112 protein-coding genes (1 of these 112 running past the window's edge) are annotated in these 115,343 nt (G+C 40.9%); 65 read left to right on the top strand and 47 right to left on the bottom strand.

Annotated elements, in window-relative coordinates; all coding sequences use genetic code 11:
- Nucleotides 1-829, bottom strand: partial view of a DGQHR domain-containing protein gene (locus tag RMX98_RS14295; RefSeq protein WP_322680432.1) — the 5' portion only. Its footprint begins 770 nt before the window's first position; only the first 829 of its 1,599 coding nucleotides appear in the window; its start codon is at nt 827-829; the stop codon falls past the left edge of the window.
- Between the two features lie 171 nt (nt 830-1,000).
- Here RMX98_RS14295 and dndC point away from each other — a divergent pair, with 171 nt between their 5' ends.
- The 3 genes from dndC to dndD all read left to right on the top strand — a co-directional run bounded on the left by dndC (nt 1,001) and on the right by dndD (nt 5,557).
- The gene (gene dndC, locus RMX98_RS14290) at nt 1,001-2,617 is read left to right on the top strand and encodes a DNA phosphorothioation system sulfurtransferase DndC (RefSeq protein ID WP_322680431.1); all 1,617 of its coding nucleotides are present in this window, start codon (nt 1,001-1,003) and stop codon (nt 2,615-2,617) included.
- A gap of 89 nt (nt 2,618-2,706) precedes the next feature.
- Nucleotides 2,707-3,327 carry a Uma2 family endonuclease gene (locus tag RMX98_RS14285; RefSeq protein WP_322680430.1) on the top strand — a complete coding sequence of 207 codons (621 nt, stop codon included), beginning with the start codon at nt 2,707-2,709 and terminating at the stop codon, nt 3,325-3,327.
- Between the two features lie 193 nt (nt 3,328-3,520).
- Entirely contained in the window at nt 3,521-5,557 is a 2,037-nt protein-coding gene (dndD, locus tag RMX98_RS14280; RefSeq protein WP_322680429.1) for a DNA sulfur modification protein DndD, read from the top strand.
- A gap of 13 nt (nt 5,558-5,570) precedes the next feature.
- Here dndD and brxL read toward each other — a convergent pair whose 3' ends face one another.
- Genes brxL through RMX98_RS14255 form a run of 5 tightly spaced genes read right to left on the bottom strand, consistent with a single transcriptional unit; the run spans nt 5,571 to nt 15,113 of the window.
- A complete protein-coding gene (brxL, locus tag RMX98_RS14275; protein ID WP_322680428.1) occupies nt 5,571-7,019 on the bottom strand; it encodes a BREX system Lon protease-like protein BrxL in 1,449 nt (482 codons plus the stop codon).
- Nucleotides 7,006-9,219, bottom strand: a complete 2,214-nt coding sequence (locus RMX98_RS14270) for a hypothetical protein (RefSeq protein ID WP_322680427.1) — start codon at nt 9,217-9,219, stop codon at nt 7,006-7,008. Before RMX98_RS14270 ends, brxL begins: the two co-directional genes overlap by 14 nt.
- Nucleotides 9,212-13,825, bottom strand: coding sequence for a hypothetical protein (locus tag RMX98_RS14265; RefSeq protein WP_322680426.1), 4,614 nt, complete (start codon nt 13,823-13,825; stop codon nt 9,212-9,214). The genes RMX98_RS14270 and RMX98_RS14265 overlap by 8 nt, the downstream gene beginning before the upstream one ends.
- Before the next feature lie 33 nt (nt 13,826-13,858).
- Nucleotides 13,859-14,299, bottom strand: a complete 441-nt coding sequence (locus RMX98_RS14260; RefSeq protein WP_322680425.1) for a hypothetical protein — start codon at nt 14,297-14,299, stop codon at nt 13,859-13,861.
- Complete coding sequence (locus tag RMX98_RS14255; RefSeq protein WP_322680424.1) at nt 14,289-15,113, bottom strand: DUF4007 family protein; 825 nt, start codon at nt 15,111-15,113, stop codon at nt 14,289-14,291. Before RMX98_RS14255 ends, RMX98_RS14260 begins: the two co-directional genes overlap by 11 nt.
- Nucleotides 15,114-15,316: 203 nt before the next feature.
- Here RMX98_RS14255 and dndE point away from each other — a divergent pair, with 203 nt between their 5' ends.
- From dndE to RMX98_RS14220, 7 genes are all read left to right on the top strand, one after another.
- Nucleotides 15,317-15,703 carry a DNA sulfur modification protein DndE gene (dndE, locus tag RMX98_RS14250; RefSeq protein WP_322680423.1) on the top strand — a complete coding sequence of 129 codons (387 nt, stop codon included), beginning with the start codon at nt 15,317-15,319 and terminating at the stop codon, nt 15,701-15,703.
- Between the two features lie 51 nt (nt 15,704-15,754).
- Nucleotides 15,755-17,212, top strand: coding sequence for a DNA phosphorothioation-associated putative methyltransferase (locus tag RMX98_RS14245; protein WP_322680422.1), 1,458 nt, complete (start codon nt 15,755-15,757; stop codon nt 17,210-17,212).
- Nucleotides 17,213-17,355: 143 nt separating this feature from the next.
- Nucleotides 17,356-18,657 carry an AmpG family muropeptide MFS transporter gene (locus RMX98_RS14240; RefSeq protein ID WP_322680421.1) on the top strand — a complete coding sequence of 434 codons (1,302 nt, stop codon included), beginning with the start codon at nt 17,356-17,358 and terminating at the stop codon, nt 18,655-18,657.
- The gene (locus RMX98_RS14235) at nt 18,642-19,064 is read left to right on the top strand and encodes an ABC transporter permease (RefSeq protein ID WP_322680420.1); all 423 of its coding nucleotides are present in this window, start codon (nt 18,642-18,644) and stop codon (nt 19,062-19,064) included. The genes RMX98_RS14240 and RMX98_RS14235 overlap by 16 nt, the downstream gene beginning before the upstream one ends.
- 240 nt (nt 19,065-19,304) lie before the next feature.
- The gene (locus RMX98_RS14230; protein WP_322680419.1) at nt 19,305-19,487 is read left to right on the top strand and encodes a hypothetical protein; all 183 of its coding nucleotides are present in this window, start codon (nt 19,305-19,307) and stop codon (nt 19,485-19,487) included.
- Nucleotides 19,488-19,508: 21 nt separating this feature from the next.
- Nucleotides 19,509-20,066, top strand: a complete 558-nt coding sequence (locus RMX98_RS14225; protein ID WP_322680418.1) for a GNAT family N-acetyltransferase — start codon at nt 19,509-19,511, stop codon at nt 20,064-20,066.
- Between the two features lie 186 nt (nt 20,067-20,252).
- Complete coding sequence (locus tag RMX98_RS14220; protein WP_322680417.1) at nt 20,253-21,011, top strand: HEAT repeat domain-containing protein; 759 nt, start codon at nt 20,253-20,255, stop codon at nt 21,009-21,011.
- Between the two features lie 159 nt (nt 21,012-21,170).
- On the opposite strand, the gene RMX98_RS14215 is transcribed toward RMX98_RS14220, so the two are convergent.
- From RMX98_RS14215 to RMX98_RS14185, 7 genes are all read right to left on the bottom strand, one after another.
- Nucleotides 21,171-21,578, bottom strand: coding sequence for a phosphomannose isomerase type II C-terminal cupin domain (locus RMX98_RS14215; protein ID WP_069068995.1), 408 nt, complete (start codon nt 21,576-21,578; stop codon nt 21,171-21,173).
- Between the two features lie 301 nt (nt 21,579-21,879).
- Entirely contained in the window at nt 21,880-23,223 is a 1,344-nt protein-coding gene (locus RMX98_RS14210) for a sorbosone dehydrogenase family protein (RefSeq protein ID WP_322680447.1), read from the bottom strand.
- A gap of 265 nt (nt 23,224-23,488) precedes the next feature.
- Entirely contained in the window at nt 23,489-24,685 is a 1,197-nt protein-coding gene (locus RMX98_RS14205; RefSeq protein WP_322680416.1) for an EAL domain-containing response regulator, read from the bottom strand.
- 25 nt (nt 24,686-24,710) lie between these two features.
- Nucleotides 24,711-25,652, bottom strand: coding sequence for a hypothetical protein (locus RMX98_RS14200; RefSeq protein ID WP_322680415.1), 942 nt, complete (start codon nt 25,650-25,652; stop codon nt 24,711-24,713).
- A 223-nt stretch (nt 25,653-25,875) separates the two neighbouring features.
- A complete protein-coding gene (locus RMX98_RS14195; RefSeq protein ID WP_322680414.1) occupies nt 25,876-28,680 on the bottom strand; it encodes a glycoside hydrolase family 10 protein in 2,805 nt (934 codons plus the stop codon).
- Nucleotides 28,681-28,778: 98 nt separating this feature from the next.
- A complete protein-coding gene (locus RMX98_RS14190) occupies nt 28,779-30,119 on the bottom strand; it encodes a TIGR03279 family radical SAM protein (RefSeq protein WP_322680413.1) in 1,341 nt (446 codons plus the stop codon).
- 245 nt (nt 30,120-30,364) lie between these two features.
- The gene (locus RMX98_RS14185; protein ID WP_322680412.1) at nt 30,365-31,189 is read right to left on the bottom strand and encodes an undecaprenyl-diphosphate phosphatase; all 825 of its coding nucleotides are present in this window, start codon (nt 31,187-31,189) and stop codon (nt 30,365-30,367) included.
- 595 nt (nt 31,190-31,784) lie between these two features.
- On the opposite strand from RMX98_RS14185, the gene RMX98_RS14180 reads away from it, so the two are divergent.
- The 3 genes from RMX98_RS14180 (at nt 31,785) to nadB (ending at nt 35,396) form a co-directional block, all read left to right on the top strand.
- Nucleotides 31,785-32,564, top strand: coding sequence for a DUF3120 domain-containing protein (locus RMX98_RS14180; protein ID WP_322680411.1), 780 nt, complete (start codon nt 31,785-31,787; stop codon nt 32,562-32,564).
- A gap of 533 nt (nt 32,565-33,097) precedes the next feature.
- Complete coding sequence (gene psbU / locus RMX98_RS14175) at nt 33,098-33,526, top strand: photosystem II complex extrinsic protein PsbU (protein ID WP_322680410.1); 429 nt, start codon at nt 33,098-33,100, stop codon at nt 33,524-33,526.
- 193 nt (nt 33,527-33,719) lie between these two features.
- On the top strand, nt 33,720-35,396 hold the full coding sequence (nadB, locus tag RMX98_RS14170; RefSeq protein WP_322680409.1) for an L-aspartate oxidase: 1,677 nt from the start codon (nt 33,720-33,722) through the stop codon (nt 35,394-35,396).
- A 141-nt stretch (nt 35,397-35,537) separates the two neighbouring features.
- Here nadB and RMX98_RS14165 read toward each other — a convergent pair whose 3' ends face one another.
- From RMX98_RS14165 to btpA, 4 genes are all read right to left on the bottom strand, one after another.
- Nucleotides 35,538-35,774: a hypothetical protein gene (locus RMX98_RS14165; RefSeq protein ID WP_322680408.1), complete on the bottom strand. Its 237-nt coding sequence runs from the start codon at nt 35,772-35,774 to the stop codon at nt 35,538-35,540.
- Between the two features lie 751 nt (nt 35,775-36,525).
- Entirely contained in the window at nt 36,526-38,724 is a 2,199-nt protein-coding gene (locus RMX98_RS14160; protein ID WP_322680407.1) for a CHASE2 domain-containing protein, read from the bottom strand.
- A 494-nt stretch (nt 38,725-39,218) separates the two neighbouring features.
- Nucleotides 39,219-40,202 carry a vitamin K epoxide reductase family protein gene (locus RMX98_RS14155; RefSeq protein ID WP_322680406.1) on the bottom strand — a complete coding sequence of 328 codons (984 nt, stop codon included), beginning with the start codon at nt 40,200-40,202 and terminating at the stop codon, nt 39,219-39,221.
- A gap of 106 nt (nt 40,203-40,308) precedes the next feature.
- Nucleotides 40,309-41,157, bottom strand: coding sequence for a photosystem I biogenesis protein BtpA (btpA, locus tag RMX98_RS14150; RefSeq protein ID WP_322680446.1), 849 nt, complete (start codon nt 41,155-41,157; stop codon nt 40,309-40,311).
- Nucleotides 41,158-41,912: 755 nt separating this feature from the next.
- Between btpA and rimO the strand changes: the two genes are divergently transcribed.
- Together rimO and RMX98_RS14140 are read left to right on the top strand one after the other, a co-directional pair.
- Nucleotides 41,913-43,232, top strand: a complete 1,320-nt coding sequence (gene rimO, locus RMX98_RS14145; RefSeq protein ID WP_322680405.1) for a 30S ribosomal protein S12 methylthiotransferase RimO — start codon at nt 41,913-41,915, stop codon at nt 43,230-43,232.
- 281 nt (nt 43,233-43,513) lie between these two features.
- Nucleotides 43,514-45,043, top strand: coding sequence for a DEAD/DEAH box helicase (locus tag RMX98_RS14140; RefSeq protein WP_322680445.1), 1,530 nt, complete (start codon nt 43,514-43,516; stop codon nt 45,041-45,043).
- 163 nt (nt 45,044-45,206) lie between these two features.
- Here the strand turns inward: RMX98_RS14140 and RMX98_RS14135 are convergent, their stop codons facing one another.
- Nucleotides 45,207-46,154 (bottom strand): aldo/keto reductase, encoded by a 948-nt coding sequence (locus RMX98_RS14135; RefSeq protein ID WP_322680404.1) that lies wholly within the window; start codon nt 46,152-46,154, stop codon nt 45,207-45,209.
- A gap of 2 nt (nt 46,155-46,156) precedes the next feature.
- Here RMX98_RS14135 and RMX98_RS14130 point away from each other — a divergent pair, with 2 nt between their 5' ends.
- The gene (locus RMX98_RS14130; protein WP_409881046.1) at nt 46,157-46,363 is read left to right on the top strand and encodes a hypothetical protein; all 207 of its coding nucleotides are present in this window, start codon (nt 46,157-46,159) and stop codon (nt 46,361-46,363) included.
- A 99-nt stretch (nt 46,364-46,462) separates the two neighbouring features.
- On the opposite strand, the gene RMX98_RS14125 is transcribed toward RMX98_RS14130, so the two are convergent.
- The gene (locus tag RMX98_RS14125) at nt 46,463-46,687 is read right to left on the bottom strand and encodes a hypothetical protein (protein ID WP_322680402.1); all 225 of its coding nucleotides are present in this window, start codon (nt 46,685-46,687) and stop codon (nt 46,463-46,465) included.
- A gap of 469 nt (nt 46,688-47,156) precedes the next feature.
- On the opposite strand from RMX98_RS14125, the gene RMX98_RS14120 reads away from it, so the two are divergent.
- Nucleotides 47,157-47,843, top strand: coding sequence for a hypothetical protein (locus tag RMX98_RS14120; RefSeq protein ID WP_322680401.1), 687 nt, complete (start codon nt 47,157-47,159; stop codon nt 47,841-47,843).
- 430 nt (nt 47,844-48,273) lie between these two features.
- On the opposite strand, the gene RMX98_RS14115 is transcribed toward RMX98_RS14120, so the two are convergent.
- Nucleotides 48,274-49,107, bottom strand: a complete 834-nt coding sequence (locus tag RMX98_RS14115; RefSeq protein ID WP_322680400.1) for an Rpn family recombination-promoting nuclease/putative transposase — start codon at nt 49,105-49,107, stop codon at nt 48,274-48,276.
- Nucleotides 49,108-49,486: 379 nt separating this feature from the next.
- On the opposite strand from RMX98_RS14115, the gene RMX98_RS14110 reads away from it, so the two are divergent.
- From RMX98_RS14110 to RMX98_RS14095, 4 genes are all read left to right on the top strand, one after another.
- Entirely contained in the window at nt 49,487-50,920 is a 1,434-nt protein-coding gene (locus RMX98_RS14110; RefSeq protein ID WP_322680399.1) for a BCD family MFS transporter, read from the top strand.
- A gap of 76 nt (nt 50,921-50,996) precedes the next feature.
- On the top strand, nt 50,997-51,803 hold the full coding sequence (locus RMX98_RS14105; protein WP_322680398.1) for an inositol monophosphatase family protein: 807 nt from the start codon (nt 50,997-50,999) through the stop codon (nt 51,801-51,803).
- Between the two features lie 239 nt (nt 51,804-52,042).
- Nucleotides 52,043-52,615, top strand: a complete 573-nt coding sequence (locus RMX98_RS14100) for a hypothetical protein (protein WP_322680397.1) — start codon at nt 52,043-52,045, stop codon at nt 52,613-52,615.
- A gap of 95 nt (nt 52,616-52,710) precedes the next feature.
- Nucleotides 52,711-53,664 carry an MDR/zinc-dependent alcohol dehydrogenase-like family protein gene (locus tag RMX98_RS14095; protein WP_322680396.1) on the top strand — a complete coding sequence of 318 codons (954 nt, stop codon included), beginning with the start codon at nt 52,711-52,713 and terminating at the stop codon, nt 53,662-53,664.
- A gap of 308 nt (nt 53,665-53,972) precedes the next feature.
- Here the strand turns inward: RMX98_RS14095 and RMX98_RS14090 are convergent, their stop codons facing one another.
- The 4 genes from RMX98_RS14090 to RMX98_RS14075 all read right to left on the bottom strand — a co-directional run bounded on the left by RMX98_RS14090 (nt 53,973) and on the right by RMX98_RS14075 (nt 57,111).
- Nucleotides 53,973-54,260: a hypothetical protein gene (locus RMX98_RS14090; protein WP_322680395.1), complete on the bottom strand. Its 288-nt coding sequence runs from the start codon at nt 54,258-54,260 to the stop codon at nt 53,973-53,975.
- Nucleotides 54,261-54,342: 82 nt separating this feature from the next.
- Nucleotides 54,343-55,389: a chlorophyll synthase ChlG gene (gene chlG, locus RMX98_RS14085; RefSeq protein WP_322680394.1), complete on the bottom strand. Its 1,047-nt coding sequence runs from the start codon at nt 55,387-55,389 to the stop codon at nt 54,343-54,345.
- A 309-nt stretch (nt 55,390-55,698) separates the two neighbouring features.
- Entirely contained in the window at nt 55,699-56,799 is a 1,101-nt protein-coding gene (locus tag RMX98_RS14080) for an ArsA family ATPase (protein ID WP_322680393.1), read from the bottom strand.
- A gap of 120 nt (nt 56,800-56,919) precedes the next feature.
- A complete protein-coding gene (locus RMX98_RS14075) occupies nt 56,920-57,111 on the bottom strand; it encodes a DUF2862 domain-containing protein (RefSeq protein WP_322680392.1) in 192 nt (63 codons plus the stop codon).
- A gap of 851 nt (nt 57,112-57,962) precedes the next feature.
- Between RMX98_RS14075 and RMX98_RS14070 the strand changes: the two genes are divergently transcribed.
- From RMX98_RS14070 to rfbD, 16 genes are all read left to right on the top strand, one after another.
- Nucleotides 57,963-58,811 carry an ABC transporter permease gene (locus tag RMX98_RS14070; protein WP_322680444.1) on the top strand — a complete coding sequence of 283 codons (849 nt, stop codon included), beginning with the start codon at nt 57,963-57,965 and terminating at the stop codon, nt 58,809-58,811.
- Between the two features lie 168 nt (nt 58,812-58,979).
- Nucleotides 58,980-60,293 (top strand): ABC transporter ATP-binding protein, encoded by a 1,314-nt coding sequence (locus RMX98_RS14065; RefSeq protein WP_322680391.1) that lies wholly within the window; start codon nt 58,980-58,982, stop codon nt 60,291-60,293.
- Nucleotides 60,286-62,118: a class I SAM-dependent methyltransferase gene (locus RMX98_RS14060; protein WP_322680390.1), complete on the top strand. Its 1,833-nt coding sequence runs from the start codon at nt 60,286-60,288 to the stop codon at nt 62,116-62,118. The genes RMX98_RS14065 and RMX98_RS14060 overlap by 8 nt, the downstream gene beginning before the upstream one ends.
- A 71-nt stretch (nt 62,119-62,189) precedes the next feature.
- Nucleotides 62,190-63,821, top strand: coding sequence for a class I SAM-dependent methyltransferase (locus RMX98_RS14055; protein ID WP_322680389.1), 1,632 nt, complete (start codon nt 62,190-62,192; stop codon nt 63,819-63,821).
- 29 nt (nt 63,822-63,850) lie between these two features.
- A complete protein-coding gene (locus RMX98_RS14050; protein ID WP_322680388.1) occupies nt 63,851-65,446 on the top strand; it encodes a glycosyltransferase family 1 protein in 1,596 nt (531 codons plus the stop codon).
- The gene (locus RMX98_RS14045; RefSeq protein WP_322680387.1) at nt 65,424-66,386 is read left to right on the top strand and encodes a glycosyltransferase family 2 protein; all 963 of its coding nucleotides are present in this window, start codon (nt 65,424-65,426) and stop codon (nt 66,384-66,386) included. The genes RMX98_RS14050 and RMX98_RS14045 overlap by 23 nt, the downstream gene beginning before the upstream one ends.
- Nucleotides 66,383-67,564 carry a glycosyltransferase family 1 protein gene (locus tag RMX98_RS14040; protein WP_322680386.1) on the top strand — a complete coding sequence of 394 codons (1,182 nt, stop codon included), beginning with the start codon at nt 66,383-66,385 and terminating at the stop codon, nt 67,562-67,564. The genes RMX98_RS14045 and RMX98_RS14040 overlap by 4 nt, the downstream gene beginning before the upstream one ends.
- Nucleotides 67,565-67,614: 50 nt before the next feature.
- On the top strand, nt 67,615-68,589 hold the full coding sequence (locus RMX98_RS14035) for a glycosyltransferase (protein ID WP_322680385.1): 975 nt from the start codon (nt 67,615-67,617) through the stop codon (nt 68,587-68,589).
- A gap of 102 nt (nt 68,590-68,691) precedes the next feature.
- On the top strand, nt 68,692-70,998 hold the full coding sequence (locus RMX98_RS14030; RefSeq protein WP_322680384.1) for a hypothetical protein: 2,307 nt from the start codon (nt 68,692-68,694) through the stop codon (nt 70,996-70,998).
- Between the two features lie 38 nt (nt 70,999-71,036).
- Complete coding sequence (locus RMX98_RS14025) at nt 71,037-71,405, top strand: EamA family transporter (protein ID WP_322680383.1); 369 nt, start codon at nt 71,037-71,039, stop codon at nt 71,403-71,405.
- Nucleotides 71,406-71,760: 355 nt separating this feature from the next.
- Nucleotides 71,761-72,732, top strand: a complete 972-nt coding sequence (locus RMX98_RS14020) for a GDP-mannose 4,6-dehydratase (protein ID WP_322680382.1) — start codon at nt 71,761-71,763, stop codon at nt 72,730-72,732.
- A gap of 8 nt (nt 72,733-72,740) precedes the next feature.
- Nucleotides 72,741-73,901, top strand: a complete 1,161-nt coding sequence (locus RMX98_RS14015) for a glycosyltransferase family 1 protein (protein WP_322680381.1) — start codon at nt 72,741-72,743, stop codon at nt 73,899-73,901.
- Nucleotides 73,901-74,995, top strand: coding sequence for a glycosyltransferase family 1 protein (locus RMX98_RS14010; protein WP_322680380.1), 1,095 nt, complete (start codon nt 73,901-73,903; stop codon nt 74,993-74,995). Before RMX98_RS14015 ends, RMX98_RS14010 begins: the two co-directional genes overlap by 1 nt.
- Before the next feature lie 228 nt (nt 74,996-75,223).
- Nucleotides 75,224-76,300: a glucose-1-phosphate thymidylyltransferase gene (locus RMX98_RS14005; protein ID WP_322680379.1), complete on the top strand. Its 1,077-nt coding sequence runs from the start codon at nt 75,224-75,226 to the stop codon at nt 76,298-76,300.
- A 118-nt stretch (nt 76,301-76,418) separates the two neighbouring features.
- On the top strand, nt 76,419-76,964 hold the full coding sequence (gene rfbC / locus RMX98_RS14000) for a dTDP-4-dehydrorhamnose 3,5-epimerase (protein ID WP_322680378.1): 546 nt from the start codon (nt 76,419-76,421) through the stop codon (nt 76,962-76,964).
- A gap of 121 nt (nt 76,965-77,085) precedes the next feature.
- Nucleotides 77,086-77,970: a dTDP-4-dehydrorhamnose reductase gene (rfbD, locus tag RMX98_RS13995; protein WP_322680377.1), complete on the top strand. Its 885-nt coding sequence runs from the start codon at nt 77,086-77,088 to the stop codon at nt 77,968-77,970.
- A gap of 54 nt (nt 77,971-78,024) precedes the next feature.
- Here the strand turns inward: rfbD and RMX98_RS13990 are convergent, their stop codons facing one another.
- Entirely contained in the window at nt 78,025-78,756 is a 732-nt protein-coding gene (locus tag RMX98_RS13990; RefSeq protein WP_322680376.1) for a 2-phosphosulfolactate phosphatase family protein, read from the bottom strand.
- A gap of 806 nt (nt 78,757-79,562) precedes the next feature.
- Here RMX98_RS13990 and RMX98_RS13985 point away from each other — a divergent pair.
- The 5 genes from RMX98_RS13985 to RMX98_RS13965 all read left to right on the top strand — a co-directional run bounded on the left by RMX98_RS13985 (nt 79,563) and on the right by RMX98_RS13965 (nt 84,678).
- A complete protein-coding gene (locus tag RMX98_RS13985; RefSeq protein ID WP_322680375.1) occupies nt 79,563-79,982 on the top strand; it encodes a BlaI/MecI/CopY family transcriptional regulator in 420 nt (139 codons plus the stop codon).
- Nucleotides 79,982-80,821 carry a M56 family metallopeptidase gene (locus RMX98_RS13980; RefSeq protein WP_322680443.1) on the top strand — a complete coding sequence of 280 codons (840 nt, stop codon included), beginning with the start codon at nt 79,982-79,984 and terminating at the stop codon, nt 80,819-80,821. The genes RMX98_RS13985 and RMX98_RS13980 overlap by 1 nt, the downstream gene beginning before the upstream one ends.
- 718 nt (nt 80,822-81,539) lie before the next feature.
- Nucleotides 81,540-81,929: a VOC family protein gene (locus RMX98_RS13975; protein WP_322680374.1), complete on the top strand. Its 390-nt coding sequence runs from the start codon at nt 81,540-81,542 to the stop codon at nt 81,927-81,929.
- A 264-nt stretch (nt 81,930-82,193) separates the two neighbouring features.
- Entirely contained in the window at nt 82,194-83,438 is a 1,245-nt protein-coding gene (locus RMX98_RS13970; protein WP_322680373.1) for a class I SAM-dependent methyltransferase, read from the top strand.
- A gap of 373 nt (nt 83,439-83,811) precedes the next feature.
- A complete protein-coding gene (locus RMX98_RS13965) occupies nt 83,812-84,678 on the top strand; it encodes an NAD(P)-dependent oxidoreductase (RefSeq protein WP_322680372.1) in 867 nt (288 codons plus the stop codon).
- Between the two features lie 293 nt (nt 84,679-84,971).
- Here RMX98_RS13965 and RMX98_RS13960 read toward each other — a convergent pair whose 3' ends face one another.
- Entirely contained in the window at nt 84,972-85,541 is a 570-nt protein-coding gene (locus RMX98_RS13960) for a hypothetical protein (RefSeq protein WP_322680371.1), read from the bottom strand.
- Between the two features lie 99 nt (nt 85,542-85,640).
- Complete coding sequence (locus tag RMX98_RS13955) at nt 85,641-86,204, bottom strand: DUF6658 family protein (protein ID WP_322680370.1); 564 nt, start codon at nt 86,202-86,204, stop codon at nt 85,641-85,643.
- A 338-nt stretch (nt 86,205-86,542) separates the two neighbouring features.
- Here RMX98_RS13955 and RMX98_RS13950 point away from each other — a divergent pair, with 338 nt between their 5' ends.
- Entirely contained in the window at nt 86,543-87,463 is a 921-nt protein-coding gene (locus RMX98_RS13950; protein ID WP_322680369.1) for a lysylphosphatidylglycerol synthase domain-containing protein, read from the top strand.
- 12 nt (nt 87,464-87,475) lie between these two features.
- Here the strand turns inward: RMX98_RS13950 and RMX98_RS13945 are convergent, their stop codons facing one another.
- A complete protein-coding gene (locus RMX98_RS13945) occupies nt 87,476-88,798 on the bottom strand; it encodes a hypothetical protein (RefSeq protein WP_409881050.1) in 1,323 nt (440 codons plus the stop codon).
- A gap of 697 nt (nt 88,799-89,495) precedes the next feature.
- The gene (locus tag RMX98_RS13940) at nt 89,496-89,636 is read right to left on the bottom strand and encodes a hypothetical protein (protein ID WP_322680367.1); all 141 of its coding nucleotides are present in this window, start codon (nt 89,634-89,636) and stop codon (nt 89,496-89,498) included.
- Between the two features lie 237 nt (nt 89,637-89,873).
- Here RMX98_RS13940 and ndhL point away from each other — a divergent pair, with 237 nt between their 5' ends.
- From ndhL to RMX98_RS13920, 4 genes are all read left to right on the top strand, one after another.
- The gene (gene ndhL / locus RMX98_RS13935; RefSeq protein ID WP_179068468.1) at nt 89,874-90,086 is read left to right on the top strand and encodes an NAD(P)H-quinone oxidoreductase subunit L; all 213 of its coding nucleotides are present in this window, start codon (nt 89,874-89,876) and stop codon (nt 90,084-90,086) included.
- 24 nt (nt 90,087-90,110) lie between these two features.
- A complete protein-coding gene (locus RMX98_RS13930) occupies nt 90,111-90,422 on the top strand; it encodes a DUF3007 family protein (protein ID WP_322680366.1) in 312 nt (103 codons plus the stop codon).
- A 109-nt stretch (nt 90,423-90,531) separates the two neighbouring features.
- The gene (gene trpA / locus RMX98_RS13925; RefSeq protein WP_322680365.1) at nt 90,532-91,359 is read left to right on the top strand and encodes a tryptophan synthase subunit alpha; all 828 of its coding nucleotides are present in this window, start codon (nt 90,532-90,534) and stop codon (nt 91,357-91,359) included.
- 236 nt (nt 91,360-91,595) lie between these two features.
- The gene (locus RMX98_RS13920; RefSeq protein ID WP_322680364.1) at nt 91,596-92,261 is read left to right on the top strand and encodes a heterocyst differentiation related protein; all 666 of its coding nucleotides are present in this window, start codon (nt 91,596-91,598) and stop codon (nt 92,259-92,261) included.
- A 159-nt stretch (nt 92,262-92,420) separates the two neighbouring features.
- Here RMX98_RS13920 and RMX98_RS13915 read toward each other — a convergent pair whose 3' ends face one another.
- Nucleotides 92,421-94,349 carry a serine/threonine protein kinase gene (locus RMX98_RS13915; RefSeq protein ID WP_322680363.1) on the bottom strand — a complete coding sequence of 643 codons (1,929 nt, stop codon included), beginning with the start codon at nt 94,347-94,349 and terminating at the stop codon, nt 92,421-92,423.
- 164 nt (nt 94,350-94,513) lie between these two features.
- Here RMX98_RS13915 and RMX98_RS13910 point away from each other — a divergent pair, with 164 nt between their 5' ends.
- The 3 genes from RMX98_RS13910 (at nt 94,514) to RMX98_RS13900 (ending at nt 95,603) form a co-directional block, all read left to right on the top strand.
- Entirely contained in the window at nt 94,514-95,002 is a 489-nt protein-coding gene (locus RMX98_RS13910) for a hypothetical protein (protein WP_322680362.1), read from the top strand.
- A 154-nt stretch (nt 95,003-95,156) separates the two neighbouring features.
- Complete coding sequence (locus RMX98_RS13905; protein WP_322680361.1) at nt 95,157-95,396, top strand: type II toxin-antitoxin system Phd/YefM family antitoxin; 240 nt, start codon at nt 95,157-95,159, stop codon at nt 95,394-95,396.
- A 57-nt stretch (nt 95,397-95,453) separates the two neighbouring features.
- A complete protein-coding gene (locus tag RMX98_RS13900; protein ID WP_322680360.1) occupies nt 95,454-95,603 on the top strand; it encodes a hypothetical protein in 150 nt (49 codons plus the stop codon).
- 156 nt (nt 95,604-95,759) lie between these two features.
- Here the strand turns inward: RMX98_RS13900 and RMX98_RS13895 are convergent, their stop codons facing one another.
- On the bottom strand, nt 95,760-95,981 hold the full coding sequence (locus RMX98_RS13895) for a type II toxin-antitoxin system HicA family toxin (protein WP_322680359.1): 222 nt from the start codon (nt 95,979-95,981) through the stop codon (nt 95,760-95,762).
- Nucleotides 95,971-96,177: a type II toxin-antitoxin system HicB family antitoxin gene (locus tag RMX98_RS13890; RefSeq protein ID WP_194041677.1), complete on the bottom strand. Its 207-nt coding sequence runs from the start codon at nt 96,175-96,177 to the stop codon at nt 95,971-95,973. The genes RMX98_RS13895 and RMX98_RS13890 overlap by 11 nt, the downstream gene beginning before the upstream one ends.
- A 136-nt stretch (nt 96,178-96,313) precedes the next feature.
- Between RMX98_RS13890 and RMX98_RS13885 the strand changes: the two genes are divergently transcribed.
- Nucleotides 96,314-97,309, top strand: a complete 996-nt coding sequence (locus tag RMX98_RS13885) for a folate-binding protein (protein WP_322680358.1) — start codon at nt 96,314-96,316, stop codon at nt 97,307-97,309.
- Nucleotides 97,310-97,314: 5 nt separating this feature from the next.
- Here the strand turns inward: RMX98_RS13885 and RMX98_RS13880 are convergent, their stop codons facing one another.
- The 11 genes from RMX98_RS13880 to RMX98_RS13830 form a co-directional block, all read right to left on the bottom strand.
- Entirely contained in the window at nt 97,315-98,295 is a 981-nt protein-coding gene (locus tag RMX98_RS13880) for a DUF5331 domain-containing protein (RefSeq protein WP_322680357.1), read from the bottom strand.
- A 48-nt stretch (nt 98,296-98,343) separates the two neighbouring features.
- Complete coding sequence (locus RMX98_RS13875) at nt 98,344-98,682, bottom strand: (2Fe-2S) ferredoxin domain-containing protein (protein WP_322680356.1); 339 nt, start codon at nt 98,680-98,682, stop codon at nt 98,344-98,346.
- A 131-nt stretch (nt 98,683-98,813) separates the two neighbouring features.
- A complete protein-coding gene (locus tag RMX98_RS13870; RefSeq protein ID WP_322680355.1) occupies nt 98,814-99,788 on the bottom strand; it encodes a cysteine synthase A in 975 nt (324 codons plus the stop codon).
- A gap of 343 nt (nt 99,789-100,131) precedes the next feature.
- The gene (locus RMX98_RS13865) at nt 100,132-101,331 is read right to left on the bottom strand and encodes a transposase (protein WP_322680354.1); all 1,200 of its coding nucleotides are present in this window, start codon (nt 101,329-101,331) and stop codon (nt 100,132-100,134) included.
- A gap of 335 nt (nt 101,332-101,666) precedes the next feature.
- Nucleotides 101,667-101,906, bottom strand: a complete 240-nt coding sequence (locus tag RMX98_RS13860; protein WP_322680353.1) for a hypothetical protein — start codon at nt 101,904-101,906, stop codon at nt 101,667-101,669.
- Nucleotides 101,899-102,555: a hypothetical protein gene (locus tag RMX98_RS13855; protein ID WP_322680352.1), complete on the bottom strand. Its 657-nt coding sequence runs from the start codon at nt 102,553-102,555 to the stop codon at nt 101,899-101,901. The genes RMX98_RS13860 and RMX98_RS13855 overlap by 8 nt, the downstream gene beginning before the upstream one ends.
- 2 nt (nt 102,556-102,557) lie before the next feature.
- Nucleotides 102,558-102,911, bottom strand: a complete 354-nt coding sequence (locus RMX98_RS13850; RefSeq protein ID WP_322680351.1) for a hypothetical protein — start codon at nt 102,909-102,911, stop codon at nt 102,558-102,560.
- Nucleotides 102,912-103,002: 91 nt separating this feature from the next.
- The gene (locus RMX98_RS13845) at nt 103,003-103,257 is read right to left on the bottom strand and encodes a hypothetical protein (protein WP_322680350.1); all 255 of its coding nucleotides are present in this window, start codon (nt 103,255-103,257) and stop codon (nt 103,003-103,005) included.
- A 10-nt stretch (nt 103,258-103,267) separates the two neighbouring features.
- Entirely contained in the window at nt 103,268-103,456 is a 189-nt protein-coding gene (locus RMX98_RS13840) for a hypothetical protein (RefSeq protein WP_322680349.1), read from the bottom strand.
- 103 nt (nt 103,457-103,559) lie between these two features.
- Nucleotides 103,560-103,949, bottom strand: coding sequence for a hypothetical protein (locus tag RMX98_RS13835; RefSeq protein ID WP_322680348.1), 390 nt, complete (start codon nt 103,947-103,949; stop codon nt 103,560-103,562).
- Between the two features lie 4 nt (nt 103,950-103,953).
- Nucleotides 103,954-104,133 carry a hypothetical protein gene (locus tag RMX98_RS13830; protein WP_322680347.1) on the bottom strand — a complete coding sequence of 60 codons (180 nt, stop codon included), beginning with the start codon at nt 104,131-104,133 and terminating at the stop codon, nt 103,954-103,956.
- Between the two features lie 276 nt (nt 104,134-104,409).
- On the opposite strand from RMX98_RS13830, the gene RMX98_RS13825 reads away from it, so the two are divergent.
- The 4 genes from RMX98_RS13825 (at nt 104,410) to RMX98_RS13810 (ending at nt 106,500) form a co-directional block, all read left to right on the top strand.
- Entirely contained in the window at nt 104,410-104,817 is a 408-nt protein-coding gene (locus RMX98_RS13825) for a hypothetical protein (protein ID WP_322680346.1), read from the top strand.
- Nucleotides 104,818-104,920: 103 nt separating this feature from the next.
- Nucleotides 104,921-105,166, top strand: coding sequence for a hypothetical protein (locus RMX98_RS13820; RefSeq protein ID WP_322680345.1), 246 nt, complete (start codon nt 104,921-104,923; stop codon nt 105,164-105,166).
- Between the two features lie 66 nt (nt 105,167-105,232).
- Entirely contained in the window at nt 105,233-105,973 is a 741-nt protein-coding gene (locus tag RMX98_RS13815) for a hypothetical protein (RefSeq protein WP_322680344.1), read from the top strand.
- Nucleotides 105,974-106,035: 62 nt separating this feature from the next.
- Entirely contained in the window at nt 106,036-106,500 is a 465-nt protein-coding gene (locus RMX98_RS13810; protein WP_322680343.1) for a DUF4102 domain-containing protein, read from the top strand.
- On the opposite strand, the gene RMX98_RS13805 is transcribed toward RMX98_RS13810, so the two are convergent.
- From RMX98_RS13805 to RMX98_RS13795, 3 genes are all read right to left on the bottom strand, one after another.
- A complete protein-coding gene (locus tag RMX98_RS13805; RefSeq protein WP_322680342.1) occupies nt 106,394-106,750 on the bottom strand; it encodes a hypothetical protein in 357 nt (118 codons plus the stop codon). The two genes, RMX98_RS13810 and RMX98_RS13805, sit on opposite strands and share 107 nt — an antisense overlap.
- A 299-nt stretch (nt 106,751-107,049) precedes the next feature.
- A complete protein-coding gene (locus RMX98_RS13800) occupies nt 107,050-107,202 on the bottom strand; it encodes a hypothetical protein (RefSeq protein ID WP_322680341.1) in 153 nt (50 codons plus the stop codon).
- On the bottom strand, nt 107,199-107,783 hold the full coding sequence (locus RMX98_RS13795) for a tyrosine-type recombinase/integrase (RefSeq protein WP_322680340.1): 585 nt from the start codon (nt 107,781-107,783) through the stop codon (nt 107,199-107,201). Before RMX98_RS13795 ends, RMX98_RS13800 begins: the two co-directional genes overlap by 4 nt.
- A 223-nt stretch (nt 107,784-108,006) precedes the next feature.
- Between RMX98_RS13795 and RMX98_RS13790 the strand changes: the two genes are divergently transcribed.
- The 10 genes from RMX98_RS13790 to RMX98_RS13745 all read left to right on the top strand — a co-directional run bounded on the left by RMX98_RS13790 (nt 108,007) and on the right by RMX98_RS13745 (nt 114,881).
- Entirely contained in the window at nt 108,007-108,312 is a 306-nt protein-coding gene (locus RMX98_RS13790; protein ID WP_322680339.1) for a glucose-6-phosphate dehydrogenase, read from the top strand.
- Between the two features lies 1 nt (nt 108,313).
- Nucleotides 108,314-109,936 (top strand): sulfite exporter TauE/SafE family protein, encoded by a 1,623-nt coding sequence (locus tag RMX98_RS13785; protein ID WP_322680338.1) that lies wholly within the window; start codon nt 108,314-108,316, stop codon nt 109,934-109,936.
- Nucleotides 109,923-111,110: a hypothetical protein gene (locus RMX98_RS13780; protein WP_322680337.1), complete on the top strand. Its 1,188-nt coding sequence runs from the start codon at nt 109,923-109,925 to the stop codon at nt 111,108-111,110. Before RMX98_RS13785 ends, RMX98_RS13780 begins: the two co-directional genes overlap by 14 nt.
- Before the next feature lie 7 nt (nt 111,111-111,117).
- The gene (locus RMX98_RS13775; protein ID WP_322680336.1) at nt 111,118-111,951 is read left to right on the top strand and encodes a hypothetical protein; all 834 of its coding nucleotides are present in this window, start codon (nt 111,118-111,120) and stop codon (nt 111,949-111,951) included.
- A 102-nt stretch (nt 111,952-112,053) separates the two neighbouring features.
- Nucleotides 112,054-112,650 carry a hypothetical protein gene (locus RMX98_RS13770; RefSeq protein WP_322680335.1) on the top strand — a complete coding sequence of 199 codons (597 nt, stop codon included), beginning with the start codon at nt 112,054-112,056 and terminating at the stop codon, nt 112,648-112,650.
- Nucleotides 112,650-112,901 carry a hypothetical protein gene (locus RMX98_RS13765; RefSeq protein WP_322680334.1) on the top strand — a complete coding sequence of 84 codons (252 nt, stop codon included), beginning with the start codon at nt 112,650-112,652 and terminating at the stop codon, nt 112,899-112,901. Before RMX98_RS13770 ends, RMX98_RS13765 begins: the two co-directional genes overlap by 1 nt.
- Complete coding sequence (locus tag RMX98_RS13760; protein ID WP_322680333.1) at nt 112,901-113,398, top strand: hypothetical protein; 498 nt, start codon at nt 112,901-112,903, stop codon at nt 113,396-113,398. The genes RMX98_RS13765 and RMX98_RS13760 overlap by 1 nt, the downstream gene beginning before the upstream one ends.
- A complete protein-coding gene (locus tag RMX98_RS13755; protein WP_322680332.1) occupies nt 113,399-114,064 on the top strand; it encodes a hypothetical protein in 666 nt (221 codons plus the stop codon). It begins immediately after the preceding gene.
- On the top strand, nt 114,065-114,514 hold the full coding sequence (locus tag RMX98_RS13750) for a hypothetical protein (protein ID WP_322680331.1): 450 nt from the start codon (nt 114,065-114,067) through the stop codon (nt 114,512-114,514).
- Between the two features lie 19 nt (nt 114,515-114,533).
- The gene (locus tag RMX98_RS13745; RefSeq protein WP_322680330.1) at nt 114,534-114,881 is read left to right on the top strand and encodes a hypothetical protein; all 348 of its coding nucleotides are present in this window, start codon (nt 114,534-114,536) and stop codon (nt 114,879-114,881) included.
- Here RMX98_RS13745 and RMX98_RS13740 read toward each other — a convergent pair.
- A complete protein-coding gene (locus RMX98_RS13740) occupies nt 114,841-115,137 on the bottom strand; it encodes a hypothetical protein (RefSeq protein ID WP_322680329.1) in 297 nt (98 codons plus the stop codon). The two genes, RMX98_RS13745 and RMX98_RS13740, sit on opposite strands and share 41 nt — an antisense overlap.
- Nucleotides 115,138-115,343: the final 206 nt, after the last annotated feature.

Below are 115,343 nucleotides of genomic sequence, written 5' to 3'. Positions count from 1 at the left end.
GCCCTTTAGTCAACGGTGCAGCCATCAGGTTGACATGAACAAAAATCGATCTTACCCTCCGCCTCGCTTGAGTGCGAGTTTCCCCAGCCGCTACCGCACAGATAAACTCAATACCAATTTTTTCCTTGGGTAAATTTTGCAAGTAAGCAAGGTCTACTTGGTACTTTTCTATCAAATCATTGACTGTAATAAAACTGTCATCAGCACCTTTATCTTTTTTATATCGCTGGAGTTTACGAGTTTTGATTAACTCCATCAACCCCTGAACCCCCATTAATCTGTGTTGCCCATCTAGTGCATAAATAGTTACATCATCCTCAGAAATATTTAGCAGACCTACCTTACCGTCTTTATCTAAGGGTATAAAATCAGTCGTAGACTTTGTGGCGCGTCCCTCGCTATCCCATTCAGCAGCTTTAGGATTATCCACCCACGGTTGATTTATCACCACCAGCACTGGCGGAAACTTATGATTGTCTCTAGCCGCTAAATACTGAACTAGCGGTGCTTGACGTGACCAATCAAGAGGACGTTGCTGAATTTCATCAATACTATCTGCGTCAATCTCGACATTATCAGTTTCAGGATTGTACTTTTTTTGAAACAGAGGTAAGCCAGAGGCGAAGTGAACCCGGCCTGCGAACCATTCCAGTGTAACAGAGCTAACATAAGCCTCAGTACCACCCATCTCGGTTTTTTGAACGAGAATCTGATCTTTTCTCCCTAAAAACTTCTCTAGGAGTAAAGCTAGTACCTGTTTTTCCTTGTTTTCTCGTTCCAGGTATTCTCTAGCAATGTCAGCAGTTGGGTCAGATGCACTATCTTTCATGTTAAATTTTAAAAACAGAATAGTATTATGTAGTTTAATTATCTAAAAAAGTATATATCAGTACTAAAGTTTTTAAAAACTTTTTTAAACCCACTTTTGTGGGTTTTGTCTGTGTTACTGCAAATTCTATTCGCCCGAATATTAGACCAGTGTTTCCAAAGGTAGGGAGAAATGACTACAGCACAACAACCAGAAAATAAAGGTCAGCAAGCACGTACTGTAGCAGAGTTAGTGGACTATATCCAAGCTCTCACTACCGAAATTCAAGAATTGTATTGTTTAGACCAAGTACCTTGGGTTTTAGGGGTGTCTTGGGGAAAAGATTCGAGTGCAGTATTACAACTTGTTTGGAGTGCGATCGCTGCTCTTCCTCCAGAAAAAAGAACTAAAACAATCCATGTTATTACAACAGATACTCAGGTAGAAAATCCAATTGTTTCTGCTTGGGTTCGCACATCCATGCAGCAGCTGGCATCTGCTGCAAAAGAAAAAGGGATGCCTATTGAAACTCATCTACTTTATCCCGCAGTCAAAGATACCTTTTGGGTAAACTTAATTGGCAAAGGCTATCCTGCGCCGCGTATGCGGTTTCGGTGGTGTACCGAACGGCTGAAAATACAGCCTGCGAATACCTTTATCCGTAATATGGTTCGAGATAATGGTGAAGTAATTCTTGTTTTAGGTATGCGTAAGGCTGAAAGCACCAAACGTGCGACCGTCATGGAAAAGCACGAAAAAGGAAGGGTGCGCGATCGCTTGAGTCCTAGATCGAGTTTAATTAACTCCCTCGTTTATACTCCTATCGAAGATTGGCGCAATGATGAAGTATGGCTTTACTTGATGCAGTGGCAGAATCCTTGGGGAGGAAATAACAAAGACTTATTTACTCTGTATCGAGGTGCAACAGCAGATAATGAGTGTCCTCTAGTTGTTGATACTTCTACTCCTAGTTGTGGTGATTCCCGATTTGGTTGTTGGGTTTGCACATTGGTGAGTCAGGATAAATCGATGGAAGCGATGATCCAAAATGATGAAGACAAAGAATGGATGCAACCTCTATTGGATATTCGCAATGAACTAGACATTAAAGAGGACTGGGACAAGAGAGACTTTAGAAGAATTTGGGGTGAAGTCCAACTTTTTGAGCGTAACAAAGATGGAGAAATATCTGTTGAACCAATACCTGGCCCCTATACTAAATATTGGCGGGAACATTGGCTTAGACGATTATTAGAAGCGCAAACAAAAACCCGTTGTACAGCGCCAGAAAATATGCGTGACATCACTCTAATTACTCTAGAAGAAATGAGCGAAATACGCCGCATTTGGCTAGAAGACAAACACGAATTTGATGATAGCTTACCCCGGATTTATCAAGAAGTGACTGGTGAAGAATTTCAAGACCCCCGTCCTGGTGCAGACTATAGCCTACTAGGTCGTGATGAATGGATAGTATTAGAAGAAATCTGTGAAGGTGACGCGATGCACCTGGAACTCATGGCGAAATTGTTAGACACAGAACGCCAGTATCGCAAAAAGACTCGTCGGGTGGGAATATACGATACTTTAGAAAAATGTTTTAATACGAGTTCCCGTTCTCCAGAAGATGCGATTAAAAATGCTCGTTTGAAACGCGAATTAAGCGAAGCAGTTAGTCAAGGTGACGTTGCAAAAGTCAAGCAGATGACTTTGGGCGATGTTCCAGCAATCAATGAAGTAGATGAAGGTAAAAGTGAAAGTGATGAAGAAGTAACTTGGGCAAGTATGAAATTTAAAAAGGAAAATTGATAAGAATAGAATAATAAAAGACGAGAGTCAAGTAAACTACTTAAAGAACGCTTAACAAAGTTTGCTCATCTTAAAACAAGCGAGGTTCTATGATTCAAGCTATACACAAATTAGTAACTTTTGAAGATTTTGCAGCTTGGCGGTCTGAGGGTGGGAGATACGAATTACATGATGGCGTGATTGTTGAAATGGCTCAACCAGTGGGAGATCATGAGGATGTTGTTGGTTTTTTGGCGCTAAATATATCTATCGAGATTGGGCGACAAAAACTTCCTTACTTTATTCCAAAAACTGTATTAGTCAAGCCATTTGAAAGTGAATCAGCTTATTCACCAGACATCTTAATAATCAATCGACCAAATTTAGTGCATGAGCCTTTATGGAAAAAAGAATCAACTGTATCTCAAGCTACATCTATTCCCTTAGTTATTGAAGTTGTTAGTACTAATTGGCGAGATGATTACTACAAAAAATTAGCTGATTATGAAGCTATAGGTATTTCCGAATATTGGATTATAGATTACGCGGCTTATGGCGCTAGGAAGTTTATTGGCAATCCTAAACTGCCTACTATATCCATTTATGAATTAGTTGATGGTGAGTACCAAGTTACTCAATTTAGAGGCGATACCCATATTGTCTCCCCTACTTTCCCAGAATTGAATTTAACCGCCGAACAGATTTTTCAAGCTGGAGGTGTGCAAATCTAGCCACGCTTACCAACACCAAGATAGATGCGATCGCATTTCTTAACAGTTAGTGATGGTATTATCTATATTTCATAGACAATATTTTTTCTCAATCCGCCAGACAAAATCATCTAATTAATTTTATTTGATTCCTTTGATCAGAAACTTTCTGCTTCTGCGATCGCTGTCGAACTCATGTTAATCTTAAAAACTAATGATATTTCTTGAACTCGTATTACAAAACTTTGGCCCCTATAGTGGAAAACAAGTAATCAACCTTAACCCAAAAATTGATGAGGAAACCTCACACCCAATTATCCTCTTAGGTGGAATGAATGGCGGCGGAAAAACTACCCTTATGGATGCCATTCGTCTCGCCCTTTACGGTCCCCGCGCCCAATGTTCTACCCGTGGTAATTTAAGTTATAGCGATTTTCTAAATCAATGTGTTAACAATAAAGCGGAAAGTGCGGTCTTGGGGTCTCCCCAAGAGGAGCAACTTTCCAAGAGAATAGACCCAGTTGCAGACACCCGGATTGAATTACTTTTTGAACATATTGAAAATGATAAACCAATAAAATACCGTGTTGTCCGTAGTTGGACAAAAAATCCTAAAGACGGTAAAGATACATTAGGCATTTTAGGTGACAGTGATACCTGGCCTGATGCTTTAGTTAATATTTGGGATGAGTATATTGAAAATCTCCTACCATTAGGTATCTCTAATTTATTTCTCTTTGATGGTGAACAAGTTAAAGAACTTGCAGAACAGGAAACACCACCACCAGTTGTAGTAGAGGCAATTCGCGGACTTTTAGGTTTAGAGTTAGCAGATCGTTTAGCAGTTGATTTAGATATCTTGGTTAACCGTAAACTTAAAGAAGTTGGTAATAGTAAAGATTTAGCAAACCTAGAGGAAATTGAAACTAAATTAACCCAACAACAAGAAGATTATCAAACCACAGCAGAGAAATTAGAAACTCTCAAAAATCAGGTAGGTGAGTTAGAACAAAAGCAGCAAGAAGCCTTTGATAAATTTATTTTTGAAGGTGGGAAAATTGCAGCAGAACGCAATCAACTAGAACTACAACAAGATACAAAAACTGCGGAAATTGAACAAGTACGTCAGTCAATGTGTGAATTGGCGGCTGATGTTTTACCTTTGGCATTAATTCCCAATTTGCTTAATCAGGTGCAAGCACAGGGAGAAAAGGAATTTCGCCATCAACAGGTACAAATTTCTAAAGATTTGTTAATTGAACGAGATCGGCGTTTACTCACTTGGCTGAATCAAGTAGAAATTTCTCCAATACAAGTTGAAAAAATTCAATCATTTTTAATTCAAGATGTAGATAGTTTATATGCAAAGACTATCCAGACGGAAGCGCCTTGGTTATTAGCTGATGATGAAAGTTTAAGTCAGCTAGATAATTTCATATATCACTTACAAAATTCTAAACTTTCTGCTAAAGATAAATTAGCTATTCTCAAAAATAAAGAAGAAGAAATTCATACTTTAGAAAGACAAGTGCAAACAGCAGCAGCACCGGAAGATTATACAAAGCTGCGTCAAGCACTTGAAGCGGCACAAAATCAGGTTGTTGAAGCTAAAGCTAATTACGAAACAATCCGCCGTCGTTTAGCTGAATTAGAAACTATTATTGCCAAGTCAAAAAAAGAATTAAGTGATTATACTGTCGAAAATATTAAACATAAAAATAGCGAACATATTATTACTTCAGCAGCAAAAGTTCAAGAAACACTCAAGACTTTTCGGGAAAAATTAACACTGCGAAAACTCAATAAATTAGAGGAGGAAGTGAAAAATTGCTTTCTTTATCTCCTGCATAAATCAGATTTAGTGCATCGCATCACTATTGACACTAAGACTTTTAGCCTTTTGCTTTACGATTTAAATGGTAAACCAGTCCCTAAACATCGCCTCTCTGCTGGCGAAAAACAACTACTTGCGATCGCATTCCTCTGGGGTTTAGCCAAAGTCTCTGGACACCGCCTTCCGGTAGCAATCGATACACCATTAGGTAGACTAGATTCCTCTCACCGCAACAACTTAGTTGAACGTTACTTTCCATCCGCCAGCCACCAAGTAATTTTGCTATCTACGGATACTGAGATTGGTAAGAAAGAAGTGGAAACGCTGCGAGAAAACGAAGCGATCGCGCGTGAATATCTCCTCAAATACGACTCCACCACCCGCCAAACAACCATCCAAGCAGGATATTTTTGGTAGTAGATATTGACTGTTACTTTGCTTCTACATGAATTTCTCTACCAAGCTGCCTGAATTCATCATCCAGATAATATAGTGAATTTCGGATAGCTTGGCGCAGTTTATAAGCAGGTTTTAGACAATCATCCTCGTAGTCCATTAATGTTAATTCTAAATGGGGATAGAGAATTTTCAGAAAACCTGATGCTGATTTTAGGATGGCATTCTGATCGCGAATTGTAACATTTTTTTCAAAGTGAGTATGCTGCTGTACGTAGGACATGAAGCGATTATCTTGGCGTAGAGATAGCAAGGCTTCACCAAAGAAATCCATTTTTAAACCAACTTGAGGAGCTACCATTTCTCTTTGAAACTTGGGAATTTTCCAACCAGGGATAATCCCAGATAATCGGTCTAATAATGCAGTCTCAGCAAAAAACTTTGGTAGGTTAGCCATTAAATTATCTTCATTACGTGGTTGTAATTGCTCATCTAATTCGATATTTGCTAGCATCACTAACCCGCAATCGCTAGAAATATCTGCAAAACCAGAGCGATTATAACGACCGCTAGCAAGATAATTTTTTAGTGGGCCAATGACCTCTTCAGGATTATCGAATGTTAAACTTTGAACTTCATCTAGAACCACAACTTGATGACGACCGAGTAAACCAACTTCTTTAGTTCTACCATTGATAAACAATTGGGCGGGAGTAACCTTACCACCACTAATTAAGCTAACTTTACTGCTGATATTTTCAAAAAAGAAGCTTTTACCAGTGCCTTTAGGAGCTAGTTCAATCACATAATAATTAGGTTCTACTAATGATAGCAACCTAGCCAATATCCATGTTTTTGCTTCCCGGTCATAACTCGGATGCTGGGGGTTAAAACCCATTGAGCAAAATATTAAATCTCGCCATTGTTGTGTATTGAATCTTGCCCGACATTCGGCATAACTTTGCAAGTCAACTTGCGAACATTGAAATGGTTCAAAATCCATCACTTCTACTTTACCATCGGGAAGCATGGCTAAAGTAATTTTTCCCCAAATTCCTTGGCGTAAAAGTATTTTATAGCGTTCTACGATATCAGTAGCAATGCTGCATTCAGTTAAATTCAGAGACGGAATTTGTGCCAATGGTTCAGGAATTGTTTTTCCTCCCTGCTCTAATTTAATGCGTACCTGCATTAGAGCAATGAGTCTTCGTATTTCTCCCTGAGTCAGGTCAAAAATAATTTCGTTACGGTCATCTTTGCGGGGAAATGCTTTTTGAATAAAGTTATTGACTTTTTCTAATTCTGTGGATGTTAATGTTCCCGAACCAGGGACAATTTTATCTAGCAGCCATTCAGCAACAAAACTAGGTAAACCAATTGAACTGAGTCCACTAGATGGCAATCTAGTTTTATTAATACAGAGATTGCCAAAAACCTCACGAACCAAATCGTTATTGTAAGTTATCTCTTCATAAAAACTCATCTATATCAAATCCACTACTGAATATTTGTTTAACGATCATTTTCGATTCAGAAACTAGGGCTGCATTTGCAGTTTCAGCACAGGCAAATCTAAAAGTTAATTCACCAGAGAGGAATAAGTTATTTCCTTGATTTGGTGGCAATTCCTGTACTTCGGGAATTATTATTTTGAATCTACAGCGCTGATTTGGTGGAATTTCCTGTGCTAATGGTTTTCCTTCTTGAAAAGAGGGCAATTCCTGAATATATAGACAAAGATTTGTGAGTGAAACTGAGTTGGGATTATCGATAGTAATTTCCATTTCTCTTGATTGTTTAGGTTTACCTTCACCCAAGCAAAAAACTGATACAGGATGGCGTTGGATAGATTTTCGCAGCACAGATACACCAACTACAACTTCTTCAGGAAATAGCCCTCCGTGAGAACCAATAATTTTTTTATTGCTAGTGTAACTGAAAGAACTTAAGCTAGCGGAGCCTTTGACAATACTAATGTCATGGGGAAGACTGTAGCGATCGCCTTCTAAAACCACAAACCTGCTATCATCAGTCTTACCAATGGCCATCCTTCCCTTGGGTTCCAGTCCTGGAGGGCACTGGGTAATTTTTTCGGAAGTACCCATAATCTGACCGTGGTCGCTGGCAATAATTATTCTCAGTGCTTCTGGATTGGGGTATTGTTGCAAACAATAATCAATCTTTTTGGCAATACCTTGTAGGGTGAGGGGACGGTCAACTTCATAAAAGCTTTGCCAGTCTTTTTGACTGTGATAAAGACTATCGAACTTATCTGTATCCCAGCAATACAACTGATGTGTCTTTTTTCTCAAAGCGCTGTAGAGTTTATCAACTTGTCCATCTGTATAACGTTTGCCTACACCCATTTTTACAAAAGCTTTGCCAGCATCAGCAACCCAAGTAGAATCATTAGGCAAAAGTTGAGCGTATAGACTCCATTTAGCATATTCTGTTTTAGTGGGCAGGATGCTAAAGTAAGGTGCGATGTCTTCGACAACCCCTTCGGGGAACGCAGTTTCTACAGCGAGTTTGTAATCCTTTGTTAGTAAAGATAACAGTTCTAAGTGGTCTAACCATCCCAAACCATCGACCACAACCCAAAACACAGGACTTTCTTGGCAAAGATTTTGCACTTTTGAAGCAACGCTGTAGTTGAGGTACGAATTTTCTACAGAATCTACCTGCATCTGGGGATAGTGCTGGAGTATCCACTCGACAAAGCTATTCGCCAAACTTTCACTAATTTTTGGTACAGCAGCAGATTGCTTGATGACTTCCCAACGACGGAAGGGTAGGTAATCGTTTGTTGCCCAAGCTAAAGCTTCTTGGGGAGTAGCATCTAAAGCCAGAGGTTCGGGTGGAGGTTGGTTAAAGCTTAATTCTTGCTTCTGCTGATAGCTCAGATAGGGGGTAACTTTGGCTTCCCTTGTCCGATTAATCCAGTTAGGTCGATTGCCGAAAACTTTGTAAGCACAATTTGCAATCCGCTCCATACCTACTTGGTTAGTAGGCTTTAGGGAATCCAGAACTTTGCCTTCGGTGCGCGAGATGAGTTGTTCCCAGTAGCGGTCAAACTCTTCGGTGAGGAAGTCGGGAACTGGCAAGGGATACTTGCCGATGTCGTTCAAAACTGGTTCTGTTATGCCTAACCAGCGACGCAAAAGCAATAATTTATCTTCAGTCTGGTAGTAAGTTGCTAACTCATGTTCCTTAAACTGCTGCTGCCAGACTTGCTCTAGAGATTTATAATCTTGTGGTACTAAAATTGCTAACCAAGCAGCGAGATGTGAAATGGAAGGTTCGGCAAACCATATCTGTCCATTACTCTCAGTGATGTTATCTGCCAAAAAGTGGGCAATGGGATTGTCTGGGGGATAAGAATCTAACTTAGTGACTAAAATAAGTACTTGCTCGTCAGTCCAGTCTTTAGATAAAGGAACGGAATCAAATAATTGTGCTAGCTTGTCGCGGGGATGTTGCTTAATTTCGGCAATTTCCTCAGTCTTATTCCACACTCGTAGCCAAGTTTTTGCCCATTCACATAATCGCTCACCTTTTACCCAGCAGGGAGTAGCACTCACACCAAAAAACTGTATCCATTCCACTTCTGTGGTGACAGGGATATAGCCGGAGGGAATATCGTATAGTCCAGTAGGGTCTAGTATGATACGTTTATCATTCATCCCTATTAACCCTCGTGTTTTCTGATAGTATTTGCCCTAAGTCATCGTAGACATTTTGTTGCTGTAAATCAGAAAGTTGCCGGAACAGCACGAAAATTTGATTGACTATATCCTTATCCCGTTTTTCAATGCATTGACGCTCTATATTTTCTAATAACTGAGTTTCTGGAATACTAAGTAAGTTAATATAATTATTTTTTTCAGCTTGAATTTTCTCTAGTAAATTGTTTGCAGCTTTGAGTTTTTCGATATCTGGCAATTGGTTGATTTCGGTACAGCTATTTTCTAAATACTTAAGCCATTGCTGAAGAAATTGTGATTGTTTTAGTTCTATCTCTCTACGGAGTGAGTGGACGCGATCGCTAAATTTTTCTCTCAGTCCTTCAGTCTTATTTTCCCAATCTTCTAGTCTATCTAACTGAGTTTGACAAGTTTCCAAAGTCTCCACTTTTGATGACTCAGCAATTTGTAATAAATCAATTAGTGGTGCTAGTTCTGAGATAATTGCTTCATACTCTGTTTCCATTTCTGAGCGTGAGTAGCAATCCGATTTTTTCAGTAATTCTTTTTGAAATCTTTGTGCATCTTCTACTGTTTTCAAATACTCTAAATTATGGTTATATTCTTTTAACTCAACAGTATATTCTTGGATTTTTTGCCGAAAACTAACTTCTAACTGAGTAATTCTTTCTTGGAAGCGGTCAGCATTGTAGATATTAAACTGACGACTAGCAATTATGCCCAAAACATCGTTACAACTGACAATAGAATTACTTTGTTGATAGCGAATCTCTAGATTTTGTATCTGCTCAAAGTCATTTTTTAAACTCTGGATTTGTGGTTGTATTTCTTGATAGTCTCCATAATCAGCCGAATCTTGAAAGACAACATCCAGTTTGGCATACTCTGTGTTAATAGCGTCCAAATCTGAGAGATTGTTTACCGACTGTAGTCGAGTCCGAAGATTTGCCAAACTGGAATGATAGTCAGTAATTTTATTGTGGATTGACTGGACAATTTCAGCAATTTCCTGCTGAAATTTATAGGGATAGTTAAAGCGAAATTGTAAATTTGCAATTTCTTGCAGTGCTTCTTGAGAAAGATGAATTGTTTGGATTTTAGTTGCATAATTACGAATATTCTGCATGATTTGTATATCTTCAGCTTGTTTTTGTCCTGCTTCTGCCTGCTGCCTGATGTCTGTTAATCTGATTTTGCTGGTACTTAGGGCATTTTGCAAATCCTCAATTAAGTGGCGAGGCAAGTCTGCAATCTGGCTAATCTGGTCAATAATTCCTTGAATTTCTATTTGATAAGCACTACAAGCTTGTTCAGTAGATAGTGACTCAGCACGTTTGTTTTCTGCTGCTACAAGTTGGTCAATTCTCTCACTGACAGTTTGCAATGCTTGGGAGAAGCGATCGCGTTGTTGTTGTGTTGGTAAAATTAAAGTGTTTGGCGATCGCATCAGCAGTTGCGGGTAAAGTGGTAGTAATACTGGCAATTGTGCCTCACGAGGTAAGTTTTCCGCAGTTTCTACTGGTTTGAACCACTTATTAATTTCTGTAACCCCAGCACTAACCTGCTTTTGATTCTTAGTTAATTCTTCTTTTTCTAACCCTTCCGGTTCATTAGACTCTAAAAAAGCAGCAACGGCTTCTAGATACTCCCGTGCCTGGTCATAGTCTATAGGCGATGCCGGAAGAGTCGGCATTTGTGTTTGTTGACGACGAATCAGTTTAGACTTTTGTTTAATAATCCATTCTTCAACAAATGCTGTGGGGTTTTGGAGAATATCGGTATTGCCCCAAGCTTGCAGAGACTTATCTTGTAAAGGAACAATCTCTGCTTTTTTAGTGGTAAGTTTGATGCGTCCTCGTAAAATAACTTCTTTGCGGTGCATTGCCAACCATCCTGCTAGCAACATGGTAAAGTTATACTCGCTATAACCAAAAGGTGGGGCAGAAAGTACTTGCCAAATTTTTTCTAAGTCAACAATCTTTTGTGGCAATCCTTCTAAGTTTGTTATTTCAGAGATTTTATCCCAAGCAGTGCGGATTTTTTCATGAGTTGGTTCTTGAACGATATATTTATCAGATGTTTTCTTAAATAGACCCCATAATTTGACAAAAATCTGGTCAAGAACAGTCCTATAAGACTGGTCTTGAAGTGTTTGTTGACTAATATTATCTTCGATGAAGATTTGTTTTGCAGTCCAGCCGACAATCTTTTTACCTGTCTGATGATCTGAACGCATTTTATCAATTTCATCCACAGGTGGAACGAAGGGATACAAATCTTGTAGCAGTAAACTGATTACTCGTTGTGCTTTGTGTTGTTCAGCAGAGGGAATTTTCTCTATTCCTACACAATGATAAGTACAATTATTTAATAACCTCGTTAACCGCGTGTTTGCCTCTTCTTGCCAACGCTGAAGTTGTTCTTGATAAGCTTTTCTTAACAATCTTTTATCAGCAGCGTCAGTTTCTTCAAGAGCTTTTATCTGTAAAATTATCCGGGCTATATTTCCAGTTTCTTCTGTAGGAATAGCAACGGCTATACGATTTTTAATTGGCGATCTAGATAAATAATTGGCTATAGTATTACGAAATTCTTGCAATTCTTCTTGAGTCTCTGTCAGAACATAAGCTAAAATTCCCTTTTCTTTGGTATCTTTCAGAATCCGATTATTCTCTAGTGCTTTAATGAATTTATCAATACTATATATCTTACGCTCAAATCGCCAGTCTTCAATCACTAACTTATTATCTTTGACAAACTGTACAGCATTGATTGTATTATTAGCTGGATGCTTTTTAAGAATGCTAATTTTATCACAATAAGCAATAACATCATTAATAGATGTTATCTGTAATTTGATTTTCTCCTCAATTTCTTCTTGAATACCTTTAGGGTTAATTCCTTCCCAGAAACGGTAAAGTTTAATTTCTGATCGGTGGTAAATTAAATCTCTTTCCTTTTCTAGTTTATCTAGCGCTACTTGGAGTTTAGATTTAGATAAACCTGTCAAAGCTAGTAAAATTTCTTGATGATCTTCCCGATCAGGCTTGGTAAGTTTTTCTCCACTAGCTTCGTATAAAAATAAAGCTTTGATAGCATTTAATTCATCTGTATCATCAGCACCTAGAACTAAATCTACAGCTTTTTTATATTGAGTATAAACAGGATAGTTAGAAAAGTTCTCTAGAAAGGTATCTACTAAAGCAATGGGATAGATATAATTGGGTTTCCCTGCGTTTTCTACAGGTTGAGTTGCGATAAAATTTTTGACATCGCCTTTTATAAACTGGATGGCAGTCCGGTCTTGGGTAAAATCAAGGTTACACAATAGATATGCCGTCAGAGGATGTAGGGGAAAACAACCCTCAGATAAGTGGGTATAAAACTCTTGAAAAGACCAGCCTTTTTCTCTATAAATTTTAATTCTTCGCTCATAAGCTGTTTCAGCCTCTCTCCTCAGAGTGTTATCCCACTTAGAACGAAATTTGGCAAACATTTCGTTATTTTTTGGCAGCAATAAGTTCTCTATAACTAGTTCTAAGCTAGAAGCGGGGTTGTAGGTAGTACCATCTTTTGGTGCAAGGCGAGTTGCAATCTTTTGGTATTCTGATATTACATTGGCAGAAATCCCAACTCCTTGACCAGGATGAATTTGAGTGAAACTTAACAGAGCGATTTTTCCTTTATAGTTTTCGCAAATGTTAGTAATATTTTGCAGCGCCGTGCCTCCAGCACCAATATCATCTGCTGCCCAAGCTTTCAAATATTGGTTTAGCTCATCAAATAAAATTAAAATCCCTTGAAAGTGGGCATTTTGTCCAGTGCAATAATTTTTTATTAGGTCTTCTAAAATTGCTTGAATATTTACATCAGCAGCAAAATCAGGGGTAAATCCCGTGATTTTAAAGGCAAGCTTTTTAACAGTGGATATAACACCAGAGTTATTTTCTCTGAGTAAGCGGATAAGAGAATTTAAATCACCATCAGGATTACCAATACTTTGTAGATATTTCTCTGCTTTTGCCCTATTTTCTGGATTCAAGCTTTCCAAATAGCGTAGGGGTTCGCTGCATATATGTTGTGCTAAGGAATCTTGAATACCTTCTAGTTCAAGACTTTTGATGAGTTGTTGCAGAAATTGCTTTCTAATATCGCCGCCTGTGTCACCACTCAGACAGATAACTAAATGTTGGTGGCGTTGATTTTGTTTAAATAGCTTTAAGCCTGCAACAACAGCCTGACTTTTCCCAGATGTAGCCTTTTCCACTTGTGATAAAATTCCTTGCACTTCCTGACTGTGGAAGGGTTTTTGAAAAAAGTTGGCTACTGCGATCGCAAAGTGCGACTTTCCCTTACCATATTGTTGAATCATCAAATGGATATTGGGTTGATTCGGACTATGATAACTACGGCGCACTGCATCCAAAATACCAACTGTCGATGACTCTGGTTTTGTTGGGTCGTAGTTAAAGATAAAACTTTCGCATAAAGATAAATTCTTCTCTGGATTATCCATCATGCCAAAGTTTACAGAACTGGCAATACTACCCTTTTCGTTGATTTCAACAAGTTGGTTGAGGAGCATAGTAAATTTAAAATGGCAAATGCAAAAGGATGATTATCCTGAAGGAATACGCTTAATTCGCTCTGGCGACCAATTTTTCGGTGCTAGTTGCTGGGGTAGCAGTATCCATAAAAGTCTTTCTAGCTTGCGTGTTTCTTCCAGTTGTTTCCAGAAAAGGGTAATGCGACTGCCAGATGTGATTTGCAGATAGGTAATCAGACAATCTAACCCTTCGAGTAAAACAATCTGTTTGCTAACCCCAGAACACATTGACTTGATGGCGCTGAGTTCGATATCTAAATTGTGATGAAGAGCAAGAAAACTTTCTCCCGGATGAATCCGTTGTAGCAAATTTTTTCGGTAATTGACCCGATGGGCATTGTTGTAATGAGCAATACGCAGCAGTTCGGTTTCATCAGGTGTGTCCCAAAGTAGCAGATGAATTCGGTCATCAGGTCTGGCATCTCCCAGCAGCAAGTAATTTTTATCTGTCATAGGCTTTCTCTAGCAGTGCCAAGGGTTCATCCCAACGCGGAATCACTTGAAAAGGAGATACTGCCCGTCGCTGTTCAATAATGCCGTAAGCTTCCAGTGCATTTAGCTGTTCTTGTAATGCTTCTGCTTTTACTCCCAGTACGGCAGCAAGTCCCATTTTCTCGTTCAATATCGACTCAGTGAGAACAGAACCTTCACTTTTAAAATTACGTTCCCACAGCCTTGCTAGGAAATATCCCACGAGATAAGAGTTAGGTAAACTGGCATTTCCAGCAACATATTTATCCTTTTCTTGGGTGATAAACTTACAAGATGCTAAAGCTGTGAACTCAGTATATGCCCGCAAGATAAATTTAATTCTGTCAGCAATTACTTTGCTTTCTTCTTCAAAAACTGATGTACTGTGATATAGCAATTCTTCAGTAGTAAATTTACTATAACGAGGTAAAAATGTATATATAAAGTAAGACCATACACCCCAATCAGCAGGATTTTCTGGTGTTGGTTGTAGACCGCGATCGCCAAAACTTAAATAAAAGTGCATTAACCAATCTGTAATATTTGACTCCAAGCTTGGATCTAATCGCAAGATAATTTCCCCTTCTGGACTTGGACGATTATTCTTGATTAATCCTGCACGTACTGCCCAACTTTTTACTCGTCCTACTTTGCCATTACCTAAACTTGTTTTCTCCATCAAGTTGGGTAAACTATCATTTAAACCTTTATCTTGGGCAGCAGCATGAATAATTCTACTTATTTCGTCTTTTTTTAGCGCAAAAGAACCATTAAAATATAATTGTAATTTAGCCATAGTATCCTTTTAAAATAAAAACTCATGAAGAATAACTCAGAACTCAAGAGTCAGAATTCAGGAGAAATTTTGTACATTGAATGATGAATATGGTTGTTGATATTTATTTGGGTAAGGGCACATTATACCAAATTACCAACAAGCTGTTAACTATTATTAATTATGTGAAAGCATAATGTAAATTAGTCCTTTAACCTTTAATCATGGAATCCCCAATCGAAAGAATAAAACTCTCCCAAACAGCCAAAGACCAACTTACCAAACTCAGACGCAGCACCAAAATCGACCAATGGAATATCCTATGCCGTTGGGCGTTTTGTCGTTCCCTCGCAGAAGCAACCGCACCCTCCCCCGTTCCAATTCCCCAAGATAGCAACGTCGAAATGAGTTGGCGCGTCTTTGGCGGCGAAATGTCCGATATACTCCTCCTCGCCCTCAAGCAACGCTGTCACAATGACGGTTATCCCACCGACAAAGAAACCCTTGCTACCCAATTCCGCTTACATTTGCATCGCGGTATTGGTTACTTAGCAGGCGATCCAAATATCAAGAAAATTGAAGATTTAATTGAACTGGCGGTTAAAAATTGAAAGGATATTAGTTAACTGTTAACTCTTCGCTGTTAACTGACAACTAATATTATGCCTGAAACGCTAGAAATTGAGCGTCATAGAGCTGCGATCGCTCGCACTGACATATCTCGCCCCGTGCGATTGGCAATAGAATGGGCAATCCTGAATCCAGACACTACTTTTTTTGACTACGGTTGCGGCTACGGTGGTGATGTTCAGCGAGTAAAAAACTTAGGTTACACCAGCACAGGCTGGGACCCCTACTACTATCCCGATGTCCCACGTATCACCGCCGATGTGGTCAACTTGGGCTATGTCCTCAATGTTATTGAAGACTCAGAGGAACGTCGTCAAAGCTTGATCCAAGCCTGGGAACTCACCGGAAAAGTTTTAATTGTCGCAGCTCAAATCCTGATTAATGCTCCCAGTAAAACCCAACTTGCTTACAATGATGGCATTGTGACGCGCCGCAATACTTTTCAGAAATATTACGAACAACAAGAACTCAAAACTTATATTGATGAAGTCTTAAATGTAGATGCAGTACCGATCGCACTAGGAGTTTACTTTGTTTTTCGAGATGAGGCGGAAAAAGAAAGTTACAAAGCTATCCGCTTCTTTTCTACCACCTATACACCGCGAGTCCGCATCCCCGTTAAGCGGTTTGAAGACTATGAAGAACAGCTGCAACCCTTAATGGCTTTTTTTACCAAGCGCGGTAGACTACCTGTAAAAGGCGAATTGGAAAATGAACAGGAATTACTGAGCGAATTTGGTAACTTCCGCCGTGCATTCGGTGTAGTTTTGCAAGCTACTGATGAGACTGAATGGGATGCGATCGCTTATCGTCGTTCTCTGGATATCCAAGTTTATCTCGCCCTGACTCACTTTGATAAACGTCCCGCATGGCAAAAGCTAGCCCCAGAAATGCGTCACGATATCAAAGCCTTTTTTAGTAGCTACGAGGAAGCGTGCCTTGTAGCCGACCAAAAGCTTTTCAGCTTGGGTAAATCTGGAGTAATTCAAACTGCTTGCGAAAAAAGCAAAATTGGTAAACATACGCGCGGTGCGCTTTACGTCCATGTTTCCGCACTAGCAGCACTTGACCCAGTACTGCGAATTTGTGAAGGTTGCGCTAGCCGCACCATTGGACGTGTAGATGGAGCGACATTAATCAAATATCACACTGATAAGCCGCAAATATCCTATCTGTCTTACCCTGATTTCGACACCGATCCCCATCCAGCATTAAAAGCCAGCATAGGTATTGATTTAAAAACCCTCTTCATAACTCACCGAGACTACGAAACTAGAGCAAATCCGCCGATTTTACACCGAAAGGAAACATTTGTTACTAGCAACTACCCACGCTACGAAGAATTTGCTAAACTCACCCAACAAGAAGAGGAATTAGGATTGCTCAAGGACAAAAGCGACATTGGCACTCGTGAAGGTTGGGAAAAATGCCTTGCTGCCCACAGAGTCGAAATCAGAGGGCATCAGGTTTATTCGATTAAGGAAAATTAAGGAATAATCACAATGTTAGAGCATTGCTGATATGTATCTTAAATAAAGAAAATCTTAGCAGGTTTGTGTGTTTACACGAAATTAGACAGCAGCTATGGCAAGATAACTGCAATTCAATTAAATAAAAAGGAATCTTCAAGATTGTGCAAGTAAATAAATCGCTGCTACGAATTTTTGGCAGCCAGAAGATGGGAGCTTTGTTATTTCTTGGCTTCTCATCAGGGTTGCCGTTATATTTAACCAGTCAGACATTACAAGCCTGGTTGACCAAAGAAGGAATTAGCTTGGCAGCGATCGCCGCTTTTAGTTTAGTAAAGCTGCCCTATTCTTTAAAATTTCTCTGGTCGCCTCTACTAGATAGATTTGTACCGCCTTTTTTGGGGCGACGTAGAGGTTGGCTGGTAATTACACAAGTAGCATTACTGTTAGGTATAGCTGTAATGGCACTACAACACCCATCCCAAGGGCTACAACCTTTAATAATTGCTGCTGTAGCCGTTGCCTTTTTTAGCGCCAGCCAAGACATTTTAGTTGATGCTTACCGCACTGATGTAGTGGAAGTAGAAGAAAGAGGTGCTGGAGCATCTATTTATTTATTGGGTTATCGTATTGCCATTCTAGTAACCGGTTATGTCACCCTATTTTTGGCAGATAGGATGCCTTGGCAAGCTGTTTACTTATTGATGTCGCTGTTGATGCTCGTAGGACTAATAACTTCTATTTTTGCACCAGAACCAGTCCTACGCGATCGCCCACCTCAAACTTTATCCGCCGCCGTCAAATTCCCCTTCATTGAATTTTTCCAGCGTCATGGCTGGCTACAAGCACTTTTAATCCTGGTATTCATTGTGATATATAAGTTGGGAGATTCTTTACTAAAGAATGTATCCACCCCATTTTTGTTAGATAAAGGCTTACATTTCACTCAAACCGACATTGCATTTCCTGGGGCGCTGGGAATTTTCGCTACCATTGTTGGCACCTTGGCAGCAGGAGCAATAATGACCAAAATTGGTGTTAATCGTTCGCTGTGGATATTCGCCATCTTGCAAGCTGTCGGCAACTTAGCTTTCTTTGCGTTAGCAGTAGTAGGTAAAAACTTTTATCTAATGTTAGCTGCCGTTAATATAGAACAATTTTGTGCTGGTCTAGAAACTGCTGCTTTTGTAGCATTTCTAATGAGTCTTTGTAACCAAAGCTTTTCAGCTACACAGTACGCCTTACTTTCGAGTTTGCAGGCTTTTAGTAGAGATATTCTCACGGCTCCAGCAGGTACATGGGCACAAGCCGCCGGCTGGTCTACATTTTTTCTACTGACAGCAATAGCTGCTTTGCCGGGATTATTATTATTGCCATTCTTTGCCCCTTGGAATCCAAAGCCAGTGGTAGTATTATCCAGACCAGGACTTGACGACGAAGAAGAGGATATATGGGGAATCAAGTAGTTATTGCTGTCGGCACATTTATTCTCTTACTGACTGGTTTATTACTTGGCTATGTTCTCTCGCAGTTAGTTCTAGGATTTCTAGCATTTAACCTCCTAACTTTTTTCGGAACACTCAGCCTAATTTTAATTTTTGGTACGCTTTATTACGTTTTGTTTTGGCAATTGCGAAGAGAACAATCCCGATCGTCAACTCCATCAACCATCAATCAAGGGATACCAACCCAGGTAGAGGAGGGTTTATCTGATAGCTATCTCAAAAACAGGCTAATCGCTAAATTATCTGGTGACACTGCCGCAGCCGAACGGTTAATTGAACAGGCAAAGGAAACTTATCCTGGGATGCCGGAGAACTGGTATTGCGAAAGAGTACTCGATGACTTGGAAAGCGATCGCCAGAGGGAGTAGGGGAGTAGGGGAAGCAACAAGAGAGGGGAAAAGGTTAAAGGGTAAAGGGTAAAGGGTAAAGGATGAAGAAATAAACCTTTTCCCCCTTACCCATTCCCCTTTACCCTTCTTACCCATGCCCAATGCCCCACTCCCAATTCCCAATTTCTATGCACAGAAAATTGCTAAAATCAATCAAGAATACTTCACAAATCTTTAGCTAGGTTCTCATAAAAGTTCCTAGCTTCTTACAATTAAAATATGGCTATTTTTCGTCAATACATCGCTCCACTGCTTGTAGTACTGGTATTTGTTTTTGCTCTAGTGGCAGTCAGCGCCCGGATCTTTTTACCGTCCGATATGGCAGCACCCGCACCAATTGAAGAGGTAACTTCTCAACCTACTCCAACTTATTTACCTCCAGCAACACATAACGCGAGCTAGCTAAGTCAATAAATATCAGTAGTGTCTGAGCAACTATTACCTGGATACATTATTCGCCGTGGCTCCCTTTTGGAGCGATCGCTGCTGCTCAAATTCATGCAGCGAACTTACCAGGATCTCTTTCCCAACGAGGATTTTTCCCACTTAGAGCAAACAGTTAAGCAATACTTCTCCAGCGATACGCCCTTGTGGTGGGTAGAAGAGGAGGGGGAGCAGGGGAGCAGCACTTCGGCTACGCTCAGTGACCAAGGAGCAGGGGAGCAGGGGAGCAATAAAAAATCTCTCTCCTCTGCCCCCCATCCACCTATCGCCTGCCTCTGGGTTGGCAATGCCATAGATCAAGTACATGGGAACCGTCATGCTCACATCTTTATTCTTTACGTTGTACCAGAACATCGGCGGCGGGGTATTGGTACAGCCTTGATGCGATATGTGGAAAATTGGGCTATTCAAAGAGGCGATCGCCAGATTGGACTGCAAGTATTTCAATCAAACAAACCTGCATTGAATCTTTATAATCAGTTAGGGTATCAAACCCAATCCCTATGGATGGTAAAATTCCTGAGTGCAGAAAAATAAACTCAAGGATAGCGATAATATACTGTTGCATCTGAGCTATGGAGGTTCTCCTTTGGATAAAACTCAACGATGAATAAAGGAAAATGTATAAGAACCCAACTAATATATATAAATATCAAGATAAAGCTTTAACTTATTAGCGCGGGGGATTATGTGTTAATCCCTTTTCGGGATTGAAATCAAATTATGTATGACGAAGACGATCTAAGCCTACTCGATATTGAGGAGGAGCTAGAAAGCCCCTTAGATAAAATAGAGCCGCTAACTGCCGAATCAGTTGTGGCAAAGCCCGATCCAGAAGTGATGCTAGCCTTGCTGGAAAATCCCCAGCCCCAGCAAAGAATGTTAGCGGCACGCGCTTTTTGTGATATAGAAGATGCGCGTGCTACCCCCCATCTGATTCGCCTATTAACTGATACCTGTCCCTTGGTGCGGGTAAGTGCAGCTTATGGCATCGGACGCAATCCCAGTTTAGAAGCAGTGAGTCCGTTAATTGCTCAACTAAACAGTGATTGGAATGGCTATGTACGTAAAGGTGTAGTTTGGGCTTTAGGAAACTGTCGCGATCGCCGTTCTTTAGCACCTTTAGCAAACGCTCTTAGAACCGACATTTCCGCAGTGCGTTTGTGGGCTGCTAGCGCCTTAGCACAAATGGCAGAAGTCGGTTATGAAGCAGTGATCGGCGCAATACCACCATTAATCGAAGCCTTAGTCCAAGATCCCGTGGCAGCAGTGCGGAGTAACAGTGCTTGGGCAATCGGTCAACTGTGCCGCGAATTACCTTCTAATGTAGTTTATGCCACAGCGATCGATGCCCTAATTCAAGCTTTTGCCGAAGACGAAGATTTGGGAGTCCGAGAAGACGCTAAAGCCTCACTGTTAGGAGTCGGCGATCCCCGTGGCTTACAGTTAATTGAAACCTTGGAACAAGAAGGGTGGTTTTGATTTGGGCATTGGCCAAACAGGGCATTGGGAATGGGGCATTGGGCATTGGGATTGAATCTTCAATTTTGAATTTTGAATTTTGAATTTTGAATTGATTTCTCCCCTGCTCCCCCTGCCTCCCCTGCCCCTCTGCTTCCCCTGCTCCCCTGCCCCCTGCCTTTACTGTCCTTCAGCTACAGGTTTGACCAAATTTAAGTCATAAGGGCGCTCAGTATCATCCTCACCCAAATATTCACCATTTTGAATTTCCAGAATAACTAGCGGAATATGCCCAGGATTATCTACTTTATGTAGTGTTGCTGCGGGGACATAAGTTGATTCGTTTCGATTCAATAATATTTCCGCATCGCCACAAGTCACCTTTGCCACACCGGAAACTACAACCCAATGTTCATTACGGTGATAATGAATTTGTGGTTTAATTCCGTGCCTGGGCTTGATTTCCACACGACTAATTCTATAGGTTTCTCCCTCCTCGATCACCTCTACCTCACCCCAATATCGTGTACCTGAATGTGGAGACAATTCGTTGATATTTGACTGAGTATTATTTTCATTGGGAGTCATAATTAATTTCTCAACCAGATAAGTATTAGTATTTATCAGTAATTTACCGTAAACGGATAAACCTGGGTAGGGAGATGCAGTCACAACGTCTCTATTAGACCTCTTGGCATTTGTGCTTTTTGCAAGAGGGGGAAAAGGGGTTCATGTTAAAGGGGAAGGGGACAATACAGAACCTTTTCCCCTTTCCCCTTACCCTTTTCCCGGCAAATGCCAAGAAGTCTATTGATGACAACTGCTCTAACTTTACTTTAGGCAACAGATTCTATCCGTAAATTTTTAAATGTTTGAAGGTGTGAATTGTTCACTCCCCCGTATACTGAATCCGATAAATCCGATTGTTGGCTTCTTCTGTTAGTAGTAAACTGCCATCTGGCAACACGAGTAAACCTACAGGCCGTCCCCAAGTGCTGGGTACAGAAGGATTTAGCAAAAATCCTGTGAGAAAATCTTCGTAGTAGCCAAGCGATCGCCCTTTAGCATCGAAGGGAACAAATACAATTTTATAACCAGTGCCGCGATCGCGATTCCAAGAACCACGGAAAGCAGCAAAAGCACCGTTCTGATATTTTTTGGGAAACGTTTTCCCATCATAAAACTGCAAACCCAATGCTGCGGAGTGCGCCTGAAACAGTACATCTGGCGTTTGAGTCTGGGCGACTAAATCAGGACGTTTACTTTTGTCACCCGTCTTCTGGCGCGGATCGAGGTTGTTTGGTGTTAGATAAGCATAGGGCCAGCCGTAAAATGCCCCCTGTTTAACGCGTGTCAGATAGTCTGGAACCAAATCATCACCAATTCCATCCCGTTCGTTGACAGTGGTATAAAGTTCCTTAGTTACAGGATGAAAGTCTAAACCAACAGGGTTACGCAAGCCGGAAGCGAAAGTTTGCTGCTGGGAACCATCTAAATTCATCACCTGTATCGAAGCCCGTGGTAGAGGTTCCTCATCGACATTGGTTCCCGATCCAACTGAAATATATAATTTATTGCGATCGGGCGACACAACGACATTGCGCGTCCAATGGTTGTTATAACCTTGAGCGGGCAAATCGGCAATTTTTTCCCCCTTACCTGTAATCTTGTTTTGATCTTTCGTATAGGGAAAACGCACCACAGCATCTGTGTTCCCCAGAAAAAAGGAATTACCTGCAAAAGCCATTCCAAAGGGTCTATTAAGTCCGTTGTCCCGACTAGCAAAGGTTTCTCGAACGTCAGCGACACCATCGCCGTTGCTGTCACGCAATAGACGAATGCGATTTTGCCCGGTTTCAGTTACTAAAACATCACCATTGGGGGTTAAAGCTAGCCAGCGTGGGGCATCTAAACCTTCGGCAAAAACGTTTACTGTGAAGCCTGGTGGTACGCGCAGCACCGGATTTTGGGGAATGGGCACAACCTCAGGCCGCTTCGAGGCGCTTTCGGTTGCGAAGGGTGCTGGTAAATTCTTCAGATTGATTCGGATGGGTGTAGGTGAAAGTGCTTCAGTACGGACAATATTTTTTGGTTGTGTATGATTCTGTGTCAGTTGGGCAGAAGGTACAGATTTTTGAGGTGTGGGATTATCTGAGTTAGCGCGAGTCTGGTTACAGGCTGCTGCCAAAATCATTAAAAAAATTGGCAGCAAAAAACGCGCAGGAACTTTCATGGTTGTAGACACTATACACAATGTTCCTACTGTAGACTTGAGACTTTATAACTGTCGCCAGTCTAAAGTTTGATTTTTCTTACTTAATCAACTTACAAAGTACTGGTATAGGACTCATATTTGATTTCTGAAAAAATTCATTACAACTCAAGGAGCCTTCTTGCCTCTTGCCTCCTACAAAAATAAGTTTAGAAATCAAATCGGATTGCTATAGCTGGGGACTATAATTATACTCCCAATGCCCAATATTTACACATATAAGCATTTATTTGGTTAACAACAAATTTTCAAATTCTGCTGCTGGTAAGGGGCGACTAAATAGAAAGCCTTGCATAGAATCACAGTTGTGTTGGCGCAAAAAAGCCAGTTCTGCTTCCGTCTCTACACCTTCAGCAACTACATCTAGATTAAGATTATGAGCCATTTGAATTAATGCTTTCGTAATGGCTGACTTCTGTGGATCGTTAGCAACATTGTGGATAAAATAACGGTCAATTTTTAATGTATTAATTGGTAAATTTTTCAGATAAATTAAAGAAGAGTAGCCCGTTCCAAAATCATCGATCGCAATTTTTACACCCAAAGATTGCAATTTGGTCATAGTAGCGATCGCACTATTTACATCTTGCATAATCATACTTTCAGTAAGTTCTACTTCTAAATAATGTGGTTCTAAATCATTGACAGTTATAAAATTGACTATTTTATGAATAAAATCTGGTTGATTAAATTCAATTACTGACAGATTCACAGCAATAATCAAGGAACAAATTCCGGCATCGCGCCAGTTTTTAATTTGTTTGCATACACTTTTTAATACCCATTTTCCAATAGGAACAATTAAACCTGTAGACTCTGCTAAAGTAACAAATTCTGTTGGGTAAATCATTCCCAATTCTGGACTTTGCCAGCGTAGTAAACTTTCAGCAGCGACTATCTTACCAGAAGCAATATCGACTATTGGTTGATAATAAATTTCAAATTCTTGAAAATTATGTTGTTTGATAGCTCGGTGTAAGCTAATTTCTAATAACTGTATTTTTGGGGACAAGTTATTAATTACAGTCTGAGGAGATAAATACCTTTTTAAAGTAGCGTGCTTTTCTAACCTGTTGATGATAGCACTTAATAACTCAGCACGAGTAAATGGCTTAGTTATATAGTCATCAGCACCCATATTCATACCTTGACGGAAGTCAGATTTGGCAGATTTGGCAGTTAGAAAAATGAAGGGAATTGTTGCCGTTGATGGATCTTGGCGTAACGCTGTTAGCACGCCATAACCGTCAATTTCTGGCATCATCATATCGCAGAGAATTAAATCGGGAACTTCACAGATAGCCAAATGTACCCCGATTCTGCCATTAGCGGCAGCAATAGTTTCAAAATCTTCAGCTTCTAGCAAATCTAAAATGTTTTCACGGACTGCTTCTTCATCTTCTATTATTAAAATTTTAGGCATAATAATTACCTCAATTTATATTTGATTATTTTAATGGTAAAATGACAGTATATTTTCTCACAAATCCCAGCGTTTTTGTTACAAAAATTTTAAACTCGGAAATATTTACATAATTTTTTATAAAAATTGCTATTTTTAATCCAGTGATTAGTATATTACTGATATTGATAGTGCAAGCAAAAAATTCAAACATACATTTAATCTGTACTTTTGCTCGCAATTGTCGACAGGATTTGACCAAATTGAAGGATGCTGGTCTATACTCTAATTTTGCCGCTTTTGACTTACCGATAATCAACACATCATTCAATATTTCAGTCATGATTATGTGATATATGGGTGTATTCGTCTGCATAACCCTAGCATCACACTTACAGTCGAAGTCCAAATCCTCCTCATAAACTCCAATGAGGTGAGTAGGTTTACTTACCGTCTCTTTACGTACTATAGCGCGTGCTAGTAACCATTTGTACTTGGGTAATTGTCTGTCAATGGGAATGTGATGTTTTACCTCAAAGGAACTAATACTAGCTTTACCTCTAGTTTCAAGGGTAATATTAGCGACAATGCTACTTTGATTATCTACATTTATTAGTAGATCCAATTGTTGCTGATATAACCGTGAAACCACTGTGGCTATCTCAAAAAATTCTGACACGTTTAATGTCATGACCGAAGTATGCATAACTTCAAAAATATTGGCTGTTTTCAAGCTAGTTCTAGAAGCTATAAGCAGTACGATATCATGCTTAGTGAAGTATTCTATTACCCGCGAAAATGAAGAAAACAAGACATTTTGGCTCCGTACTACTATCAGTGTGTAGGCGTAGTCCGCACTTTCACAAAGCTCAGTAACCACTGTAGACATTGCATCTAATAGTGATTTTTTTGGCACAACCATCAGCAGCAAACAGTCAATTGTTGACTCTAAGCTTTGTAGCCCGATAAGCTGAGGTAAGGCTTGCATAGATTTTTACGATAGCTATTATCAAAAAATAGTTATCTAAAGCTGGTTATCTAAGTATTTTCCAATATTTTGACGCTAAACAAGTAGTAATATTTAGGAGATAAACACTATAAAAAGTGTGTTAAGAATTACAAACTAGCTTATATCCAGCTAATTGGAAATTGGGTATGGGAAGAGGTATGCAGGGGAGAAGATCCATCCTGATCCCTGCTCCCCCGCTTAACTAAGGACGCAACTGCGCCCGCCGTTCGCCGTAACGTAATAGCCTTTCTATAGTTACGAGCCGATTTTCCCAAACTTTGACTTGATAGGAATTCGATTTAAGTTCTTGGCTCATCAATACCCGAAATTGAGATTGGAACCGAGTTAGAGAGGCTCTTGCTACTAGCAGCTTACTAGGAGAAGGGGAAGCAGCAAGCTGATTTAAAGCACTACGTAAAACTTCTGCCTGGTTGTTAAAATCTGAAATTGTCTGAGCAGACCTTTGTAATTGGTCATTTTGAAAAACAAATTTCCATTCCCGTTGTAGTGCGGTGTAACGGATGGCAGCAGTTTGAAAAGGTTGGCGGTGAGGAATCGGTTCACTTGTTGGGGATTGAACCTTACCTTGGGTGCTACTAAAGAGTTTTTGGAGATCGTTGTTAAAATTATCTACGGCAAAGAGTGCATAACCACTAACGGGCAAGTCCCTTACCAACTGGAGTTGATCGAATGCCCCGATTGTTGGTAAAGAAAGTAAGCGAATTCCTGGCACTAGCAAGGTAGCTCCCAATTGTTTAGAAGCAATCCAGGGTTGCGCCAGTCGTTGGAAGCGAGAAGTATCCAGAGCATAAGTCATGGGAACAATTAAATCTACATCCCCCCGTCTTGCCCAAGTTTCCCAGTTTTGTTGAATTTTCTGAATTCGCTCTAGTTCCGGCAAAGGAAATACTGCAACCGACAAAATTAAATTCGGTTGCTTTTGTCGCAATTGCTGGGATACTTGAGCGACAAAACTATTAACTTGATCGGTGCGAAATGTCGTCCACTTTTGCCACAATTCTGCTTGGCTAGGGGAAATATTCACTGGATCTACACCAGTAAGTTGCTGAAATTGCGCTCTTGCAGCTTTGCCATAGCCATAAGTTCGACCTGCTGATGGGTCTTGGAAAGGGTAGCGAATGTAGTCTAGCTGTAGACCATCGACGTTATATTTAGTGACAATTTCCTCAAACAGTTTGAGCAAATACTGCCGTACTTCTGGATTGGCTGGGTCGAAGAATGGCTTAGTCTGCCCAACGGGAATCATGTTGCCAAGGTTATCGTAGTTTGCCCAGTCGGGATGAGCCGCCAGTACTGGCCCTGGATAATCAGGATTAAGGTTGAGAATTTCATTATGACGTTGGTTGCCAGCAGCAAAAGTCCAAACCCAAGCGTGTAATTCCATGTCTCGCTCATGGGCTAATTTCACTGCTTCTTCTAGCGGGTTCCACCCACGAATTAATGGGTTTTGCTCTTTTGCGATTTGGCTCGGATAAATTGTGTAGCCAGCGTTAACAGTTTCAAAAAAGACGGTATTTATCCCGGCTTGGGCGAGGCGATCAAAAATCTGTGCCAGTCCCGCCTTGCTACCAGCACGAACAATCGTTCCCCGATCTAACCAAACTGCCCGAATTTCTGGTTGAGCCAGTCTCCGATCAACAGGAAACTGCTGCCACAAAGTCGTTTTAGCAACTAGCCACTGTTGACGAGCCAGAGCGTAGTTTTTTTGAGCAATCAATAAGGGTAAATTTTTGGCAATTACTCTTACCTGTGCCAAAGCTTGGTCTTTACTTATGGCTAGCCCTCCCAAATTAGTTGAAGCCAATTGCGTCGGCTGTTCCTTGATAGATTGGGGGGTGTAATTGCGTAGATGCCTAGAAGACTGCTTTTCTTCAGATGTGACTTCACTAACATTAGCCGCATCAGCTAACACTGCTAAATGAGCGCTTTCCACCCGACCGATCAGATTTTCTAGCTCCTGCTGGAGGGCGATCGCTTTGTTATTGTCAATCGGTTCATTGGAGTTGGGTGCAACATCCAGACGCACCGCTTGTTCTAATTGGTCAATAGCCTCTTGAGAATTTGGAGGTTTGACTACAGGAAGTGGTCTAGATATGGGAGCGGTGGCAGTTTTAGCAGGAGGAGATGAGGGAGAACTACTACTCTGCCCCCCTGCCCCCTGCACCCCTGCCCCTCTGCCTCTTTGCCCACTCGATACAGCCGCCACAGTCGTAGAGCAGTTTTGGGAACCTCCTGCTATTTTTTTCATCCGATTTGATGGCGCTAATGCTGTCAAATAGTGATTGAGAGCAGCTTTTAACCAGGCATTATCTAACTCGGCGGCTGAGGCTGTATTTGTTCCCCAGCGCCAGCCTAAAAAGGTGGAACGCTCAGTTGTCACGACTGCGGCAGGATTATCTTTGGAATTCCAGACAGCAGGAGATTCAGTACCCATATCGTTAGGAATCACAACGCCGCCGCGCACTTTGCCAAAGAGTCCAGTTTGATTTGCAAATTCTGCGATCTTGGTTTTTGCGGGTTGCATCTGTTCTGTATCATTGAGGCTGAATCCCCAATAAGCTCCTAAAAGCGATCGCAATAACTGCCGTACTCCTGGCGATGACAGACTACCTACAGGGCCACTAGCAATCAAACGCCCTCCCTTACTCATCCAGTCTTCTAGAGCGATCGCTTGAGTTGGTGTTAATGTCTCGACGTTTGGCAAAAATAATACGCGGCGATCGCCCCAATCTCCCCCACTCTTGACATCATTTAGGGAAATTACACAATATTTCACTCCTGTTGTCTGTAGGCGATCGCTTATCCCTGCCCATTGATTCGCATTTTCTTGGCTATACACTACGCTCAATACAGGTTCTTCAGTTGCTGCCGTTACTGGCAAAATACTAAAACTATTTAAAATTAAAAAGTTAAAACTTAAAATGAAGAATCCGGTTTTTCTTGTTTGCAAATTTGCCTTTTTATGATACTTTTCCTGATTCTTCACTCCTGACTCCTCAGTGGATTATTTATTAGGCATTACTTCTTATTTATCATCCAGCATAACAATAAATTACCTCCGAAGAACAACGGATCTTTGATAACCTAAACTTGAACGCAATTGGAAATACATGTTTTGATTAAATCTTCAACTCCTGCTACTGGCAAAAGTTTGGTATTTAGTCTACTAGCTAATTCATCAATACTCATGTCATCTAAAAACACTAATTCACCATTTTTTAACATGACATTCGGTAGCAAAATACCATCACCTAAATCTTGATCTTCTAAATTTAAAAGTAAATCATGACCAGTTAATAATCCAGTTACACTGATAGTTTGTCCCCAATAATCACTACATAAAGCACGCATATTGACTTCTAAACCTTCAACACAATTTAAGCGTTCCAAAATTGGTTGAAATGCTTTTTCTACGGCGTTGCCCACTACCCAAGTGAATTTTCTCTGAGGATAAACTTTTGGCGGCAGTAATTCTGCTGCAACGGTGGCAAATTGCTTGATAAATAATTGAATCGAACCAACTCCGTTATCAATTTGGGGATATTCTTCATATTCAGATTCGCTGGGTAATTCCTCACCTGCAATCAAAAACCATTCATCGGCTAACCAAACAACACTAGAACCAAACTTTTGGCGAAATTGCCGCGAGAGTATTTGCACTTGAGAAATCACTTCTTGAGCTTTTTCCCTAGTTACGGGTGTGAGTTCATCTTCTGGAGGTCGAAATCGTGTCAACCCAACTGGCACAACTGCCACTGATGCCACTGTAGGCACTTCACCACTATGAAAGGACGCTAAATCTTTGAGAGTTTGTTCCAGATGTTTGCCATCATTTATACCAGGACAAACAACTACTTGAGCATGAATTTGTAGTCGCCTTTCTTGAAACCACTTGAGTTGTTGCAAGATTTGTCCTGCACGGGGATTTTTTAACAGTCTAATTCTAACGTCCGGCTCTGTAGCATGAACAGAAACATACAACGGAGACAAGCGCATTTGTTCAATGCGCTGCCATTCTCTTTCTGGCAAATTGGTCAGGGTAAGATAAGAACCGTACAAAAAGCTCAGACGGTAATCGTCGTCTTTTAAATACAAGCTGGTACGCTTACCTGGTGGCTGTTGGTCAATAAAGCAAAATGGACACCGATTATTGCACTGAATTAAGCCATCAAATAAGGCAGTTTCAAATTCTAGCCCCAAGTCTTGGTCATAATCTTTTTCGATTTCTAAGCTATGAGTTTTACCAGTAGCATCTAAAACTTCTAGTTCTAGGACTTCATCAGCACACAAAAATTGATAATCAATTAAATCACGGGGACGTGTACCATTAATAGAAACGATCGCATCCCCAGCTTCAAAGCCAATCTCTGCGGCTATTGAGTCTGGAAGAACTTTGGTAATTCGGGCAGGATGAATGGTAGTCATAGGGCATTGGGCATGGGGCACTTGTACTGAGCGTAGTCGTTGGCGCAGCCTCTCGTAGAGAAGTATTGGGCATTATAGCGCTTCTGTATTGAGTCCAATACAGACATAACAAGAATAGCCCCTTCTCTTGTAGAGAATGGGGTAAGTTTCAAAGCCTCTCTCCTAAAAGAAGAGAGGCCAGATTGTATTGCATACAAAGGAGCTATCACTATTGTCATTTGCTTTGGACAAATGACTAATGACTATTATCCTTTCCAACCTGCTGCGATCGCTAGTAAGATCACACTACCGAATGCTAATCTATACCAAACAAAAATTAAAGTGTTTTTGGTTGCTAAGTATTTGATCAAAAATGCAATTGATAGGTAAGAAAAAATAAAGGTTGAAATAATCCCGACAATTAATAGTCCAACAATGTTATCTGGCAACTGGTGGGCTTGAAATAACTTGAAGATTTTCAGACTTTTATAGAGAGTAGCAATGGTTAGAGTTGGAAACCCTAACAAAAATGAGAATTTTGCTGCTGTATCACGTTCTAATCCTAAAAATAAGGCAGTCGTCAAGGTCGAACCAGAACGAGAAACACCCGGAATCAAAGCAAGTGTTTGTCCCAATCCAACTAAAATACCATCCCGAATCTGCAATGAATCGAAACCTCGCTTCCGAGTGCCAATTTTTTCTGCCAAAGCTAGTATCAGTGCCATGATGATTGACATAATGGCAATAATTAATGCACTCTCAGGTAAAATATCTTTCAAAAGAAAGCCAAAAATTAAAGCAGGTAGTGTTCCTACTACAATACCTACAAGAATTTTCCATTCTTCACGCTGCCAATCTTTGTCTTTTAGTGCTTCAATTCCACCTTTGACAATACTATAAATCAGCGACCAAAAATATCCCAGAATTGCTATAACACTGCCAAATTGAATCGCATCAACAAAATCTTTAGAGCCTAGTTCTTTCCAACCAAAGACTTTTGTCACAATTAGAAGATGTGCAGTGCTGCTGATTGGCAAAAACTCTGTAACACCTTGAACAATACCTAAAATAAAAGCTTGAATAAACTCCATATACAATTAATACCTTTTTTCTGTTTTAGAGATCATTATGAACATTGTTTAGCTGATGATGTTGCTTTCTATACTCTCTATTGCACCCAATCTTATAGAAAATCCAATTTTACTAATCAATAACATCATCGAAGACGCTGACTATGGTCTTACACCAACCTCAATAAGTCAACGAAATTTTGCAAGTTCATCAAACTTTAATATTTAGCGGACTGATACCTGTCCACTTTTTAACTGTTAAATCTTCCCTTTGCCTGTGCGTAATACATCTGCTACACATAACTACGCAAGAATCCTGTAAATAGTGCGACTTTAATGGATTAGTCTGGCACAGAATAGACTTCTTGGGGATTAGTCTGGCACAGAATAGACTTCTTGGCATTTGTCGGGAAAAGGTTCTGTATTGTCCCCTTCCCCTTTAACATGAACCCCTTTTCCCCCTCTTGCAAAAAGCACAAATGCCAAGAGGTCTAATATTTTCTTGAGTTTGCGCTGGCGAACCTGGAAATTTCAGTATAATTGCAATGCCCCAGGGGGGGATTTTAAAATGTGATATCTTAAATAAGATAAAGTTTAGTAACAAATCTTAAAAACTTTGATTAATAATACACTGTCTTCCTACAGCGCTTCTACCTCTTCTATTGATACCGAGTTGGATTTAGCTGATACTGGACACAAGGGTATCAGGCAATTGGAATCTACACTCTCCCTTTCTCCCTCTTTGCCCTTATCTATTTCTGCCCAACAAACTTGGTTAGTGTTTGCGGCAGCAGTGTTTTTGGTATCAGTACCAGTATTTATAGAAGCGCCAATAGTGCGATCGCTACCAAGTCTGAGTTTAGGGCTAACAGCATTTTGGGTGTGGCTCAGTTTTACCTTAATGTCACGTCCTGCAACTTATGTCTGGGGGGATTTACTCTTAGGGTTTAGCTGGAGTTGGTTAGCAGGAGCGATTTATTGGGGCTGGTTACGTTGGGAACCTGTATGGCATCTGCCGGTGGAGTGTATAGGTTTACCGTTTGCTTGCTGGTGTCTGGCAAAGAATTGGGGCAAGGTGGGTAACTGGTTTTATTTAGGTTCCTTACTCGGTACAGTTTTAACAGATGTATATTTTTATATAGTAGATTTGATGCCCTATTGGCGGCAAATCATGAGAGTAGATGCAGATTTAGTACCACAAATTTTACAAAATGCCCTCATACAAGTACAAGCACCTTGGGGACAAACTTGGGCGATAATTCTCGCCGTAGTATTATTAACAGTCGGGATTTTACCTTTAGGTCGAAAGCAGAGACACTGGTATGCCTTTGGTGGAGCGGTTTTAAGCACAATTTTGGTAGACAGCCTATTTTTGTTAGCGGCGATCGCAGCATGAAGAAGGTAGGCAGTTGCCATCAGCGTGTAGGCTTCTGTGAGCGAAACTTTTCCTAGCCAATCTCCGACACATCTAAAATCATGCTGTAGATGATTAATTAGTTAAGAAATATTACATAACAATCCATCAGCATCAAATCTTTTTTAGTAAGGTTTTCGGTATTAGATATCTCACTAGTTAGCGTCTGGTTTGGAGGTAGAATTAGCCACCCGGAAAAGGTTTCGTCTAGCTGGGAATGCTGCCAGAATCGTGGATGTAAGGGTATTGCAGCTATGCAGGCACTCTTGGCAGAATGAAAATTTTTGGCAAAAGTACATTCAAACCCAGTAAGGGTAAATATTGTGGATATTAATACGCTGTATATTAGTTTCTGATGACTGCTGTGTGTTGATTAAAGTATCAGCTTTTGTCCTTTGTTGTTTGTCCTTTGTCCTTGGCGCTCTCACGGATGACTAATGACTAGTGACTAATGACTAATGACTGCTGTTACCTTTAAACTTTTATTTCTGTTTGATGGAAAGAGGTAGAAAATCGTGAAAGGATTGGCGCGTTTATTAACAGTGTTTAGTTTGTTACTTGGTTGCTGGGGATGGTTGGGAACAACTCAGATAGCCCAAGCTGCTAGTTTCAACAGTTTTGCTTTTGTGCAAACCCCGGTTCTGGCAATTGAGCGGCAGAATCGGGCAGACGCTAAACTAAGAACGGAATTTGGTAAAAAAATTGATTTGAATAATACCAACGTCCGGGCTTTTCAACAGTTTCCAGGGCTTTATCCCACCCTGGCTAAGAAAATCATTACAAATGCTCCCTACAAAAACGTAGAGGATGTATTGGATCTTCCAGGATTGAGCGATCGCCAAAAACAAACCCTGCAAGCCAACCTCGATAAATTCACCGTGACAGAATTAGAGCCTGCCTTCAACGAGGGAGACGATCGCTTTAACAACGGCATCTACAGATAACTGCACATGCAGTTAATGTAGCCAATAGCAGCCCACTTCTGATTCTAAGGAGTGGGAGTATTCTATTAGAGATAAAGGGGGACTAGGAGGATCGGGGAGACAAAGCGGACAAGGCGGACAAGGCGAGGAGAACAAAGTAAAATTTTTTCCTTGTCTCCCCTGCCCCCTGTCCCCTGCCCCCCTCCCCATTACCTTGTCTAAGATAGATATTCCTAGCCAATTTGATGTCTTAGTAGTCGGCGCTGGTGCTGCTGGACTATACACAGCACTATGTCTACCAGAGTCCTTGAAAGTCGGCTTAATTACCAAAGAAACCGTTGCTTTGTCCGCCAGTGATTGGGCACAAGGTGGCATTGCCGCAGCCGTAGACCCAGAAGATTCTCCCAGGCTACACATTGAAGATACGATCCAGGCAGGTGCGGGTTTATGCGATCGCACTGCTGTGGAATTTCTCGCCCAACATGCCCCTAACTGCATTCAATCCCTAGTTAACTTGGGGGTAGCTTTTGACCGTCATGGTCAAGCCCTAGCTTTAACTTTAGAAGCCGCCCATTCTCGCCGCCGTGTTCTCCACGCTGCGGATACCACAGGAAGGGAAGTTACCACCACCCTCACCGCCCAAGTATTACGTCGCCAGAATATTCAAGTCATTCAGCAAGCTTTGGCTTTGAGTTTGTGGATTGAACCCGAAACTGGTTGCTGTCAGGGAATTAGCCTGTTTTATCAAGGAAAAATCACCTGGTTAAGAGCTGGTGCTGTGGTATTGGCAACCGGCGGCGGCGGTCAGGTATTTGCCCAAACCACCAATCCAGGTGTGAGTACAGGTGATGGAGTAGCGATCGCAGCTCGTGCTGGGGCTATTCTCTGCGATTTAGAATTTGTCCAATTTCACCCCACTGCCCTCACTAAACCTGGTGCTGATCGCTTCTTAATCAGCGAAGCTGTACGCGGCGAGGGGGCACACCTCATCGATAATGAAGGGCGACGTTTTGCTTTTGACTACCACCCTGCCGGTGAACTCGCACCAAGAGATGTGGTCAGTAGAGCTATTTTCAGCCATTTACAACGTACCGCCCTTGATTTGGCTACTGCTCATGTGTGGTTGGATATGCGCCCCATTCCCGCCGACAAGATTCGTCACCGCTTTCCCAACATCATCAAAGTTTGTCAGCATTGGGGTGTTGATGTCTTCCACGAACCAATTCCTGTAGCGCCAGCCGCCCATTACTGGATGGGTGGTATTGTTGCGGATCTGATGAATCGCACAAATATTCCCGGTTTGTACGCTGTGGGTGAAACTGCTAGTACTGGGGTGCATGGGGCAAATCGTCTTGCCAGTAATTCCCTGCTGGAATGTATTGTGTTTGGGGCCCAAATGGCTAATATTGAGTTAGAAAATATTGGGCTGCCGTCAGAAATACCAGTGCTACCATTACGGAAATTTAGCCCTGATGCTAGTGAGTGGGACACCCAGCAAGCACAGCTAGAAGTACTTAGAGAGAAGTTACCACGTCTAGTGTGGGAAAATGCTGGTATTTGTCGTGAACAATCAGGGTTAGAAAATGCGATCGCTACTGTTGAGTCTTGGCAGCAAGATTTCGCTACCTTGCCTTTAAGTCAATTCTTGCTTGCTTTACGTCCAGCAGAACCAGCTAGTTTTGACTTACCAGATGTTGAACGGCAACTAGGACTTTGGGCAGAAACCCGGAATTTATTAGATGTAGCTTATTTAATTCTCAAAAGTGCTGCTTTTAGAACCGAAAGCCGAGGCGGACACTACCGTTTAGATTATCCTCAACCAGACCCAAATTGGCAAGTCCACACACTTGTACAAACGCATCATTGGTGGAAATCTCCACTATTGTCATAAAACTGCTCTAAAGAGCCTGACGGTTTTCAGCAACCCTAAATATAACATTCTGCAATGAGCCGCCAAGTAAAGCATCTAGTGTCCAAGACAGTAGGTGTCTTATCGTGTTGCTTTACCACAATCTAAAATCCAAAATTGCTATCAGCGAGTACCGCTACCATTATGGCTGTCAGGGCCACCATAATTTGGTGGAATATATACGTCTTTTAAGTTTTCAGAATTGATTTTGCGGGCGATTAAGGTATCACCGCTAGTAGCGGTATAAGCATTAGCACTTGCAGTATTGAATACACCTGTGCAGGCGGCAACCTTTGGTAACAGTATGTAAACAGCTATACAGAAAATTATCAAATTTGTGATTCGGGAGTTAGTTTTCATCTATTTCAGTAAATTTACTCATTTTTCATTTCAAAACTAATTTTTGTTTACTGCGTATATATACTGGCTTTTTGAAGAAAATTTAATCAAGTTAAATTATTATTGCTGGTAGTGTACAAGTTAATTGTGATATTTCATTGAAGATTAACCTTAATTTGCTGCCATTAAATAGTATTTATACTTAATTATTAGTCTTGGATTAGCCATTTTTACATCAGTCTAAAGTTAGATTTGTTGATGAAGCACTGTAAGCATTTTGCCTAATTCATCCTTTATTAATAATATCTTAATGTTTTTAAGTATAAACACTATGTTTCCCAAATGAAGAGTTCCGAAAAACATTAAATAATACTTATTCAACTGTATAGTTAATATTTCAGGAAAAGTAAACTTTTGTAAACATAAAACAATATATGTAGCATTATATCAGGATTTGAAAAACTATGGAACAAAGAGATATAGTTATAAACCGTCATAGTACAGGTATATTTTTTGCAGTATAAATATTTGCAAGAAAAATTTTTTTAATTTATTCTGATGATAAATTCCTTTCTTGGATAAGTTCTTAACGTTTCTTCTTCAGAATAAAAAGCCTTGCTAGGTCTACATCTTGGCGAAAAAGATACCTCTTAGGATATAGCCAAGCTTTTTCAAAACAGTGCCTTGGAGGTATCTCCAAGGCACATTCCTAATTTGAAGGTAAAAATATTAACTAAAGTGAAAAAAATCTGGAGGCTTGATTCTTGACTAATTAAGCGAACTCGTAGCGATTTTTACCCAGACGCTTGGCACGGTACATTGCTGCATCTGCTTGTTTCATCAAAGTTTCACTGTCTTGACTGTTGTATGGGTAGACACTAATGCCAATACTGGCAGAGATTCGGATTGCATAGCCGTCCAAAACAATTGGCTTGCTAATACTACTTAAAATTTTTTCGGCGACTTTAGCAGCTATTTGGACATTAGGAATTGCCCGTAAAATTATAGTAAATTCATCGCCACCTAAACGAGAAACTGTATCACTAGCCCGTAAACAGTTGCTGAGTCTTCCAGCGATAGTCATTAGCAAGCGATCGCCTGTCTCATGTCCCAAAGTATCATTGACTTGTTTAAAACCATCTAGATCAATAAACAGCAGTCCCAGCAACAAGTTATTGTGTTGCGCCCAATGTAAGGACTCGTGAAGTTGTTCAGCAAAAAATTTGCGATTGGATAAACCCGTCAGGGGATCGTGATACGCTAGATAACGTAAGTGGTCTTCTTTGAGCTTTAATTCATTGTTAGAGCGGAATAGTTCAGCAGCAGTCCGCTTAAGCCGTTCTTCCATCAACTTGCGCTGAGTAATATCCCGGATAACCCCAACTAAAAAGAAATTGCCAGCTGAGTCTTTATGGAGCGATCGCTTAGTGGCAATTTGATAAGTCTGCCCATCGGCATTTGTAAATTCTTCTTCATGTTCTTGGGGTTGCTGAGTCAGAAAAACAAGATCATCCTGTTGGCGAAACACATCAGCTTCATGTTTCGGGAAAAAGTCATAGTCTGACTTTTCAAGTAACAACTGATTCGGATAACCAATAAATCGACAATACGCCTCATTTAAAACAATCCACTGGTGTTGTTCATTTTTTACAAAAATTGGATCGGGAATCGTGTTGATCACGTGATGCAAAAATTCCTTGGAACGTTTCCACTCTCCCTGAATATGAGCAATATGACTGATCATCCAAATAGCTGAACTGCCAAAGCTAAACAGTGAGGGAATAAGCGGTATCCACCAACCGTACAAGAAACTAAGGTATGTACTCACGGTCAATACAAAACAACAAACTAGGATAATAAGCAGGCTCCTAGTTGCATGTTGTATCCGCCATGTCGTCACACCTCCCAGATAAGACCAGATAAAAATCCATAAGTATTCCACCAAGTCAGGCCAGACTTTGAGTAATGGCCGGCCATCAACAGCAGCAGAGATTAACTCACTGATAAAATAAGCTTGCAGTTGAATACCAGGTACAGGCTTTGCCGTACCCATTAGACTACTGGAGTAGGGAATGAATACAAAATCCTGGAGACTGGGTGCGGTGGAACCTATCAGTATAATCCGATCTTTGATTAAGTTTTCTTTGACTTTACCAGCCAGCACATCTCTCATTGATACCTGGCGAAAACTACAAAATTCTCCAGATGAACTTTGACATTTGGGTTTGGGAAAATTAGCTAAAATTTGGTAGCCTCTAGCATCCGCCCCCACATAAGCACCATCATTAGCCTCAAAACGAGTAAATACTGTCTTACCCAATTGCAAATATTCAGGGTTGCTTTTTGCTTTGCTAGGGGTAATCCCCTTTGGCTTTAAATACAATAAAGCCAACTTCAGGGCAAAACTTTCGTGTACTTGATTTTTAACGTGCCAATATAACAAACTGCGACGCACTTTACCATCAAGATCGTACAGCACGTTGTTAAAGCCCACTTGATCCTGATTCAGTCCCACTGGAGGCAAAACACTAAAGTTTTTGTCATTTGCTAATAGTTCAATACCAATTAAGTTGGGTATAGACCGATAAGCATTACGCAGTTCTTGATTACCAGGTTCTACTGGCAAATTTCTGTAGATATCTAAGCCAATAGCACGGGGTTTGTGGACATTTAATTTTTGCAACAACAGGGCAATTTTCGCATCTGGAATCGGCCACGAACGTATTTCGTTTAAATAGGCCTCATCAATCACTACAATCGTAATACGATTTTCTGGCGGTTCATTTGGACGTAAGCGAAAGAATTGATCCAAAGCTGCCAACTCCAAAGATTGCAATAATCCGATGGAGTGCAAAAGCAGGACGCAGACTGCAACGCTGCCAGCAGTAATCAATTCTCTGTGTCCTCGACTAAGCGATTGTTTCAGTCCAAAGATGAACTTTACAAAACGCTTGCCTAGCTGCTGATTCATTCCCATTACCTGGTGAAATATTCTCTATTTCCTATAGCCATTAACTATCGGACTAACATAGCTTAAGCTAGAGCTAAATAGAGTTTCTCAGAGTTTTTTCAACTCAGCAATTATTCAAAACATCGTCGTCTTTGTGATGTATTAGCATATATTGAAGCAACTTCCAACAGAAACACCTTTGGGTTTGGCGCTGAGATGATTACCTCCGAAGGTGGCTCCCAAATTCTCGAAAATAAATTAAATCATACATTAAGTTAAAGTAAATATACTTAATTGATTTCCTTTAACCTAATATATTTGCAGATGAAAGCCGCAGGAAAATTGCTAATAGGGTATTGGATAACACCAATTATCGATTACTAAAAATAAAAAGCCAACTGGAAACAAATTTTTCTGTATTTATCCAGTTGACTATGGTGTGTGAACTACTCCGTAACCGTAGGCTGGTGTAGACTTTCCAATTGGGAAGCGCAGCTGAGGCTTCTTCAAGGCAATTACTTGAAATACTTGAAGTTACGAGGCCCTGTGTAACCAGAAACTTTCGCTAGTTCCTCCAAGTTTTGGACTCCGCTATAGCTTTTGCCACTGATAATCCAGGTGGGGAAGCCTTCAATTTTTGCGGCTTTACATACTTCTGGTTGAGCTTTGAGTCCATCGGGAGCGCACTCTACCTTAATATCATTATTGATTATTTCTTCGGCCTGTTTACCAAAAAGCAGCTTTTGTTCATGACAGTGAGGACACCAGTAAGCAGTGTATTCCTTCGCGCCTACCTTCGCCAGATGGCGTGCTAAGGCTATTTCTGCTTCACCAGAAGTAGTGGTAACTTCCCAACCGAACGCTGGGCTTGGATTTTCCTTGGGAGTAAAGGTAATTTTTGTCGGTTGTCCAGGAGTTGCAGGTGTAACATCTGATTGATTCACGCCAGCATAAACGCCTAAAGTACCAATCAGTGTTACCATCCCGACAATCAAGGCAGTAAACAAGATTTGTCCAATATCCTCCCAAGTCCGACCGATAATCGTTAGTATCAAAAGACTCACAGAGAACAAAGCTGAACCGATACAGTAAGGACAAATAGCTTTGATTTGAGATGTCAGCACATACATTAAGTAGCCGCTAAAGACAGACATAGCGATCGCACCTACCAGCAGCAGCCACCACGTCCAATTTTCCAATTGTTTGCGGTTATTGTTTTCCCCTGACTTTAATCCCAAAGGGGCTAAAGCCAATATCACCATACTGGTGTATGCCAAAAACCCAAACAAAGCTAATGGCTGACCAAAAACCGTTGCCCAAGGACTGGAAAGTACATCATTACAGCCCTTAGCACCAGCCTGTGCCACACAAGCGGCACTGCCTCCGGTTAACTTTTCTATGGTGAGATAACCTGTGATCAGAGCCCCACATCCAGCGATCGCGGCAATCAATGGACGTGACCATTTATGAATCCAAGGAGTAGAACGACGGCGAATCATAAATTGTTATTAGTTATTGGTTATTGGTTATTGGTTAATGGGCATTGGGCATTATAATTATTTCTTCCCATGCCCTATTCCCCATGCCCCATGCCCCATGCCCCAATTAAGAATGTAACTTTACTTGTTCAGCTGATTTACTTTCACCTTTAGAGTTCCAATTGCGACGGGCAGCTTCTACGAATTGGCTGACGCGAATTGGGTCAATTGGTTGCTCAATGCGTCCATGACGTTTCAGGGAACTGGAAACTATTACACCATCTGCTGCTTGCATCAATGTATCAATATTTTCCCAATTAGCTCCACTGCCGATGAACACTGGCGTGCCATTTGCTGCACCACAAGCTAGTTCCAAATCTTCTAAGTTAGGAGGACTACCAGTAGCCCAACCCGATAAAATCACTCCGTCTGCTAAACCCCTTTCAATGGTGTCTTTCACGGCGACGGTGAGATTTGGAGAACTCAAAGGACGGGCGTGTTTCACCAGCACATCGGCCAGGATTTTAACATCACAACTTAACTCACGTCGATAGCGGAGTAGTTGATGGGCTTCTCCCTCAATTAATCCTTGATCGGTTGCCATCACGCCTGTGAGGACGTTGACGCGGATAAATTGCGCTTGTACACAGCTAGCGATCGCTATTGCACTTTTGGCATCGTTTCGCAAAACATTTAAGCCTATGGGCAAAGTCACCAAATTCTGTATTCGCTGCACCACAATGGTCATGGCACTTACAACCACTGGATCGACTTGATTTTTGGTAAACGGCGCGTCGAAAAAATTCTCGACAATCAGACCGTCAACCCCTCCACTTGCTAAGGCTGCGGCTTCTTGTTCAGCACGGTCAATTACCGCTTTGAGGCTACCCCCCCAACGGGGTGAGGTAGGCAGTGGTAGCAGGTGAACCACGCCAATAATTGGTGAGCGAGTTTTAAATATCTGATATAAATCCACGTCTTTAATCCGCCTCGCACAGTCTAGAGTCCAGAATTTTTTGACTATTGAACGCCAGTTCAACACCACTCCCCTGAAGGTTGGGAACCTCTATATAAGGGTGGCTCTTCAACGGGGAAAACCCCGCACGTGACTGGCCCCTCTTGACCCTTGACTCTTGACTTTTCATTAACTAGTCAAATGTGTTTTATGATAGTCGGTTTATTGCCTCTTTCCTCAGATGGAAATTGGCGTGTAACCTCCCATAAGATATGTTAAGATAAAACCTGGCTACAAGAGGAGTTTGCCACTCACTAGACGCAAGGCAGCTTTCCGTGGTTTAGGCGTCTTGTCCGCGCATTGTCGTAGGACTTGCCAATCGCCAGGGTAGCATTACTGCTTTATAGGCGTAGTCGCTTTCGTCGATTTCCCTGAGGGTAGCGACTTCTCACAACAAGCCCTTTGGGCGGCTTCCCGATGGGTAGGTTAACAAGGCACACGCTGTGGTAATGTAAAATACCAATAGGCGAATTGTTAAAAAAGATTACAAGTGTCAAATGTACCCAAAGACACTTCAATTTACCCTGGGGAACAGATTGATAAAAATATCATAACATGACCTCTATTTTTATTATTAATAGGGTCATAAGTCCACGGACAATTGCTGACAGTGGAAATCTGCCACTGTATTGTTATTAGAAGGATAGCGATCAGAAAAAAGCGAAATTAGCGCCAGAATGTTGATTACAAGAAAAAAATGAAGATATTTTCAAAATATGGGTGACAAGCCAACGATTGCCATTTCTCACCTGGGCTGCGAGAAAAATCGAATTGATACAGAACACATGCTGGGAATGCTCACAGAAGCAGGCTACGGTGTAGATACAAATGAAGAGTTAGCAGATTACGTTATTGTTAATACTTGTAGTTTTATTGAAGCGGCCCGGCAAGAATCTGTCAGAACTTTAGTAGAACTGGCAGAGGCAAATAAAAAGATCGTAATCACTGGCTGTATGGCGCAACACTTCCAAGAACAACTTTTGGAGGAGTTGCCTGAAGCAGTAGCCGTTGTGGGTACAGGCGATTATCACAAAATTGTAAATGTAATTGAGCGTGTTGAACTTGGCGAGCGGGTCAAACAGGTTAGTATAGAGCCAACCTACATTGCCGACGAAACGACACCGCGCTATCGCACTACAACGGAAGGCGTTGCTTACCTCCGGGTTGCGGAAGGATGTGATTATCGTTGTGCATTTTGTATAATTCCTCATCTTCGAGGAAATCAGCGATCGCGTACTATTGAATCTATCGTCGCCGAAGCGGAGCAATTAGTTAGTCAAGGGGTAAAGGAAATTATTCTAATTTCCCAAATCACTACTAATTACGGTCTAGATATTTACGGCCAGCCAAAATTAGCCGAATTACTTCGCGCTTTGGGGAAAGTAGATATACCGTGGATCAGAATGCACTATGCTTATCCCACGGGACTGACCCCAGATGTGATAGCGGCGATTCAAGAAACACCCAACGTCCTGCCTTATCTAGATTTGCCCTTGCAGCATTCTCATCCAGAGATTCTCCGCGCTATGAACCGTCCTTGGCAAGGACGCGTAAATGATGGGATTATAGATCGCATCAAAACGGCACTACCAACAGCCGTACTGCGGACTACATTTATTGTTGGTTTCCCAGGAGAAACACAAGAGCATTTTGAGCATCTACTAGAGTTTGTTCAACGGCATGAATTTGACCATGTTGGTGTCTTTACCTTTTCCTCTGAGGAAGGAACTCCAGCTTATAAGTTGCCAAATCAGTTGCCACAGTTGGTGATGGACGAGCGCCGATACCAACTGATGGAACTCCAGCAACCGATTTCTCAAAAGAAAAATCAACAGGAAGTAGGCAAAATCGTCGATGTCCTGATTGAGCAAGAAAATCCTGAAAGTGGTGAATTAATCGGTCGTTCAGGTAGATTTTCCCCAGAGGTTGATGGTCTGGTGTATGTCAAAGGCCAGGCAAAATTAGGAACCATTGTGCCAATAGCGATTCACCACGCTGATACATACGACCTCTATGGTCAAGTAGTCAATAACTAAATTGTCCTTTGTCTTTTGTCCTTTGTCTTTTGTTAAATGACCCTTACAGATTCACCCTTATCTCAATATCAACGCTGCATTAATGGCAGTTTTCATGAGGGTTTACCTGAAGTTCGGGGACTCACTCGTGGGCATAGCTTCTCTAAGAGTTGAGGCTTTGCTATCGCCCAAGGCTTACTAACTAGCCAATAACTTAATGACTAATGACTAATGACTAATGACTAATAACTAATGACTAAATGACTAATCCAAAAATCCTTACAAAAAATTTAGGAGAATTAATGACTCTTTCATTCCAAGAATTAGGCATTTCCCAAGAACGTGTCGAACAACTAGAAAAAATCGGTTTTACCGAACCAACTAACATTCAAGTGCAAGCAATTCCCCAATTGCTAGCCGGTCGTGATGTGGTAGGTCAATCTCAAACTGGAACAGGCAAAACGGCAGCATTTTCACTACCAATTTTAGAGCGGCTGGATGTTAATCAAAAAGCCGTGCAAGCCATAGTTTTAACACCAACTCGTGAATTAGCGATGCAAGTTCACGATGCGATCACGCAATTCATCGGTAATGAAGGATTGCGGGTGTTAGCAATCTATGGTGGTCAATCAATTGACCGTCAAATGCTGCAACTCAAACGTGGCGTTCACATGGTCGTGGGTACTCCCGGACGGGTGATCGATTTGCTCGATCGCGGCTGTCTAAAGCTCGATCAAGTGAAGTGGTTTGTGTTGGATGAAGCTGATGAAATGTTGAGCATGGGCTTTATCGACGATGTGATCAAAATCCTCTCGCAAGCGCCCGTAGAGCGGCAAACAGCTTTATTCTCGGCAACAATGCCACCATCGATTCGGATGTTGGTGAACAAATTCTTGCGATCGCCGGCAACTGTCACCGTTGAACAGCCAAAAGCCGCTCCCAACAAAATCAATCAAGTAGCTTACTTGATCCCCCGCCACTGGACAAAAGCCAAAGCTTTACAGCCAATTCTGGAAATGGAAGATCCAGAAACAGCTTTAATCTTTGTCCGCACCAGACGCACCGCCGCAGAACTTACCAGTCAGTTGCAATCTGCTGGTCACAGTGTTGATGAATACCACGGCGACTTGTCCCAACAAGCACGGGAAAGGTTATTAGTTAGATTCCGTAACCGTCAAGTTCGCTGGGTGGTAGCAACTGATATTGCAGCACGCGGGTTAGATGTCGATCAACTCTCCCACGTAATCAACTATGACTTACCCGATAGCGTAGAAACCTACGTCCATCGCATTGGCCGTACTGGTCGTGCAGGTAAAGAAGGAACAGCAATTTCCTTGGTGCAGCCATTTGAGCGGCGCAAGCAGCAAACATTTGAACGTCATAACCGCCAAAGTTGGCAATTGCTGTCAATTCCTACACGCGCCCAGATTGAAGCAAGACACATTCTGAAATTGCAAGAACAGGTGCGAGAAGCTTTGACAGGTGAACGTTTGGCTTCATTCTTGCCGATTGTCAGCGAACTGATTGAAGAATACGATGCTCAGGCGATCGCCGCCGCTGCATTGCAAATCGCTTACGATCAAACTCGTCCCGCTTGGTTGAGTTCAGACGTGGAAATTCCCCAAGAGGAAAGTTCCGCTCCCAAACCAAGACTCGGCAAACGTCGTGAATCTTCTAGCGATCGCCCCCGTGCTGCCTGGAAATCAGATAGCAGCAATGGTGAAGAAAGACATTCTTCTCCCAAGCCCAAACTGCGGACAAGTGGACAGGATTCTTCTGCATCTCCTAGTAAAAAGATAGGTTCACCTACAGCTAGGGAATCAGCTTCTTAGTCAAGAGTTAGAAGTTAATCAATTTTGGATTTTAGACTTTTCCTTTAATCCAAAATCAAAATCTAAAATTCGGCAAAGTTGAGAGTTGAGAGTTAAGAGTCAAGAGTTAAGATTTTGACTTTATACTCTTGACTTTTTGGCTTTTTTAGGAAAATCAAAAATACTATAGCCAAGGACGACTAACTTGTTCTAACTCTCTAATTTCATCATCGTTCAATCTCCAGCCCAAAGCACCAGCATTCTGCCGTACCTGTTCGGCTGTCTTCACCCCAGCAATGGGAATAACATTCCCCTGAGCAATTAACCAGTTGAGAGCAACTTGGGCAGGGGTGCGATTGTATTTTTCTCCGAAATTGCGTAGCAAAGATATGACTGGGGCAATTTTTTGCAAACCTTCTTTTTTGAACCGTGGGTCTATTTTCCTCGCACCAGTGGGTGTTTCAGCATTATCAATACTGTACTTGCCTGTAAGTAATCCCTGAGCTAAAGGACTATAAGCCAAAATAGTTACACCCAACTCACGCGCAGTTGCGATAATACCTTTGCTTTCAACTTGGCGACTGAGTAAAGAATAGCGTACTTGGTTCACAGCCAAAGGCACTCCACGAGCTGCCAATATTTGATGCGCGTCTCGCATTTGCTCTGCTGAGTAATTACTCACACCGACTGCGGCAATCCTGCCCCGCTTCACTTCATCCGCTAGGGCATTCATCAAAGTTTCTTGACTTAAAAAGAAGGCAAAAGGCCAATGCACTTGGTACAGCGCGATTCGTTCTAATTGTAGGCGTTTGAGGCTGGCTGTTAAAGCATCAGAGACGGATTGGGCTGTAAATCGCCACGGTAGGGGGCCAAATTTTGTGGCGATTTGCACAGGTTGTTGCGTCTGTTGCAGAAATTGCCCCAAAAATTCCTCGCTTTTTCCCATTCCATAGATTTCAGCAGTATCAAAGAAGGTAATACCAGCTTCTAAGGCTGCTGTAAAGGCTTCTTGTAACTGTTCTGGGCCGTAGGCATTGCCATAATTCCAAAATAGTTTATCACCCCAAGCCCAAGTGCCGATGCACAAGGGTGTAACAACTGGGCCATTTTGCCCCAATGTGATGTTTTCCACGGTTGCAAAATTTAGTTTATTTACATTTCTTTACTTTTATAGTGTATCGTTATAGACAAGATTGGGTGCGATCGCCATCTCTTGATCTCTTGGCTGCAAATCTTGTGGTGCTAGGCGTAACCCGCACTTCTTTACGAGACGCTGCGCGTGAGCGTACCGTGCAAGTGGTACGACAAAGCTCAGTCACCATCCTAGACATCGCAGTTTAGATAAATATTCACAAACTATATTTGACAATATATATATTCTCATAATTAAGGGAGGCTAATGACCTCCCTTTAATAATAGTTGAGTGTATTTACTTGTATTTATGAATTAGATGATTTATCTTGTTTGGCTTTTTTGATTAATTCCATGTAGACATTAATCTCACTAATTTCTACGTCATGCTCAACTCTGGTTACTTTCCATTTCTCCTTTTTTAGATAAACTTCCTCTCCTACTCTGGGAGTAAATTGGAGATCGTAAAACTTTTTTAGAAAATCTCTTTGGTTTTCTTCCCATAATATGACTTTGACTGGTTCTTTACTCATTGCTTATGCCTTTTTGGTTACTGGATGAAGCTAAGTAGTTTGATGACATACATACGGCAAGTTTATCTTACTAATTCAATGTAATAACGTAGTTAAAACCACATTTTAATATTGATATTTTTATCTGGCTTGATTGCGTCCGATAAATTTACAATGCAATACCATAATGTATCCGCTCAATAAATAGGGGAAAGAAAGAAAAATAAGAGGATACAAAGATACACACTTATCGTAGAATATAGCTCATGACGCAGAAATCATTTTCAAACAGAAACATTCCTATGTTCACTGGTACAATCACTTTGTTCTCACTAATGCTGGAGCGCGATCGCTATTTTTTAGCTAGTTCCTGCTCAATGTTGTGAAGGGTTATAGCTACCATGATTGATAAGTATTTTTAAATAATAGGGAGAATGAGCGCACACTAGTAACGGAAAATTAAGCTCTGGGCAGTGAGACGAGTAAACTGATGACGCAAAAGCAAGAATCAAATCAAAATAATATAAAGAATAAAAATTTTCCTTGGACTTGGATTTCTGTATGTATTGTTAGTTTTATTTTTGGGTTGATTTTATTTTGGAGTTGGAGACAACAACTTAATAAAGCTAAAGCCTTAGAGCAGTGTATTTCTCGTCCTTCAGTTTCAACGAATACTGCATCCTCTGACTCAGATTCTTTGAGAAGTGATTTAACAGTAAGCCCAGAAACTATAAACCGCTTAAAGAATGATATTTGTGAAAATTTAATAATTAAATATGAATATGCTAGTAATATAAATTGGTTTTGGAATCTTCTTATACTTTTTAGCAGTGTCGGGGCAACATTAGCTCTTGCCATAGCAGATGATACAAAAATGAGAGCTTTTTTAGGATGTTTTGCTACGGCTTTAGTATCTATTCGTTCTGTAATTCCAGTCGCCCAATGGTCTGCTTTTCATCAAAGTTTAGCAGGAGAAGGGCGAAGTTTGCTGATTAGACTTAATTATAGTAAAAATGCCAATCAACCTGCTGAATTTGAAGAAATTGTAAAGGCTTACGAAAGAGCAATATTACATGCAAGTTCAGATCAACCAACTGTTAATTCAGTTGTGAGTCCTACACCAGATTCAAGTGTTAGTCCAACCCCAGAATTAAATACTAAACCTCAATCCCAATAACAATGCTTAGATTATTTAATGTGTTGCTCAGTTTATTGAATAAGGAAATGTGTTGTTGTGATCTGGCTAATATTTTTTCATATCCATGAAAAATAAATGCATGATTAACTTTTTATAAGTTGTAATTTTTGAACTTTATATGTTGTAACATTTATATAAAAATAAGCAGCACGTCACATTAAGGAGATAGGATATAATACTGAACTTTACACATTTGCGAGTCCCCGCATTGGAGTTCTAGATTTTGCTGCTGTTAATAACATTTTAGGCGAGTCTAGAGGGGCTATACAAACTTAAAGGCTGAAGTTTTCTATTACTAAATCCCAACTTCGATGAAGTGATGAGCATCTTAATCTGTCACATTTTGGCGCGTTCGCTCTGGAGACCATAAAGAGCAATTAAGGATTTTAATCAAGCTCTCCTCATTATTTTATGTGCCTGACTGTGCAGCAAGCTGAACAGCTTCTATATCAACATTGAGGTGTTGAGCAATCTGCTCCACACTCATCCCTGTTTTTAGTAACAGAGGCACGGTAAGTTTCAACATTTCAGCTTCCCGTTCTTCTCGACCTTCCTCTCGACCTTCTTCTCGACCTTCTTCTCGACCTTCGGCTTTCGCTTCCTGATAAACTCTTGTTTGCTCCAAAGTCAATCCCAGCATAGCTTCAACTTCCTCTCTACTCAAGGTCGAAAACTTATAAACGGCGATTGTGGTTATGATATCGAGTATTTCGTTTTTCGGCAGTGTGTCCGTTTCTTCTAATTTTACTCGCTCAATTAATTGCTTTGCTTGCTGTGCCATCACTTCATCCGATGCTAGAGTCAACTGCATCAAGTTGATACCTATTGGCTGCTGATTAGTCGCGCCTAACTCATCTAAATAGATTCGCTGCACTTGGTCACTGTTGAGAAATATTCGATGAGTTTTTTGATCGCTTGGTTCCAAGGAACGTGATGAAAAAATTACCACACAGAACCAGTCCTCGTACTGAGAACGATTCCGGTTCAGGTACATCAGCGACTCGGTAAAGAACCGATGGTAGAGGGCTTCATCTTTTTGGAATTGAACTTCAGCAAAAAAGATTACCCTGGATGTTGCATCCTCTGGAGGTAAAAACACACCATCCATGCGAAAAGCGGTTTCTTTGACTTCAACTGATTCAAATCTATAGTTTTGCCCTTGTAGAGGAGGATTATCAACCAATTCAAAGAGTAACCCAGGAAAGCGCTTAAAAATTTGATAGTAAATGGAGTCTCGTTTCACTACTTCATCCTAAAATTCTCTTGTTATGCGTAGGCGTAGCCCGCACTTCTCTACGAGACGCTCCGCGTAGCTTGCTTCCACGAAGTGGTACGGCTGCGCAGAAATCGAGCGACTTGCACTGAGTTTCGACTACGCTCAACTACCGCGGCGTCGAAGTGAGTCGAGATTCAGTGACCGTTGTAGACATCGCAGATTATAACCAAGCCATAAGGATTAATCCTAACTTGGCTGAAGCTTATGCTAATTGGAGAGTATAACTGCTTGCTAAATAACTGCAATCGCAACTTCCACTTTTCGTTCGCTGATTTTGAGCGGGTAGGGTTTATCTTTATTTAAAGAGAGAGAGATTAAATCCTATAAACTATACGAAAAAGTATCTATGGCAAGCGGTGAAGTATTTGATACCAAAACAAAATCCCTATCTGTGCCAAGGGTAAACCTGCTGACCATGTTCCGGCTGGGTTTATTTCAGATGGGGTTGAGCATGATGTCAATTTTGACTCTGGGAGTACTTAACAGAGTCATGATTCAAGAAATTGCAATTCCAGCGACGCTGGTATCAGTAGTTCTAGCACTGCCCTTATTTGTTGCTCCTTCCCGTGTCTGGTTCGGCCAGATTTCTGATGCCAAGCCGTTATGGGGATATCACCGTACAGCTTATGTTTGGGTGGGTGCGGCAATATTTGCGATCGCAGCATTTTTAGCTGTACAAGTAATATGGCAGATGAATCTTGCCGCTACTAGTGCAGGTGGCTGGGTATGGACAACCCAAACAATCGGTTGGACAGCACTTTTGGCTTTGGTTTTCGCTATCTACGGTTTAGGAATTTGTGCTAGCGGTACAGCATTCGCTGCTTTGTTGGTGGATATATCTGAAGAAGATAATCGTTCCAAAGTAGTTGGTGTGGTTTGGTCGATGTTAATGGTGGGGATTATTGTTGGGGCAATTATCAGTGCCAGTTTGCTGAAACAATTAACGCCAGAAGCAACCTTAGAAACCTTGCAAGCATCTATCACCAGGCTGTTTACTATCGTTCCAGCAATTGTATTTGGTTTAGCGATCGCCGCCACATTCGGCGTAGAAAAAAAGTACTCTCAATACTCAACCCGTTCCACACTGGTGAACCGAGAAGACAGCATTACTCTAGGCAATGCTTGGAAAATATTGACAGCTAGCCCCCAAACAGGTATATTTTTTACCTTTTTATTGGTGATGACCATCAGTTTGTTTATGCAAGACCCGATTTTGGAACCTTATGCAGGTCAAGTGTTTAAAATGCCGCTAGCAGAAAGTACCAAATTAAATATTTTTTATGGAACAGGTCTACTGATTGCCTACGGAGTTACGGGTTTTTACATTGTCCCGCGTTTGGGTAAGCGCAGAACTGCACGTTTTGGCTGTATGTTGGTAGCATTCTGTGCAATCTTGCTAGGTATCTCAGGATTCACAGCTAATGCAGCAGTTCTTAAACTAAGTTTGGTCTTGTTCGGTTTAGCCACAGGTTTCCTAACTACAGCCGCAATTAGCTTGATGTTGGATCTCACGGCAGCAGAAGCCGCAGGTACGTTTATTGGAGCATGGGGATTAGCGCAGTCCATCTCTAGAGGAATCGCCGTGGTAATTGGAGGTACAGTTTTGGATATTGGAAGCAGGTTTTTACCAAGCCTAGAGTTAGCTTATGGACTGGTATTTGTTCTAGAAGCCGTGGGAATGGTGCTGTCGATTTGGTTTTTGAATCGAGTGAACATCACAGAATTTCAAACAAGTACAAAGCTTGCGATCGCTTCAGTTTTAGAAAGCGATTTAGATTAAACTGTATAGGGCATGGGGGATTGGGTATGGGACAAATGACCAATGACCAATGATAAATGACAATGACAATTAACCAATGAATGATTTTTGGACAACAATTCTTGATTTTGCCCAAACTACCACTACCAGAGTCGGCAAGCAGCTAATGCAAGATTTTGGGAAAGTCCAGGCTGACCAAAAAGCTGATGGTAGTTTGGTGACGCAAGCAGATAAATGGGCAGATCAGGAAATTCGGGATGCGATCGCTTCTACTTTCTCTGGCTACGGCATTTTGAGCGAAGAGAGCGATCAGTCATTTCCCGGTACGGAGTGGTGCTGGGTAATTGATCCTCTTGATGGTACAACCAACTTTACACGCGGCATTCCCATCTGGACAATTTCTTTGGGTTTACTGTATCGAGGCACACCCATTTTTGGGTATGTTTACGCACCAACCTTGAATCAAGCCTTTCATGGTTTTTGGCCAGGTTCATCTGGGTTAGCAACGCCAATAGGAGCATTTCTCAACAACCACCCCATCCACACTAGTATAGATAGTCTCAGTAACAATCACTTTTTCAACCTCTGTTCTCGTAGTACCGCAGCTATCAAAAACGGCTTTCCCTGTAAAATTCGGATGTTGGGTGTGGCTAGCTATAACTTCTTGACGGTTGCCACTGGAGCAACATTAGGTGGTATTGAGGCGACACCAAAAGTTTGGGACTTAGCCGGGGCTTGGGTAATTGTCCAGGCTGCTGGTGGAACCTGGTCATCGCTTAAATCAGAACCGTTTCCATTGTCACCGGGAGAAGATTATAGCGATCGCTCTTTTCCCACCCTTGTGGTTAGTCACCCAGAATTAGTTCAAGTATTTCAACCTTTTCTCGAAGGTGTAAAAATTTAATTTTTCGTGATTTAATTTTTTGTGTATTTATACCTGATAATAGTTATTTTGTCAACCACTATAGTCTATAGTAGATGGCGGCACATCGATATTAAACTTAACAAGACCCCAGTCAAACAAAGAATTTAGTATAAATAAAGCTAGTAATAATCCTGATTTAAGTGCAAGACCAGTGTAGTTATTAATTTAAGTATTGTTGTGACTTTAATTACACTGGTTAACTTAATATAAATAATTTTATGTTATCTAATCTAGATTTAATTCGAGAGTTTGTGCAAAACTCTATCCAGAAAAAAGAAGTTTTGTTGTCAAATCCTACTTTGACAGCGCAAACAGTGTATAAAGCAAACCAACTAACAGCGAAATCTGAAGGTGTGATTGCCACAGTCCAACTATCTAACACCTTATCTGAATTCCTGATTTCTCCAAAATCATCCCAGTGGGAATTGATAAATCAGGTATTAGCAGAATATGCTTATCTCCTCAAAGGAGAAGTAGATAGTCGGGGTTTCTATCAGTATCAATACTGCGAAGTTCCCAAAGGTTATCAGATGCACTGTACTAAATCTGTCATTTTATGGCGAGCTTGGTGGAAATATCGCAAGTATACTTCAAGACCGGGGATTCCGTTGGAACTTCTGATTAGAACACGAGATTCATGGTATCCAGTTAGAGATTTAGTTATTAGCGACGGACTTCTCTATATCAAAACCTTGGGAAGTGAGATTGCACTTAGTTCAGATGACTTGGTTACTTGGTTAAGCAAAATGGATGTAACCAAAATCAAAGAAATACCTTCTACAGAGACATAAGTGTGGGTATGGTGGTACAGATGTATGCCCCTATTATTTGTAAACATTTTTCAAAGTAGTATGACAACATAATTAGACAAAGGACGTAAAGAGCAATGAAAGGACTTTGGCTCGAAAATAACCAGTTGCAACTACGCACGGATATTCCCATTCCTGAACCACCGCCGGGAGAAGCCTTGGTGCGCGTCTTACGTGCAGGTATCTGTAACACTGACCTAGAACTTCTTAGAGGCTACTATCCCTATACTGGTATTTTAGGTCATGAATTTGTCGGTGTCGTTGAACAAGGGCCAGAACACTTAGTTAACCAGCGTGTAGTTGGAGAAATCAACGCGGTATGTGGGCATTGTCGGTTTTGTCGTAGTGGACAAGCAACTCACTGCGAAAATCGCACAGTTTTAGGTATTGTCAACCGCAATGGAGCCTTTAGTGAATATCTTTGTTTGCCGGTGGAAAACCTGCATTTAGTACCCGATAATGTGCCGACAGAAGTAGCAACATTTACTGAACCTATAGCAGCAGCTTTGGAAATTCAGCAGCAAGTGCCATTGCATCCAAACGATCGGGTGTTAGTGGTTGGAGATGGCAAATTAGGGCAGTTGGTAGCCCAGACACTAGCCCTAAGTGGCTGTGAACTCTTAGCTGTGGGGCGTCATCGGGAAAAATTGGCTAACTTAGAAGCACGGGGAATAAAAACGAGTCTAGCTGATGATGTTACAAATGGATATTTCGATATTTCAGTAGAATGCACTGGCAATCCAGAAGGATTTGCGATCGCCCGCCGTGCCTTACGTCCCCGTGGTACTCTTGTACTAAAAAGTACTTATGCTGGCAACCTCAGCCTAGATGCTTCTTCTCTAGTAGTTGATGAAATCACCCTCATCGGCTCCCGTTGTGGCCCCTTTACTCCGGCTCTCCAGCTACTAGCCACAGGAAAAGTTGACGTGCAACCCCTAATTCATGCCACCTATCCTCTTATTGAAGGGCTTGCAGCTTTTGAACACGCTCAGAGTCGGGGTGTTTTAAAGATATTGTTAGAGATTAGTTAATTGTCATTGGGTATCGGACACTTGTACTGAGATTTCGACACAACGACTACGCGGTAGTTGAGCGTAGTCGAAACTCAGTGCATCGCTGCGCGGTAATCGAGCGACTTGCACTGAGCGCAGTCGTTGTGAGTCAAGATTCAACTACCGCGAAGTCGTTGGCGCAGCCTCTCGTAGAGAAGTATTGGGCATTGGGGAGGCAGTGCAGTCTTCTCCCATTCGTGAAAGGCTAGCGCCAAGGAGTCTCTCCAAGTGGAGCAACTGCCATCATTGGGTATGAGTTATTTTCCTTGTCGCCTCGTCCCCACTCCCTAATATAGATAAGGATTAGTCTTTGGTTGATAGTCACGACAATGGATCGCTTCTTCTGTATTGGCAATAGATGGGCGTACAGTACATTTAAGACGGTAATCGTCGGTAAAAAATTGGCAACCAGTACAGGGAATTTGATGCATTTGCTTGGCTGTACTAACACTATCTCGTGCGGCCGTCCAGAGATTTAAAACAAGCAGAATAGTTACAGTCCAAGCAACTACAAAACAAATCGGGACTAATAAAGGTTGAATCCCATTAATTAAGAAAAATATCAATTGAAGCACAGTATGTCCTGATACAAATTAGGAGTTAAAAGTATATTAACTCTTAACTCCTAATTCTTAACTTCCACTATGGAGATACAAATTAAACGCCAGCATGACCCAGGGCTAAACCTGTTACTAGCATTCCCAGAACGAGGAAAGGTTGGGCACTGGCTTGGTACTTAACATCATTTTTCACGGGGTCACGTAAGAAATACATATCCTGCAAGGTGATTTGCGGGATGATTAACAATACTAGTATTGCTGCATACAAATTTTCGTGGATGCTGACGAGATAAGCTGCAATAAATCCTTGAAAGACATCAATTGTCACTACACAAATCCATGCTGCGGTGGTGATGCCAAACATTACGGGTAATGAATTTAATCCTAGCTGGCGATCGCCTTCTACACTCTTAAAATCATTGACGATGGCAATACCCAATCCAGCCAAGCTGTAGAACATTGTCAAAATCACAATTGTGGAATTCAGTTCACCAAACAAAGCGTGTCCTGTAGACCAAGGTAGAGTAATGTAGCTTGCACCCAAGGCGTAGCTCCCTAGCCAACCGTTTTGCTTGAGTTTCAGGGGAGGTGCAGAATAAATGTAGGCGATGAAAGAACCGATAATCGCGATCGCTGTAATTGTCGGGAATTCATGACCAGACCACACATCAAGCGCAAATGCCAAACCATAGCCAGCAATCAGTAATACCCAAATCTGAATAATTACCTGCGGTAGGGGAATTGCGCCAGAGGGAATCGGGCGATAAGGTTCATTAATGGCATCGATTTCGCGATCGTAGTAATCATTAAGGATCTGGGTGTAACCTGTCATCAATGGCCCAGCCAATAACATACAGGCTGCTACCTTCAACACATTTTCCAGCGTCCAAGTATAGTTACCAGAAGAAGCCGCACCACAGACTACCCCCCAAATTAGGGGAATCCAGGTGATCGGCTTCATGAGCTGTAAACGAATTTTCCAAATCGAAGTTTCCCCAGATGCTGCACCTTTCATCCCCAACATCTGCCTAGTTTTCGCACTGCGATCGGCAGATGTGAGCGCTTGCTCATTGAGATTATTTGCCACTGAGTCTAGTGCTTCAGACGGGTTAGGCTCTGGGGTAATGGGAGTTGATTCTGACATAAGATTTACTGATTAATTTGGCATTGGGCATTGGGGAGGCAATGACGGGTACGTAGGGGTCTCTCCAAGAAGAGCAACTGCCGTCATTGGGCATTGGGCACTTGTACTGAGCGACTTGCCTTGACTTGTGCCGAGCGTTCGCGTAGCGTCTCGTAGAGAAGTCGAGGTAGCGAAGTCGAAAGAAGTCGAAGTATTAGACATTGGGCATTAGGATTAAGTTTTTTCCCTATTCCCTATTCCCTATTCCCTATTCCCTATTCCCTATTCCCTATGCCCCATTCCCTATGCCCCATGCCCTATTCCCATAACTTAAAACGAAATTATCAAATAATTATTCTGAAACTTTGCTCCAGCAACGGGTCTACCACTTAAAGTTGGTGGCAAGGGAATATTGCGTCGCTGATCTCCTGCTTCTACCGTGACTTCTGGCCCATATTGGGTAAGCTTGACTTGCTTTTTGTCAAATCCTGGCAAAAATAAGCGTACTTGACGATTGTGGATGTCTATTGCAATTGGTTTGGGAGCCTGTAGAGCTTGTGCTTCAAAGTTGGGTAGAGCGTCTATCAGTGGTTGCCAGTCACCTGTAGGCGAGTCAGGAACGACGCTTACAGGTAGAGGTATAAATTCCTCTGATAAGTTAGCATTTGTCTGAGTTGACACAAGCAGAACACCACCGACAGTTAAACCAATTTGTTGAGCGCTACCCCACAAATAACGAGCATTTGCTACCTCAATGGGATCTCCTGTAGTCACTAAGAAAGCCGCGAGACGCTTGGGGTCAGCAAGAGCGGCTCTCCCCTTTTCTAAGAAATTATTGACTTGGTTAGTGGGCGCTGCAAAGTTATCTGCTGTCCAGTTGATATTGAAAAAACTGCCAATTAGCGGTTGAATCAAGGGTGATTCAGTAATCGTCTTCCCCAGATCGGAGTTGACAAATAATTGCCGAAATCGCCGGACATACCAACTGAGAGATTCTGGCAAACCCAACATTCGCAACGTCAAAGAGTCACCCGTGCCATCGTAGACGATCGCATCATATTTGCCACTAGCATCATATTCGCGGATAGCATTCAGGGCTAAGGCATTGTCCATCCCCGGCAATACTACCAGTTCTTGACCAAAAACCTCTTTAAAAATGGGTGTGCGAAGATATTGCGCCTCAAGTTTCTTCACTTCGTCCCAGTTGCGTTCTAGTAGTACAGATGCTTGAAACTGGACTACTTGTAATTTGGGAGCGATTTCTTGGGGATCGGCAGCAATAGGAGTACCCAGCAGAATCGACAATGTTGGTTCTGTTTGTCCTGCTAGGAGTACACGCTTGCCTTGACTTGCCAATAATTTGGCGGCGGCGATCGCAATTTTGGTACGAGCGGTGCCGCCTTTGCCCAAAAATGTCAATATTAGAGCCATTACTTGATTCCTATTTTCACCGCCGAGCTTTTCAATTCCAACTTAGCATTCAACAAGGACTCTCAACCTGTGCTTTCAATTTCAGATGCCAAGAAAAACCCGGATATGAGTTGTTTACAACTACACAGGTTTGATTTCATCTTCAAAGAACCAAGTGGAAGAATTGTCGTCAAACTGCACTACTACACCGATTCCAGCACCATCGGTGACTTTGTAGCCTTGGATAGTACCCACTTGCCCTAGTTTTTTGACAACAGGGGCAGAAACGCGATCGCGCAAACGAAAGACTTTAACCTTTTGTCCGATTTCCATGCCTGATTACAATGCAATAAACCAAGTTTCAGTGTAGCGGAATCCGTCACTCAACGGTCACTGATTCCAGGAGAGTTCAGGAGTCCTGAGTAATCCATAGATAAATCTAGGGAATTAGGGACTACAACCATCAAAATAGTCAATCCCAACATCGAATATTCTAGTTCAGACGGTCAACCATTGGCAGAATCAGACCACATTTTTACGCAATTATCACCACTTTAGAAGTAATTAAACAATACCTCACAGGCAGGCAAGCCACAGTTTTAGCAGACCAATTTCTCGGCTATGCTTAAAGTTTTCCCATAGGGCTAAGAGTGGTGGAGGCAGAATTATCGGGATTTTATCGTCTAGATACGGGGGAGAAATTACTAACACCGACGGAGTTAGCTGAATAATTACAACAACAACGCCAATCGGCTAATAAATTAGCAGAATATTTGCGATCGCAAGGAGTTGATCTAGATAGCTTGAGTTCAGCAAAACTCGTATCCTTAACAAAGAAAGCAGCCTTGTAAACACAAGTTAGATTTGTTGTAGTAAAAATACACTTGACAATAGCCAACTTATAGTATGATTAGCAAGATAATTTGGATACAATTTTCTAGTGATGATAGATTATCAAAGCACTAAAGGGATTTCCAACAAATAAATTATCCAATCTTTTGGGGTAAGCCGGAAAGCCCGCCCTAATGTAAGGTGGGTGAGACCCAACCTCACAAAAAGTAGTTTTTATTTTTTTATTTGAAAGTCTCTAAAGAAGGAACTTTCATAAATATGATACTTCTGTGAGAGCAATTAGGTGAATGGGTAGTGAGTAGTGAGCGAGGAAGCAGAAATTGTTGCCGACAATGCGGGGAGTTGTACGTAAGGTAAGGAGATGGAGGGGCATCTTGCCCATAGGTGAACAGTTGTGGACGAAGTTCGACTTACTCAGAACTTTAGTACGCCGGGATTTAGAGGCGCGTTACAAAGGTTCTGTTTTGGGCAACTTGTGGCCTTTGCTAAATCAGCTATCACAGTTACTGATTTATACTTATGTATTTTCCACTGTACTGAAGGTGAAGCTGACTAATCTCAATGGTTTACCAGCAAATGATTTCACCTTTGGTTTATGGCTATTTGCAGGGTTACTTCCTTGGATTGCTTTTACAGGAGGTCTAATGCAGTCCGCTAGTTCGGTATTAGGACAACCAAATTTAGTCAAGAAGGTGGTGTTTCCTCTAGCTTTATTACCCCTAGTGCCAATTTTGTCAACATTCATTGAGAGTTCCTTTGGTTTAATGGCATTGATTTTTTTTGTAGCGATCAATGCTCATACTTTACATACTACCTTGGCGCTATTACCCTTGATCTGGTTTACACAGTTATTACTAACAGCAGGGTTGGGCTATTTAACAGCCGGACTAACTGTATTTTTGCGAGATATCCCCCAGACTTTAGGAGTAATTTTAAATATTTGGTTTTATCTAACACCGCTTGTCTATCCAGTATCAGCAATTCCAGAGCAATGGCGGAGTTTGGTATTCTGGTTAAATCCAATGGCAGCGATCGCAGAAGTTTATCGTGACATAGTTTTAATTGGAGAGATCAAACACTGGGGGGAATGGGGAGTTGCTGGTGCCATAGCAACAATTATGTTTTGTTGTGGTTTTACAGTGTACAAGCATTTGCGTCCAGCCTTTGCCGATGTGTTGTAGTTAAGGTTCATTAGCCAACCGCTTTTAAAACAAGCAAATGCTAACGTGAACTGTATAGTAGATAGCGATATAATTCAACCACAAGCCAAAATTATAATGAAGTAACTAATTTGTAATTGATAAAATTATACCGTGTGAAATTCGTTATTAGTTTAAGTATGCAGTGTTATGGGTGAGGAGATTGCAATTTCACTGAAGAATATCTCAAAGTGCTACAAGCGTTATGCTCGCCCGGTAGATAGGCTAAAAGAAATTTTACTACCTGCTAAGAGCCACGCTCAAGAATTTTGGGCATTGCGGGATATTAACTTAGAAATTATTAAAGGAGAGAAATTAGGAATTATTGGTCAAAATGGTTCTGGTAAAAGTACATTACTACAAATCATTGCTAGAACCTTGACACCAACTACAGGAAATGTCTGGATTCACGGCAGAGTTTCAGCTTTACTAGAACTCGGTAGCGGATTTAATCCTGAATTTACTGGAAGACAAAATGTATTTTTCAATGGACAAATTTTAGGGTTAAGTCGTGAAGAAATTGAAGCCAAATACAATGAAATAGTGGAATTTGCTGATATAGGAGATTTTATTGAGCAGCCTGTTAAAACTTATTCCAGTGGTATGTTCGTGAGATTAGCATTTGCAGTCGCAGTAAGTGTTGATCCTGACATTTTAATTGTAGATGAAGCATTAGCAGTTGGAGATATTTACTTTCAGCAAAAATGTTTTGAGCGAATTAGAAATCTAACACGTATGGGAACAACACTTTTATTTGTTTCCCATGATTCAGCTGTTGTACATAAAATCTGTAATAGAGCTTTATTTATGGAAGCAGGAAATTTAGTGTTGGATGCTAAACCAAGGCAAGTAATTGATTTATATGAAGCCAAGCTATTACAAAAAAAAGATATACAATCAGAATTAGTAGAAATTCAAATGCTTCCAGAATCAAATTATATTACTTCGGAGGAAAATCAAGAGTTTTTAGATAGAACCTTAGATTCAGCACATGAAGTAGTAATTAATGCACCAGAAGTAAGTATAGAGTTTGTTAGGTTTTTAGACGAAACAGATCAAGAAATAAAAGTTGTAATTAGTGAGCAGTTATTACAGATTTCTGTAGGGGTTTTATTTTTCCAATATTTTGAAGATCCCCATATTGGTTTTAAAATACGAGAAAGAACGGGCGAGGTGATTTTTGAAACCAACACTCTATGTATGGGAAAAAAAGTAGGTCGAGTAGAAAGTGGTACTTTACTGGAAATTTGCTTTCAGTTTAAGGTGCCTTTGATGGAGGGTGAATATACAATTACATTTGGTGTAGCTGATAGTGCAATTGGAGAAAGTTTATTCCAGAGAACATTAGTTTATGCTCATAATGTCGCCGCATTAAAAGTTCTAAGAAACAAAAACTCAATACTGTGGTCAGGAATAGTAAATCTTTCTCCTTCTATTTCTATTCATAAATATACTTATGTTTGACTCTATAATTAAACAGGCAAAACAGACAGAATATGACTTTAGAAAAACTACTAATCCAGAAGATCCCTTGTCACATCTTTTTGATGAGTGGATTGATTATTACAAACTTAAATCTGCGATCGCTCATGAATTAAAACCTATTAATATCCTAGAAATAGGAGTACGTTTTGGTTATTCTGCCGCAGCTTTCCTATACGGATACCCTAATACTAAATATACTGGGATTGACTTAGATACCAATGATTTTGGTGGTGTCAAAGGTGCAATTAATTGGGCAAAAGAAATTACTAAGCAGTTCAATACTGAATTTGTTATTGCTGATACACAGGTAATGAAACGTTTGCCTGGTAATGTGTACGATCTCATTCATGTTGATGGGCAACAAAATGGAGACGGTTCCTTTCATGATTTGGAACTTGCTATTAAGCAATCCCGCTACGTGTTGGTAGATGGATATATGTGGACGCAGCAGAACTTTATGGCAGTTAGTGATTTCTTATTTAAATATGCTGATTTGCTCGATTGGTATGGTGTAATACCAGGTTATGCTGGAGAGTTATTAATAAAAGTTTCTAATAATTATTTAAGTGAGCTTGAAGAACACCACAATCCTAATACTAGTCTAGACATTCGTCAAAGTTATACCAGTCACTACTATACTCAAGATTGTAGCGGATTTGATACTTATAAACAAAATCAAGGGAAGAAGTTAGAAGATCCAAGATTGCAATCTGTAGCAGCAATCGCTAGTTTGAAAGCATCAGGACGAGTACTTGATATTGGTTCTGGACGAGGTGAACTTAGTTATTATTTTGCTCGTCAAGGTTTTGCAGTTACATCTATTGACTATTCACCAAATGCCATTGAACTAGCAAAAAATTGTTTTAATGGAGAAGCTGAGTTAGCAGCCAACGTAGAATTTATCTGCGATCATGTCTGCAATGTAAAACTGCCAAATAAGTATGATCTAGCACTAGCTTCTGACGTGATTGAACACTTAGCTTTTGAAGAACTAGATGCGCTTTATCAGCAAGTCGCGCACAGTCTTAAACAAGATGGATTATTTGTTGTACATACTTTTCCAAATCTTTGGTATTACAAATATGAATATCCACGTAAAAGGAAAATTGCTGCTTCTGTTGGTGCCTACCTACCACCACAGCCCCGCTCAAGATATGAGCTACTAATGCATATTAATGAACAATCGCCAAGGATTTTGAAAAAGCAATTAAGTAAACACTTTAACCATGTATGTTTATGGTTTGGTGATACCCAGAATCCAGGTGGAAGTTTAGTAAAAAAGTTTTCTACAAGAGAAATAGGTGCAGCGACTAGTCTATTTGTAGTTGCTTCTCATCGACCCATAAATCGGGAACATCTGAAGAGTAGCTTACAAATGTTCCCTGTCCCACCCATCTCTGCTGGAACAATCAAGATATTTGTGAAAGAGCATCCAAAAGTGGTAAATACAGATAGTGAATTTGAAATTAAATTAGAAATTGAAAACTCTAGCGAATTTACTCTTAATAGTTATGGTTCTCATCCAGTTCACATTTCGTATCATTGGATGAATGAACAAGCTACCGATTATATTGTTTTTGAGGGACAACGGACAAAGATATTTCCTCACTTAAATAGCTCTGAGGATATAGCGTTGAAACATTTATTCAATAAAGTACCCAAAGAAGTGTATAAAATTAAACTTAGATCGTTAGCACGAAAAGGTAACTATATCCTGAGAGTTACATTGGTACAGGAAGGTGTACGCTGGTTTGATGTAGCGCCAACTTATTTAATGGAGGACATTGCAATCATGGTTATATAAGCATTAAATACCATATCTAATCTAGAAATTAAAATCATATCAAGAAATAATTGAGGTTAAGTAAAAAATAAATGATTGAATCCAATTATCCTGAAACTAATATTGATGAATTAATACATAAAGATATTGAGCATATTAGTAAAAATCAAGCTCATTCTCAGTTATTAGATTCACAATCTCATCTAGACACATCAAATTTGAAGTTAAGTATTAGTTATATTGAAAGTTTTCTTGAAAATGCAGAATCTCGCTCAATTGCCCGTACAAAGTGGCCAGACAAACTTAATCTTTTTCCTTTCAATTTAAGTGGTAATTTGCAAAAAATTATTCTAAAAATCATGAACTTTATTTTTAAAGATCAGCGAGAAATCAATTTTAATATAATTAATTCTCTAAAAGAGTCTGTAGCACTTAATCACCAGTTGGTGGAACACATTGCGACTTTAAAAACCCAAGTGGATAACAACATTCAAAAACTAGATGAGCGCCTAGTTGCTATGAATAACAGCATCCAAGGGCTAGATGAGCGCCTGATTGCTATGGATGATCGCTTTCCAGAGTTGGATGAACGCTTAGTTACTCTGGATAACAGCATCCAACAATTAGATAGGCGCTTGATTGCTGTAGAGAATCGTTTTCAAGGGTTGGATGAGCGCTTAGTTACTCTGGATAACAGTATCCAAGGAATAGATGACAGCTTAAATGCTATTCATACTTTAATTACCAACTGGCTAACTGGCATTCAAGAACGTTTGGATACTCTGAATCGTCTAGTACAAGAAATAGATGAGCATAAAAATATTGTAGATGCTCGTATTGAAAGAATGGGCGCTCAATTAATTACAACAGATAATCGTATAAATACAGCAAATGCTCGTATTCAAGAAATCAATGAGCATTACATCAGAAATGATAGTTACCTCAAAAATGACTTAATGCAGCAAAAGCGTTTAATAACAGTGTTTTTGGAAGATGCAAGAAAACGTTTACCAGAACCTTTCAGCCAAAAGGAGTTAGAAACCTTTGTAAATGAAGATATGCGCTTTTTCGATGCCTTTTATGCTGCATTTGAAGAGCAGTTTCGAGGTAGTCGGGAAGAAATATTAGACAGATTAAAAGTTTATTTGCCATTGATTGAGGAAGCAAATATAGGCACAGATGAATCACCAATTTTAGATGTAGGTTGTGGGCGTGGTGAATGGCTGGAGTTGCTACAGGAATCTGGATATACAGCTAGAGGTCTGGATATCAACAAAGTAATGGTAGAACAATCCCGCTCCAGGGGATTTGAGGTGATAGAAGCTGATGTAATGCTTTATACACAGTCATTGCCAGATAGTAGCTTAGGAATGATAACTGGTTTTCATATTATTGAGCATCTAACTTTTACAAAGTTAATGAAATTTTTCAGTGAAGTCGTCAGGGTACTTAAGCCTGGTGGATTAGCCATTTTTGAAACACCAAATCCTCAAAATGTATTAGTTGGTAGTTGTAATTTTTATTTCGATCCAACGCATCACAATCCTTTACCAAGCTCCATGATTAAATTTATTCTTGAAACGCAAGGTCTACACCAAGTAAAAGTCATGAATCTTCACCCTTATCCAGAAAGTTATAAAGTCAGTGGTTCTGAGGTAGCTGAACGATTTAATGATTACTTTTACGGAGCGCAAGATTATGCAGTTGTAGGATACAAATTATAGACTCAAAAATTGAATGTATTATTTACCATATGAGTGAATTACAACCATCTCTAAGAATTGCTATAGATTTAACTCCTCTACGACCTGGTGGTGAAAATGGAGGTGCTAAAGTTTTAGTATTGACCCTACTAAAGCAATTTCAAGAATTAGCACCTCATCATTATTTCTTACTTCTTACAGCTCCTTGGAATCATTTAGAATTAGTCCAATACGAAACTAACAGGATGGAGCGACTATTAGTTTCTGATTTAATTGATACAACAAAAAAAAATAATTTGGGGTTTTTATCTAGATTTTTAAAAAAAATAGTTAATAAAATCAATTTTAAGCTCAACAATTTTCTAGGCTATAGCTCCTTACTTAAAGAAAATAAGATTAATTTACTATTTTGTCCTTTTTCTGCACCAACATATGCTGACAAAGATATTCCGTTAGTAGCTATTGCTTATGATTTACAGCATTTAGACTATCAATTTTTCTTTACTGCTCAAGAACAGCAACATCGAACAAGATTTATAGTTGAGCTTCTTAATAAGTCTCAAAAAATCATTTGCATTTCAGATTTTACACGTCAATCATTTATCAAGCATTTTAAAACGCCCCCCGATAAACTAACTGTTGTACCAATTTCTATTCATGAACGCTTAGTTGAATTAAATGAAAGCACTGTTATAGAGCATCTCAACAGTATAGGTTTAGCAGGACGAAAATATGCATTTTATCCTGCTAACTATTGGCCACATAAAAACCATCGTATCCTGTTAACAGCCTATGGAATATATAAAAAACAGTTTCCAAATTCATTTTTAGATTTAGTTTTTACAGGTGCATTAGAAAATGAAGAAAATCACTTAAAGGAAGCAGTAGACCTTATGGGTTTGAGCGAAAATATCCTATTTTTAGGATTTTTAAATCAAGAAGCATTAACAGCTGTTTGGCAAGGTTGTCAATGTTTAATTTTCCCTTCATTATATGAGGGATTTGGAATTCCAACTTTAGAGGCAATGAAATTTGGTAAGCCAGTATTATCTAGTAATGCTGCTAGCTTACCAGAAGTTGGAGGAGATGCGGTTATCTATTTCGATCCTCGAAAACCAGATGAAATAGCATCATGTTTGGCAAAAATTACCGATAATCAATTATTAGTTGAACAACTGGTAAAAAAAGGGTTTCAAAGATTAGAGCTATTTGATGGTAAGAAAATGGCTTACCAATATTTAAGTATCTTTCAAAAAGAGGCTTTAAATCAAAATACATTAGTTCAAACCATGATTTCTGGCATTTATGATGATGGTTGGTCAGCACCTGAGTTTCATATTTCCATAGAGCCAGGTTTGTCAGGGCGAACTCTAGAGATTTTGTTTGAAACTCCCGAATTTTACCCAAGCTCTAAAGCCACGATAAAATTACGCAATAAACAGAGAAAAGAATCTTACAATTGCCTTCGGGGCGAATCACAGAAAGTTATTTGGCCACTTTTGCATACAGGTGAAGTGGTAACAGTGCAAATATCGCCTAGCTTTCAACCTAGTCAACTAAATCTGAACTCGGATCAACGTCGGCTTGGGTTAATGGTGCGCCATTGTCGAGTAAACTTAGTTGATGGGTCATCTAGTTCAATTTAGCATTAGAGAGTGTGGTGTGAACTTAAAATTTAGCGTTATTACACCTTCTTTTGGTCAGGGTTGTTTTATAGAAAGAACTATACAGAGTGTGCTATCTCAACAGTTGGCAGATACAGAAATGGAGTATGTAATCTGTGATGGTGCTAGTACAGATGGGACTGTAGAAATCTTAAAAAATTACGATAAGTATATAAAGTGGGTTTCAGAACCTGATAAAGGACAAGCAGATGCTGTTAATAAAGGTATCGCTATGACCACAGGTGACATAATTGCTTGGATTAATTCTGATGATATTTACTATCCAGGAACTTTTCAGGCAATTAAAGAAATTTTTGAATCTTATCCCAATCTACAAGCTATATATGGTGATGCCGATCACATTGATGAACAAGACCGAGTTATTGAAGCTTATCCGACTGAGGATTGGAATTATCAACGTTTAATCGAAACTTGTTTTCTCTGCCAACCATCAGTATTTTTTCGCCGTAGTCTAGTTAAAAAATATGGCAATTTGAATGATTCTCTCAAGTACTGTATGGACTATGAGTTGTGGCTTCGTTATGCGAAGAATACACCATTTCATTATATACCACGCAAGCTTTCTGGTTCCCGCTTATATAAGACTAATAAAACACTGGGTCAACGGATAGCTGTTCATTATGAAATAAATAATATGATGCATTCCAAATTTGGAAATGTACCAGATAAATGGATTTTTGCTTACGCACACGTAAAGATAGAAGAGACTTGGAAGTTAGACAGAACAAAACCTCTTCAAAACATGATTTTTGTGAATGCAGTCATTTTTAATAGTCTGTGGTCATTTTATCATTGGAAAAAATCGATTTCAGTTAATGCATCAGTCAAGATGATTTGGTGGTTAATTGCTGCCAATATATTTCTGATTAAAAATTTAGTTTTACTATTGAAAAGATTATGAGGATTGGTTTTGATATTAGTCAAACTGGAAAAGCCAAGGCAGGATGCGGATACTTTGCTGATAGTCTTATAAAACACCTAGTAAGCTGCGACAAAAATAATGAGTATTTGCTTTACTCTGCATTTGGAAACACTTTTTGGGATACAGAGCATGGAACTAGCACGTGCCGCCTTCACAAAAGTAATTGTACTCATCTACTAGACCATTTATCACATCATGAATCTCTAGCTTTTTGGAGTACTTCAGCAGCAATTGATGAAGAAAAATTGGGAAATCCAGATATTGTTCACGGGAACAACTTTTCATGTCCTCGTTTTACTTCTGCTCGGTTTGTTTATACTTTGTATGATCTGAGTTTCCTCGATCATCCAGAATATACTTCTGAGGAAAATCGATGGAATTGTTTTAATGGTGTTTTCAATGCAGCAATGCAAGCCGACTTAATTATTGCCATTTCTGAATATTCTAGACAAAGATTTCTGGAAATATTTCCCCACTTTCCAATAGAAAGAACTCGTGTAGTCTATTTAGGAAGTCGTTTTCAGGATGGTGATGAAGAAAAAACGGTTGTTGACCTTGAACCTGATAATTTTTGGCTTTGTGTAGGTACTTTAGAACCAAGGAAAAATTTACGCCGAACTTTGTTGGCGTATAAGAAATATATCGATATTTATAACGATCCTAAACCTTTGGTTTTAGCAGGAGGGCAAGGATGGTTAGAAGACGATCTTGAAAGTTTTATTATTAATATAGGCTTGACTAAGCATATTCGTAGACTAGGGTACGTGGATGATAATACACTTAATTGGCTCTATAAAAATTGTTGGGCATTTGTTTATCCATCAATTTATGAAGGATTTGGATTACCCGTTTTAGAGGCAATGAGTCTTGGAGCAGCTGTTTTAACTTCTAATACTACGAGTTTACCTGAAGTTGGCAAGGATGCAGTTTTATACGTAGATCCTACAAATGAAGCTGATATTGTAAGAGTACTAGCAAAACTTAATGATGGCAAATTGCGTAATATTTTGAAGGTGAATAGCCAAGAACAGGCAAAAAAGTTTGCCTGGTCAGATACCGCAAACCAAGTAATTCAAGCATATATAGATGTTTTAAAACTTCCTAAAAAAACTTCTTTAAAAGAGGTTAAAGCAGAGATTTTACCCTTTGAGGTGTAGTTCAGAGATATTCAATAATATTTCTAACAAATAATAGGTTGTTATAAATCATGAATGATAAAAAATCTATTAATGAATTAATATTGATAGTAATTCCCGTTTTTAATGATTGGCAATCATTAGATATTTTACTGAGAGATTTAGACAAAGTTATGAGTAATCAAAAAATACAATGTGAAATTTTAGTTATAGATGACGCATCTACCATACCTGCTCATGATAGTTTCATATTTGCACATTTTAACGCTATTCAAAAAGTGAATTGTCTAGAATTGAAGCGAAATTTAGGGCATCAAAGAGCCATTGCGATTGGATTAGCTTATATTGAAGCCAATATAATATGTCAAGCAGTTGTTGTGATGGATGGAGACGGAGAAGATACTCCTAGAGATGTGTTAAGACTCATAGATAAATGTAGCGCAGAAGAATATAAAAAGATAGTTTTTGCTCGAAGGAATCAGCGTTCTGAGAATCAGATATTCAAAGTATTTTATAAAATTTACCAATTGCTTTATCATCTGCTAACTGGTCAGGAGATACATGTAGGAAATTTCAGTATTATTCCTCACAGGATATTATCCAGACTTGTAGTTGTTTCAGAAATATGGAACCACTATACTGCTGGAATTTTGAAAGCAAAAATACCGTGGACACAAATTCCATGTAACCGTGGTGTACGTCTGGCTGGACAGTCAAAAATGAAGTTTGTATCTTTAGTGATACATGGACTCAGTGCCATTTCTGTATATGGGGACATTATAGGTGTTAGATTTCTGATTGCAACATTATTATTGATGTTGCTCAGTGTTGCAATTATTGCAACAGTTATACTCATTAGAGTAGCTATTCCTAATTGGGCACCTTATGTGGCTGGACTATCTTTCATTATATTACTACAATCTTTGACTATATCTCTTTCTTTTGTATTTTTGATTCTGAGCGGAAGAAATAATTTTGGCTTTTTACCACAGCGAGATTATCAATACTTGGTTTTAAAAGTACAACAAATTATTCCTAAGTCTTAATAATTTATATTAATTTTATTAATTGCTCTTTATCAAGCTTGAAGCAAGTGAAATTACTCAAATTAGATAAATAATCTTGTACAGAATTATGAAAGATTAACCATGAAATTAAAATTACATCTAACAAATAGAAATTTTATACTAACAATATTAGCCTTTTCTGGCGTTGCTCTGGCTTTTAGTGTATTAATTATCAAAAATTTATCTGAACCACTTGTTGGATTTGGTGATACAGAGCAATGGGAATATGCAGGATTCTATCTGAAAAATAATATAAGCTTTAAACCATTTCCTCATCTGGATCTTATTAATAATCAGGTATTTTATCCTTACGGAACTAGCAGTGTTTTTCAGCCTTGGTCAATTGAAAGAGATATTTTCTATGCTATCTTTTACTCATTTTTTGGAATTGGCCCCTGGATACAAATCTACTATCTTTTAAGCGTTTTGCTTACAGGTATCGGAAGCTTCATTCTACTTTTCAAAGATTATAGCTTTGCCCGCGCTAGTGGGGCTGCATTCCTAATTTCTTTTTTTAGCTTCTACGCAATTCTTAAATATCCAGAGCATCTCAGCTATTCAATATTTCATTGGACTGCCCTCAGTTTAATCGCTGACTTCCTTATACTCAAAAGAGTAACATCGGGACAGTATGTATCTCTACGACTTATTTTATTAAGAGCTTGTTTACTTATTTTATCTCTAGGACAAGAATTAGGATACATAGCTGGTTGTGCTTTAACGTCGTTTACAATTTCTACTATTTTTGCTGCCTTATTCTTTAGTTACAGGTATTTTATAAATAAAAGACAGAGTTTAGTAAGCTTTATAAAAAATACAGCAGGCAATTATAAAAATGAGTTTTTTGCCCATCCCCGTATATCCCTAACTTTACTGGGGTTATGCCTGATTTCAAGCTTTATTAATTTACCCCTAGTTTTCCAAATTGCGAGAGAAGCAAAAAGCTTTGACTTTACTGAAATTCCTAGTGGAGCTTGGTGGGCTAATCCTCTTAGAATCCTAATTCCTTTTCTACCGTTTTTTCACCCAGGGCAAGTTAATCTCGATCAATTTTTTAACGATTCACCAGAAGGTATAGGTGCTGGTAGTCCAGGCTGGTTTTTACTGATTATTGCATCTGTCGGGTTATGGCAAGGACGCAAAAAAATTATCATTTTTATACCTCTGCTGATCATTTTTCTCCTTTGTCTGCTTTACCATCCGATTCGCTTTCCCATACTGAAGATATTTCCCTGGTTTGCCTTCAGCCGCGTTCAAGGTCGTTTTACTGTTCTCTACCCGATCATACTTAGCATTTTTGCCCTAAATATTAATCTGAATCCCTTACGTTTATATACTAGACAGCTAGTATCAGCGCTCTTAGTATTTTTGGCTTGCACTGAAATATTTACTGCTTATTCAGTCAAACTAAATGATTGGCCTTTCTACTCTTTGGACAATAATTTTTTTCAATATATGAATTATGTTAACAAACAACCAGGAGAAGCAGTTCTAGATTGGCCATTCTGTGTAGTAGGAGGTAATGGAGTAGGTGGCAACAGTCTTTGCCCATATTTTTCAAAGAATATGGCAAATTCTACTTTAAGAAGATTTCATAAGAAAAAAGTTATGGGACACTATTTCGGGCGCTTACATACTTCTCAAATCCAACCGTATATTGATGCTGGCTGGGATAAACTGTTTGCTCCTGACATTCAAGATATTTTCCAAGCAAGCCATCAAAAACGCTGTTTTAGTTCAGACGAATGGATTTTTTTTACAGATTTTTATAAACTGAATGACTTTGCAGGAATTAACCTTTATGTAGATTTTTTACCACAAAATTGTGTTATCGATTTTTATACACACTTTGGCAAGCCAACTGTAGAAACAAAAGTGCCTGGAGCCGGTCTAGTTAAATTTATACCCAAATCTTCTCAATTAAGAAATCAAGTGGACTTAAACTTGGGAAGTCACCTGAAGTTTGAACCTTTTTTAGATTTGTCTGAAGCTGACTTAATTAAGTTTCAAGTACCCTATGGCTTAAATCTAAAGGGGCTAACTCTAGAGACCCATCAAGGCAGTATATGGCGCTGGGGTTTAAGTCCAGAAACTTTACTCAAATTTAAGTTGCCAAATTCTAAATCAGTAGCCTTAGCTTTCAGCTTTATGAATCCAATTAATGGACAGGATATTTTTGTGGAAGCTAATGGAGTAACTTTGGACAAACTGGTTAATATCAGCAAAGATACTAATATTAAGCGTAGACTTAAATTTCAAAGTATTCCAGGATGGAATACAGTAGTTTTTAAATACAAAGATTGGAATAATGGAAAAGTTACCTTTGCACCAGATGATGAGCGCAAGATGACTGTCAATTTTACGCAACTTGCGATTGAAGAGGAATAGCAAGATAAATTGCAATTTAAAGAATTAAGGATATTTCTGTGACACCACAAGAATTTAGTTTACTGGTAATGTCAGTCCTTGCTAGTGTAGGAGGACAATTTTTCTTAAAAGCAGGTGCCTTAAAGTTAGGTAGAGTTCATATTGGAAATGCTGTTAGTCACATTCTTAGCATCATTACAACACCTGAACTTGTATTAGGACTAGCGTGCTACGGTCTCGGTGCGCTAGCATACATTATGCTTTTAACTAGAGTCAGTCTAAGTATTGCTGGCCCATCTATATCCTTAGTTTATGTTTTCTCAGTTCTGTTGGGTTACTTTATATTTAGAGAAACTATTTCCGTAACCCGTCTTATCGGTTTGAGTTTTATCGTGGGTGGAGTTATTTTGGTAATTTGGCAAAAATAAAACCCAGTTGCATCTAATGAACCTCATATAATAATTAATAATAAAAAGCCCTCACTGCCGCACTATTTGTAGAATATACGTTGAAAAGATAGAAGAACTATAAGCCATTTTACCTATAAATTTTTTCACTGTTTAAGCTTATGGTGAGAATCAGCGTTCTTGACAGGAAAATCCTTTGTCCAATATCCTCAAAAAAGTGTAACGAGCTTGATCGGCTTTACCTAACTCCTGCATAGGCGCTTATATAGCCATTACAAACATGATACTTTTAACTAGAGATTGCTAATTGCTACCCTACTAATTTTCATACCTTATAACTAACATCTCTACAATCTTGATAATTTTGTTGTAGCACATGACTAAAAAAGCTCTAATTACAGGTTTAACAGGACAAGATGGCTCTTATCTTGCTGAACTACTACTAAGCAAAGGCTATCAAGTCTTCGGCTTAGTCCGCCGCTCAAGTTCCAGTAATCTTGAGCGCGTCAATCACCTTTCTGGCGATATCCAAATCCTTTCTGGTGATCTTTTAGATCAGTCATCATTAATGGATGTGATTACGGAAGCTCAACCTGACGAAATTTACAATCTCGCCTCTCAAAGCTACGTTCCTCTCTCTTGGACACAACCTGCTCTCACTGCTGAATATACAGCTTTAGGTGTCTCCCGCCTCTTAGAATCTATTCGTCGCTGCAAACCAGATGCCAGATTCTATCAAGCATCTAGTAGTGAAGTTTTTGGTCAACCTGATGAATCGCCTCAAGCTGAACGCACCGCCTTTCGTCCGCGTAACCCTTACGGTGTTGCCAAAGCATACGCTCACTGGATGACTGTCAACTATCGGCAGAAATACAATCTTTACAACTGCTGTGGTATTACTTATACTCACGAATCGCCTCGACGTGGGACAGAATTTGTATTTCGCAAAATCACGCACGCAGCTGCCCAAATTAAATTAGGTTTAGCAAATGAACTAAAATTAGGCAACCTAGATGCTCGTCGTGATTGGTGCTATGCCAAAGATGCTGTTTACGCTATGTGGTTGATGTTGCAGCAAGCACGACCTGATGACTATATCATCGCTAGTGGTGAAACTCACTCTGTCAGAGAACTCGTTGAGTGTGCTTTTAACAGCGTTGGTCTAAACTGGCAAGATTATGTCTCTGTTGACCCTGCTTTTTATCGTTCTGATGAATCAGTACAGTTAGTTGGTTCCATTAATAAAATTAAGATGGAGTTAGGTTGGCAGCCTCAGCATTCTTTTGAGCAATTGGTTGAGTTAATGGTTGATTATGATCTAAAAAAATTGAGCAACGGCGGAGCTTAAATATTCTGATGCTAAAAGTTGTAGTTGATGCCACCCCAGTGGATTCAAAACCCAGTGGGGTTGGCTTTTACATTGCTAATTTAATATGCGCTCTTGATGTATTACAAAAAGAGGAAAATTTTCAGTTAGGAGTAGTCTATCAACCAGGGTTAAAAAATTGGCTTCGGGGTAACTTTATTTTTCCTGAATGCTTTAAAAATTCTTCTCAACAGTATCTCTTGCCTTTACCTGTAAGAATCTCAGATTTATTATTAGCTTTAGCTTTTAAACCTAGTTTATCTTACTTGGAAAAATATTTTGGTTATCCGGATATATTACATGGTACAAATTACTCAGTTTATCCCTGTCGAAATAGTTTAAAGGTAATGAATATATATGATCTGACTTTTATTAAATATCCTAACTATACAGATTCAGTCGTAAAAACATATACCAAAAGAGTAAAGCGATGTTTACAATGGACAGATTTAGTTTTAACTATTTCAGAAAGTTCTAAAAAAGATATTATTGAATATTTGCAAGTAGACTCAGAAAAAGTCTATGTCACACCTTTAGCTAGTCGCTATTATCCTAATTACTTGTCTGAGGAAGTTGCCCAAATTCTAGAAAAACAAGCTAATTATGATTTTTCCAAGCCATATCTGCTTTTTGTCAGCACAATAGAGCCAAGAAAAAATATTAATAATATAATTACAGCGTTTAATTTTTTAAAAGAAAAGTACAAAATTGAACATCAATTAATATTGATTGGTAGAAAAGGATGGAATTACGAACCAATATTTGCGGCTATTGAAAATTCGCCTTGGGCAAACCAAATTCATCATCTTAATTACCTATCTAATGAATTAGTTGCATTATTTTACTCAAAAGCTGATGTCTTCGTTTATCCATCTCATTACGAAGGGTTTGGTTTACCCGTATTGGAAGCAATGACTCTCGGTGTTCCTGTGATTAGTTCCAACACTTCTTCAATTCCAGAAGTTACAGGAGATGCCGCTATACTAGTTGACCCTAATAACTCTATCGAGCTAGGGGAAGCCATACTGAAAGTAATCAGTGATTCCCAGTTACGCCAAGAATTAATTAATAAAGGGAAAGCCAGAGCAAAATTATTTTCCTGGCAAAGAACGGCGAAAGAAACATTAAACGCTTACAGAACCATTATTTAATGAAAATAGTAGATAATACCTCTGCAAAACAATTAATCATTAACTTATCTATTCTTTTGTCTCAACCAACAGGTATAGGCAACTATGCTCAAAACCTTTTTCCTTATTTAAAATCTTTGCAACCTACTCTATTAGTAACGCAAAAATATTCCGAGTTTGACTGCTATCCAATCCCGTCAAATTTAACCCCAGACCACGGTAAGAAAGGTCATTTAAACCGCCTGATCTGGACACAATTTCAATTACCAAAAATATATAAAAAGCTCAAATCGAGTCTTTTGTTCTCTCCGCTTCCAGAAGCACCCCTTTATAGCAATTGTCGTTTTGTTGTTACATCTTTTGACATGATACCGTTGCGCTTTGCCAAACCATTCTCACCACTCACACCCTACCACCGCTACTACACTCCCCAAGTTCTTAAGCAAGCGCAACACATTATTTGTATTTCCCAGACTACGGCTAAAGACATCACCGATTTTTATCAAATTCCCGCCAGCAAAATTACTGCGATTCCTTTGGCGCACGATCGCACTCACTTCCTTCCTCTCAACCTCCCCACCAGCAACTACTTTCTCTACATTGGTCGCCAAGACCCATACAAAAATATCCAGCGACTCATCAGTGCTTTTGCGGCGTTACCTAACTGCAAAGACTATGAACTATGGTTGGTAGGGCCAATTGATTCGCGTTATACCCCGACTTTAAAAGTGCAAGTTACAGAATTGGGTGTAACTAATCAGGTAAAGTTTCTTGACTATGTACCTTATGGCGAATTGCCAAAGATAATTAATCAAGCGATCGCCCTGGTTTTTCCTAGTCTCTGGGAAGGTTTTGGTTTACCTGTCCTCGAAGCAATGGCTTGTGGTACTCCTGTTATTACCTCCAATCTCTCCTCTTTACCTGAAGTGGCTGGTGATGCGGCGATTCTGATCAATCCCTACAACACCGAAGAAATTACAGAGGCGATGCAGGCGATCGCAACTAATTCAGAATTGCGATCGCGCCTTTCTAGACAAGGTATTACTCACTCTCAACAATTCAGTTGGGAAAAAACAGGAAAAGCAACTGTCGAAGTGTTATCCCGTTACATATAGGAATCCGGTTTAATTACTGAAATCACTTGGCTTAATAGGCAATAGACAAAAGGCACTCTTGCAAGAGGATTTCAGAAGATTAAGGTATACCGAATTTTTTTCACGCAATCAAATATGAGTCCTATATAAAAGATAAACTAACACCAGAATTTGAATACAATAATTTGGGATTTTGTCAAGATTTCAGATTATCTTGACTAATGACTTGTAATTAATCCTAAAATCCTGATGAAAGCACTAATTCTTTCTGGTGGTAAAGGTACACGCTTACGTCCCCTCACCTATAGCGGGGCAAAACAACTTGTACCAGTTGCTAACAAACCTGTTTTATGGTACGGCATTGAAGAAATGGTCGCGGCTGGTATTACTGATATTGGCATCATTATCAGTCCAGAAACCGGGGCAGAAGTTCAAGGGAAAACTGGAAATGGAGAATCCTTTGGAGCGAACATCAGCTACATCGTACAACATCAGCCACTTGGACTTGCTCACGCCGTCCAAGTAGCTCATCCTTTTTTAGGTAATTCTCCCTTTGTGATGTACTTGGGCGATAACCTAATTCAACTAGGTGAGTTACATTACTTCCTGCAACAATTTAGCCAACAAAAGCCAGATGCTTTGATTCTCTTGCGTTCGGTTGAAAATCCTAGCGCCTTTGGTGTGGCTCAGGTCGATGAAACAGGACGGGTATTACAGTTAATTGAAAAACCCAAAGTTCCTCCTTCAAATCTGGCATTGGTAGGAGTTTATTTCTTTTCTCACCTGATTTATGATGCGATCGCCAATATCCAACCTTCCACTAGAGGCGAGCTGGAAATAACTGATGCTATTCAATACCTAATCAATCAGAAAAAGCAGGTTGTAGCCCATAATCTTCAAGGTTGGTGGCTAGATACTGGTAAAAAAGATGATTTATTAGAAGCTAATCGATTGATTCTTGATACCTATTTGACAGCATCAGTTATGGGCGAAATCGATTCTCAAAGTCAGATTATTGGACGAGTAAAAATTGGTGCAAAATCTAAAGTAATTAACTGCACAATTCGGGGGCCAGTGGTGATTGGGAGCAATTGTCATTTAGAAAACTGCTTTATTGGCCCTTATAGTAGCATTGCTAACAATGTCACCCTCATTGATACCGATTTAGAACACAGTGTGATTTTAGAAGGTGCTAAAATTGCCGGAATCTATCAGCGCATTATTGATAGTGTGATTGGACAAAGGGCACAATTGAGTCTTGCACCCCGTCGCCCTAAAGCCTTGCGATTTATGATTGGTGATGACTGTCAAATTGAATTAACGTGATTTACTTGTTAAAAATAGCACAAGCTACAGTCAAAGTTAGAACACAGTGCCTGTAAAATATGAATGCGAAATTCATCTAACAATCACAACACTGCGTCACATCCGATAAATAATATTAATGAGCATTGTAAATACCAAGATTCCTGAAGTTCTGCAAATTGAACCCCAAGTATTTGCAGACGATCGCGGTTTCTTTTTTGAAGCTTACAACCAGCAAAAATTTGCTCAAGAGATAGGGATTGTTACGAACTTCGTCCAAGATAACCACTCTTGTTCTAAACAAAACGTTCTACGTGGATTGCACTATCAAATCCAACAACCTCAAGGAAAACTCATCCGTGCTGTTGTCGGTACTATTTTTGACGTAGCTGTAGATATTAGAAAAAGCTCTCCTACCTTTGGTAAATGGGTGGGTTCTGAACTCAGTGCGGAGAACAAACGCATACTGTGGATACCATTGGGCTTTGCTCACGGCTTCCTCGTGCTTTCAGAAATAGCTGAAGTTCTCTACAAAACTACAGATTATTACGCGCCCCAAAGCGATCGCACAATTCTATGGAACGATCCAGATTTAGCGATAGATTGGCCCTTGAGTGCGCCACCAATTTTATCAGCTAAAGACCAAGCTGGTAAATCTTTGAGAACTGCTGAAGTATTTGATTAACGTGAGTTCAACAAGTTTTATTTGACCTCTCCCCCAGCCCTTCTCCGACACGGAGAGGGGAGCAAAAAGCTTCACGTTTGATTAAGCTTGATGATTGCCTTAGTTTCGAGAACTACTTAAGATGAGTCAATCAATTTTGCTGATTGGTAGCAATGGTCAAGTGGGTAAGGAACTACAACAAATACTCTCATCTAACGGCAATGTTATCTCAGTAGCCCGTCCAACAGTAGACCTTGCCCAACCTGATACCCTCCGCAACGTTATCAGATCCAAGCAGCCGCAAATTATCATTAACGCTGCTGCTTACACTGCTGTAGACAAAGCTGAAAGTGAACCCGAACTTGCTACCGCTATTAATGCTAATGCACCCCTAATTCTTGCCCAAGAAAGCCAAAAATTAGGAGCTTTTCTAATTCATATTTCGACCGATTACGTTTTTGATGGCAATGGCTGTAGTCCTTACCAGGAAACCGATGCGACTAATCCCTTGAGTGTCTATGGTAAAACCAAACTCGCTGGAGAAGAAGCTATTCGGCAAACTTGCGCCCATCACCTCATCCTTCGTACCGCTTGGGTTTATGGAACCTTTGGCAAAAGCAACTTTGTCAAAACCATGCTGCGACTAGGTGCAGAACGCCAAGAACTTCGTGTTGTCGCCGATCAAATTGGTAGCCCGACTTGGGCGCAAGATATAGCCGCAGTTATCGCGCAGACGATTCCCCAATTAACCCCAGAAATTAGCGGCACTTATCACTACACTAATAGCGGCGTTGCTAGCTGGTATGACTTTGCCGTTGCCATTTTTGAAGAAGCCCAACAGCTAGGCTTCGCTTTGAAAGTTGAACATATTGTCCCCATTACAACTGCCGAATATCCCACACCAGCTCGTCGCCCTGCTTATTCTGTCCTTGCTTGTGGAAAAATTTCCGCAATACTAGAGACTTATCCCCCCCATTGGCGACAAAGACTCCGACAAATGCTTAACAATTTGAAAATTGGGCAATAGGAAATAAAGCATTGTTCAGTCAACCTTTTCCCTATTGCCTATTGCCTATCCTTTTTAACTTTTTAATACTCCCGTTTCATGTTGTTTGGGCAAGACATCTAAAATATCAGTTTGGGAACAATATTTTAAATCTTCATGACAGTCAAGGCGTAACAATCTTTGACCGTGACTAGCTTGGTGAAGTAATCCCAGTAAGTTATCTTGCCATTGAGAGTAAAGAGCGATCGCACTTATTACTTCATCATTTCCAGCGAGTTCTTCAGGTGACAGCTTGGTTTGTTGCAAAATACTATGAGCGATCGCACCCGCACAAACTGTATCCTCTAAGGAATAGCTACCTTCCCAACCTGAACCGACAATCCACACTGTCTCTGGTTGCTTATCTAAGAGGAATTGCACCACCGCCGCCCGGTTAATCAAAGCTGCTGCTAATACATTTGGGGAGTCTTGTACCCGTTGTAAAGCACGAGTGCCATTTGTAGTGCTGATAAACAAACGCCGCCCTTGTACTAATTCTGCTGTGCAGTCGAGGGGAGAGTTACCCAACTCAAAACCAGCTACTTTCGCACCGCCGCGTTCTCCAGCCCGCAGACGTTTTTCAGGGGGCCATTTTTCGCTAACTTCAATTAACTGATCTAAATCGCTGAATACTTGTACAGCTTCGCCTCCAGATGCCAAGACAGTCGCAATTGTGCTAGTGGCTCGCAAGACATCGACTGCGATCGCACATTCTGGCGCTTTATCCGTTGGAGTCAATTCAGGAGTGTGGTATACGAATAACTTCACGGGCTGGATACACCTGTTTTAATACTACTGCCGAAAATAACATTCTACCTAGTTGGTGTCACTAACTATAGTCACAATTATTCCAGAAACATTTTTTACCATCAAAATACAAAATGTATCTCATTCAATACATAGATGGGAGCAGAGGGCAGGGGAGCAGAGGAGCAGGGGGGCAGAGGGGCAGCACTTCGGCTCATTTCGGCTACGCGGTAATCGAGCGAAGTCGAGATTCAATGACCAACGCTCAGTGACCGGGAGCAGGGGAGCAGCACTTCTCTACAAGAAGCTCTTGCTAGCTTGCTTCCACATTCGCGGAGCGTGCCGTAGGCAAGTGGTACGGCTCACGGAAATCGAGCGACTTGCACTGAGTTTCGACTACGCTCAACTATCGCGGCGTCGAAGTGAGTCGAGATTCAGTAACCAAGGATCAGAGGAGAAGTTGAAGAAAGTTTTTCCCCTCTGCCCCTCTGCCCCTCTGCCTCTTTTCCATCCCTAATAAATACTTAAAAAGCCCATTTTTATGATTTTAGACTTTCAGATTTGCTGCACTATCTTGTAATCTAAAACAAGAACAGACCTTCTAAAAGGGGAAAAAGTTACAGCTTCAAGGTTACAGCGCTAAAGGACAGATATTCACTCATTCCCTACTCCCTGCCTCCTGCCCCCGGTCACTGAGCGTTGGTCATTGAGCGTAGCCGAAATGAGCCGAAGTGCTGCCTCCTGCCTCCTGCCTCCTGCCCCCGGTCACTGAGCGTAGCCGAAGTGCTGCCCCCACTCCCCACTCCCCACTCCCCATTGAAATTGCTATGGCACCTTTACCCGACTACCGCCCTAAACAACTATCTTTAGGCCCGTTGGAAGCGGAAATTTTAAATATCATCTGGGAACTTGGTTCAGCCACAGTCAAGGATGTACACGATCGCATCCTCGCCGATCCCAACCGCGAATTAGCGTATACTTCTGTAACCACAGTTTTACGTCGGCTCACTGATAAAGGTTGGCTGGCCTGCGATAAGAAAGAGCGAGCATTCTATTGGCGGCCATTACTGAGTAAGCAGCAATCAGAAGTGATCAAAGCTCACGAGCAGTTACAGCAATTTCTAGCGGTGGGAAATCCCGATGTTGTTGCTGCCTTTGCTGATAGTCTGGATGAAGCAGCTAGTGAGCAAATAGCAGCGATCGCTAAACGTATTCAATCTGCACGCCAAGCCAGGGAGGAACAATGATGCATCTGATCATGATTTTGAATGCTTTGGCAGTTGCCTGGTGGTTAAGATCCGCTCGGAATCAACCCCAAGGCAATTGGAATCTGCGATGGCAGCGATCGCTATTTTTGTTTCTCTTCCCGCCCTTGCTAATTTTCATGACTGCGATCGCCGTGCTGTTCATGGGGCCTCAAGGACAAATGGGCGGAATGTATACAGGCTCAATTAGCTATTTACTCGCATTAATTTATTTGGCATTTTTTGCCATTTCATGCATTAAACTTGCCTTCCAGGGTTGGCAGTCTGTAGAATCTGCCCGTAGCTGCCCTTTAGTGAATGTTGGCGATAGACGAGCCAGACTGCTGCAAACAGGCGCGTTGTTTGCAGGCCAAATCGGTTTTTGGCAACCAGAATTAGTAGTTAGCCAAGGATTAGTGCAAACTCTCTCACCGGCTCATTTAGAAAGCGTCTTAGCCCATGAGCAAGGGCATCACCATTATAGGGATACGTTCTGGTTTTTTTGGTTGGGTTGGGTGCGTTCTTGCACTGCATGGTTGCCAAATACAGAGCCTTTGTGGGAAGAACTCTTAGCTTTGCGCGAACTCCGTGCCGATGGTTATGCAGCATTACAAGTAGACCCTCTGGTGCTAGCAGAATCACTTTTATTAGTGGTTAGTAGCGGCCCCGTTTTATCGGAAATTTGCTGTGCTGCCTTAGGTTCTTCTGGTGCAGATCGTTTAGAACAAAGAGTAGAAGCTCTATTAGCACCACCAGAACCAACTCCAGAAACTCAATTACAATCTTGGCATGGCTTTCTGTTGGCGTTTTTACCTCTACTGAGTGTGATATTTCATAGTTAAGTTGAATTTAAAAAGCTACTACAGCACAAAATCGTAATGTTTGTAACGAAAATCGTAGCGTTGGTAATAAAAACGTATTGTTTGTAACGAGAATCAGATTGTTTGTAACAAAATCGGATTGTTTGTAACAAAAATCAGCTTGTTTGTAACAAATATCGTAGTGTTGGTAACGAAAATTGTAGCGTTGGTAATGAAAACGTATTGTTTGTAACGAAAATCGTAGTGTTTGTAACAAATATCGCGATCGCAACAAACTAACAAGCGGTAATTACGAATTAGGAATTACGCTTATTCTTCTTCTAGCAACTGTTCTATATACTTTTGCACCAAAGGCACTTGAAAAGCATTGCCTTCTGGAATCAACCCCTGCGGGGAATTAAAAATTAAAAATTAAAAATTAAAAATTGAAGACCCCACGGATAAATCCAGGGGCTTGAATTAATGTTGCTTTGCATTTTTTCTTTTCCATAAATAAATTCAGGGGCTTGCATCCTTTTTTTCTTTGGTCAATTTGTAAAATTGCATAATAGTACGCCTAATTGCTGAGATAACCAGTCTAAAAATTATTGAAAATAGTCACCATTAAGTTTGGGGTATTCTTTCTGGAAATGTTGTCTTGTTAATGGTTCAATTGCACCATCTGTGTATTAAAATCGCATACAGTTAAGTAGCAGAGATACTCGCCAGCACTGATTTTTCTAAATAAGGAGAAAAAACTGTGAAATTTGGTCATACGGTCATTTGGGTAGATGATGTAGTTAAGACCGTTGAGTTTTACGAAAAAGCCTTTGGTCTGGTTTGTCGCACTCTCTTGGATAAAGGACAATCTATCTGGGCTGAAATCGAAACCGGAAATACCACACTAGCTTTCTCTTCAATTAGCGAAGCACAGAAGTTATTTCCTGGCGGCTTCCATCCCAATGATCCTGCACAACCACCGCCATTAATCCAAATCTCATTTATCACTCCTGATGTTGGCAGCGCTTACATAAGAGCAATCGGAGCAGGTGCAAAAACACTAGATGCCCCTAAAACCCAGCCTGGGGGACAAACAATTGCTCGTGTCCGCGATCCTAATGGTGTGCTGGTGTCGTTGGTAAGTGCGTAAGCAGCAAAATTGCCTTTTAGATTTTACTTTTGTGTTGGATGCAATTGATTGGGTTGGCGATCGCTTCTAAAATATCAATGCCTAATTTTCTTTCCTCAGAAGGCTATTGGAATAGTACTTACAGGACTCCAGAAAATAAATTATCCAATTTCTGAACTTCACTACGACTTTTTCTCCCCTAGCTAAAAGCCTCCTGCGCCCTGCCTTTAAAGCAATGGGATATTTTTTTATTTGGAAGTCCTCTACTCCCCAATCTGAAATTTTATGGATTCAAATCCAGCACTGTGTGCAGCGATCGCAAATCACATTATCAGCAGTCCTCAGCAGCGAATTACTTTTGCCCAATTCATGGAGATGGCATTATACCACCCTGAATATGGCTACTATTCCAGCGATGCAGTCAAAATTGGCTTTCAGGGTGGTGATTTTTTTACCTCTCCTAACCTCTGTGCTGACTTTGGCGAGTTACTAGCAGAACAATTTTTGCAAATGTGGGAGATTTTAGGAAAACCTGTACCCTTTTCTCTGGTAGAAATGGGAGCAGGTCAGGGATTGCTGGCATTGCATATCCTCAAATATCATCAACTGCACTACCCAGATTTTTTTACAGCACTGGAGTACATCATTATTGAAAAATCGCCAACTTTAAGACAAGAACAGCAGCAACGCTTGCAAGATTTACCCGTGCGTTGGTGTAATTTAGAGGAAGTACCACCAAATGCGATCGCAGGCTGCTTTTTTTCTAACGAGTTAGTAGATGCTTTTCCAGTGCATCAATTCATCCTAGAAATGGGAGAACTCCGAGAAATTTATGTAACACTCCAACCTCCTTTGAGTGAGTCTTCCTCCCCTCCCCTCATAGGGCAGGGGTTGGAGGAGAAGTCAAATTTTGCATTTATAGAAGTCACAGGGGAACCTTCAACGCCCCAACTAGCTGAACATTTGGATTTAGTGGGAATCGACTTCACCCAAAGTGCATATCCAGATGGCTACCGTAGTGAAATTAATTTAGCTGCTTTAGACTGGTTGAGTATAGTAGCAGACCGCTTGCAGCGCGGCTATGTGTTAACAATTGATTATGGCTACCCCGCCAGTCGTTACTACAATCCCAGGCGATCGCAAGGAACCCTACAGTGTTATTATCATCATCGTTTCCATGACAACCCCTATATCAATATTGGAAAGCAAGATATCACTGCCCATATTGACTTCACAGCCCTGGAACGCTGGGGCGAGAACTGCAATTTAAAGAATATTGGTTTTATCCAGCAGGGATTATTTTTGATGGCATTGGGCTTAGGCGAACGGCTAAGCCGCGTCTTCGACGAACGCATTGCTGCCCTTTCCAATCAAAAGCAATCCCTCTCACAGATACTAAAGCGGCGGGATGCACTACACCAACTTATAGATCCCACAGGATTAGGCGGTTTCGGAGTTCTAATTCAGAGCAAAGGTCTGGACAAGACAGAAATTTCTCAACCACTAAAAGGATTGACCTTGCCAGAATAAACATAAAGAAAGAAAAGTTAAAACTCTATTTAAGAATGCAGTATTAGTCTTATTTAGACTAGCATAACAGTGATTACTGTAAAGTTAAACACACTACAAAAGTAATAATTATGTCCACTCATGACCTGCTGATGCTAGTAACACTACTTACCCCTGGAATTTTACTTTCAGTGATAATTATGATTACTTTTGCTGCTGGTGGTTGATTGCCAGATTTAGAGAGTAGAGAAACTGAGATTTGAGATTGTATCTTAAATCTCAAATAACTACTTCTCAATTAATTTAAATCAAACAATGCAAACGCGATGTCCGCGATCGGCTATGACGCTTGATGACTCGCTATCGGTGACGCTGTATTAAAGGAACGTGAAAAATGAAGGTGGCATTTCTGGGAACTGGACTGATGGGACTACCAATGGCTCAAAGGTTATTAGCCGCAGATATACAGCTAGTTGCCTACAATCGTACCCCAGAAAAATTAGCACCACTACAAGCAGCTGGCGCTGAAATTGTCACACATCCCCGCCACGCCATTCGTGCTGCTGAGTGCGTAATTCTCATGCTTACTAATGCCTCGGCTATCTATAATGTGTTGCTTTCAGATACCGCTTGGCAAACTCTGCAAGGGCACACAATCATCCAGATGGGAACAATTACTCCCACAGAAAGCCAGGAAATTAGAGATGCAGTTGTTGCGGGTGGTGGTGAATATTTAGAAGCACCTGTATTAGGGAGTATCCCGGAAGCAAAAGCTGGCAAGTTGAGTATTATGGTAGGTGCAGAACCAGAACAATATGAACGCCACTTAAAGTTACTCCAAAATTTTGGCACAGAACCTTTACTTATAGGCCCTGTGGGATCTGCGGCGGCGCTTAAATTGGCACTAAATCAACTAATAGCTTCTCTCACAACTAGCTTTGCTCTGAGTTTAGCTTTTATCCAGCGTCAGGGTGTTGATGTGGATGTGTTTATGCAAATATTGCGCGACAGTTCACTTTACGCACCTACCTTTGACAAAAAGCTACAACGGATGTTGGATGGCAATTATGCTAATCCTAATTTCCCCACAAAACACTTGCTTAAAGATACAGAATTGTTCATCTCGGAAGCAAAATCTCGAAGTTTGGATCTCAGTAGTATTAAAGGAGTGCGGCAAATTTTACAAACAGCCGTGAAAATGTCATTTGCTGATGATGATTACTCATCACTATTTTCTGTAATTAAGGAATGGGGGGAATAACTTTTTGTAGGGGCGTACAGATGTGCGCCCCTAATCCGTGGTTTATTTACTTGATAAAAGACTCACTAAAAATATGAGTAAAAAAGAATATAGAAACGTAGCACTGCTACATTTCTATAAGGTTCTGGATAATGCATATTTAATTCTTAGAGATATATATTAATAGAGTTAAAGGGAATTAAATCCCGCCTAAAACCCAAACAAAGCCTGGCTACGCAGGCTTTGTTTGTATAACCACAGACTAAAAGTCTGTGGGCGTTTTTAGATTTTTGCAAAAGATTGAATGACTAATTTCAATCAGCGTTTCTGACTGTTCTCTTCACTGCATCACCTGCATCCTCAGCCCCACGCTGAACATTTTTTGTCACGTCTTCAGCTGCATTTTTGGTATTTCCCTTGAGATTTTCAATTCCTCGCTGAGTGCCCTTAACAACACCTTCCCGCACTTCATCAGCTGAACTGCCGATATCTTCACCCAGGTTTTTCACTCTTTGACCAAAGGGTGTACCTTGTTTGTAATTTTCGCCATATTGCTCTGGGCTGTCAATTCCCTTCTGATCAATATTTTTTTGGGCATTTTTTGCCAGCGCATCAGCTCTGTCAGTAGCTGATTTTTCATCTACTTTTCCTCTGGGTTCTACATCACTAAAGTTATTCATTCCACCAGCAGGAGAAGAGAGAGGATAATCTTTTGTGGGATCATATCGTTTGGTATAACCTGGCTGATCCTGCGGCTGTGGTGGTTGTGTTGCTATTCCTGGCGCACCACAAGCTTGGGTCAAAAATAAGAATATCCCTGCTAAAAAAACTGTTAAAACTTTTAAGGGACGAATATTTTTCAGCCAATTCATTGCTTTTTTCATACTTCAAACTCCTTGCTTTTTTCTAACTAAGTTAAACTTCAACCAAAACGGCATTTGCAATCTATTTCAAATCTCAAGCATTGAGACAAAATAAGAGTTCTATCTGCTTGCTGCTGGATTTGTTTGTACTTCCGGTCTTGCACCCGCTTCATCTGTCTTATCTTTCAAAAAGCCGGAAGCTTCTTCAAGATTCTCTTTTACAGTTTCAATCCGATCTTGAACCCGTTCTCCTACCTTTGGTTCATTCTGAATCAAACCACCTGGTTCAGGTCGGAAGTCTTTGTCTGTGATAATTGGCAGTTCTGCTTCTTTATTGATACGACCTGCTGGTGTCTCAGCGCCAGGATAAAGTATCTTGGATTCTGCATTTGTAGCAATCAAAAATTGCGAACTTGGTTGTAAGCTAGCTTCGTCGCGTCCCTGATTAGCTTTTGGGTTTGCTATTTTTGGATCGGTAGACATTTTATAGTTGCTATATTTGTCTCCACCATTCTTATAAGGATTGTTTGCTCCACCAGCTTGCACAGCCGGATTTTGTGGATTTGCACCTTGAGCATTTGCCCCACTACAAGCTGTGCTAACTATCAACAATAGTCCAGCTAAAAAGCTAGTTAATATCTGGCGCAATCTTATTTTTTTCAAGAATACTCTCACAGTGTTCACGTAGTCCTCCTTACCAAAATATTAATAAACTAAAAGTTTGCTGAATCATTGGATTTGTCAGCAACTTATTGTGCTTGTTTTGGTTCGCTCATTCCATAACCTCTATTCAGGATATAAATAATAAAATACACTTGACCTCTAGCGCAGGCTACATTTTAATTACTACAAAAATAATAATTTTATCTAACTCTAGAGAGATATAAAATAAAATAATATAATTTTCATGAAAAGAACTACATAAGCCTGTTTAATACTTCAAAAGCTTTGGATAGTAGCTGATGTACTCTAATCGTTGAGGCATTCAACTATTGTTGCTTAACCGTTAAATTACTAAATTCATGAAGCAATTTTTACGCTGGATAATTTTGGGGGGAACGCTGTTTTTTTTAGGGAAAGCTCTGAAGGATAACTGGATTGAAGTGGCTGCTATCCGCATCGATGGGGTAGGATGGGCAATAATGGCGATCGCTACAGGGGTAACTTTACTAGCGCATACTTGGGCAGGATGGATTTGGACTTGGATTCTCCAAGACCTAAATCAACCTGTATCATCTCCCCAGTTCATCCAGGTTTACCTGAAAACGAACATAGCCAAGTATTTACCAGGTAATATCTGGCATCACTACGGGCGAATTGTCGCCGCCAAAAATGCCAATGTTTCTACTGGTGCAGCCACTTTAAGCGTTTTGCTAGAACCCTTACTTATGCTAGCGGCTGCTTTAATCATCATTGTTATCTGTAGTAGTCAATTTGCGGCGGCTAATACTACCTTTGTTATACAAATATTACAATTGCTGAGTTTAGCTGTAGTCCTTTGTGCGATTCATCCTTGGTTTTTAAACCCAGTGATTCGCTTTTTGTACAGATTGAAAGCAAAAAAGTCTGTTAATAACACTCAACCAACCGTTCCCTTTAGTCTTAAAACCTATCCCTTACGACCTTTGTTAGGAGAATTGGGCTTTATGGGACTACGCGCCACCGGGTTTATTTTAACTATGTTCGCCCTGGGTTCTTTGAATGCGAATCAAATTCCTTTATTGTTAGGGGCTTTTAGTTGCGCTTGGTTGTTGGGGTTTGTTATACCGGGTGCGCCTGGTGGGTTAGGTGTGTTTGAAGCAACTGCGTATGAACTTTTACGACACCACTTTCCAGCTGCTTTAGTATTTAGTGCGATCGCTCTCTATCGCCTCATTAGTATTCTAGCTGAAACTGCGGGTGCTACCCTCGCTTGGTTAGACCAACGCCTTACTAAATCATAAATCAGGCAAAACTCATTTTTGTCTATCTACCTTCATCTGTGAAAACACACGATAACCATCCAGATTTAACTGCTGATTACTGCTTTGTTCCTCTTGTTCCATCTTAATCAAGTTATATTCTACGTTTTCTGCGTAAATTGCAAAGGTGATGTTAAAGATTTCAATAAAATTTATTACTCCCTTGCATTCCTCTTCCGAATACTTTTCGTAAAAACGAATCAAATTAGCAATTCGAGTTTCTAAATGTCTCCGGGAATTTTTAGAAATCAAAATAATCTTTAATAGGATGATTACCAATGTTAGAGCATGACCTTGGTTAACTAATAAGATAAATAATGATGAAGGCTCTTTGCCATTTTCTGTAGTTAAGCAATCAATCACCCGATTACAGGTTCTCAAAAATAATTCTTTAGTGATAATTTCTTGATTAGAGTTTTTTTTCCATAACGCTAAACTATCTGCAAATTGCTGCCGCAAAGTCTCGACTGCTTCTTGCTTTTCTACAGCCAAAAATAGATATTTTTCTAGATTTATTTTAAATTCTTCCAGAGTTTGATTTTCAGTTTGCTTGATGAATATATGGGCAATATTTTCATGACTAAATACACCCCTTTTTAAGACAATTGCTTTTATTAAGCGCAGTGCTTGATCTCCCAAAATACTGGGATTTGTGTAGCGTATTGTGCTGGAAACGGCAGATTGAGAACGAGCAATATACATTGCTAGCTCAAACTTAAATTTGTCTTTTATCTGTTTAGAAAGCCTTCTAGCAGCCTCTTGTTGCTCTCTGGGATTCTTCTGATTAACAGATTGATCAATTAATAAATAAGAAGTGTAGCGATTAGCCCAATGTCCTTTAGATGATTCCTCATATTTAATAGCAAATAATTTCAAATCCTGATAATCTTTGCTGTTGACAAAATTCTCTAGCCAGCTTTTACAAATTTTTACTACTGGATGATTATTTTTCTTAATCTTGAGATTTTCATTAACAAATAAATTAACTAAATCTTGGATATATTGGTCTTTTCGGTTGCTTTTCCAATTATTAACTATGATATAACAACACCGTTTCAGTGTATTATATAATTCTTGTTCATTATCATTTAAAAAAACACTATATATTCCAGGTATATAATCAGAATCCTCTGAATCTAAACCATCTATAAATAAACTTTTGAATTCTCGTAAAACATCCTCTGGCGGCAATTTTCTGACAATTTCTACAAAGAAGCTATAAACCTCTTCTTGTGCAATTTTCACATTTAGCTGGCTAGAGTTAGACGTGACACAATGGGGATCTTCCTGACTAATTGATAAACTAGTAGCGGTCATTTCAGCTATCAGGATAAAAAGACTTCCTGCTCATATTATTACCAGCTTAACCTTGGTGAACAATAGCATCAATGAAATTCAGTAATCTTTTTACATAAATTTGATTAACTAAGACTATAAATAAAGTATTAAAGACAAATTGTTTAATACTTCATCAAATCGTTCAGTGAAATTGCTTACTTATAAAAATCAAAGGCTATACATAACTAGATGGGCGGATTAATCTATGATTAGATACAACCCGCCCATACTTTCTATGGAAGCCTTGCGGCACTTTAAATTTTTAGTGGGGGTGGAGGGACTTGAACCCACACGACCTTTTACGGTCAACGGATTTTCATTCTCCCGCAGTTTTCACTGCTACCTGATGACAATAGCCAGATCAGATTTTGAGAATTGGACTCTCCCTTTACCCTCGTCTTAACGTTAGGGTAGCTCCCGTCGGGTCTCTGCACCTTCCGAATAGTTATGAGTTAAGAGTTAGAAGTTAAGAGTTTTTTACTCAGCACTCAGCACTCATGACTCAGGACTTTTTTCGGCTTGGCTCAGGATTGCCATGTCTGTTACCAGATTTAGGTTTCCCTGAGTTTGAGAGCTTCCACTTGAGGGATTTCTCCTTCAAGGCTCAATTATTTAAGTCCGTAGCGTCTACCATTCCGCCACACCCCCGCAGGTGTTTGGCAACTAGTATAACTAGTTATTTTGTAGAGGTAGCAAATACCTCCTCATCTATTCCACCATCAATTGTGTCTTTTGTCCAACTAGATTGAAAATATTTTTTCAGATTGTGCGATCGCTTGCCAAAGAAAGGAAGTTTTCTTTGTTTTCTCGTAATCAATCTGAATAAGTTTTCGATCTTGTCTGACCAGAGCATTTTGCTAGTGGTATCCCATAATAGCATGATATTAGCTTTTGTTAATATGTCCGTTGAATTGCTTACAGTAAAAATACCCCAGTTGGGTTTTAGTTGCCTTAGCCGCTTGCAGGGAGCTATGTTGAAAGCATTATGGCTATACTTCTCTGAGTTTGCCTCTTCAGCCTATGATGGAAAACAGAAGCTTAAGACTTGAAACTTATGATTGTCGCCCTGCTGTATCTGATTTTGGCTGGAGCTTACCTTCTGGTAATCCCCATTGCTGTTTTGCTGTACTTGAAGCAGCGCTGGTATGTAGCTAGCTCCATCGAGCGTGTTTTGATGTACTTTTTGGTGTTTTTCTTCTTTCCGGGTCTGTTGGTTCTATCGCCGTTTGTAAATTTTCGACCCCAACGGCGACAAGTTCAAGTTTAACGAAATTGGTAGGTCATAACTCTCATGCGACGGATTGACGCGATTGGAATTGGCTTAGGTGTTTTTATTGCCGGCGGCTTGGCTTATGTAGGATTACAGCTAGTCGGTTTGGATAATCAGAAAGCTGGTATATGGAGCCAAGTCTTACTAATCAGTGGGTTAGTTGGCTGGTTAGCCACCTATTTTTTCCGTGCGGTGGGACAAAAAATGACCTACCACCAACAAAGGGAACAGTACGAGCAAGACTTTCTGCAAAAGCGGTTAGATGAGCTTACTCCCGAAGAACTAGCACAAATTCAAGCCCAAATAGAACAAGAAGAGCAATCTCAGGTGTAAAGTTATCATTGGTCAGTTGTCTCATTTGTCCTTTGTAACTTGCCTAAAGCTAATGACCAATGACTAATGACCACTGACCAATGACCACTGACTATTGACACTTGACTAAATGACTGCGATTTCTGATTGCTTTGAAACCCTTGGGCGCAATCGTGAGTGCGCTCTAATTCCGTTTATTACTGCTGGCGATCCAGATTTAGAAACAACAGCAAAAGCTTTGCAGGTTCTAGATCGTAATGGAGCCGACATTATTGAATTGGGCATACCTTACTCCGATCCTCTGGCTGATGGGCCAGTAATACAAGCTGCTGCTACCCGGGCCTTACAAAGGGGTACGAAGTTAGAGCAAGTGTTGTCAATGCTGCAAGAAATTACTCCCAAATTGCGATCGCCTATTGTCCTATTTACCTACTACAATCCAATTTTGCATCGGGGGATTGAAAAATTTCTTCAACAAATTGCTGCTGCTGGGGTCGCAGGATTGGTAATACCTGACTTACCTTTAGAAGAAGCAGCAGGCTTGCTCAAAGCAGCTAGTGAGATGGGAATTGACGTAATCTTGTTGATAGCTCCCACCAGTTCTGCCCAACGGATCGAAACGATCACTCGTTCTTCCCAAGGATTTATTTATTTAGTCAGCGTCACTGGGGTAACAGGGGTGCGATCGCAACTGGAAAACCGCGTGTCCGATTTACTCAAACAAATTCGTGGTGTTACTGATAAACCCATCGGTGTAGGCTTTGGGATCTCCGAAGCTGCACAAGCCCGTCAAGTAAAGGAATGGGGCGCAGATGCAGCGATCGTGGGTAGCGCTTTTGTGAAACGGTTAGCAGAAGGTACACCAGAACAGGGACTTTCGGCGATCGCCCAATTTTGCCAAAGTCTCAAGGCTGCCATCAAAACCACCAACACCAGCACAAATACTCCTCTTGATTAGACGGAGAAAGTAGATTAAAAAAGTATAACAGTATAGTTTTTCTATCCTTACTTGGTAGACAATTTGACCATTATGGTCTTGAATATTAACATCAGATATCATGATGTAAAAAAACTAGCTGATACAGTAGCTTATAGTTTGAGTATTATGTGAAATCAAGTAGGCATAATTTATGAGTGTGAGAGTGAGTCAGTCAAAAATGATTATAGTTACGTCGCAATCGAGGAGCAAAGGCGATGAGTGAGAGTATGGCGTTTATCGGTGGGGTTGCTGTAGCTGGGCTGGCGGCTCTCGTATTACTCAAAGGAACAAATACCCCCCTACAACCTAACTTCGCTGTTGCTTCGCAAATGCCAGGTGTAGTAGCTCCCCAAGGAATGCAGCCACAAATGTATCCTTATGGGCCTTATGGGCAACCAATCTATCCCAATCAGGTTCAGCCATCGACTGCTACCAGTACTGACCAGCGCCTAGAGATGGAGAAGTTGAACACGCAGATGCAACTGGAGCGTTTAAAAAACGACAATGAACAGCTAAAGTTACAAAATCAACAACTCCAGGGCCAAGTCCAAAATTTCAATACTCAGCAACAGTGGCAATTAGCCCAGCAGAATAACCAGCAAAAAGCAGCAACATTCCAGCCGCAAAATTCTTGGTGGTCTTCACCCATGCTTTGGGCTATAGGAGGCGCAACTCTCACTATTGGTGGTGGTGTTGTCGTTGCTGGGGTATTAGCTTTATTCTCACCACGGCAGCGTCCAGCCCGTACTGTACAAGTAATTCACCCCTACCAAGGAAATACACCTCCCTTGGTTCCAGTCCGTCGCGCCGAGTTTCTGCCTGCTTCGCGGATGGAAGCAAGACGAGTTGAAGCCCAAGAATACGACGAAATGCACGGATAGGGAAAATAAAACCACAAATAAACATCGATTTAAAATCTCGTTTCCAGGTTATACCTGGAAATGTTTTTTATTGGGCTACTGCGGCGAATTTGCAAGGTGATATCAATTCCGGTTAATCACTTATGACTACCACATCTGTGCAAAAAAGGTAAATAAGTGTTAAAAAGCGCTTTTAGGAGTTTCTGTGGTATTGGGACTCTCTGTAGTAGCAGGTTGTTTAGGATCGGGAAGTTTCTGCGGGGTATTTTTCTGATTACCTTGATTTTCTAGCTTAGTTAGTGCCTGTTTTGCCAGATTTTCGGCCGCTTGTTTAAATAATGGTTCTATTCTATTTCGCCAATATTGAGTATTAGGCAGCTTTTCTGGATGGTTTCTATAATCTAAAACTTTATCCCATTTCCCATCATCTATTGCTTTGTTGATCTCATTAGACAAAGCCTCAGCTTTCGCCCAATCTTCCTGCCACTGGGCAATCATTTTACCTGTCTCTTGGATACCAGAAGCAGCATTTGCCGGAATCGATCTCAAAAGTGCGATCGCTCCAACTATATCCCCGGAATCATACTTCTTTTTGGCTTGTTCTATAATATTGGCACTGTTGTCGCTAGGCTGCGATCGTTCTGATTTTCCAGTATCGTCAGTTGACCCCTTCGACTTTTCTGGTAATGCAGTTGCGACATTCTTCGATTTTGGTTTTGGCTTGGGAGTCGGTCGAGTCGCAATCAAGCTACTATCATCTACAATCTTAGTTGCAATGCCCTTTTCACGTAAGCAAGAAGCCCATTCTTGATTATTGACGATCACGGCCGGATGTGCCCAAGCCAAACGGCCAGATTTAAGTTTAATTTCTATCCAACCTGCTTTTGTCCGCTTGCCAGTCACCTCGAAATTGGTGTTATCGGCAACAGTTTGCACAATATTATCAGAATTTATCGAACTAGGTTCAGAACGGATATTAGAATTTCCAACGACAACAGCCGCGCATTTGTTTGCTAAAGCAGTATCCTTACCTGTAAGATTTAAAGCTAAATTTTTCACATTTGGATATACATTTCCTACCAAGGCAGCCGCACCACCCGCCAGTAATATGCCAACTAATATCGGCCAGGGGTCGGATTTACTAGAGTCTTGACGCGCAGGTTTAGCAGGGACAGGATTTGCTGGTGCAACTGCAATAGTTTGCAGCCGAGATACTTGAGGCTGGGATTTGGCTGCTTGGTAACTGGAATTTTTAGCGGCTTCTTGAGGTGTGGAAAGTGCAGGTACAGGACTAATCGCTTCTTTAGATGCTTGCAGTGCTTCCGTGGCGTTTTGGTAGCGGTCTTTGAAATGATAACGTACCATCTTGGACAACACTGCTGCCAGTCGGTAGTTTACGGTTACTGATTGCTGCCAGATGATTTCGCCCGTTTCTGGATCTTCTTGCAATTCTGTTGCCTGTAATCCTGTTAATGCTTGAATGGCAATGATGCCAAGGGAATAGATATCGCTGTTGGGACGAGGTTTACCTTGCCCTTGTTCTGTGGGCATATAGCCAGGAGTGCCAATAACCACTGTGGCAGGGGGTTGTCCGCCCACTGTTACCAGTTGTGTACGCAGTTGTTTCACTGCCCCAAAGTCTACTAAAACTAACTTATTATCTGAGGTGCGGCGGATGATATTATCCGGTTTGATATCGCGGTGAATCACACCTTGGCGATGGACAAATTCGAGAATTTGTAGAACTTCTTGCAATAGTTGAATTACTTGGCTTTCATTCCAGCGCTTACCAGATATAAGTTCCTCAGATAGGGTATGTCCTTCAATATATTCTTGTACTAAATAAAATTCTTGATTTTCGTCAAAGTAGGCTAGCAGCCTCGGTATTTGGTCATGATTGCCCAATTTTTCTAAAGTTTCGGCTTCGCTGTTGAACAAGCGTTTAGCAGTATCAAAAACTCTGGGGTCAGTTCCGGGTTTGAGGTGCTTGACAACGCAGAGGGGATTGCCTGGTCGCCTGGTATCTTGGGCAATGTAGGTTTGACCAAATCCTCCCATTGCGAGGACTCGAATTACTTGGTAACGATGGTCTAGTAACTTGCCTATCATATTTACTCCCCAGAGTTATTACCTAATTTTCCAGCTGGTAATAAATATCTCCAAATTTTCTTCAATGAAATCCGCTATCTTGAGAAAAGATTTAGATTAAAAACGCAGCTTTTTAATAAACGCAGACTGTTTATTTTTCTTTATAGTGCCCCTGTTTATTACCAATGCCACCTAAAATAACAAATCCAGTTGCATGGCAGCAGGCTGAAGTCCTCATGCAGCCTGCTTTCATACGCGTTATCGACAATATCCGCAAGCAGCTTGATGAATCTTCTTGGACGGGAACTTACCACGATGTCCTGATTTGGCCGCCTAACACCACTGATGAAATCAAAGCATTGGTGACTGAGTTGTTGCAAGCAATGGAAACTGCAACGCCCGAAGAAGCAGATGAAATCAGAGGAACTCTCGCTCGTCTGCCGATGCCCCATCCAGGATATCATCTACGTTTGCAGCGTCAACAGCAAGAAGCGAGTATCGATTTATGGGAACTGTGTTATGAGGTGTGTTTTCTTGAATACACACCACAGAAGGAAGTTGCTGATATTGATACTAGTTTAATTGATGAATTCGGTGAAGTCGATTGGCTGCGTTTGGATGCGAAAGCAAAGGAGTTAGTTGAGCAAGCGTTTGCTAAATTGCCAGAGAGTTGAAGCCCTGAAAATAGAATACACGAACAAAGCCCACTTACGTGGGCTTATGAGGTAAGGCGATGCCTATATCATTGAAGAATAATTTTTCTTCGAGCTGAAGCAACTCTTTAGTTACCTGCCAGCAAAGAGTAACACATAAATTAAGGAACAAAAAATGTCTAAGAAAACAAACTACACCGAAGCTTGCAATAATTTTGAAAAAATTTACGAAGAAGCAATTAGCACTCGTGAACCTGTAGTTGTTAATCGTGAAGGTGCAGAAAGTGTATCCGTTATACCTACTGCGGAACTTAACAGCATCATAGAGACAGCATATTTGTTCCAGTCACCTGAGAATGCAGCACGTCTTTTAGATGCTTTACAACGTGTTAAGGCTAAGACTAATATGCCCTAAACTATAGACGAGTTGCGTAAAGAGTTCTCGCTCTACGAAGAAGAGTAAATAAATTCAATGTCGGATAATTTAGAACCAGAAGCACCTCCCCAATCTGAATCTCAAGAGGATAATTTAGAACGCAACCTCGTTTTTGACCCTTGCTATACTATGATGCAAATGTATGGCCGCGCCGAATCACTCAAACTGACCGGATTGCTTACGTAGTAAGTGATGACTGAGTTGAGTTTATTCAGGCGCGATATCATTATGGCGATCGCTAATTTCAATGGAATCTTCAAAAAGAGCGTAGGTGCAGCCCCCCTTCTCTACGAGACGCTCCGCGAACGGCATCGCTTCGCCCCTTTCACCCCTACGCCACCCTTACAAAACCTCAAATTCTTCTGCACTTATCCCAGCTTGTCGTAAAATACTGCCCAGCGTACCGATCATAATTTCTCGATGACGAGGCACGATCGCAGTACGGGTTCCTTCATCGGTAGATTTGGCAAACTTTACGTGACTACCCTTTTGGCTAACTTCCCCAAAGCCTGCTGCTTCTAATCTACGCTTAACCTCACGATAAGGTAATGGTTTAAGCGGCATCTATTTCTACCTGAAGTGTTTTAATTTGAGGAAGAACAGTAGCTACTGGTGGTTCAAAATGCAGTGACAAAGCTTCTTCAAGATTAGCCAATGCCTCAGTTTCAGTCTCGCCCTGGCTAGCAATATCAATCTCCAAACACTGTGCCACAAACCAGTTCCCTTCCTGCCATACACTTGCAGTAAAAGTTCGTTTCATAAGTTTTTATTGTTCGGCACTTTCTTTTGATTTGATTATACGCTACAAGAAAACCGGAGATGCATTGAAGCCACAAACGCTTATTTGCTAAGATTTCCAGTGCGACAACATTGAAACAGGGCGACTTCTCATCACCATGCCAACATCTACAATTGACGATAAAGACGCAGCAGCTATCCAAGCTGCCAAATTTGGGGTTGCTATATGCGATCGCACCGCCTGGGGACGCATCAAAGTCGCTGGCGACGATCGCCTCAATTTCTTACACAACCAAAGTACTAACAATTTCCAAATACTCAAGCCAGGACAAGGTTGTGATACGGTTTTTGTTACTTCCACAGCTAGGACAATTGATTTAGTAACCGCATACGTTAGAGAAGACGCGGTAATCCTGCTGGTTTCACCCAACCGCCGCCAATATCTCATGGAATGGCTGGATAAATATATTTTCTATGCCGACAAGGTGGAATTATCTGATATTACCCCATACACCAACACCTTCAGCCTCATTGGGCCAGGAAGTGACGCTGTTTTAGAAAAGTTGGGTATTGGCGAACTCATTGGACAACCTTACGGAAGTCACAAAGTATACACAATTGCTTCTGCCGAAGGTGTACGGATTGCTGTGGGTAGTGGGTTAGCCGCGCCTGGATACACCTTAACTTTCCCTTATACAGACAAAGAAACGGTGTGGAATAAATTGTTAGAAGCTGGGGCGGTAGAGATGAGCGATCGCGCTTGGGATGCTTTGCGAATTTTACAAGGTCGTCCCGCTCCAGATTCCGAACTCACAGATGATTACAATCCTCTGGAAGTTGGTTTGTGGCAAACAATTTCTTTTACTAAAGGTTGCTATATTGGGCAAGAAACTATCGCCCGATTAAATACATATAAAGGTGTAAAACAACACCTTTTGGGTATCCGCCTCAATGCCCCTGCGTCAGTTGGAAGTGCGATCGCAGTTGGAGATGAAAAGGTCGGCAAACTTACCAGTTACACAGAAACTCCTGATGGTTACTTTGGACTAGGTTACATTCGCACTAAAGCTGGTGGTGTAGGCTTAAAAGTTCAAGTAGGAGAAACTGAGGGTGAAGTCATAGAAATACCGTTTGTTTCTCACGAGTACCCATAAGTAATTCAAGCCAAAATATCTTCTTCTTTATTCCTAGTGCCGTAACAAAATTCATCTACCCAAGAAGCTATACTGCTGGCATTAGTGGTTGATAAATTCACTTTGCTAACATCTTGTGGTTGGATATTCGGTTGTTTGGTGTTGCTTTTAATCTCAGTAGTAACTGCTAGCGATCGCACTGGTTTCCCATTGTTATTAATCTCAGTGGTAATAGCCAACGATGCACCTACAGGGATTCGGCCAGGTGGCGCGTTGCTCTTAACTTCGGTAGCTAATGCCACAGATGGCATAGTTTTGGGTTTGCTTTTAACCTGACTGGTCATTGTCGCCGATGCTCCTGAAGGTAACTGACCAGAGTGCCAGCGTACTGGTTGATATTTCCTTAGCAAACCGGATGATGGCGTTTTCACCGGAGTATCTGGAGAAATTTTAGTAGCAAATGCAACTACCAACTCCGGTTTGCGCGTGCGAACTACCTCAGTAGTAGCTGTAAATGATGGCATAAGTTGATCTGTGCGTGGCGATGTCGAGTCTAGAGTCTTAGCCAGAAAATCAGGCGCAACCTTGCTGCCAGTTACAACCGATGACATATTATCCTCAGAATGCTTGTGATCTAGCGACTCGCTTTCAGCTTGGCTAGTAGCCAGAGAATGTTCTGATTTTATTAAACGTAACTCTTCTTCAACTTGGCTAGTAGCCATAGAATATTCTAATTTTATTAAACGTAACTCTTCATCAGGATTAAAGTTAAGACCTAAAGCGGCGACTATTTTATCTGGATTGTTATTCAGCTCCAGCATAAAAGAAAGTATTTCATTGAACTGGGGTTCCAAAACAGATAGTGTTGCCAAAATAAAACCGGACAAAGGACGGCGCAGGCCATCGTAAGTGCCCCAAATTCGCATTTTGACTAGCCAGGGAATATTTTGCTCGTAGTAACTCAGCCACTTTTGTTTTAAGGATTGACGCAGCTGTTGGATATTCATTGGATGCCTCGCTTCAGTCAACAAGATTGCAGACATTGAGATTATTAATCAGTTTAATTTTTGGGGATGAAACCGATAATAAAGCATCTGTTTGACTATTTGATCGCCTAGCAAATGATGTTCTACCAGTAGAGATACTTCATCTGGTTTAACGCCGCTATACCACACTATATCGGGTAATACCAACACCATCGGCCCATTACCACATTGTCCCAAACAGCTGCTAGCCGTTATCGTTACACCAGGGATTGGTAAAGCTGCAAAAGCTTCTAATACCTTGAGGGCACCTTGCTTTTTACACGTGCGATTTTGACAAACCCGCACACATCTAGGAGAAGAGGGTTTGTCTATTATTGGGAAGTCTGATGGTTGAGTTATGTTTGACATTTTTTAACGTAGACGCAGAGCGGTTTCCCGCAGAGGACACAGAGGCGCAGAGGAAACAGAGGAGAGGGATATGGGGAGATGAGGAAGAATAAATAATCCATGCCCCATGCCCAATGCCCAATTCCTCATAACTAATCTATTGAAAGTCCTTTTGAGGCTAGCCATTCAGGGTTGAAAACCCGTGACTGATACCGGGAACCACTATCACATAAGATGGTGACAATGGTATGTCCTGGACCCAACTGCTTCGCGAGAGCAACAGCTGCCCCAACATTAATACCCGTTGAACCGCCCATTAACAACCCATCTTTCCTGAGCAATTGGTAAACTACCCGCAAAGCTTCTTTGTCATCGATTTGGATGGCATCATCAGCTGGTGCGCCTTCCATATTGGCTGTCACCCGACTGTTACCGATACCTTCGGTGATGGAATTTCCTTCTATCTTGATTTCCCCAGTTTTGACATAGCTATAAAGTCCACTACCCAGTGGATCGGCAACAACACATTTAATCACTGGATTTCGTTCTTTCAAGTACAACGCCACACCAGCAAAAGTACCACCAGTACCAGTTGCAGTTGTCCATGCATCTATTTTACCATCTGTTTGGGCCCAAATTTCCGGGCCTGTGGTTTCGTAGTGGGCGCGGCGGTTGGCTAAATTATCAAACTGATTTGCCCAAATGGCATTTTCCAACTCAGCAGCGACTCGACCAGATAGCTTGACGTAATTGTTCGGGTCTTTGTAAGGTACTGCGGGGACAGTCCGAACTTCTGCCCCTAGTGCTGTCAGTGCGTCGATCTTTTCTTGTGACTGGGTATCGGGAATAATAATTAGGCATTTGTAGCCTTTAGCGTTGCAAATATGTGCTAGTCCAATGCCAGTATTACCTGCGGTTCCTTCTACAACAGTGCCACCAGGTTTGAGTAGCCCTTTTTCTTCTGCGTCTTCAATGATGTAAAGTGCAGCGCGGTCTTTAACGGAACCCCCAGGATTGAGAAATTCTGCTTTAGCAAGGATTTCACACCCTGTTTCTTCGCTGAAGCTGTTTAAGCGAATTAGAGGTGTGTTGCCAACAGCGCCAACGAAGCCATTCTTAATATCCATTTTGACTGTACCTGTGTGAGTATCTATAAAAATTTTGGCTTATAGCACTGGCATAATTTACAACTGATTTGCCTAAAATTCTATGATACTTACACCAACGGCAACCCCGTTGGTGTAATTTTACAATACAAGCAAGCTACGCATAGCGTCTCATTACAAGTATTAAAAGAAAGCCCACCAGCAAGAATCTGAAATCCCTGACTCAACTTTAGTGTAGCGAAATTGCGTAGAAATTTCTGATGCTGCTTGTGATTTGAGATGAAATGCGTAAACGCAAAGTGTTTTATCGCTCAATTTATGGGAGTGCGTACTTTACCGCCGCAAACATCGCTCTTTTTCCGGTTCACTCTAACAATTTATCGTGGGCTTTTACCAGTTCTCTAAATAGCAGCCGCGCTCCTTTGGATGCAATGCGATTCCTGACAAGCTTTACAGGACGACCCGCCGCTTTTTCAGTATCCAACTGTTCACCCAAAGTTTTACCAATATCATTTTTGAGGCGCGCTCGTTTCGGCTCAATGCGAGTAAAAACCCACTGCCATAAAGACTTACGACATAAATCTGAACCGCCAACTACTTTAGCTTTACGGCTATCGCCGGATGCTTCCATTGAGGGAGCAGCGCCGAGGGCTTTTTGAAATCTTCTCAATGAAAGGTGGCGTTTGGTTGGCTTTTTGGAGTTTCGCCCCTGGCGTATCCTCACTTCCGGTTTGCCATCTGCATTTAAGAATCCCTCAATGGGGTATATCTGGGAAATAATCACCGCCGAAAGGCGATCGCCAAATCCAAATTTTTTAAAGACTGCGCGGTAATGCTCAAATCTAGAGTCAGCAAGCAATTGGCGTAATTCTCCCTCAATGACGTGTTCTTCCTTCTGGAGGTCACAGATACGTTTTGCGTGTTCTCGGACAGTATCGGTAATGCCTAGTCCCACGGTTTGCGAGTAGAGGCGGTCATAGCGGCTGCTTTTCTGAACCCCAGCAAGCCAGCCCCAAAGCAAAGGCGCTTCACCAGATTCACCCCGCCGGGATTTCACTAACGCAACTTCTGGAAACTGCCACGCTAAATCCTGACGCGCACGATTCATGATCGGAGATTGCACGCGGTTTAGATGAGCAAGTCTTAATACCAGTTCCCGGATTCTGACTATTTCGCGATCGCGAATTTGCACAAATCGGCGCGGGTCTTGCTGGTAGTCGAAATAATAGCAAGCCAATGCTAAAGCGTCAGCATCATCATCCTTGTCTGGGAGTGCCAAGTGATTTGCTCGATAATTCCTCAGTTCTTTGTGACCAACTAACCGAACTTCTACCCCGGCGCGGGCCAAATGAGTACCCCAAAGCTTGCTGTAGTTATTTCCAGTTGGCTCCAGTAGTGCAATGTCCGCATTGAGCGCGAGTAAATCTTGTATACCTTTTGCGTCAGCGCTCAACTTAAAAAACGGACATTCGTAATAGAATTGACGTGGATCTTCGGGCTTCTCCGTGAGCAGGCAAGCCGAAACCGAGGACTTGCTGACATCAAGTCCCAAAATTCTAATCATTCAGTTCCTCCTGGGTGGTTCTATCTTTATCCCTGATGCCATGCCTGCGAATCACCCGAAGGCCACAACAGCCTAATTCACTCTCAAGGCAATGCCGCAGCGCAAACTGCGGCGACATAGGGAGAAAACAGCGCACTCACAGCAGCCGAGCTTATGAACCGGAGAAAGCCATAAAAGCTTGTTTCTATTAAAAAGCCCTAAGCTGCTGTGTGTATGTGCTGTACGTCGGATTTGGAGTCCGTCCGCGACGTGAGATAAACTCACGTTTCGGCTACTGTGTCAGGTAGCCCGCGCTCTGGGTGGCGCGATCGCAACAATTGCGATTCATCAGGCGGTTATTCCTCGTTGTCAGCTACCAATTCAACCGGGATTCGGCTATTTTCTAGAAGGCTAACCAAGTCAAATAAATCTTCATTAATAGAGTTATCCGATTCATCTGTTGCTGATTCAATCTCACTGATGCAGTGAATCAATTTGTCTAATTCGTACTTAGCTTTGAGTAGTCTGTGGTAAATAAGGTAGTAATCCCACGATGGATCTGGATGTGGAATATCTAAATTTTCTTGGTTATTCATAAATTTCGTCATCATCACCAACTAATGAATATGAGTTTTCCGGGTCAATAATGTTAAGAACATCGGTGAATGCTCTACCGCTCAAAACGTCAAAAACTGAATAGTTACCCTGCGCGATCGCAGTCTCAATTTTCCTCATCTTGAAAGCACGTTTTAGTTCTGGAGTTCTAAGGCGCGGGTCAATGTCCTCAATAGAGTTGATCGGTGGCGGCACTTCATCTCCGTCAATCCACCGTTCGTGCTGACTGTTGTAAAAATCAGCCCAAGCTTTTTTTGATGGTGGCTGTGGTGCAGTTTCAAAAAAATCAGCGAGTTCTTTTTGACGCTGAAACCCCTCAGCATCACAGCTCATGGATTCAACCCACCCATCAGACATTACAAATCCACTTTTGCTTTCGGCTTCCTGTGCTACTTCCTGGACGCTAGCACCTCGGTGGCTGGCAATCAGTTGAGCCAGGGCCCTCGCTTGTGTAATGCTGAGTCGGTCTAGGTCGATCACCCACAGTGGCACATTTGTGCCATTCCTATCGACGACCATCTCTAATGGGAATGGGTCACGCATGGGTATCATGCCGTTGCGGAACAGTCCTAACACTGGCTCGTAAGGACTGCCGGGTTTGAGTTTTACCCAAGTGTCATGTTTGGTCATGATTAAAAGTTCTCGCTAGGATCGTTTTTTGGAGCTTGAGGCGTTTGGTCAAAAGGGATATCAAGATCGTCCTCCTTTGGTGGCTCGTCCTTGATTTTTCCAAGCTTTTTAAGTTCATGTTTGAGTTCGGCAATCTCATCAAGTAACTTTTCTTTTTGGGCCTCAGCCTTCAACATTTGCCTGTTGTATTCCTTGGTTACTGACTCTCGGATCGTGCGCTCAACTGTATCGGCAAGCTGCAAGATAGCAACTTCAGGATCTTCTCCTTCTTCAACTTCTGCAAACAGTTCTAGATGTTTATTTTCGTAGTTTCCGAGATTGAGTACGCGTTTGTAAGAAATGGTTTTAATCTTCATGGTTGTGTGATATTTTTTACTAGTCCAGCTTTGATAGTGTTTGAGTCGACCATGTATCTCACGCGCGAACGCTGCGCGTGAGATGTATGTCTTACACTCCAAGTAGGCGCTGCATTGCTAAACGCTCTTGAGTTAGCCAGGTAGAAAAACGGAGTTCCGCAAAGTAATGTCTGTCTGTTTCGGCTTGAAAATCGATGACTTCCTGTTGAAATTTCAGTCTCTCGTTTCCTTCAAGCGAACTGCAATACTCTATGAGGTATTCTGGTAATTCACAACTGCTATCGTCGGATAATAGCAGGTTAATTAAAGACGAAACTTGTTTACGATTGAGATGTCGAATATACATTTGAATTTTGCTATCCTTGGTTAACTTCCTGTGCTTGGGGTACGTCGTAAACTACCTCAAACACTCCACTACCTTGACGAAAAATGCTTATGTAAGCATCGGCTTCGGTGCGAGTTCGAAGTCTGACAACGCATTTATTTCCACCGTTGTCAAGGCGTTGGAAGATTGCCCACGGTGTTAATTGGTCGCGGTAAGTCATAATTTGAAATTCCTAATTCCTAATTCTGTAGAAAAAACCAGCACAAGCTCTCCAGCCTGCGCTGGCGTAACTTTATAAATGAGAGGTGTTGTTGTTAGTGGGTTTATTGCTGCATAGGCAATCCTCCTCTCTCGACTGGTAAACTTTGCCCGTAACGAACTTGATTAATCAGCGCTTCGATTAATCCTTCCCGGTCAGCTACAGGTAAGGAGCTATTAGCTTGATGCCCCACTACATAGATTTCTTCGCGACATCGCCCCGGTGCTTGGTCACACAATTGAATTGCGATCGCACTAATTAAAAACAGCTTCTCGCGTTTGGTCATGCGCTCAAATGTACTGCCGTACTGCTCCTGGAGCGATTCCAGCAAAGAGCCATCGTTTAAGGTGTAACTAGTAAAGTGTCCGATTGGTTTACTCATTGGTACAATTTCAAAGTTAAATACTATGCATTCGGCGATCGCTCCATAAGACGGTATCGATCGCCTTTTCAATTGCTTATTCCTCGTCGTCTTCCTCCTCATCTTCGGTTTCGCTAATCACCAGAACCAGAGTGTTTTTTCCAGGCAGGTAATCAACGATCGCAAATTCATCTTCGTCATCGTTTCTTATGGCTAGCAGCGCATTAGCAGGGTAGCTTTGCAGCTTTTCAATTAGCTCTAAAACTGTGGTTGTCATCTGGTTTCTAAAGTAAGTGTGCAGACATGAAAATATCACCGCGCAAACGCGTGTTTGCACTCGGTTCTCGGTGATAAAGGGTGTTCCGCGCGGGGCTTACGCAGTGGCGCGGGTGCTTGCTCCGGTTTATTGGGATGCCCTGCAAGGTGGCAGGGGGGAGCTAAAAATAGTTTTCTATGTGAGAAACTAATGTTATGTTAATCATACAGAAAACCTCCTGTCAACAGTTTTCTATATGAGAATTAGTTTTCTGTATGTAAAATGGGTTTACCATATATGAGCAAAAAACATGGCGAGGCCAAAGAAACTGGCGGACGACGCAAAGAACGTGTCCCTATTTCTGAGTCAGAAGGACTGGGAGTTATTCGAGAAGAGGGCGAAAATAATGGGATTGAGCAGGGCAGACCTAGTGGCGAAGATAGCGAGGGGAGATATACCGCTAGGACAGCCGTCTCCTTCGCAGGAGAAAGCGATATTGGAAAAGTATTAGAGCGACTTGAGTTATTGGAGCAAGGTTTCAAATTCTATGTTGGTTCTCATCGCCAACGTCTTGAGGCTCGACTTGACGAAAATAAGAATTTTGCAGAGTCATTTGACGAAGGAATGAGACTGATCAAGGCAGAACTTTATAACATAGCTGCTCAGTCGCTCGAAAAATCTGAAGAATCTGAAGAACCTGAATAAAACCGTCCTGCCACTGTGGTATGGGCGGTTTTGTTTTGCGATCGCGATTGGGGTGCATTGTGCGATCGTGCAGCGCTAACTAATAACCAATGACCAATGACCAATGACTAAATCAAAAATCACATCAAAAGTAGTTCGAGCTAAAAGCCTTGCTATCTATGAGTTAGAGAAATTTATCGATTATATCCGCACGATTAACCCAGAATTGGAACCCGACCAAGCGATCGTGTTGACAGCATTTGTCTTAGCCGATCTGCCAAACCTATTCAAGCAAAATCCTGAGCTAGTGGATCGGATAAAAGAGATAGCGACCGACATCAAGCTAAAACGCCAACCACCACTGAACTAAAAAACCAAAAAGCCACCAGAAGATTTAGCGATCAAGGTGGCTCTCGGATAAATAACTAATAGTATTATGCCAGAAAATACATACAAAATCAATCTTCCGTGGACAGAAGAACACGAAGCATACTGTTACAAACACCATATTCCACCTGCTGCAAAAATTCTTTGGCAGTGGTTGATGAGACAAGGGCAAATTGCTAGTGAGATAGAACCAGATTTATCAGAATTTAATACCTGGGTAGCCAAGACTAGGGGCAAACCTTATGCTCACAATTACCTCAAAAAGATATTTGAAATACTGGTATCATGCCGTGTTTTACAAGTAATTAAACAATACTCTTGGAAGATAACCAAGTTACTTGTAAGACCATTGTCATGGTTAAATCCACCCAAAAAGCCGCGAGAAAAAAAGTTATATAACCATAACTCTAGTTACACTTCACCCCCCTCAAATGGTATCTCAGTCGAACAAGGGGTTAACAGCAGCAGCAATAATATTACTCCTACAACCGCCGAATTTGAGGAGCTAGAAAAACAACACGAAATACTGAGCGTTTGTGCTGAGTACGAAATATACTTTGATCCAAACAAACGCACAACTAGACAACTCTTTGAGTTTGATATTGAAGATGTGCGATTAGCTCTTAAGCACTTTGTTAAACGTGGTGGAAATCAAGCAATTAACAATCCTCAAGGATGGTTAATCAATTGTTTGCATAACTGTTACTGGGAAGACGAAGCGCTTAAGTTATCTGGATTTTTGCAACTCATGAAATCTTGGTTCCCTAGCAACCTCCCAAGGGATTACTAGGGAATAACTGCATAAAAAAACTGCCCTCATAGAGAGCAGCGACCATAATAACCAGTTTGATTATGAACCAACCTACACTTTTTGATTTACAAGCTTTCACTAAGGTTGATGCTCCTGTTTACGTTCACGATCCGTTCTGGGATGAACTCACCCCCCAAAAGTCACATAGTGTTGGGGGGCAAATCTCAGACTTGGAATCTCCGTGTAAAAGTGTTGGGGAGCAAGTTGTAACTGATACTCAAAAATCTGCCCCCCAACACGATACTCACTGGGTAGAGAAGTATTGGGTAGAGCGCTCTGGAAATAGATATTGGTATTTTCGGTACTGCTGGATGGTGGGCCGCAAAATTAACCGCCTTTACCTGGGAAGTGTAAATAGCACAAAGTCCAAGCGCAAAAAGGCAGATGTAGAAATTGCGATTAGCGAGGGACACTCACCTCAGGAGATTGAAGAGTTGATTCGTCAGCAGCGTGGTGAAGCGCGATCGCAGTCCGAAATCGTCGCAGTTCATCCCAGCGCCGACTAGTAGTCGAGCCAGTACTGCTGTACTGATTTGGGTGAAATTCTGCAATTCGCTGTTCCACATACCGATCGATCAGTAGGAGAATTGTTTTTTGTAAAACTTCCCGATCTAAAGGAACTTGTCCACAATCCAATGCACGAGCGAATTCCATTATTTGTTGCTCAAGTGCAACGGGCACGCGAATATGTTTAGTATTGCCGTGGTTCCATTGAGAATTCCAAGTTGTACCTCTGCGGCCGCCTTTGCCTGCCATACCTAACCTCAAATGCTTGCCACACGAACTTTATCAGCCTGTATTGCGCGTGACAAGGCAATGCTCACTAGTGTCAAGCATTCTCAATAAGTAGAAGCTGCGCTGGGGCCTCGTCAGGCAGGAGCGAAAGCATTGATTTTTCGTGATAAAAGTGCTTTAAAGCAAATTTTTTATTGGGAGTGAATTTCATTAAGCATTCAATTCCCCATAAAAAGCGATCGCCTGCTTTATTGGCGATCGCCATTTTTGCATCTAAAAGTGTGATGAATAATGAGCTTATCCGCTCTGATCGTGCTTTGTCACAGATTTGGGTAAACCCGGTCTACTTCGTCCCATGCTTGATTGGTGAGATTTTCCAGTGCCATAGCCAAATACACAGGATGATCGTATTCCCCTTTCTGCAAGCGCTCAAAGAAAATCTCAATTTGCAGGAATAGGAGGTTGGGGTTCATAGAGTTGCGATCGCGCCTCTTCTCTCATCCGCCTCTATTTCAAAGTAGGGGTCAAGCCCTTTATTATCGCGGTGTCCGGTGAATGTGCGAATAATTTCTTTTTCGATGCCATTTCTTCTCAATCGGTTTACAAAGCTCCTTCGCATAGTATGAGTAGAAATACCCTTGGCTTCATACCCTGCTTTTTCCACCGCAGCCATCAAAATGTTGTAAGCGTTTTTCCAAACAATTGGTTTTGTCCCGCATCTTGAGGGGAACAACCATTCACTACTTGTTTTTGGCTCGTATCGCTCCAAAGACTCCTTCAGTGTTGGATGTACTGGAATTTCTGTAGTATCGGCTGTTCCATCTGGCCGATGTTTCCTGATAATTGCAGGAAAGATGATATCCGTTTTAGGAATGCCTGGCTGATCGTAAACATCACTTACCCTCAGCTTTACGAGGGCCCCCCAGCACTCCCCAGTGAACCATCCAAGGTCTAAAAGCAGTTTGTATTTTTCTGTCAAAATTTTTCGCCGGATTTTAGAATATTCAGCATCTGTGATTACAGCAGCTTTCCCAATTCTGTTATTCTTTGGCATAGATATAAAAGAAATGAACTTCGCGTATTCCGCTTTTACCTGGTTCAGAGGTGAAAGTGGAATTTCCTAAATGTTCACTATTAGTAAATATTCGCTCAATCCTATTCCTGGTAATGGATACACGACATCAGTGAATATTCCACTTCTACATAAAAGTGGAATATTTACGATTTTTTTCATTAGCAATACAACGGGAGAGTAGCTATTTAAAAATCATAAAAAGATGACCACTATCGTACTTGCGACAGACATTCCTTCCCAGATCAATACTTTAGAAAAGCTACATGCGTGGTCGGGGATGGCCCTTTTTAATATAAATTCTGGCTTGACTGTGGTTGAAGGGGTAGGTTACAGCGAACGCGCTGCCCAATATGGCAATTACTGGGTAGCAGCCGACAGTAAAACGCGGGCGATTGTTCGCGCTTCTCTCGCTGTTGACCCCACGTACCTGAACGCTACGGGTAAACCCTGGACGTTCATACAGGAATTATCCCAAACCACCCTACCAAGCAACTTCAAGTCGAACTAACATGGCTGACGCTATTAATCCCCGACAGTTCACCTCGCTGGACTATGCTGACGCTGATATGTACGGGGCATTACTACAGCGTCCAGCGACAGGCGTGCCACTAGCAAAACCTTTACCAGTGCGAGAGATCAATAGGCAGAACGCGAGCGAGATCGCGGCGGAAAAACGCCTATGGCAGGAAGAGACGGCACGTAATGCCGAGTATTTTCGTCAGCAAAAGGATGCGGCAATCGCACGCGAGGCAGAGATAACCCGACGGGAGGCAGCGCAAAGACAAGCAATTGCTAACAGAATTTCTGGCAGCGACGCACCGCAAATACAGCCAGCAAAATCCGATTCCCTGCTATCGCAAATTCAGCGCTCAACGCCTGAACGTCAACCACCACCATCAACAGGTAGCCCGCCCCCGACAATTAACGGCACGGCAGCACGCGCTGACTCCCTTGTAGAACCAACAGCCATGCCACGCCCAGCTACATTACGCGAGGGAATCGGGAATGCTGTCGGCAGTATCGGTCAGTCATTACCAAAGACGTTACCGCAATCGGCGGGTAGGTTTCTTATACCTGGCGTTGGCGCTGGCTTGACGTTCGCGGGTGCATTAATCGCTGGACAATCAGTGCAGCAAGCAGCTACAAGTACTGCGATCGTAACTGGGGCAAGCGTCGCCGGCGGACTGATTGGTACAGCCGTTGCCGGTCCGATTGGCGGATACGTTGGCTCAATGATCGGTGGCTTTGCCGGCGGGTATCTTGCAAATGCCTTATTGCCAACTGCTTTACCATCAACGGCAGCAGCGCAAGAGGTAAGTGTACCCAATTATCAGCCGTTTGTCGGTGGTCAGGGTAGCGGCGTATCATATCGCATCCGTTTTGCTTACCCAAGCTCTAATAATTCCATTTTCTACAGCGTATCCGCGCCGATCAACGGAGCGATTACAAAGATAAATATCGTACTAAACGGCGATAAAAGTGCATACAACATATCCATCACCTATGCAAATGGCGCTATAACAGACACGACATCGAATGTTGGCACGCCACCATATGTGCCATACGTTGATCTCATTTACCGAACCGATGGGCTACCGGAAGTATCACCTGATACGAGAACGCCAACCGCGCCACCCCCAGATAATACACCGTACAGATACAACTCACCATCGCCTATTGGGAGCGACAACACTATTCCCTCTGGCAAGCCAGCCGCAGGATTGAACAAAGGCAAGGATAGGCAGATTGCTCCATCTATGCCAAGCAATAACACGCCGAACGGTGCGGCTGGGTGGACTGGGCATGGTGGACTAGCGCCAAGCTACTTACCAAATCCTACACAGCAGCTACAAGGATTGCCAGGACTACTGCCACAGCAGCAACAATTACGACAACCGTTGCCATTTGCCGAACCGGAGGATATGCCGTTTCCGCGTTTGCTTTCAAATAACAATAATCCGTACCTTAACGGTTCGCCAGGAATACTTTCAAGTACAGACGGTGTAACGACAATTGACCCAGCAGACGGAAGTAGTCTATTGGCGCGGATATCATCACCAGCATCAAATACAAGTCCAACGATCGCACCGAGCAGTACGCCACAGTACGGCCCAGCCCGTGCCAATAAATGATGCAGTATCACCTACACCGAAGGCAAACAGTTTCCCAGCAGCCGAAACAGCAGATGACACAGCCAGACGCAAACAGGCGGAAGACAACGCCGCAACCAAAAAAGCTATACAAGACTCATTGGGGCAACTAACAGGCGTTGCATCTGCAATTGCTGCTTTAACACCAGCTATACAGGGATTGCCGGATGCGATCGCAAATAACCCGAATGTCCGCGCTGCAAACCGTGATGATGTACAGGGTGCTGTGTGTGAAATTTCTCAGCCTACAGGATGCCTTGGCGCTCCCATTAAAAAAGCTGAGGATGCAGCAAATGCTAACGGGACAAAGATTGATGGTATCAACGACAAACTAAATGCTCTTGGCTTGGCAGGACAAGGCGTTGATTTAGGTTTGCTCACGATCATAAATAATAAGCTTGGCGATCAAGTGCCTGGTGGTATTGCAGGTAAATTAACTCGTTTTACTCAATGGTTGCAGCTTGATAGAGCTTTAAATGTTTTGATTTTTGTAGCTACGGTGCAAAATCATTTAATGCTATCTCGTGATATTGGGACAACATTGCTTAGTGCTTTTAGTAATGGACTTTCTTTAATCGGCTTAAAAGATGATTCTGGGCAATCCTTTGACCTTGGAAGCATTATAAGTTCTAGCGTAGAAAATATAGTAAAAGGCATTGTAGGAACTGACAACTATACCACTCTCACAGAAACTTGGGCTAAGGCAAATAGAATTTATCAAGCTACAAACAATGTCATAAATTCATTTCAAAATATATCAAACGCTATCCTTGGTGGAATGGAATTAATCGGGAGCTACACCGGGAAAATTGGTAATGCTCTAAAGAAAGGCGGCGAAGTGCTTGATAATGCTTATGGCTGGATGAATCCACAGCCTAAATTTAATCGCATCAGCCAAGGATTAGAAAAACTTAATCAGGGCGCTTCGACAATTCAACAAGTCACTCAAGCTCCGCTTGATGTAGTTAATGCGGTAACTGAATTGCAAACGGCTAATACAGAATTAATTAAATCCTTCAAAGAAGATGATAAGCCAGAGAATAATTCTACACCGATACCGGAGCCAGATAAATTAAAAGCCGATGAATTAGCCGCAAAACTTAATAGCAGAATTTCCAATATATTACCTGATGATTTGTTTAATGCAGCAGATTAAATGAAGTATGACATTACCTGACGATCATAACCCCAAAGAATTTTTACAAGATGTTTTTAAAAAGTCAGCAAATAAAGAAGTAGCTAGATTTTTTGGTGATTTGGGCGAAAACTGGGAATTATCACTAGCAGACGGAAGAAGCCAACTTAGAACAGCTTGCACTCATCAAGAGAATGATACTACTGAAATGACTAATCTTAGGCACTCTTTGCTTTATGACATTCTTGGATACAGCAAGAATGGATTAGTACTATTTTATGGTAGTAAAGAGAGTCAAGAACCGCCAGTCATTGGACACCCAAAAATAGTTTTTTATTTTTCTCAAGACGCGCAAGCCGTACCAAATGAAGAATATAAAGCTGACGCTGAATACAGCGTTAGGCTGATGACACTAGAAAATACTTCTAGCAATTTACATTCTAAACTTTTAGAAATAGCTAACGAAATTAAAGTGCAGTTTGTAGATGCGAAAAAGGGAATTGTTCTTACCAAAGGGAATTTATGCGTTTCATACAAAGATGTAGAGCATGGCTTTGCTAATGGGTCAAAAATATTAACTAATACTGAAGGCGATGCAATAGATATTTATAGGCGTATTTGCAATACAATTGACGCTCCCTTTGATGAAACCAAAATTACTGTACATAACCCTAAAAAACCTAGCACTATTGGATTATCTAGCGGTACTCAGATAATTATGGGCAAAGTACGTAAAAAACGTGCCTATCGTCGTGTGGTCAACGTGCGATTTCGGTATGCTTACGCACTTATACCTGGCGAACCACAACCAGTGTTTTTAATAGATACGACTTATAAATATGCTCCTTTAGTCAAACTTTAAACCACGCTAAAAACAAGGAAAATATAATATATTTCCGAAAAATAAACCACGCTAAAACCGTTGCTATAGTTGAGCCACAACTAAGTTTTTTTCAAAAACAAAATGGCTTATAAAGACATTAGTCGTGGTGTTCGCCTAGCCGCCGATCACGCTAAATATATGACATGGCTAGATAAAAATACAGCAGAAAGACAGGCAGCGTATGCAGCTATTACAACCCCTGCCAATAGGGTAAAAACTGAGCGAGTTTCTGGCTATATTATCCCTTTTGATCAAAATGGATCGGGGCTGGTTTATCTTGCCGCAAGATTAATCTCAGCTACTCAATCTGGTAGAGGATCAGCCCTTGCTACTGCCATAAAGGGACTAGTTGATGAGTTTACTTTCAGTACTACTGAAGTCGCCGCCCTAACAACTCCTGATGTTCTTGATAATGTTAAAAAATTCAAGTTTGCGAAACTCACAGTTATCCAACGAGTGCAGACAGCCACCGTTAAAGAATCTTCTCGAATTACAGGAAGACAATATTACAGACATGAAAATGATTCTGTTACCGCTAATTTTGGGAAGAAAGTAGCTGCTGATACCTACGATAGTGTTGTTACTGCTATCAAGGCAAAACCTGCATTTAATGGATTATTTACTGGTAGCGAGAATGCTTTAGCTAGCAAATATCGCTTCGTTCCAGAAGGTGCGTAATGTCTATCGCTTCTGATAATAATTTGTTGTGGGTTCCCTCAGACATCGGCGATTTATTAACTGTATCTGTTGATGGACTGGCTGATGATTCCACTGCTCAAGGAATGCTCGTCATCAATGGTGCAGCTAGTCAGTGGCTTTCTGGAGCAATGGATGACTGCACTTACTTTGAGTTACTAGATCATTACGGCATCGACCCGTTTGGCTTTGTTGGTGAAGTTGAAGAACACATGCAACTTTTGATGAGGTAATGACTCGTACTTTACAACTGGGTAACGCTGATAACTGGGAACAGATTTATCACACAACAGTTGCAGCTGTTACCCTTAATTCTCGCATTCATAATCCTATACCAGAAATCACAGTACCACTCTTGCTAGAAACTCACGTTTTAGCTGTTTATGTCACAACTGATATTCCAGAGGGTAGAAAGTGGAATTTTGCTGGTTTTCTGAATCAAAAATTTGAACTGGGTTTAACTGTTGGGGGAACCCCTGAAGCTGATGAACTTTCAAGACGTAAGCTTTGGCTTAACAGAATTAAGCTAGTTATCCTTCCAAAGATAACTTCTAACTATGCTATTTCTTTTAATGTTCCTGAGTGGTTTAAAAATGTTAATTTAACTGTTTGGCAATATGTTGGGGCGGATTATGATTCTGTTGAACAATCTTTGACATCAGATATACAACCAGCCTTAGCGCGAATCGAACAGAAAATTAATGATATTTCTAACTATGGCGCTGGGTAAATGAGTTGGCAGAACTTAGGTACTTTTAATTTAAGCAAGAGTTGGTTAATAGTACCTTCTGTTGGAGATGTTTTCCGAGTTAAACATTCTCTCTCGTCTCAGTATGATGGCAAGTACTTAAAAGCTGTTATTGCTAAGGCTTTTAGTGAAAATGGTGAAATTAATATTTACAGCCCTCAAAGACTTAGTTATAGACTTTTGGAAACCGAACTTTTCTATTTTCCTAAAGATGTAGTTGGAGAGGGCATAGGCTTTTTACGTCTAGATGACACAGATGTAAGTTGGTCAATTAATGTTCAGGTTTATCAGGAAAATATGTTTTACTCTTCGATTAACAAAACAGCAGCCACCAACGCTCAACCTGCTAATGACGCTAGTGTTACGACTTCCAAAACCTTAATTGTTAATGAAAAATCGGATGGCAATCGGCACTCGTGCCTATTTACTAATACAGGCCCTTCAACTGTATATTTTAAGTACGTCCCAATTGGGGTTGATTATACTACTAATACTGTTACCGTTTCTGCTACTAGCTACGATTTTTCGTTAGCTCCCGGAGAAAAGTTTCTTGATGATAATTCTAGTCAAAATGCAGTTGTAGGTATCTGTACAGGAGTGGTAACAACGACTGCTAAGGTTAAAGTTACTGAATATATTTATTCTTAAATGAATACTACACAATCTACAATAGCTGTTACTAACTCTTCTCCTCAAGGAGTTACATTAACCCTGGAAGGTACAGGTATAATTTTAGGAATCTTGGTTAGTGTCTCTGTACTATCCGGCGTTGCATATAAAGTGATAACCAGCGTTAATAAAATTTCTTTGTCGATTGAGAATATTGAAAAAGAAATGAATAGTTATGCGGGACACGCAAAACAAATTACTGACCTATCTCATCGGGTTGATTTACATATTCAAGATTATGTAAATCGAAAAGACACAATAACTTTATTGGTGGGAGGATTAAAGGAAGTTTTGGAACACCGAACCAACCGCCTTTATACTTCCATGAAAGATATCGAAGCTTATTTGCAAAAAAGTGGAACTTTTAAAATCCGCGAATTCCAAGATTTGCGCGATATGAACGAAGATAAACCATTTGACAAACTTTAATTAATTCAGGAATTCAAAAATGATATTAACGATTGAACAATTAACAACGGAATTAGAAACCTGGGATAACTTCAAAGCTTATTTAGAAAGCTTGCCCAGCAATCAGGTGGGCGGTTTAACAGCTAACGCTAAATTTCACCCAGTAGGTCTTTACCTGCGGATTAAGTATCAAAATAAAAGCGTTGATGTTAATCCGGTTTTATCCGCAATTGACGATTGTGAAGTTCTCACGCCAATTTGGATCAGAAAATATCTCGACTTTTTCTTAGGTAGACAAGAGGAAGAGGCATACTCTGTTCAAACTTGCCTGAATTTACTTGACCGGATTATTGAGGATTTGTCCCCTCCCGTTGAACAACCAGAATAAGCCATTTGTCTAGTTCAATAAACACTTCTGATTTTTGCTGTTCATCCCACATCCACCAACCACCAGCTAACCCAGCATAGAAATTAAAATCAGCTATTTCTCTTAAGGTGAGGTCGTCAGAGCAGGATCTCACCTTTTTCCATAAGATAAATTCCAGATCAGAAAGCCAGCGAGCAGACCACATTCTTTCTGAAAAGCTGGTCATCATCTCCCAAATCATTTGTTTTGGGTCTTCTGCAATTTTTGATTCTTCCATAAAACGGTTAATAGTCTCTGGTCGTCTGTTAAGGATATAAGCCAGTCCGTCAGCTATTTATTAATCTGGGGATTCAGGGTAACTGAAACTTTTTCGCACACTCTAGACAAAGTAAGTTTTTGCCCACCAATTTGAGGTTGCAGTACTTGCCACACTTAAAGCAAGTACCTTCTAGATGGATTGTTCCGACTTTGACTTTCACTTTC

Origin of the sequence: Nostoc sp. DedQUE02 (assembly GCF_034531035.1) — a bacterium.
In the GTDB taxonomy this organism is placed as follows: Bacteria; Cyanobacteriota; Cyanobacteriia; order Cyanobacteriales; family Nostocaceae; genus Nostoc.
This window is presented reverse-complemented; position numbering and strand designations above follow the sequence as displayed.

Coding starts and splice junctions, on each gene's coding strand:
- RMX98_RS13930 (WP_322680366.1), top strand. CDS start 90,111: ATGCGACGGATTGACGCGATTGGAATTGGCTTAGGTGTTTTTATTGCC.
- RMX98_RS14010 (WP_322680380.1), top strand. CDS start 73,901: ATGAAAATAGTAGATAATACCTCTGCAAAACAATTAATCATTAACTTA.
- RMX98_RS13745 (WP_322680330.1), top strand. CDS start 114,534: ATGATATTAACGATTGAACAATTAACAACGGAATTAGAAACCTGGGAT.
- RMX98_RS14265 (WP_322680426.1), bottom strand. CDS start 13,825: ATGCTCCTCAACCAACTTGTTGAAATCAACGAAAAGGGTAGTATTGCC.
- RMX98_RS13915 (WP_322680363.1), bottom strand. CDS start 94,349: ATGATAGGCAAGTTACTAGACCATCGTTACCAAGTAATTCGAGTCCTC.
- RMX98_RS13805 (WP_322680342.1), bottom strand. CDS start 106,750: ATGGCAGGCAAAGGCGGCCGCAGAGGTACAACTTGGAATTCTCAATGG.
- RMX98_RS14220 (WP_322680417.1), top strand. CDS start 20,253: ATGTATGACGAAGACGATCTAAGCCTACTCGATATTGAGGAGGAGCTA.
- RMX98_RS14235 (WP_322680420.1), top strand. CDS start 18,642: ATGGGGAATCAAGTAGTTATTGCTGTCGGCACATTTATTCTCTTACTG.
- ndhL (WP_179068468.1), top strand. CDS start 89,874: ATGATTGTCGCCCTGCTGTATCTGATTTTGGCTGGAGCTTACCTTCTG.
- rfbC (WP_322680378.1), top strand. CDS start 76,419: ATGAGCATTGTAAATACCAAGATTCCTGAAGTTCTGCAAATTGAACCC.
- RMX98_RS14255 (WP_322680424.1), bottom strand. CDS start 15,113: ATGGCTAAATTACAATTATATTTTAATGGTTCTTTTGCGCTAAAAAAA.
- RMX98_RS14110 (WP_322680399.1), top strand. CDS start 49,487: ATGGCAAGCGGTGAAGTATTTGATACCAAAACAAAATCCCTATCTGTG.
- dndE (WP_322680423.1), top strand. CDS start 15,317: ATGGAATCCCCAATCGAAAGAATAAAACTCTCCCAAACAGCCAAAGAC.
- rfbD (WP_322680377.1), top strand. CDS start 77,086: ATGAGTCAATCAATTTTGCTGATTGGTAGCAATGGTCAAGTGGGTAAG.
- RMX98_RS13900 (WP_322680360.1), top strand. CDS start 95,454: ATGTCGGATAATTTAGAACCAGAAGCACCTCCCCAATCTGAATCTCAA.
- RMX98_RS13815 (WP_322680344.1), top strand. CDS start 105,233: ATGCCAGAAAATACATACAAAATCAATCTTCCGTGGACAGAAGAACAC.
- RMX98_RS14045 (WP_322680387.1), top strand. CDS start 65,424: ATGGGTCATCTAGTTCAATTTAGCATTAGAGAGTGTGGTGTGAACTTA.
- RMX98_RS14260 (WP_322680425.1), bottom strand. CDS start 14,299: ATGACAGATAAAAATTACTTGCTGCTGGGAGATGCCAGACCTGATGAC.
- RMX98_RS13830 (WP_322680347.1), bottom strand. CDS start 104,133: ATGACAACCACAGTTTTAGAGCTAATTGAAAAGCTGCAAAGCTACCCT.
- RMX98_RS14015 (WP_322680381.1), top strand. CDS start 72,741: ATGCTAAAAGTTGTAGTTGATGCCACCCCAGTGGATTCAAAACCCAGT.
- RMX98_RS14215 (WP_069068995.1), bottom strand. CDS start 21,578: ATGACTCCCAATGAAAATAATACTCAGTCAAATATCAACGAATTGTCT.
- RMX98_RS13760 (WP_322680333.1), top strand. CDS start 112,901: ATGACTCGTACTTTACAACTGGGTAACGCTGATAACTGGGAACAGATT.
- RMX98_RS13895 (WP_322680359.1), bottom strand. CDS start 95,981: ATGCCGCTTAAACCATTACCTTATCGTGAGGTTAAGCGTAGATTAGAA.
- RMX98_RS13740 (WP_322680329.1), bottom strand. CDS start 115,137: ATGGAAGAATCAAAAATTGCAGAAGACCCAAAACAAATGATTTGGGAG.
- RMX98_RS13850 (WP_322680351.1), bottom strand. CDS start 102,911: ATGAAGATTAAAACCATTTCTTACAAACGCGTACTCAATCTCGGAAAC.
- RMX98_RS13810 (WP_322680343.1), top strand. CDS start 106,036: ATGAACCAACCTACACTTTTTGATTTACAAGCTTTCACTAAGGTTGAT.
- RMX98_RS14155 (WP_322680406.1), bottom strand. CDS start 40,202: ATGATTCGCCGTCGTTCTACTCCTTGGATTCATAAATGGTCACGTCCA.
- RMX98_RS14210 (WP_322680447.1), bottom strand. CDS start 23,223: ATGAAAGTTCCTGCGCGTTTTTTGCTGCCAATTTTTTTAATGATTTTG.
- RMX98_RS14055 (WP_322680389.1), top strand. CDS start 62,190: ATGATTGAATCCAATTATCCTGAAACTAATATTGATGAATTAATACAT.
- RMX98_RS13800 (WP_322680341.1), bottom strand. CDS start 107,202: ATGAACCCCAACCTCCTATTCCTGCAAATTGAGATTTTCTTTGAGCGC.
- RMX98_RS13950 (WP_322680369.1), top strand. CDS start 86,543: ATGAAGCAATTTTTACGCTGGATAATTTTGGGGGGAACGCTGTTTTTT.
- RMX98_RS13845 (WP_322680350.1), bottom strand. CDS start 103,257: ATGTATATTCGACATCTCAATCGTAAACAAGTTTCGTCTTTAATTAAC.
- RMX98_RS14040 (WP_322680386.1), top strand. CDS start 66,383: ATGAGGATTGGTTTTGATATTAGTCAAACTGGAAAAGCCAAGGCAGGA.
- RMX98_RS13870 (WP_322680355.1), bottom strand. CDS start 99,788: ATGGATATTAAGAATGGCTTCGTTGGCGCTGTTGGCAACACACCTCTA.
- RMX98_RS14030 (WP_322680384.1), top strand. CDS start 68,692: ATGAAATTAAAATTACATCTAACAAATAGAAATTTTATACTAACAATA.
- RMX98_RS14125 (WP_322680402.1), bottom strand. CDS start 46,687: ATGAGTAAAGAACCAGTCAAAGTCATATTATGGGAAGAAAACCAAAGA.
- RMX98_RS13880 (WP_322680357.1), bottom strand. CDS start 98,295: ATGAATATCCAACAGCTGCGTCAATCCTTAAAACAAAAGTGGCTGAGT.
- RMX98_RS14245 (WP_322680422.1), top strand. CDS start 15,755: ATGCCTGAAACGCTAGAAATTGAGCGTCATAGAGCTGCGATCGCTCGC.
- RMX98_RS13855 (WP_322680352.1), bottom strand. CDS start 102,555: ATGACCAAACATGACACTTGGGTAAAACTCAAACCCGGCAGTCCTTAC.
- RMX98_RS13765 (WP_322680334.1), top strand. CDS start 112,650: ATGTCTATCGCTTCTGATAATAATTTGTTGTGGGTTCCCTCAGACATC.
- RMX98_RS13860 (WP_322680353.1), bottom strand. CDS start 101,906: ATGAATAACCAAGAAAATTTAGATATTCCACATCCAGATCCATCGTGG.
- RMX98_RS14020 (WP_322680382.1), top strand. CDS start 71,761: ATGACTAAAAAAGCTCTAATTACAGGTTTAACAGGACAAGATGGCTCT.
- RMX98_RS13960 (WP_322680371.1), bottom strand. CDS start 85,541: ATGAAAAAAGCAATGAATTGGCTGAAAAATATTCGTCCCTTAAAAGTT.
- RMX98_RS14105 (WP_322680398.1), top strand. CDS start 50,997: ATGAATGATTTTTGGACAACAATTCTTGATTTTGCCCAAACTACCACT.
- brxL (WP_322680428.1), bottom strand. CDS start 7,019: ATGAGTTTTTATGAAGAGATAACTTACAATAACGATTTGGTTCGTGAG.
- RMX98_RS14100 (WP_322680397.1), top strand. CDS start 52,043: ATGTTATCTAATCTAGATTTAATTCGAGAGTTTGTGCAAAACTCTATC.
- RMX98_RS14095 (WP_322680396.1), top strand. CDS start 52,711: ATGAAAGGACTTTGGCTCGAAAATAACCAGTTGCAACTACGCACGGAT.
- RMX98_RS13965 (WP_322680372.1), top strand. CDS start 83,812: ATGAAGGTGGCATTTCTGGGAACTGGACTGATGGGACTACCAATGGCT.
- RMX98_RS14005 (WP_322680379.1), top strand. CDS start 75,224: ATGAAAGCACTAATTCTTTCTGGTGGTAAAGGTACACGCTTACGTCCC.
- RMX98_RS13825 (WP_322680346.1), top strand. CDS start 104,410: ATGAGCAAAAAACATGGCGAGGCCAAAGAAACTGGCGGACGACGCAAA.
- RMX98_RS14075 (WP_322680392.1), bottom strand. CDS start 57,111: ATGGAAATCGGACAAAAGGTTAAAGTCTTTCGTTTGCGCGATCGCGTT.
- RMX98_RS13875 (WP_322680356.1), bottom strand. CDS start 98,682: ATGTCAAACATAACTCAACCATCAGACTTCCCAATAATAGACAAACCC.
- RMX98_RS14165 (WP_322680408.1), bottom strand. CDS start 35,774: ATGAAAACTAACTCCCGAATCACAAATTTGATAATTTTCTGTATAGCT.
- RMX98_RS14270 (WP_322680427.1), bottom strand. CDS start 9,219: ATGAATGATAAACGTATCATACTAGACCCTACTGGACTATACGATATT.
- RMX98_RS14120 (WP_322680401.1), top strand. CDS start 47,157: ATGACGCAAAAGCAAGAATCAAATCAAAATAATATAAAGAATAAAAAT.
- RMX98_RS13970 (WP_322680373.1), top strand. CDS start 82,194: ATGGATTCAAATCCAGCACTGTGTGCAGCGATCGCAAATCACATTATC.
- RMX98_RS14205 (WP_322680416.1), bottom strand. CDS start 24,685: ATGCCTAAAATTTTAATAATAGAAGATGAAGAAGCAGTCCGTGAAAAC.
- trpA (WP_322680365.1), top strand. CDS start 90,532: ATGACTGCGATTTCTGATTGCTTTGAAACCCTTGGGCGCAATCGTGAG.
- RMX98_RS14230 (WP_322680419.1), top strand. CDS start 19,305: ATGGCTATTTTTCGTCAATACATCGCTCCACTGCTTGTAGTACTGGTA.
- RMX98_RS13865 (WP_322680354.1), bottom strand. CDS start 101,331: ATGATTAGAATTTTGGGACTTGATGTCAGCAAGTCCTCGGTTTCGGCT.
- RMX98_RS14285 (WP_322680430.1), top strand. CDS start 2,707: ATGATTCAAGCTATACACAAATTAGTAACTTTTGAAGATTTTGCAGCT.
- RMX98_RS13840 (WP_322680349.1), bottom strand. CDS start 103,456: ATGACTTACCGCGACCAATTAACACCGTGGGCAATCTTCCAACGCCTT.
- RMX98_RS14035 (WP_322680385.1), top strand. CDS start 67,615: ATGAATGATAAAAAATCTATTAATGAATTAATATTGATAGTAATTCCC.
- RMX98_RS14185 (WP_322680412.1), bottom strand. CDS start 31,189: ATGGAGTTTATTCAAGCTTTTATTTTAGGTATTGTTCAAGGTGTTACA.
- rimO (WP_322680405.1), top strand. CDS start 41,913: ATGGGTGACAAGCCAACGATTGCCATTTCTCACCTGGGCTGCGAGAAA.
- RMX98_RS13795 (WP_322680340.1), bottom strand. CDS start 107,783: ATGCCAAAGAATAACAGAATTGGGAAAGCTGCTGTAATCACAGATGCT.
- chlG (WP_322680394.1), bottom strand. CDS start 55,389: ATGTCAGAATCAACTCCCATTACCCCAGAGCCTAACCCGTCTGAAGCA.
- dndC (WP_322680431.1), top strand. CDS start 1,001: ATGACTACAGCACAACAACCAGAAAATAAAGGTCAGCAAGCACGTACT.
- RMX98_RS14060 (WP_322680390.1), top strand. CDS start 60,286: ATGTTTGACTCTATAATTAAACAGGCAAAACAGACAGAATATGACTTT.
- RMX98_RS13790 (WP_322680339.1), top strand. CDS start 108,007: ATGACCACTATCGTACTTGCGACAGACATTCCTTCCCAGATCAATACT.
- RMX98_RS13905 (WP_322680361.1), top strand. CDS start 95,157: ATGTCTAAGAAAACAAACTACACCGAAGCTTGCAATAATTTTGAAAAA.
- RMX98_RS14200 (WP_322680415.1), bottom strand. CDS start 25,652: ATGCAAGCCTTACCTCAGCTTATCGGGCTACAAAGCTTAGAGTCAACA.
- RMX98_RS14160 (WP_322680407.1), bottom strand. CDS start 38,724: ATGAATCAGCAGCTAGGCAAGCGTTTTGTAAAGTTCATCTTTGGACTG.
- RMX98_RS14065 (WP_322680391.1), top strand. CDS start 58,980: ATGGGTGAGGAGATTGCAATTTCACTGAAGAATATCTCAAAGTGCTAC.
- RMX98_RS14190 (WP_322680413.1), bottom strand. CDS start 30,119: ATGACTACCATTCATCCTGCCCGAATTACCAAAGTTCTTCCAGACTCA.
- RMX98_RS14080 (WP_322680393.1), bottom strand. CDS start 56,799: ATGGCTCTAATATTGACATTTTTGGGCAAAGGCGGCACCGCTCGTACC.
- RMX98_RS13785 (WP_322680338.1), top strand. CDS start 108,314: ATGGCTGACGCTATTAATCCCCGACAGTTCACCTCGCTGGACTATGCT.
- RMX98_RS13885 (WP_322680358.1), top strand. CDS start 96,314: ATGCCAACATCTACAATTGACGATAAAGACGCAGCAGCTATCCAAGCT.
- RMX98_RS13750 (WP_322680331.1), top strand. CDS start 114,065: ATGAATACTACACAATCTACAATAGCTGTTACTAACTCTTCTCCTCAA.
- RMX98_RS13890 (WP_194041677.1), bottom strand. CDS start 96,177: ATGAAACGAACTTTTACTGCAAGTGTATGGCAGGAAGGGAACTGGTTT.
- RMX98_RS13910 (WP_322680362.1), top strand. CDS start 94,514: ATGCCACCTAAAATAACAAATCCAGTTGCATGGCAGCAGGCTGAAGTC.
- RMX98_RS14070 (WP_322680444.1), top strand. CDS start 57,963: ATGCGGGGAGTTGTACGTAAGGTAAGGAGATGGAGGGGCATCTTGCCC.
- RMX98_RS13920 (WP_322680364.1), top strand. CDS start 91,596: ATGAGTGAGAGTATGGCGTTTATCGGTGGGGTTGCTGTAGCTGGGCTG.
- RMX98_RS14140 (WP_322680445.1), top strand. CDS start 43,514: ATGACTCTTTCATTCCAAGAATTAGGCATTTCCCAAGAACGTGTCGAA.
- RMX98_RS13980 (WP_322680443.1), top strand. CDS start 79,982: ATGCATCTGATCATGATTTTGAATGCTTTGGCAGTTGCCTGGTGGTTA.
- dndD (WP_322680429.1), top strand. CDS start 3,521: ATGATATTTCTTGAACTCGTATTACAAAACTTTGGCCCCTATAGTGGA.
- RMX98_RS13820 (WP_322680345.1), top strand. CDS start 104,921: ATGACTAAATCAAAAATCACATCAAAAGTAGTTCGAGCTAAAAGCCTT.
- RMX98_RS13755 (WP_322680332.1), top strand. CDS start 113,399: ATGAGTTGGCAGAACTTAGGTACTTTTAATTTAAGCAAGAGTTGGTTA.
- RMX98_RS13945 (WP_409881050.1), bottom strand. CDS start 88,798: ATGACCGCTACTAGTTTATCAATTAGTCAGGAAGATCCCCATTGTGTC.
- RMX98_RS14050 (WP_322680388.1), top strand. CDS start 63,851: ATGAGTGAATTACAACCATCTCTAAGAATTGCTATAGATTTAACTCCT.
- RMX98_RS13775 (WP_322680336.1), top strand. CDS start 111,118: ATGACATTACCTGACGATCATAACCCCAAAGAATTTTTACAAGATGTT.
- RMX98_RS13770 (WP_322680335.1), top strand. CDS start 112,054: ATGGCTTATAAAGACATTAGTCGTGGTGTTCGCCTAGCCGCCGATCAC.
- RMX98_RS13985 (WP_322680375.1), top strand. CDS start 79,563: ATGGCACCTTTACCCGACTACCGCCCTAAACAACTATCTTTAGGCCCG.